109 protein-coding genes, 2 tRNA genes and 1 pseudogene (1 of these 112 cut by a window edge) are annotated in these 113,377 nt (G+C 66.4%); 56 read left to right on the plus strand and 56 right to left on the minus strand.

The window, feature by feature from the left end; genetic code table 11:
- The 4 genes and pseudogenes from OF829_RS00005 to OF829_RS00020 all read left to right on the plus strand — a co-directional run.
- Window positions 1-183, plus strand: a pseudogene (locus tag OF829_RS00005) (hypothetical protein); the annotation flags it as partial.
- Window positions 183-773: an acyltransferase gene (locus tag OF829_RS00010; RefSeq protein ID WP_319951526.1), complete on the plus strand. Its 591-nt coding sequence runs from the start codon at window positions 183-185 to the stop codon at window positions 771-773. The pseudogene OF829_RS00005 and the gene OF829_RS00010, both read left to right, overlap by 1 nt.
- The gene (locus tag OF829_RS00015) at window positions 748-1,914 is read left to right on the plus strand and encodes a DegT/DnrJ/EryC1/StrS family aminotransferase (RefSeq protein WP_264937898.1); all 1,167 of its coding nucleotides are present in this window, start codon (window positions 748-750) and stop codon (window positions 1,912-1,914) included. Before OF829_RS00010 ends, OF829_RS00015 begins: the two co-directional genes overlap by 26 nt.
- Window positions 1,911-2,888 carry a UDP-glucuronic acid decarboxylase family protein gene (locus OF829_RS00020; RefSeq protein ID WP_264937899.1) on the plus strand — a complete coding sequence of 326 codons (978 nt, stop codon included), beginning with the start codon at window positions 1,911-1,913 and terminating at the stop codon, window positions 2,886-2,888. The genes OF829_RS00015 and OF829_RS00020 overlap by 4 nt, the downstream gene beginning before the upstream one ends.
- On the opposite strand, the gene OF829_RS00025 is transcribed toward OF829_RS00020, so the two are convergent.
- The 4 genes from OF829_RS00025 to OF829_RS00040 are packed head-to-tail and all read right to left on the minus strand — an operon-like array spanning window position 2,889 to window position 8,565.
- Entirely contained in the window at window positions 2,889-4,166 is a 1,278-nt protein-coding gene (locus OF829_RS00025; protein ID WP_264937900.1) for a hypothetical protein, read from the minus strand.
- A complete protein-coding gene (locus OF829_RS00030; protein ID WP_264937901.1) occupies window positions 4,166-6,421 on the minus strand; it encodes a GumC family protein in 2,256 nt (751 codons plus the stop codon). The genes OF829_RS00025 and OF829_RS00030 overlap by 1 nt, the downstream gene beginning before the upstream one ends.
- A gap of 13 nt (window positions 6,422-6,434) precedes the next feature.
- Window positions 6,435-7,169 (minus strand): polysaccharide biosynthesis/export family protein, encoded by a 735-nt coding sequence (locus OF829_RS00035; protein ID WP_264937902.1) that lies wholly within the window; start codon window positions 7,167-7,169, stop codon window positions 6,435-6,437.
- Between the two features lie 34 nt (window positions 7,170-7,203).
- Complete coding sequence (locus OF829_RS00040) at window positions 7,204-8,565, minus strand: O-antigen ligase family protein (RefSeq protein WP_264937903.1); 1,362 nt, start codon at window positions 8,563-8,565, stop codon at window positions 7,204-7,206.
- Window positions 8,566-8,845: 280 nt separating this feature from the next.
- On the opposite strand from OF829_RS00040, the gene gmd reads away from it, so the two are divergent.
- Together gmd and OF829_RS00050 are read left to right on the plus strand one after the other, a co-directional pair.
- On the plus strand, window positions 8,846-9,919 hold the full coding sequence (gmd, locus tag OF829_RS00045; RefSeq protein WP_264937904.1) for a GDP-mannose 4,6-dehydratase: 1,074 nt from the start codon (window positions 8,846-8,848) through the stop codon (window positions 9,917-9,919).
- Window positions 9,916-10,851, plus strand: coding sequence for a GDP-L-fucose synthase family protein (locus OF829_RS00050; protein ID WP_264937905.1), 936 nt, complete (start codon window positions 9,916-9,918; stop codon window positions 10,849-10,851). Before gmd ends, OF829_RS00050 begins: the two co-directional genes overlap by 4 nt.
- Window positions 10,852-10,854: 3 nt before the next feature.
- Here OF829_RS00050 and OF829_RS00055 read toward each other — a convergent pair whose 3' ends face one another.
- The 3 genes from OF829_RS00055 to OF829_RS00065 form a co-directional block, all read right to left on the minus strand.
- Window positions 10,855-11,694 carry an ABC transporter permease gene (locus tag OF829_RS00055; RefSeq protein ID WP_264937906.1) on the minus strand — a complete coding sequence of 280 codons (840 nt, stop codon included), beginning with the start codon at window positions 11,692-11,694 and terminating at the stop codon, window positions 10,855-10,857.
- The gene (locus OF829_RS00060) at window positions 11,687-12,604 is read right to left on the minus strand and encodes an ABC transporter ATP-binding protein (protein WP_264937907.1); all 918 of its coding nucleotides are present in this window, start codon (window positions 12,602-12,604) and stop codon (window positions 11,687-11,689) included. Before OF829_RS00060 ends, OF829_RS00055 begins: the two co-directional genes overlap by 8 nt.
- 65 nt (window positions 12,605-12,669) lie before the next feature.
- Complete coding sequence (locus tag OF829_RS00065; RefSeq protein WP_264937908.1) at window positions 12,670-13,431, minus strand: glycosyltransferase family 2 protein; 762 nt, start codon at window positions 13,429-13,431, stop codon at window positions 12,670-12,672.
- A 72-nt stretch (window positions 13,432-13,503) separates the two neighbouring features.
- Here OF829_RS00065 and wecB point away from each other — a divergent pair, with 72 nt between their 5' ends.
- The 5 genes from wecB to OF829_RS00090 all read left to right on the plus strand — a co-directional run bounded on the left by wecB (window position 13,504) and on the right by OF829_RS00090 (window position 18,417).
- Entirely contained in the window at window positions 13,504-14,634 is a 1,131-nt protein-coding gene (wecB, locus tag OF829_RS00070; protein WP_264937909.1) for a non-hydrolyzing UDP-N-acetylglucosamine 2-epimerase, read from the plus strand.
- The gene (wecC, locus tag OF829_RS00075) at window positions 14,618-15,916 is read left to right on the plus strand and encodes a UDP-N-acetyl-D-mannosamine dehydrogenase (RefSeq protein ID WP_264937910.1); all 1,299 of its coding nucleotides are present in this window, start codon (window positions 14,618-14,620) and stop codon (window positions 15,914-15,916) included. Before wecB ends, wecC begins: the two co-directional genes overlap by 17 nt.
- Before the next feature lie 48 nt (window positions 15,917-15,964).
- The gene (locus OF829_RS00080; RefSeq protein ID WP_264937911.1) at window positions 15,965-16,750 is read left to right on the plus strand and encodes a metallophosphoesterase family protein; all 786 of its coding nucleotides are present in this window, start codon (window positions 15,965-15,967) and stop codon (window positions 16,748-16,750) included.
- Window positions 16,751-17,154: 404 nt separating this feature from the next.
- Window positions 17,155-17,379 carry a hypothetical protein gene (locus OF829_RS00085; protein ID WP_264937912.1) on the plus strand — a complete coding sequence of 75 codons (225 nt, stop codon included), beginning with the start codon at window positions 17,155-17,157 and terminating at the stop codon, window positions 17,377-17,379.
- 78 nt (window positions 17,380-17,457) lie between these two features.
- A complete protein-coding gene (locus tag OF829_RS00090) occupies window positions 17,458-18,417 on the plus strand; it encodes a M48 family metallopeptidase (RefSeq protein WP_264937913.1) in 960 nt (319 codons plus the stop codon).
- On the opposite strand, the gene OF829_RS00095 is transcribed toward OF829_RS00090, so the two are convergent.
- The 6 genes from OF829_RS00095 to rpsU form a co-directional block, all read right to left on the minus strand.
- Window positions 18,418-19,704, minus strand: coding sequence for a sugar transferase (locus OF829_RS00095; RefSeq protein WP_264937914.1), 1,287 nt, complete (start codon window positions 19,702-19,704; stop codon window positions 18,418-18,420). It abuts the gene before it with no gap.
- Between the two features lie 210 nt (window positions 19,705-19,914).
- A complete protein-coding gene (locus OF829_RS00100; RefSeq protein WP_264937915.1) occupies window positions 19,915-20,037 on the minus strand; it encodes a DUF2474 family protein in 123 nt (40 codons plus the stop codon).
- A complete protein-coding gene (gene cydB / locus OF829_RS00105) occupies window positions 20,034-21,044 on the minus strand; it encodes a cytochrome d ubiquinol oxidase subunit II (protein WP_264937916.1) in 1,011 nt (336 codons plus the stop codon). Before cydB ends, OF829_RS00100 begins: the two co-directional genes overlap by 4 nt.
- 148 nt (window positions 21,045-21,192) lie before the next feature.
- Window positions 21,193-22,671 carry a cytochrome ubiquinol oxidase subunit I gene (locus tag OF829_RS00110; RefSeq protein WP_264937917.1) on the minus strand — a complete coding sequence of 493 codons (1,479 nt, stop codon included), beginning with the start codon at window positions 22,669-22,671 and terminating at the stop codon, window positions 21,193-21,195.
- Window positions 22,672-22,908: 237 nt separating this feature from the next.
- Entirely contained in the window at window positions 22,909-23,541 is a 633-nt protein-coding gene (locus OF829_RS00115) for an FKBP-type peptidyl-prolyl cis-trans isomerase (RefSeq protein ID WP_264937918.1), read from the minus strand.
- A 98-nt stretch (window positions 23,542-23,639) separates the two neighbouring features.
- Complete coding sequence (rpsU, locus tag OF829_RS00120; RefSeq protein WP_010162663.1) at window positions 23,640-23,846, minus strand: 30S ribosomal protein S21; 207 nt, start codon at window positions 23,844-23,846, stop codon at window positions 23,640-23,642.
- Window positions 23,847-24,051: 205 nt separating this feature from the next.
- On the opposite strand from rpsU, the gene OF829_RS00125 reads away from it, so the two are divergent.
- From OF829_RS00125 to OF829_RS00140, 4 genes are all read left to right on the plus strand, one after another.
- Window positions 24,052-24,789: a response regulator gene (locus OF829_RS00125; RefSeq protein WP_264937919.1), complete on the plus strand. Its 738-nt coding sequence runs from the start codon at window positions 24,052-24,054 to the stop codon at window positions 24,787-24,789.
- Window positions 24,786-26,087, plus strand: a complete 1,302-nt coding sequence (locus tag OF829_RS00130) for a sensor histidine kinase (protein WP_264937920.1) — start codon at window positions 24,786-24,788, stop codon at window positions 26,085-26,087. The genes OF829_RS00125 and OF829_RS00130 overlap by 4 nt, the downstream gene beginning before the upstream one ends.
- A 288-nt stretch (window positions 26,088-26,375) precedes the next feature.
- A complete protein-coding gene (locus OF829_RS00135; RefSeq protein ID WP_264937921.1) occupies window positions 26,376-27,563 on the plus strand; it encodes a nucleotidyltransferase domain-containing protein in 1,188 nt (395 codons plus the stop codon).
- A gap of 16 nt (window positions 27,564-27,579) precedes the next feature.
- The gene (locus tag OF829_RS00140) at window positions 27,580-28,860 is read left to right on the plus strand and encodes an MFS transporter (RefSeq protein ID WP_264937922.1); all 1,281 of its coding nucleotides are present in this window, start codon (window positions 27,580-27,582) and stop codon (window positions 28,858-28,860) included.
- 238 nt (window positions 28,861-29,098) lie between these two features.
- Here the strand turns inward: OF829_RS00140 and OF829_RS00145 are convergent, their stop codons facing one another.
- The 3 genes from OF829_RS00145 to OF829_RS00155 form a co-directional block, all read right to left on the minus strand.
- A complete protein-coding gene (locus OF829_RS00145) occupies window positions 29,099-29,491 on the minus strand; it encodes a response regulator (RefSeq protein WP_264937923.1) in 393 nt (130 codons plus the stop codon).
- 66 nt (window positions 29,492-29,557) lie between these two features.
- Window positions 29,558-32,002, minus strand: coding sequence for an ATP-binding protein (locus OF829_RS00150; protein ID WP_264937924.1), 2,445 nt, complete (start codon window positions 32,000-32,002; stop codon window positions 29,558-29,560).
- Between the two features lie 11 nt (window positions 32,003-32,013).
- Complete coding sequence (locus OF829_RS00155) at window positions 32,014-33,474, minus strand: GGDEF domain-containing phosphodiesterase (RefSeq protein WP_264937925.1); 1,461 nt, start codon at window positions 33,472-33,474, stop codon at window positions 32,014-32,016.
- Window positions 33,475-33,956: 482 nt separating this feature from the next.
- On the opposite strand from OF829_RS00155, the gene OF829_RS00160 reads away from it, so the two are divergent.
- A complete protein-coding gene (locus tag OF829_RS00160; protein ID WP_264937926.1) occupies window positions 33,957-35,261 on the plus strand; it encodes a UDP-glucose dehydrogenase family protein in 1,305 nt (434 codons plus the stop codon).
- Between the two features lie 3 nt (window positions 35,262-35,264).
- Here OF829_RS00160 and rfbB read toward each other — a convergent pair whose 3' ends face one another.
- Entirely contained in the window at window positions 35,265-36,308 is a 1,044-nt protein-coding gene (gene rfbB, locus OF829_RS00165; protein WP_406701380.1) for a dTDP-glucose 4,6-dehydratase, read from the minus strand.
- A complete protein-coding gene (rfbA, locus tag OF829_RS00170) occupies window positions 36,305-37,183 on the minus strand; it encodes a glucose-1-phosphate thymidylyltransferase RfbA (RefSeq protein WP_264938776.1) in 879 nt (292 codons plus the stop codon). The genes rfbB and rfbA overlap by 4 nt, the downstream gene beginning before the upstream one ends.
- Window positions 37,184-37,405: 222 nt before the next feature.
- Between rfbA and OF829_RS00175 the strand changes: the two genes are divergently transcribed.
- On the plus strand, window positions 37,406-38,548 hold the full coding sequence (locus tag OF829_RS00175; RefSeq protein ID WP_264937927.1) for an SET domain-containing protein: 1,143 nt from the start codon (window positions 37,406-37,408) through the stop codon (window positions 38,546-38,548).
- 53 nt (window positions 38,549-38,601) lie between these two features.
- Complete coding sequence (locus tag OF829_RS00180) at window positions 38,602-39,546, plus strand: Gfo/Idh/MocA family protein (protein WP_264937928.1); 945 nt, start codon at window positions 38,602-38,604, stop codon at window positions 39,544-39,546.
- A gap of 250 nt (window positions 39,547-39,796) precedes the next feature.
- On the opposite strand, the gene OF829_RS00185 is transcribed toward OF829_RS00180, so the two are convergent.
- Window positions 39,797-41,659, minus strand: a complete 1,863-nt coding sequence (locus OF829_RS00185) for a sensor histidine kinase (protein ID WP_264937929.1) — start codon at window positions 41,657-41,659, stop codon at window positions 39,797-39,799.
- A complete protein-coding gene (locus OF829_RS00190) occupies window positions 41,659-43,551 on the minus strand; it encodes a putative bifunctional diguanylate cyclase/phosphodiesterase (protein WP_264938777.1) in 1,893 nt (630 codons plus the stop codon). The genes OF829_RS00185 and OF829_RS00190 overlap by 1 nt, the downstream gene beginning before the upstream one ends.
- A gap of 268 nt (window positions 43,552-43,819) precedes the next feature.
- On the opposite strand from OF829_RS00190, the gene OF829_RS00195 reads away from it, so the two are divergent.
- From OF829_RS00195 to OF829_RS00220, 6 genes are all read left to right on the plus strand, one after another.
- Complete coding sequence (locus tag OF829_RS00195; protein WP_264937930.1) at window positions 43,820-44,689, plus strand: HpcH/HpaI aldolase/citrate lyase family protein; 870 nt, start codon at window positions 43,820-43,822, stop codon at window positions 44,687-44,689.
- The gene (locus tag OF829_RS00200) at window positions 44,686-45,582 is read left to right on the plus strand and encodes an alpha/beta hydrolase family protein (protein ID WP_264937931.1); all 897 of its coding nucleotides are present in this window, start codon (window positions 44,686-44,688) and stop codon (window positions 45,580-45,582) included. Before OF829_RS00195 ends, OF829_RS00200 begins: the two co-directional genes overlap by 4 nt.
- On the plus strand, window positions 45,582-46,457 hold the full coding sequence (locus OF829_RS00205; RefSeq protein ID WP_264937932.1) for an alpha/beta hydrolase family protein: 876 nt from the start codon (window positions 45,582-45,584) through the stop codon (window positions 46,455-46,457). The genes OF829_RS00200 and OF829_RS00205 overlap by 1 nt, the downstream gene beginning before the upstream one ends.
- A 46-nt stretch (window positions 46,458-46,503) precedes the next feature.
- On the plus strand, window positions 46,504-48,660 hold the full coding sequence (locus tag OF829_RS00210; RefSeq protein ID WP_264937933.1) for a PAS domain-containing sensor histidine kinase: 2,157 nt from the start codon (window positions 46,504-46,506) through the stop codon (window positions 48,658-48,660).
- Entirely contained in the window at window positions 48,657-49,013 is a 357-nt protein-coding gene (locus OF829_RS00215; protein WP_264937934.1) for a response regulator, read from the plus strand. The genes OF829_RS00210 and OF829_RS00215 overlap by 4 nt, the downstream gene beginning before the upstream one ends.
- Before the next feature lie 91 nt (window positions 49,014-49,104).
- Window positions 49,105-51,006: a phospholipase D-like domain-containing protein gene (locus OF829_RS00220; protein ID WP_264937935.1), complete on the plus strand. Its 1,902-nt coding sequence runs from the start codon at window positions 49,105-49,107 to the stop codon at window positions 51,004-51,006.
- 9 nt (window positions 51,007-51,015) lie between these two features.
- On the opposite strand, the gene OF829_RS00225 is transcribed toward OF829_RS00220, so the two are convergent.
- From OF829_RS00225 to glmU, 5 genes are read right to left on the minus strand one after another with little or no spacing between them, the layout of a single operon-like run.
- Entirely contained in the window at window positions 51,016-52,344 is a 1,329-nt protein-coding gene (locus tag OF829_RS00225; RefSeq protein WP_264937936.1) for an NAD(P)/FAD-dependent oxidoreductase, read from the minus strand.
- 2 nt (window positions 52,345-52,346) lie between these two features.
- Window positions 52,347-54,170, minus strand: a complete 1,824-nt coding sequence (gene glmS / locus OF829_RS00230) for a glutamine--fructose-6-phosphate transaminase (isomerizing) (protein WP_264937937.1) — start codon at window positions 54,168-54,170, stop codon at window positions 52,347-52,349.
- 25 nt (window positions 54,171-54,195) lie between these two features.
- Window positions 54,196-54,627, minus strand: a complete 432-nt coding sequence (locus OF829_RS00235) for a hypothetical protein (protein WP_264937938.1) — start codon at window positions 54,625-54,627, stop codon at window positions 54,196-54,198.
- A gap of 22 nt (window positions 54,628-54,649) precedes the next feature.
- Window positions 54,650-54,967 carry a hypothetical protein gene (locus OF829_RS00240; protein ID WP_264937939.1) on the minus strand — a complete coding sequence of 106 codons (318 nt, stop codon included), beginning with the start codon at window positions 54,965-54,967 and terminating at the stop codon, window positions 54,650-54,652.
- On the minus strand, window positions 54,964-56,316 hold the full coding sequence (glmU, locus tag OF829_RS00245) for a bifunctional UDP-N-acetylglucosamine diphosphorylase/glucosamine-1-phosphate N-acetyltransferase GlmU (RefSeq protein ID WP_264937940.1): 1,353 nt from the start codon (window positions 56,314-56,316) through the stop codon (window positions 54,964-54,966). Before glmU ends, OF829_RS00240 begins: the two co-directional genes overlap by 4 nt.
- Before the next feature lie 61 nt (window positions 56,317-56,377).
- Here glmU and OF829_RS00250 point away from each other — a divergent pair, with 61 nt between their 5' ends.
- Complete coding sequence (locus OF829_RS00250; RefSeq protein ID WP_264937941.1) at window positions 56,378-57,067, plus strand: HAD family hydrolase; 690 nt, start codon at window positions 56,378-56,380, stop codon at window positions 57,065-57,067.
- Here OF829_RS00250 and OF829_RS00255 read toward each other — a convergent pair.
- The 6 genes from OF829_RS00255 to OF829_RS00280 form a co-directional block, all read right to left on the minus strand.
- On the minus strand, window positions 57,059-57,682 hold the full coding sequence (locus OF829_RS00255) for a hypothetical protein (RefSeq protein WP_264937942.1): 624 nt from the start codon (window positions 57,680-57,682) through the stop codon (window positions 57,059-57,061). The two genes, OF829_RS00250 and OF829_RS00255, sit on opposite strands and share 9 nt — an antisense overlap.
- A 209-nt stretch (window positions 57,683-57,891) precedes the next feature.
- Window positions 57,892-58,260 carry a VOC family protein gene (locus OF829_RS00260; protein WP_264937943.1) on the minus strand — a complete coding sequence of 123 codons (369 nt, stop codon included), beginning with the start codon at window positions 58,258-58,260 and terminating at the stop codon, window positions 57,892-57,894.
- 14 nt (window positions 58,261-58,274) lie between these two features.
- Window positions 58,275-59,291 carry a nucleotidyltransferase domain-containing protein gene (locus OF829_RS00265; RefSeq protein ID WP_264937944.1) on the minus strand — a complete coding sequence of 339 codons (1,017 nt, stop codon included), beginning with the start codon at window positions 59,289-59,291 and terminating at the stop codon, window positions 58,275-58,277.
- Window positions 59,276-60,136: an HprK-related kinase A gene (locus OF829_RS00270; RefSeq protein WP_264937945.1), complete on the minus strand. Its 861-nt coding sequence runs from the start codon at window positions 60,134-60,136 to the stop codon at window positions 59,276-59,278. Before OF829_RS00270 ends, OF829_RS00265 begins: the two co-directional genes overlap by 16 nt.
- A complete protein-coding gene (locus OF829_RS00275) occupies window positions 60,133-60,402 on the minus strand; it encodes an HPr-rel-A system PqqD family peptide chaperone (RefSeq protein WP_264937946.1) in 270 nt (89 codons plus the stop codon). Before OF829_RS00275 ends, OF829_RS00270 begins: the two co-directional genes overlap by 4 nt.
- A gap of 47 nt (window positions 60,403-60,449) precedes the next feature.
- Window positions 60,450-60,836, minus strand: a complete 387-nt coding sequence (locus OF829_RS00280) for a hypothetical protein (protein ID WP_264937947.1) — start codon at window positions 60,834-60,836, stop codon at window positions 60,450-60,452.
- 63 nt (window positions 60,837-60,899) lie between these two features.
- Between OF829_RS00280 and OF829_RS00285 the strand changes: the two genes are divergently transcribed.
- The 10 genes from OF829_RS00285 (at window position 60,900) to OF829_RS00330 (ending at window position 70,732) form a co-directional block, all read left to right on the plus strand.
- Window positions 60,900-62,093 carry an ATP-binding protein gene (locus OF829_RS00285; protein ID WP_264937948.1) on the plus strand — a complete coding sequence of 398 codons (1,194 nt, stop codon included), beginning with the start codon at window positions 60,900-60,902 and terminating at the stop codon, window positions 62,091-62,093.
- 121 nt (window positions 62,094-62,214) lie between these two features.
- Window positions 62,215-63,246 carry a substrate-binding domain-containing protein gene (locus tag OF829_RS00290; protein ID WP_264937949.1) on the plus strand — a complete coding sequence of 344 codons (1,032 nt, stop codon included), beginning with the start codon at window positions 62,215-62,217 and terminating at the stop codon, window positions 63,244-63,246.
- A 4-nt stretch (window positions 63,247-63,250) separates the two neighbouring features.
- Complete coding sequence (pstC, locus tag OF829_RS00295) at window positions 63,251-64,627, plus strand: phosphate ABC transporter permease subunit PstC (RefSeq protein ID WP_264937950.1); 1,377 nt, start codon at window positions 63,251-63,253, stop codon at window positions 64,625-64,627.
- Window positions 64,620-65,873 (plus strand): phosphate ABC transporter permease PstA, encoded by a 1,254-nt coding sequence (gene pstA, locus OF829_RS00300; RefSeq protein ID WP_264937951.1) that lies wholly within the window; start codon window positions 64,620-64,622, stop codon window positions 65,871-65,873. The genes pstC and pstA overlap by 8 nt, the downstream gene beginning before the upstream one ends.
- Entirely contained in the window at window positions 65,873-66,649 is a 777-nt protein-coding gene (pstB, locus tag OF829_RS00305) for a phosphate ABC transporter ATP-binding protein PstB (protein ID WP_264938778.1), read from the plus strand. The genes pstA and pstB overlap by 1 nt, the downstream gene beginning before the upstream one ends.
- Complete coding sequence (phoU, locus tag OF829_RS00310; protein ID WP_264938779.1) at window positions 66,649-67,350, plus strand: phosphate signaling complex protein PhoU; 702 nt, start codon at window positions 66,649-66,651, stop codon at window positions 67,348-67,350. The genes pstB and phoU overlap by 1 nt, the downstream gene beginning before the upstream one ends.
- Window positions 67,350-68,042 (plus strand): phosphate regulon transcriptional regulator PhoB, encoded by a 693-nt coding sequence (gene phoB / locus OF829_RS00315; RefSeq protein ID WP_264937952.1) that lies wholly within the window; start codon window positions 67,350-67,352, stop codon window positions 68,040-68,042. Before phoU ends, phoB begins: the two co-directional genes overlap by 1 nt.
- 62 nt (window positions 68,043-68,104) lie before the next feature.
- Complete coding sequence (locus OF829_RS00320) at window positions 68,105-68,398, plus strand: hypothetical protein (protein ID WP_264937953.1); 294 nt, start codon at window positions 68,105-68,107, stop codon at window positions 68,396-68,398.
- Between the two features lie 94 nt (window positions 68,399-68,492).
- A complete protein-coding gene (locus tag OF829_RS00325) occupies window positions 68,493-69,386 on the plus strand; it encodes an SDR family NAD(P)-dependent oxidoreductase (RefSeq protein ID WP_264937954.1) in 894 nt (297 codons plus the stop codon).
- Window positions 69,387-69,610: 224 nt separating this feature from the next.
- Window positions 69,611-70,732 carry a hypothetical protein gene (locus tag OF829_RS00330; protein ID WP_264937955.1) on the plus strand — a complete coding sequence of 374 codons (1,122 nt, stop codon included), beginning with the start codon at window positions 69,611-69,613 and terminating at the stop codon, window positions 70,730-70,732.
- 93 nt (window positions 70,733-70,825) lie between these two features.
- Here OF829_RS00330 and OF829_RS00335 read toward each other — a convergent pair whose 3' ends face one another.
- Together OF829_RS00335 and epsC are read right to left on the minus strand one after the other, a co-directional pair.
- Window positions 70,826-71,164, minus strand: coding sequence for a DUF2794 domain-containing protein (locus tag OF829_RS00335; RefSeq protein WP_264937956.1), 339 nt, complete (start codon window positions 71,162-71,164; stop codon window positions 70,826-70,828).
- 13 nt (window positions 71,165-71,177) lie between these two features.
- Window positions 71,178-71,885 carry a serine O-acetyltransferase EpsC gene (gene epsC / locus OF829_RS00340; protein ID WP_264937957.1) on the minus strand — a complete coding sequence of 236 codons (708 nt, stop codon included), beginning with the start codon at window positions 71,883-71,885 and terminating at the stop codon, window positions 71,178-71,180.
- Between the two features lie 156 nt (window positions 71,886-72,041).
- On the opposite strand from epsC, the gene OF829_RS00345 reads away from it, so the two are divergent.
- Window positions 72,042-72,803: a sulfite exporter TauE/SafE family protein gene (locus OF829_RS00345; protein ID WP_264937958.1), complete on the plus strand. Its 762-nt coding sequence runs from the start codon at window positions 72,042-72,044 to the stop codon at window positions 72,801-72,803.
- Window positions 72,804-72,945: 142 nt separating this feature from the next.
- Here the strand turns inward: OF829_RS00345 and OF829_RS00350 are convergent, their stop codons facing one another.
- Complete coding sequence (locus tag OF829_RS00350) at window positions 72,946-73,467, minus strand: carboxymuconolactone decarboxylase family protein (RefSeq protein ID WP_264937959.1); 522 nt, start codon at window positions 73,465-73,467, stop codon at window positions 72,946-72,948.
- A 119-nt stretch (window positions 73,468-73,586) separates the two neighbouring features.
- A complete protein-coding gene (locus OF829_RS00355; protein WP_264937960.1) occupies window positions 73,587-74,132 on the minus strand; it encodes a peroxiredoxin in 546 nt (181 codons plus the stop codon).
- Window positions 74,133-74,267: 135 nt separating this feature from the next.
- Here OF829_RS00355 and OF829_RS00360 point away from each other — a divergent pair, with 135 nt between their 5' ends.
- On the plus strand, window positions 74,268-75,167 hold the full coding sequence (locus tag OF829_RS00360; protein WP_264937961.1) for a hydrogen peroxide-inducible genes activator: 900 nt from the start codon (window positions 74,268-74,270) through the stop codon (window positions 75,165-75,167).
- Here the strand turns inward: OF829_RS00360 and OF829_RS00365 are convergent.
- From OF829_RS00365 to pgsA, 3 genes are read right to left on the minus strand one after another with little or no spacing between them, the layout of a single operon-like run.
- Complete coding sequence (locus OF829_RS00365) at window positions 75,164-75,601, minus strand: molybdenum cofactor biosynthesis protein MoaE (RefSeq protein ID WP_264937962.1); 438 nt, start codon at window positions 75,599-75,601, stop codon at window positions 75,164-75,166. The genes OF829_RS00360 and OF829_RS00365 overlap by 4 nt on opposite strands.
- On the minus strand, window positions 75,598-75,849 hold the full coding sequence (gene moaD, locus OF829_RS00370) for a molybdopterin converting factor subunit 1 (protein WP_264937963.1): 252 nt from the start codon (window positions 75,847-75,849) through the stop codon (window positions 75,598-75,600). Before moaD ends, OF829_RS00365 begins: the two co-directional genes overlap by 4 nt.
- Complete coding sequence (gene pgsA / locus OF829_RS00375; RefSeq protein WP_264937964.1) at window positions 75,849-76,403, minus strand: CDP-diacylglycerol--glycerol-3-phosphate 3-phosphatidyltransferase; 555 nt, start codon at window positions 76,401-76,403, stop codon at window positions 75,849-75,851. The genes moaD and pgsA overlap by 1 nt, the downstream gene beginning before the upstream one ends.
- 172 nt (window positions 76,404-76,575) lie before the next feature.
- Between pgsA and OF829_RS00380 the strand changes: the two genes are divergently transcribed.
- A complete protein-coding gene (locus tag OF829_RS00380) occupies window positions 76,576-77,874 on the plus strand; it encodes an MFS transporter (RefSeq protein WP_264937965.1) in 1,299 nt (432 codons plus the stop codon).
- 40 nt (window positions 77,875-77,914) lie between these two features.
- Here OF829_RS00380 and OF829_RS00385 read toward each other — a convergent pair whose 3' ends face one another.
- Together OF829_RS00385 and OF829_RS00390 are read right to left on the minus strand one after the other, a co-directional pair.
- Window positions 77,915-78,082 (minus strand): hypothetical protein, encoded by a 168-nt coding sequence (locus tag OF829_RS00385; RefSeq protein ID WP_264937966.1) that lies wholly within the window; start codon window positions 78,080-78,082, stop codon window positions 77,915-77,917.
- Window positions 78,083-78,191: 109 nt separating this feature from the next.
- Window positions 78,192-79,199, minus strand: a complete 1,008-nt coding sequence (locus OF829_RS00390; RefSeq protein ID WP_264937967.1) for a LacI family DNA-binding transcriptional regulator — start codon at window positions 79,197-79,199, stop codon at window positions 78,192-78,194.
- 116 nt (window positions 79,200-79,315) lie between these two features.
- Here OF829_RS00390 and OF829_RS00395 point away from each other — a divergent pair, with 116 nt between their 5' ends.
- Entirely contained in the window at window positions 79,316-80,083 is a 768-nt protein-coding gene (locus OF829_RS00395; RefSeq protein WP_264937968.1) for a kinase, read from the plus strand.
- A gap of 79 nt (window positions 80,084-80,162) precedes the next feature.
- Here OF829_RS00395 and OF829_RS00400 read toward each other — a convergent pair.
- A tRNA-Ala gene (locus OF829_RS00400) sits at window positions 80,163-80,238 on the minus strand.
- Window positions 80,239-80,323: 85 nt separating this feature from the next.
- Complete coding sequence (locus OF829_RS00405; protein WP_264937969.1) at window positions 80,324-80,647, minus strand: TIGR02300 family protein; 324 nt, start codon at window positions 80,645-80,647, stop codon at window positions 80,324-80,326.
- 102 nt (window positions 80,648-80,749) lie between these two features.
- Here OF829_RS00405 and aroA point away from each other — a divergent pair, with 102 nt between their 5' ends.
- From aroA to OF829_RS00420, 3 genes are all read left to right on the plus strand, one after another.
- Window positions 80,750-82,075 carry a 3-phosphoshikimate 1-carboxyvinyltransferase gene (gene aroA / locus OF829_RS00410; protein WP_406701381.1) on the plus strand — a complete coding sequence of 442 codons (1,326 nt, stop codon included), beginning with the start codon at window positions 80,750-80,752 and terminating at the stop codon, window positions 82,073-82,075.
- A gap of 15 nt (window positions 82,076-82,090) precedes the next feature.
- Complete coding sequence (gene cmk / locus OF829_RS00415) at window positions 82,091-82,732, plus strand: (d)CMP kinase (protein ID WP_264937971.1); 642 nt, start codon at window positions 82,091-82,093, stop codon at window positions 82,730-82,732.
- A gap of 95 nt (window positions 82,733-82,827) precedes the next feature.
- Window positions 82,828-85,200, plus strand: coding sequence for an HAD family hydrolase (locus OF829_RS00420; RefSeq protein ID WP_264937972.1), 2,373 nt, complete (start codon window positions 82,828-82,830; stop codon window positions 85,198-85,200).
- Here OF829_RS00420 and OF829_RS00425 read toward each other — a convergent pair.
- The 3 genes from OF829_RS00425 to OF829_RS00435 all read right to left on the minus strand — a co-directional run bounded on the left by OF829_RS00425 (window position 85,197) and on the right by OF829_RS00435 (window position 88,929).
- Complete coding sequence (locus OF829_RS00425; RefSeq protein ID WP_264937973.1) at window positions 85,197-85,796, minus strand: hypothetical protein; 600 nt, start codon at window positions 85,794-85,796, stop codon at window positions 85,197-85,199. The genes OF829_RS00420 and OF829_RS00425 overlap by 4 nt on opposite strands.
- A 148-nt stretch (window positions 85,797-85,944) precedes the next feature.
- Entirely contained in the window at window positions 85,945-87,972 is a 2,028-nt protein-coding gene (locus tag OF829_RS00430) for a LamG domain-containing protein (protein ID WP_264937974.1), read from the minus strand.
- 15 nt (window positions 87,973-87,987) lie between these two features.
- A complete protein-coding gene (locus OF829_RS00435) occupies window positions 87,988-88,929 on the minus strand; it encodes a hypothetical protein (protein WP_264937975.1) in 942 nt (313 codons plus the stop codon).
- Between the two features lie 489 nt (window positions 88,930-89,418).
- Here OF829_RS00435 and rpsA point away from each other — a divergent pair, with 489 nt between their 5' ends.
- From rpsA to OF829_RS00450, 3 genes are all read left to right on the plus strand, one after another.
- Entirely contained in the window at window positions 89,419-91,230 is a 1,812-nt protein-coding gene (gene rpsA, locus OF829_RS00440) for a 30S ribosomal protein S1 (RefSeq protein WP_264937976.1), read from the plus strand.
- A 182-nt stretch (window positions 91,231-91,412) separates the two neighbouring features.
- Window positions 91,413-91,691, plus strand: a complete 279-nt coding sequence (locus OF829_RS00445) for an integration host factor subunit beta (RefSeq protein ID WP_264937977.1) — start codon at window positions 91,413-91,415, stop codon at window positions 91,689-91,691.
- 44 nt (window positions 91,692-91,735) lie between these two features.
- Window positions 91,736-91,822: transfer RNA gene (locus OF829_RS00450), tRNA-Leu, on the plus strand.
- Between the two features lie 27 nt (window positions 91,823-91,849).
- On the opposite strand, the gene OF829_RS00455 is transcribed toward OF829_RS00450, so the two are convergent.
- The 4 genes from OF829_RS00455 to OF829_RS00470 all read right to left on the minus strand — a co-directional run bounded on the left by OF829_RS00455 (window position 91,850) and on the right by OF829_RS00470 (window position 96,067).
- Window positions 91,850-92,101, minus strand: coding sequence for a hypothetical protein (locus tag OF829_RS00455; RefSeq protein ID WP_264937978.1), 252 nt, complete (start codon window positions 92,099-92,101; stop codon window positions 91,850-91,852).
- Between the two features lie 8 nt (window positions 92,102-92,109).
- The gene (locus OF829_RS00460) at window positions 92,110-93,510 is read right to left on the minus strand and encodes a S8 family peptidase (protein ID WP_264937979.1); all 1,401 of its coding nucleotides are present in this window, start codon (window positions 93,508-93,510) and stop codon (window positions 92,110-92,112) included.
- Window positions 93,511-93,599: 89 nt separating this feature from the next.
- Window positions 93,600-94,199, minus strand: a complete 600-nt coding sequence (locus OF829_RS00465) for a hypothetical protein (RefSeq protein WP_264937980.1) — start codon at window positions 94,197-94,199, stop codon at window positions 93,600-93,602.
- 176 nt (window positions 94,200-94,375) lie between these two features.
- Window positions 94,376-96,067, minus strand: coding sequence for a toll/interleukin-1 receptor domain-containing protein (locus OF829_RS00470; protein ID WP_264937981.1), 1,692 nt, complete (start codon window positions 96,065-96,067; stop codon window positions 94,376-94,378).
- A 149-nt stretch (window positions 96,068-96,216) separates the two neighbouring features.
- Here OF829_RS00470 and OF829_RS00475 point away from each other — a divergent pair, with 149 nt between their 5' ends.
- Genes OF829_RS00475 through OF829_RS00485 form a run of 3 tightly spaced genes read left to right on the plus strand, consistent with a single transcriptional unit; the run spans window position 96,217 to window position 99,576 of the window.
- A complete protein-coding gene (locus OF829_RS00475; RefSeq protein ID WP_264937982.1) occupies window positions 96,217-97,692 on the plus strand; it encodes a peptide ABC transporter substrate-binding protein in 1,476 nt (491 codons plus the stop codon).
- A complete protein-coding gene (locus tag OF829_RS00480; protein WP_264937983.1) occupies window positions 97,689-99,143 on the plus strand; it encodes an ABC transporter substrate-binding protein in 1,455 nt (484 codons plus the stop codon). Before OF829_RS00475 ends, OF829_RS00480 begins: the two co-directional genes overlap by 4 nt.
- Before the next feature lie 10 nt (window positions 99,144-99,153).
- Complete coding sequence (locus tag OF829_RS00485; RefSeq protein WP_264937984.1) at window positions 99,154-99,576, plus strand: DUF4112 domain-containing protein; 423 nt, start codon at window positions 99,154-99,156, stop codon at window positions 99,574-99,576.
- A gap of 21 nt (window positions 99,577-99,597) precedes the next feature.
- On the opposite strand, the gene nadC is transcribed toward OF829_RS00485, so the two are convergent.
- Window positions 99,598-100,443 carry a carboxylating nicotinate-nucleotide diphosphorylase gene (gene nadC, locus OF829_RS00490; RefSeq protein WP_264937985.1) on the minus strand — a complete coding sequence of 282 codons (846 nt, stop codon included), beginning with the start codon at window positions 100,441-100,443 and terminating at the stop codon, window positions 99,598-99,600.
- 5 nt (window positions 100,444-100,448) lie between these two features.
- Window positions 100,449-101,390 carry a DMT family transporter gene (locus OF829_RS00495; RefSeq protein ID WP_264937986.1) on the minus strand — a complete coding sequence of 314 codons (942 nt, stop codon included), beginning with the start codon at window positions 101,388-101,390 and terminating at the stop codon, window positions 100,449-100,451.
- Between the two features lie 325 nt (window positions 101,391-101,715).
- Between OF829_RS00495 and OF829_RS00500 the strand changes: the two genes are divergently transcribed.
- The 8 genes from OF829_RS00500 to OF829_RS00535 all read left to right on the plus strand — a co-directional run bounded on the left by OF829_RS00500 (window position 101,716) and on the right by OF829_RS00535 (window position 108,123).
- Window positions 101,716-103,497: a DUF885 domain-containing protein gene (locus OF829_RS00500; protein WP_264937987.1), complete on the plus strand. Its 1,782-nt coding sequence runs from the start codon at window positions 101,716-101,718 to the stop codon at window positions 103,495-103,497.
- Window positions 103,494-104,468 (plus strand): phytanoyl-CoA dioxygenase family protein, encoded by a 975-nt coding sequence (locus tag OF829_RS00505; protein WP_264937988.1) that lies wholly within the window; start codon window positions 103,494-103,496, stop codon window positions 104,466-104,468. The genes OF829_RS00500 and OF829_RS00505 overlap by 4 nt, the downstream gene beginning before the upstream one ends.
- Before the next feature lie 87 nt (window positions 104,469-104,555).
- Complete coding sequence (locus OF829_RS00510; RefSeq protein WP_264937989.1) at window positions 104,556-105,116, plus strand: hypothetical protein; 561 nt, start codon at window positions 104,556-104,558, stop codon at window positions 105,114-105,116.
- 18 nt (window positions 105,117-105,134) lie between these two features.
- Window positions 105,135-105,647 carry a hypothetical protein gene (locus OF829_RS00515; RefSeq protein ID WP_264937990.1) on the plus strand — a complete coding sequence of 171 codons (513 nt, stop codon included), beginning with the start codon at window positions 105,135-105,137 and terminating at the stop codon, window positions 105,645-105,647.
- A gap of 100 nt (window positions 105,648-105,747) precedes the next feature.
- On the plus strand, window positions 105,748-105,951 hold the full coding sequence (locus tag OF829_RS00520) for a hypothetical protein (RefSeq protein WP_264937991.1): 204 nt from the start codon (window positions 105,748-105,750) through the stop codon (window positions 105,949-105,951).
- A gap of 116 nt (window positions 105,952-106,067) precedes the next feature.
- A complete protein-coding gene (locus OF829_RS00525; RefSeq protein ID WP_264937992.1) occupies window positions 106,068-106,445 on the plus strand; it encodes a PAAR domain-containing protein in 378 nt (125 codons plus the stop codon).
- Window positions 106,442-107,329: a DUF4123 domain-containing protein gene (locus OF829_RS00530; RefSeq protein ID WP_264937994.1), complete on the plus strand. Its 888-nt coding sequence runs from the start codon at window positions 106,442-106,444 to the stop codon at window positions 107,327-107,329. Before OF829_RS00525 ends, OF829_RS00530 begins: the two co-directional genes overlap by 4 nt.
- A gap of 527 nt (window positions 107,330-107,856) precedes the next feature.
- Window positions 107,857-108,123 (plus strand): lysozyme family protein, encoded by a 267-nt coding sequence (locus OF829_RS00535; RefSeq protein ID WP_264937995.1) that lies wholly within the window; start codon window positions 107,857-107,859, stop codon window positions 108,121-108,123.
- A gap of 26 nt (window positions 108,124-108,149) precedes the next feature.
- Here OF829_RS00535 and nadA read toward each other — a convergent pair whose 3' ends face one another.
- From nadA to OF829_RS00560, 5 genes are all read right to left on the minus strand, one after another.
- A complete protein-coding gene (gene nadA, locus OF829_RS00540; protein ID WP_264937996.1) occupies window positions 108,150-109,145 on the minus strand; it encodes a quinolinate synthase NadA in 996 nt (331 codons plus the stop codon).
- A 49-nt stretch (window positions 109,146-109,194) separates the two neighbouring features.
- Window positions 109,195-109,971 (minus strand): hypothetical protein, encoded by a 777-nt coding sequence (locus tag OF829_RS00545; protein WP_264937997.1) that lies wholly within the window; start codon window positions 109,969-109,971, stop codon window positions 109,195-109,197.
- Between the two features lie 72 nt (window positions 109,972-110,043).
- The gene (locus OF829_RS00550; RefSeq protein ID WP_264937998.1) at window positions 110,044-110,766 is read right to left on the minus strand and encodes a DUF4230 domain-containing protein; all 723 of its coding nucleotides are present in this window, start codon (window positions 110,764-110,766) and stop codon (window positions 110,044-110,046) included.
- Window positions 110,763-111,620, minus strand: a complete 858-nt coding sequence (locus OF829_RS00555; protein ID WP_264937999.1) for an MBL fold metallo-hydrolase — start codon at window positions 111,618-111,620, stop codon at window positions 110,763-110,765. Before OF829_RS00555 ends, OF829_RS00550 begins: the two co-directional genes overlap by 4 nt.
- A 68-nt stretch (window positions 111,621-111,688) precedes the next feature.
- Window positions 111,689-113,377, minus strand: the 3' portion of a protein-coding gene (locus OF829_RS00560) for a TonB-dependent receptor plug domain-containing protein (protein WP_264938000.1). 930 nt of this gene lie beyond the right edge of the window; 1,689 of the gene's 2,619 nt are visible here — the last part of the coding sequence; the start codon falls outside the window, past its right edge — the gene reads right to left on this strand; the stop codon is at window positions 111,689-111,691.

Consider the following 113,377-nt stretch of genomic DNA (forward strand, 5'->3'; position numbering starts at 1 on the left):
GAATTCGCGGGCCGCAAGTCGGTCGCGCTCACGCCCGAAAACCTCGCAACCTACGACGTCGTCCTCATCGCCACCGACCATGACGGGATCGATTGGGGCCACCTCGTCGCCCATGCGAAGCTCGTTGTCGACACCCGCAACGCCTGCGGCGCGATCGGCTCCCCCAAGGTGGTGCGCGCCTGATGAGCGAGATGAAGGAACACCCCGACCATCCCGGCGCGCTGATCCACGAGAGCAGCTATGTCGATAGCCCCGCCAAGATCGGCGAGGGCACGAAGATCTGGCATTTCTGCCACGTCCTCCCGGGGACCGAGATCGGCCGCAATTGCAGCCTCGGCCAGAATGTCATGGCCGGGCCCGACGTGATGATCGGCGACAATTGCAAGATCCAGAACAATGTCAGCATCTATGCCGGCGTCACGCTCGACGAGGGCGTGTTCTGCGGGCCGAGCTGCGTCTTCACCAACGTCAACAATCCGCGCGCCGAGGTGCGCCGGATGGACGAAGCGCGCCCCACGCTGGTCCAGCGCGGCGCCTCGATCGGAGCGAACGCCACCATCGTCTGCGGCAACACGCTCGGCGAATATTGCTTCATCGGCGCGGGCGCGGTGGTGACCGAGAACGTCCCCGCATATGCGGTGATGGCCGGCGTGCCCGCGCGGCGGATCGGCTGGATGAGCAAGGCCGGGGCAAGGCTGGGCGCGGACTTGGTCTGCCCCATCGACGGATCGAAATACAGGGAAGCGCATGGCGGACTCGAACGCATCGATTGAACGCCCGATCGAGTTTATCGATCTCGCCGCGCAACAGGCACGCCTGCGTCCCCAGATCGACGCCGCGATCGCGCGCGTGCTCGATCACGGCCAATATATCATGGGCCCGGAGATCGCGGCGTTCGAGACCGCGCTTGCCGACCTCACCGGCGCGAAGCACGTCATTAGCTGCGCAAGCGGCACCGATGCGCTGCTGATCGGGATGATGGCGCTGGACCTGGGACCCGGCGACGCGGTGCTCTGTCCCGGTTTCACCTATACTGCCACGCCCGAGGCGATCGCCCTGCTCGGCGCGACGCCGATCTTCATCGATGTTGATGCGAACGACTTCAACGTCGATCCCGCCAGGATCGCCGGCGGCATCGCGCTTGCGAAGGAAAAGGGCCTGAGGCCGGTCGGCATCATCGTCGTTGACCTGTTCGGCCTGCCTGCCGATTACGACGCGATCCGCGCCGCGGCGGGCGATCTCTGGATCATGGCCGACGCCGCCCAGTCGCTCGGCGCGCATTCGCCCCAGGGCAAGGTCGGCACCTTCGGCACGATCACCGCGACCAGCTTCTTCCCAGCCAAGCCGCTCGGCTGCTACGGCGACGGCGGCGCGATCCTGACCGACGAGGCGGGGCTCGCCGCGATCTGCCGGAGCATCCGCCTCCATGGCCGCTCGACGATCGACAAATATGATATCGAGCGGATCGGCGTGAATGGACGGCTCGACACGCTCCAGGCCGCGATCCTGCTCGAGAAGCTCAAGGTCTTCGAGGAGGAGGTCGAACTCCGCCAGACGGTCGCCGCGCGTTACAACACCGCCTTCGCCGATATCGCCGCAGTCCCGCCCATGCCCGAAGGCACCACCTCCGTCTGGGCCCAATACACGCTCAAGGTCCCCGCCGCCCGCCGTGATGCGATCCAGGCCGCCCTCAAGGCGGTTGGCGTCCCCACCGCGGTCTATTATCCGCGCCCGCTCCACCATCAGGGCGCGTACCGCCACTATCCCTTTGTCGGCAACGGCCTGCCCACGTCCGAAGCGCTGTCCGCGGAAGTGCTGAGTTTGCCGATGCACCCCTATCTTTCTGCCGAAGAGCAGGACTACATCATCGAGCGCGTCCGCGAGGCGCTTCAGAATGGAGACGAACCCGCGTGACGCTCGAAACCCTGCAGAAGAAGAAGATCCTCGTCACCGGCGGCGCCGGCTTCATCGGCAGCCATCTGTGCGAGCGCCTGCTCGCCGATGGCGCCGACGTGCTCTGCGTCGACAATTTCTTCACCGGCCAGAAGACCAATGTCGCGCACCTGCTGGGCAATCCGAATTTCGAGATCCAGCGGCACGACGTGACCTTCCCGCTCTATGTCGAGGTCGATGAGATCTACAATCTCGCCTGTCCCGCCTCGCCGGTCCATTACCAGCACGATCCGGTCCAGACGACCAAGACCAGCGTGCACGGCGCGATCAATATGCTCGGCCTCGCGAAGCGCGTCGGCGCCAAGATCTTCCAGGCTTCGACCAGCGAGGTCTATGGCGACCCCAACGTCCATCCCCAGCCCGAGGAATATTGGGGCAACGTCAACCCGATCGGCTTCCGCTCCTGCTATGACGAGGGCAAGCGCTGCGCCGAGACACTCTTCTTCGACTATCACCGGCAGCACGGCACGAAGATCAAGGTCGCGCGCATCTTCAACACCTATGGCCCGAACATGCATCCCAATGACGGGCGCGTGGTCTCGAACTTCATCGTCCAGGCGCTGATGGGGACCGACATCACCATCTATGGCGACGGCCAGCAGACGCGCAGCTTCTGCTTCGTCAGCGATCTGGTCGAAGGGTTCGTCCGGCTGATGGGCACCGGCGACGAGGTCACCGGCCCGATCAATCTCGGCAATCCCGGCGAGTTCACGATGATCGAGCTGGCCCAGGCGGTGATCCGCCTCACCGGCTCCAGGTCGCAGCTCGTCCACAAGCCCTTGCCCTCGGACGATCCCCGCCAGCGCAAGCCCGATATCGCCAAGGCCCAGTCGATTCTCGGCTGGGAACCCAGGGTGCAGCTCGAGCAAGGGCTGACCGCGACGATCGCCTATTTCGACAAGGTGCTGAGCAACAGCGGCATCGCGCGGCGGTAGTTACTCCGGCGGCTTCCCGTCGGTCTTCTCCGCCGGCGCCTCGGTTTCCTGCTGCTTGCGGGCGCGGATGATCCGCACTTCCGCGACGCTGGTCGATGCCGGCGTCGAGGAATCGAACGCCGAGAACATCAGGTCGATCCAGTAGAAGCTGCAGCGGCTGTCCTCGGCGACGACGAACGGCTTGTCGAGATCGGTGTCCACGCGTTCGCTGAACGCGGGGATATCCGGATCGTCCGATTCGGCGCAGTGCACGCGCACGGTCAGGTCGCTGCCGCGGGTGAACTCCGCACGGCCCAGCTTGACCAGCAGCTGATAGCTGCCCGGCGGCATCGCGATCAGCTGGCGCGCGACGGTGCCGCCCGATCCCGCGATCGCGTTGATGATCAGCGTGCCGCGGCCCTCATCGATCGCCGAGCCGATCCGGCCGTCGCTGATCAGCTCCCAGTCGAGCGGAGGCATCGAAGGCAGGTCTTCGAAGCTCGAATTGCGCAGCAGATTGTCGCGGTCGCCCGGCTTCGCGGGCAGGCCCTTGCCGAAACTGAGCGCCAGATCCATCCGCTTCACACGGATGAACGACGCCATCAGCATCGCATCGACGTCGCTCTGCTCGTCGCGCCCGGTCAGCATGCGCGAACGCAGCACCTCGGCATTGGGCAACGCGGCATCGTTGGCGGCGACCGCCCGCCAGAAATTCAGTTCCCAGCTCGGCTTGGCGCGCAACAGCCGCAGGAATACCGGAATGGTATCGGGATTGGCCAGCGCCTGCGCGAAGGCGGGCATATATTGCTGCCCCAGCTCCGGCTTGACCTTGAGCGCCTCGTCGAGCAGCCCCAGCACCTGTTCCGAATGATCGCCGGGCATCGTGCCGTAATGGTTGATCAGCCAGGCGTTGGCGACGAGCTCGCGCTTGTCGAGCGTATGCGTCGCGACCATCAGCGTCGCCGCCTCGTCATGCTTTCCCGCTGCGTCGCGCTCGATCCCGATCAGCATGAGCGCACCGCTGGCGAGCGGCTCGCGGCGCAGCGCCTCGCGCGCCTCGGCCAGCTGCTCGGGCCCGACACGCATGTCGCGGACCGCGGCGGTCTTGCCCATCGAACCTGCCGTGGCGTGGTTCTGATAGGCAAAGCCGTTCTTGGGGAAGAGCATCAGCGCGGCGCGCGGCGCAATCTCCTGCGTCACCGCGCCCGCCGCGGTCAGCGCGAGCCACAGCGCCGCGATCAGCGCGCCGCCCCAGATCACGAGCGCCGGGGGCGCGAAGCCTGTCGTCTCGTCCGGCATCAGGCGGCTTCGGCCGCCGCCGCCGCTTCCTTGGCGGCGCGGGCGCGGCCATAGCCATAGCCGCCATAGCCGTAGCCATAACCATAGCCGTAGCCATAGGTCATGTTACGCGCATCGAGCTTGGTGACGAGCGCGCCGAAGATCTTGGCGCCCGGCAGTTCGAGCCGCTTGAGCGCGCCGCGGACGAGGCGAAGCTTGCCGACATTCGACTCGATCACGAACAGCACGCCATCGACCGACCGGCTGAGCAGCGGGGCATCGGCGAGGCCGAGGACCGGGGGCGCATCGATGATCACATGATCGTGGCTTTCGCGCAGCTGGGCGAGCAGGTTGCGGAAGCGTTCGGAGGCGAGCAGCTCGGCGGCGTTGGGCGGGATCGGCCCGGCGGCGATCATCTCGAAATTCTGGCCTTCGGGACGCTGGAGGATCTCCGTCGCGTCGATCGCGCCCGACAGATAATTGCTGAGGCCCGGCCGCTCCGGATCGAGCACCATCAGGTCGTCGAGCCGCGTATTGCGCATATCCGCGTCGATCAGGACGATTTTCGCGCCCGTTTCGCCGAAAAGCCGCGCCAGCGCATAGGCCGAAAGGCTCTTGCCCTCGTTGGGCCGCGAGCTGGTGAGCATGAAGACCCCCGGCGCCCCGTGATCGGTGAGGAACGACAGGTTGGTACGCACCGCCAGATAGGATTCGTAGAGCTGCGTCTTCTTGTCGCGCAGCTCGCCACCGACTTCCTTGTCGTCGATGCGCGGGATGGTGCCGAGCAGCGGCAGCCCGAGCTCGCGCTGGACGTCCGCCGGATCGCGCAGGCTCTGATCGACCTCTTCGGCGATCACCACCAGCGCGGCCGCGAGCACGAGCCCGAGCAGCACCGAAATCGCCAAATTGGTCGCCAGATCGGGATCATAGGGGAGCCCCGGCACATCGGCCAGGTCCACGACCGAGACGTTGTTCGACCCCACGCCGACAACGCCGATCTCCTTGTAGCGCTGCAGCAGGCTGTCATAGAGCTGGCGGTTGGTATCGACCTCGCGATCGAGAATCTGATACTCGATCATGCTGTTGCGCTGGCCATTATAGCTGGTCTTCAACGTCTCGAACCGCGCCCGCAGCTCATTCTCCTTGGCGAGCGCGCCGCGATACGCAGCCTCGGCATCGCTGCGCGAACGGCCCTGCTCGGCGGCGATCGACTGGTCGATCGTCAGGATCTCGGTCCGCAGCGCCTCGGCCTCGGGATAGCCCGGCTGGAACTTGGTGAGCAACGCGGCATAGCGGCCCGCAAGCTCGGCGCGGCGCTGGCGCAGCGACGCGATCGTCGTTTGCGACGGGGCATTGGGATTGTTCACCGCGGCGCGCAGCGCGGCCTCGGCGCTGATCCGCTCGGAGGTCGCCTGGGCCAGCGCCGAATTGAGCGCCGCGAGATCGTCCATCACCAGCGTGCGCTCGCCGCCGCCGCCCTTGCCCTTCCCCGACGCGTCGCCGCCCGAGGAAAGCGTCACGATGCCCTTGCCCGTGGCATAGGCGACGAGTTCGCGCTCCGAGGCCTCGAGCCGCGTGCGGAGCTGGCTGAGCCGCTGCTCCAGAAAACCGCGCGCATCGGCGGTCGCGGTGAAACGGCGCTCGAGATTGGCCTGGATGAATTCCTGCGCCCAGGCATTGGCGACACGCGCGGACAGATCGGGACTGGGGCTGCTGAAACGAATATCGACCAGGTTCGAGTTGCCGACCGGCTGGATCTCGACATTGCGGAGCAGGATGCCCGCCGCGTCGTTCAGCCGCGCGGCCTGATCGGCGGCGCTCCGCGTCTTGCGCGAGGCGCCTTCCTCGACCTTCGGCCCGCCGAACTTCGCGAAGAAGCTGTCGTCATTCTGCAGGCTCAGCGCCCGCGCGACGCGCTCGGCGAGCGATTTGGCGCGCAGCAGCTGATACTGGGTTTCGTAGAATTGGATGTCGCGGCCGCGGTCCTCAACCTCGACGCCCTGCACCGAAAGCACCTTGGGCTGGTTGCGCGCGATCTCCAGCCGCGCGGTCGCACGATATTGCGGGGTCGCCATCAGGGTGACGATCACGCCCACGACCATCGCGACCAGCACGATCCCCAGGATCATCAGCCTGCGGTTGAGCACCGCCTGCCAATAGCGTTCGGCCAGCGACAGCGCGCGCTCGTCGAAGCGCCGGGCTCGCGCCATCGGCGTGTCGATGGCGGCCGCGGCGGCGGGATCGAACGGTGCCTCTTCGTAGGTGATGGTGTTCATACGGGTCGCGAACCTACTTGAAAGCCTGGGTGAGAAGGATGAGCGGCGCGGTCAGCACCGGCATCGCCTGCAGAATGTCCTGGAACCGGCGCCGTTCCGCCGAATCGCCGACGATGATGATGTCGTTGGCGAAGATCTCGGGATCGGGATAATTGCCGCGCCGGATCGCACCGAGATTGTAGAGCCCGACATAGCGCTGGCCCTGGACGGTGCGGAAGATCACGACATCGTCGAGCTTGGCATATTCGGTGGTGCCGCCCGCGATCGCGACCGCCCGCATCAGCGTCTGGCGCCCGACCACCGGATATTGGCCCGGCCGCGCGACCTGACCATCGACGGTGAGATTTTGGCTGACGCGCTCGAGCACGTTCACCGTGACCTGCGGATTCTTGATATAGGCGTTGAGCTTGCCTGCCAGCGCCAGCGAGATCTGGCTTGGAGTAAGCCCCGATGCCTGCACTTCGCCGACCAGCGGAAAGGCGAAGGTGCCATTGGCATCGACCGTCACGGTGCGCTTCAGGTCGGGCACGCCGTAGACCTCGACCTCGAGCTTATCGAGTGGGCCCAGCAGATAGGGTTCGTTTTCGGTCATGCGGTCCGAGGCGGAGGGCCGAGGCAGGTCGGAAAGCTGCGCGACCTGCATCCCCGGCGCCTGGCCGATCGGCCCCGGCGCGCGGTTGCCGCATGCCGACAGGGCGAGCGCCATCAGACAGCCCGCGGCCAGCGCGAGGCCCGATCTCAACGTCATGCGATTTTCCTTCACCTGTGCCGCATCCTTCCCGTCAGGCCCTGCCGCCGCCCGACCGCCGCTTGATCTTCACCGCCGGCTCGGGCGTGTCGGCAAGAAACGCCACCATCAAGACCGCGTACAACATCATCGACGGAACGCGGAGAGGATAATCGAGCGCGCTCGCCAAAAGAAGCAGGAGCAGTACGCCCAGCGCCATCGCCGCCATCTGGGTGCGCGGCAGGTTCGTCAGACGCGCACGCCAATGCCCCAGCACCACGCCGGCGAGCCAGCCCATGAAGCCCAGCGCGATCAGGATCGCCGGCAATCCGCCCTCGATGATCCATTGCAGCCAATCGTCATGCGCATTGTTGAGATATTCCTCGCGCAGGAACTGGCTGGTCTCATAGCTGCGATAGACATATTCGAACGATCCGAAGCCGGTGCCGAAGACCCAATGGTCCTTCGCCATCTGGATGATCTGCGGCAGCACCTGCGCGCGCAACTCCTCCGCGACGGACAGCGACACCAGCCGGTCGAACGACCCCGAATTGGCGAACAGCGCCGCCGCGCCCAGCGCGGACACGCCGATCACGCCCGCGATCGGCAGCCAGCGCAGCGGCGAGAGCTGCTGGGCATGCGCATCGCTCCCACGCCGGAGCCCGGTCAGATAGAGGGCCACGCCCAGACCGATCGCGAGCAGCCCGATCAGCAGGCCCGCGCGCGACCGGTTGATCAGCAGGATCGCGATCACCAGCAATGCAGCGGCGGCGTAGAGGATCGGCTTGGCCGAGTTCACGCCGGTGCGCAGCCGGTGGAGATCGGTCAGCAACCAGGCGGCGATCAGCAGCGTGGTGGCGAGGAACACCGCATTGTGGTTGCGGTTCGCGAACAGCCCGACCGCCTCGCCGATATTGGTCATCCGATAGAGATAGAGCGGCCCCGACCCCATCGCATACTGGCCGAGGCTGAACAGCGCGCTGACCGTCGCGACGATCAGGAAGACCGGCAGGAGCCGCCGCCGGTCGTCTTCGGCCTGGATCGCATAGAGCATCAGCGCGGTGATCGGCACGATCAGCGATCCCAGCGCATTCATCGTCTTGGATGGCGCCAGTGAGATCGGCCGCCAGATCTCGCCGAGTCCGGCGAGCTGATCGTTCGCGGCGATCGCCGCGCGCCCGGGGAGCGCGCTCCACAGCCCATGCGGCAGCGGGATCAGCTGAAGGATCATCCATCCGCCCAGCGCCACCAGCAGCAGGATCGGCACGCGCAGCCGCGCGAAATCGCCCGGTCTCGCGGCCGTGAGCGCATAGGCGGCGAAGAAAGCGCAGGCCGGCCGGAGGATCACCAGCGACGCGACATCGTCGCGCGATCCGCCCCCCGTCAGAAAAACGAGCGCAACAAAAGCGGCCAACACCCAGAAGCGCGCCGGGATGTCGCCCGGCAATCCCGAGAGGCGCAGTCGCGAACCACTCGAAGACCGGCGCTTCGCCGGCCCGAATATCGCAAATCTCCGCAAGCCAAACCCCTTGATATTTCTCCGCGAAATCCGTGGCATCGCGGCCCGGCCCCCTGCGGCTTCCGGGGCGGTATAGGTGGCCATGCGATGCTCCGCAACCGGGGTCGCAAACAGATAATCGCGCTTGGCCTCATCGTCATTATCGGGCAGTTGCGCCCCAAATGGAGGGCAATCGAGCATGACCAGCAAGCGCCCCGTCGCGCTGATCACCGGCATCACCGGGCAGGACGGCGCCTATCTGGCGCGGCTCCTACTGGCCAAGGGCTATGCAGTGCACGGTATCAAGCGCCGCTCCTCCTCGTTCAACACCGGCCGGATCGAGGATATCTATGAGGAGCCGCAGGTCGAGGACCCGCACCTCAAGCTCCATTATGGCGACCTGACCGACAGCACCAACCTGATCCGGATCATCCAGGAAACCCGGCCCGACGAGATCTACAATCTCGCCGCGCAGAGCCATGTCGCGGTCAGCTTCGAGACCCCGGAATATACCGCCAATGCCGACGCGGTCGGCACGCTCAGGCTGCTCGAGGCGATCCGTATCCTCGGCATGGAGAAGACCACTCGCTTCTACCAGGCCTCGACCTCGGAGCTGTACGGCAAGGTCCAGGAAATCCCCCAGACCGAGAAGACGCCCTTCTATCCGCGTTCGCCGTACGCGGTGGCGAAGCTCTACGCCTATTGGATCGTGGTGAATTACCGCGAGGCGTACGGCATGCACGCCTCGAACGGCATCCTGTTCAACCATGAAAGCCCGATGCGCGGCGAGACCTTCGTGACGCGCAAGATCACCCGCGCGGTGGCCGCCATCAAGCTGGGGCGGCAGGCGACGCTCTATCTCGGCAATCTCGACGCCAAGCGCGACTGGGGCCATGCGCGCGAATATGTCGAGGGCATGTGGCGGATGCTCCAGCAGGACGAACCCGACGACTATGTCCTCGCGACCGGCGAGACCGTGTCGGTGCGCCAGTTCGTCGAATGGGCGTTCGAGGAGGTCGGCGTGACGATCGCATGGAAAGGCGAAGGCGAGGCCGAGCAGGGCTTCGACGCCGCGACCGGCGAACTGCGCGTCGCGATCGATCCGCGCTATTTCCGCCCGACCGAAGTCGATCTCCTTATCGGCGATGCCAGCAAGGCACGTGAAAAGCTCGGTTGGGTCCACACCACGACCGCGCACGAACTCGCCATCGAGATGGTCCAGGCCGATCTCAAGGTGATGGCGGATGCGCCGGTGGGGCGCTCGAACGGATGAGCTATTCGCTCGAAGGCAAGCGCGTCTTCGTCGCCGGGCACCGCGGCATGGTCGGCGGCGCACTGGTACGGCGGCTGGCGAGCGAAGGCTGCGAGGTGCTCACCGCCGGCCGCGGCCAACTCGACCTGACCGACCAGCGCCAGACCTTCGACTGGGTCGCCGCCAACAAGCCCGACGCGATCTTCATGGCCGCGGCCAAGGTCGGCGGCATCCTCGCGAACAGCAGCTATCCCGGCCAGTTCCTCTACAAGAACTTGATCATGCAGGCGAACATCGCCGAGGCGGCGCGGCTCGCGGGCACCGAAAAGCTGATGCTGCTCGGCTCCTCGTGCATCTATCCCAAGATGGCGCCCCAGCCGATCGAGGAGGACGCGCTCCTCACCGGGCCGCTCGAGCCGACCAACCAATGGTATGCCATCGCCAAGATCGCGGGGATCATGCTCGGCGATTCGTACCGCGCCGAATATGGCTGCGACTTCATCTCGGCGATGCCGACCAACCTCTACGGAATCGGCGACAATTTCGATCTCGAGACCAGCCATGTTGTCCCCGCGCTGATGCGCAAGGCACATGAGGCCAAGCTGGCGGGCGCGAAGCAGCTGGTGATGTGGGGCACGGGCACCCCGCGCCGCGAATTCCTCTACGCCGACGATTGCGCCGACGCGCTCGTCTTCCTGATGAAGGCCTATTCGGCGCCCGGCCATGTCAATGTCGGCAGCGGCGAGGACCTCGAGATCCGCGAGCTCACAAGGCTGATCTGCGAGGTCGTCGGCTTCGAAGGCGAGATCGTCGCCGACCCCACCAAGCCCGACGGCACCCCGCGCAAGCTGATGGCCGCCGACAAGCTTCGTGCGATGGGGTGGTCGCCGAAGACCTCGCTGAGGGACGGGCTGGCGAAGACCTATGAATGGTTCCTCGCCAACCGCGCCTGAGCCTCAGTTGATGTCCTGGCGCCGGAAGACCCACAGGACCAGTCCCGCGAGCCCCACGACCCACCCCGCGATCGCCAACAGCGACACCGTCTCCGAATAGGCGATCACCGTGCCGGTCGCGAGCTTGGCCTGGAAGCCCGCGCCCTCGGCCATCCAGCTCGCCAGGTTCTGGAGGTGATAGCCCGGCAGGATGCGGTAGGGGATGGCGGGCCATTCCATGCCATAGCTGCTGAGCCATTGGACGATCTTGCCCAGCAATTCGTCGAGCGTGACCAGCACGATCGAGATGATGACCGTGGCCAGGGTCGATCGGGTCGATATCGCCGCCGTGGTGGCATAGCCCGCGGTGATCAGCAGCGGCGCGATGCCCAGCAGCAGCAGCTTGCCATGCTCGTACAGGATCGTGCCGAGGGTCAGGCCTTGCGGCAGCGCCTCGCCCGACACCGCCGACCCCAGATAGCGCATCAGCACCGAGATCAGCGCGGTCGCGATCCAGGCGATGTAGAGCAGCCCCAGGGTCACGAGATATTTGGAGCCGAGCAGCTTCCACCGCGAGGCGTGCGGCACCACCAGCTTCCAGGTGTTCCAGCCATATTCGCCGGCGAACACCACCGCGAAATAACCCGCGATCAGATACCGCCCCAGGCTGATCGAGGCGATGTGCCACACCACCGACGTGTCCTCGATCCACCCCGCCACCGTTTCCGGCTTGGTGCCCTTGGACGCGACCATGATCGTGATTGCGAAGATCACGAAGAACAGGACCGGATAGAGCCAGACGAGGAACCAGGTGCCCTTGTGCGGCAGCATCTTGGTCCATTCGGCCGAGATCAGGTTACGCATCGGCCGTCTCCGTTCCGGTGATGGCGAGGAATGCCTCCTCCAGGGTGCGCTGGTGCGGGGCCATGCTGAACACATCCACCTTCGCCGCGACCAGCCGCCGCAAGATCTCCGGCGCATCGGCCCTTCCGGCGCGGACCTGCAGCCCGTCGCCCTCGATCTCGCACGGCCAGCTCTCCACCAGTGCCGCCCGCGCTGCGTCCAGCGGCGTCGCAACGATGTGGAAGCTCTCCTCGGTCTTGAGGATGCCTTCCACCGTATCCTCGCGGATCAGCACGCCGCGGTCGATGATCGCCACCCGGTCGCACACCTGCTGCACCTCGTTGAGCAGGTGGCTAGAGAGGAACACGGTCTTGCCATGCTCCTCGGCCAGCGAGCGGATCAGCCGCCGCATCTCCTGGATGCCCGCCGCGTCGAGCCCGTTGGCGGGTTCGTCGAGGATCACCAGGTCGGGGTCGTTGAGCAACGCCGCCGCCACGCCCAGCCGCTGGCGCATGCCGGTCGAATAGCCCTTCACCTTGCGTTTGCCGTCCTTCTCGAGCCCAACCTGCGCGAGCAGCGGATCGATCCGCTCGGTCCCCAGCCCCTGGGTCCGCGCAAGCACATCGAGATTCTTGCGGCCCGACAGGAACGGATAAAAGGCCCCGCCATCGACCAGCGATCCCAGCCGCCGCGACGGCTCGCCATGGCGCAGATCCTTGCCGAACAGTCGGACGCTGCCCGATGTGGGCGTGATCAGCCCGAGCAGCATCCGGATCGTGGTGCTCTTGCCCGCACCATTGGCGCCGAGAAAGCCATAGACCTCCCCCGCCCGCACGGTGAGCGACACATCCTGCACCGCCCGCACGCCCCCGGCCTTTCGGCCATAGGTCTTGCTGAGCTCCGTTATCTCCAGAACCGGGTCTTCATGCATCCGACGGGCTCACCTTTCACAACTGTTTTATCCGACTAATACACTGACAAGGGGCACGTCAAGGATCAGCTGCGCCGCACCAGCTCCAGCACCTTGAGCAGATAGCGGGACTGCATCATCGCCCGGTTGGTCCGGATGCCATGCTCGCGGCAGGCGCGCAGCATCTCGGCATCGATGATCCCGCGCGACGCCCCGCCAGCGGTGCTCACGCCCCCCACCTGCATCTTCACGAACACGTCGCGCAGATAGGTGTAGCTCAGCCCGTGCTTGGCAAAGGCTCGGACGATGAAGTCGAAATCCGCGGCGATCTTGAAGTCGGTGCGGTAATTCCCGACGCGTTCATAGGCCGCCTTGGTCAGCACCATCGCCGGATGCGCCGGCATCCACCCCCAGCCGATCCGCTTGGGGTGAAACATCCCGCTATTGTAGCGCCGGATCGATCTGTCCGGCGTGCCCGGCCTGAAGAAGGTCACGTCGCCGAGCACCGCATCGGTCCCACCCGAATCGAACGCCGCCGCGACCCGGCTCAGAACGCCGGCATCGGCATAGTGATCATCGGCGTTGAGCAGCGCGATCACGCCGCCGCTGGCCCGCGCGATCCCCTTGTTCATGGCATCGTAAATGCCCTTGTCGGGCTCCGAGACGAACACATCGCCCGGCCGCAGCACCGCCGCGACCCGATCCGGCGTCCCGTCCTTCGATCCGCCATCGATAATGACATGCTCGACATCGGCGAAATCCTGCGCCTGAACCGACTTGATCGCCTCGAGGAGGATCTCGCCCGGATTGTAACAGACGGTGACGACGGAGATTTTGCGGACAGGCATCGTCGCGCCGCTTAGCAAAGCAAACGCGATTGGGTTAGCCCGGTTTTAAGGGAGGAAGGCTAGAGCGAGAGCATGAGCGGACCCCGTATCCTCACCATCTTCGGCACCAGGCCGGAGGCGATCAAGCTGTTCCCCGTCATCGCGGCGCTGCGCGATCATGGCGGGATGACGGTACGCACCTGCGTCACCGCCCAGCATCGCGGGCTGCTCGATCAGGTGCTGGCGATCGCCGGTCTCACCCCCGACGTCGATCTCGACCTGATGGAGCCCGGCCAGACGCTCGACCGGCTGACCGCGCGCCTGCTCACCGGACTCGGCGACGTGATGGACGCCGAAAAGCCCGATCGCGTCATTGTCCAGGGCGATACCGCCACCGCGATGGTCGGCGCGCTCGCCGCCTATTACCGCAAGGTGCCGGTCAGCCATGTCGAGGCGGGGCTGCGCTCGGGCAATATCTACCAGCCCTGGCCCGAGGAGATTAACCGCCGGATCGTCGCGCCGATCGCCGACCAGCATTTCGCGCCCACCCAGACCGCGGCCGATGCGCTCCTCAGGGAGAATATCGACCCCGCGGGCATCCATGTCACCGGCAACACCGTGATCGACGCGCTCCACTGGACCCGCGCGAAGATCGCCGCCAATCCCAGCCTCGCGTCAGGCCTCGACGAGATCGCCGCGCGCTTCGCCGGCAAGCGCCTGATCCTCGTGACTACCCATCGCCGCGAGAATTTCGGCGGCGGCATGGAAGGTATCGCCCGCGCCCTCGCCCGCATCGCCGACCGCAGCGACACCGCGATCCTCTTCCCGATGCATCCCAACCCCAATGTCGCGGTCGCGATGGATGCGATCCTGGGCGAACGCGACAATGTCGCCCGCATCGAACCGCTCGATTACCCCCATTTCATCCGCGCGCTGGAGATGTGCGAAATCGCTCTCAGCGATTCGGGCGGCGTCCAGGAAGAAGCGCCCGCGCTCGGCAAACCCGTGCTCGTCATGCGCGAGACCACCGAGCGCCCCGAAGGAGTCGAAGCCGGCACCGCGAAGCTGGTCGGCACCGACGCCGACCGTATCGTTTCCGAAATCTCAACCCTCCTCGACGTACCCAGTGCCTATTCGGCCATGGCGCGCGCCCACAATCCGTTCGGCGACGGCCATGCGTCCGAGAGGATCGCGGGGATTGTCGCCAATGGCGCCGGAGTCTGAGCTCAAGGTTGCAGTTATCGGTCTGGGCTATATCGGCCTGCCCACCGCCGCGGTGATCGCGCGTACCGGCGCGATGGTGCTCGGCGTCGATGTCCGGCAGGACGTCGTCGATACGGTGAACTCCGGCAAGGTCCATATCGAGGAGATCGACCTCGACGGCCTCGTTTCGGGCGTGGTCGCGCGCGGCACGCTGCGCGCCTCCACCCGGGTCGAGCCGAGCGACGTCTTCCTGATCGCGGTCCCCACCCCCTTCAACGCGGATCACTCGCCCGATATCGGCTATGTGCTCAAGGCCACCACCACCGTCGCCACCGTGCTCAAGGCCGGCGACACGGTGATCCTCGAATCGACCTCGCCCGTCGGCACCACCGAGAAGCTCGCCGAATTCCTCGCCCAGCTCCGCCCCGACCTCAAGGTCCCCGGCCACTGCGCGGGCACACCCGACATCGCCATCGCCTATTGCCCCGAGCGCGTGCTGCCCGGCCGGATCGTCGTCGAGCTGATCGACAACGACCGCTGCATCGGCGGCATCACCGCGCGCTGCAGCCGCAAGGCGCTCCAATTCTACCGCCGCTTCGTCCGCGGCGCCTGTGTCACCACCACCGCGCGCGCGGCCGAGATGACCAAGCTGGTCGAAAACGCCTTCCGCGATGTCAACATCGCCTTCGCCAACGAACTGTCGGTGATCGCCGAGGGGATGGGGATCGATGTGTGGGAGGTGATCCGCCTCGCCAACCGCCATCCGCGCGTCAACATCCTCTCGCCCGGCCCCGGCGTCGGCGGCCACTGCATCGCGGTCGACCCCTGGTTCATCGTCCATGGCGATCCCGAGAATGCCCGGCTGATCCGCACCGCGCGCGAGGTCAATGACGGCAAGACCGACTACACCATCGCCCGCGCCGAGGCGCTGATCGACCGCGCCGGTGGCGCCCCGGTCGCGTGCCTGGGCCTCGCCTTCAAGGCCAATATCGACGATTTCCGCGAGAGCCCCGCGCTCAAGGTCGCCGAGCATCTGGCGGCGCGCTACGGCAAGCAGATCCGGATCGTCGAACCCTATGCCGCGCAGCTTCCGCCGTCGCTGGCCGAAACCGGGGCGCAGCTGATCGACATCGACACCGCGATCGACACCTGCCCGGTGTTCGTCGTGCTGGTCGATCACGAGGTGTTCAAGTCGATCCCGCTCTCCGAACGCGGCGCCAAGCTGGTCTATGACACGCGCGGCATCTGGCCCGATCAGCCCTCGGGCGACGACGAAGCCCCCTCGCTCCGTCTCGCCGGCTAAGCCCGGTTCCCCTATCGGACGTCAGCCGTTATAGGGTCGGGCGATCCCATGTTCGGCAAGTTGTTCAAAACCAGTCGCCCCAGCCCTGCTCCGGTGGCGCTCCAGGCATCGGTGCCGCCCGGCGAACGCATCTATGCGATCGGCGATATCCATGGGCGTGCCGATCTGCTCGATCAGCTGCTGGCGATGATCGACGAAGACAATATCGCCCGCGGTCCGGCGAAAATCCGCCTGATCTTCCTCGGCGACCTGATCGATCGCGGCCCCGATTCGAAGGGCGTGGTCGAACGGCTGATGGACGTGAAGGCACGTCATCCCGAAACGCACATCCTGCTCGGCAATCACGAGGAGGTGTTCCTCCAGGCGATGCGCACCGGCAGCATCGGCGCGCTCCGCTATGCGCTGCGGATCGGGGCAGACACCACGATCCAGAGCTATGGCGTCACCGGCGAGGAATATACGCGCACCAGCATCGAGCAGTTGCTCGAGATCAGCAGGCAGCGCGTGCCCGAGGCGCATCTCGATTTCATGGCCGATTTCGAGGACATGGTGTTCGCGGGCGACTATGTCTTCGTCCATGCCGGCGTCCGCCCGGACAAGCCGCTCGACCGCCAGAAGATCAACGACCTGCGCTGGATCCGTGACGATTTCCTCGATTATCGCGGCACGCTCGAGAAGATCGTTGTCCATGGCCATAGCATCGCCGATGCGGTCGAGACGCTGCCCCACCGAATCGGCCTCGATACCGGCGCCTATGCCTCGGGCGTGCTCACCGCGATGGGGTTCGAGGGCGGCGAACGCTGGCTGCTTCAAACTGGGACAGGGCCCGGCTGAGCGGCGAAGGGCCTGCTCGCGGCGATTCTTCCCCGTCCGGCCCCCGATCCCCGAAAAGGCCCCGGAACGGCAGTTTTCCCCGTTAACCATAGCCTTGCGGCGCGCCCGCGCTCACGGTTCGATGACGCGGCTGCGAAACGATTGTTGCCTTGCTGCAACAGAGCCCCCCGCAGACGCGCAAACACCCCGCTTCAGCTTGCCACTTCTGGGGAAATCGCGTAGGCAAGCCGGGCAAAGGAACAGTTCCGGCTTTGCGGAGTTAGGGTTTTGTCCATCAACGCGAGCTATCGCAGCGGGGACGTTGAAACCCGGGTTTGCAGAGTAAGTAGCTGGACAGTAGGCTTGGGATACGATATTCCGCGCCCGGTAAAGCAGGGCAGCAGGCTTAAGAGGGAGAATTAAAGGTGAAATTCAAGGGCCTAGTATCGATCGCTGCGGCGCTCTCGCTGGTGACTATTTCGTCGGCGGCTGTCGCGCAGCAGGCTGCTCCCCAGCCCGCCACCGAGCAGGTTCGTGGTGAGAGCGAAATCAAGGGTTCGACTGCCATCGTGTCGCTGCTCGCGCTGACTGCCGTCATCGCCGGTGCGGTGATCGCGCTGCAGAAGAAGGGTCATCCGACCTCGCCGTGATCTCGGCGATCTGCTGAAAAAGATTCGAGCCGGGCGATTCGTTTCGCCCGGCTTTTTATTTGCGTGCATCATCGGCCCATGATTCGAATAGTCGCGCCGATCCTGGTTTCGGCCAGCCTGACGGGCCTTCCGGCCACCCCGCCTTCGGCAATCGCGGCTTCCGCTGCGCAACAGAGCGACGGCAGCAGCATGCGCGCCGAGGATCTGCGCGTCCTCACGATCGGCTATCGGCTCGCGCTGGCAGGCAAGCCGCTCTGCCCGATCCAGGGTCCGGTCACCGGCCTGTTGCTCCACCATCTTGCCGAATATCGCGCCGCGGACCGGCCCGCGATGATCGCCGCCGGGCTCGGCCGCGGTCCGGGCGTGCTCGCGATCGTCGCGGGCAGCCCCGCCGAAGCCGCGGGACTACGCCCCGGCGATGTGCTGCTCGCGGCCGACGGCACGCCCTTCGCCTCCCCCGCGACGATCGCCGTCAGCACCGATCCCGAGATCTGGCGCCCGCTGGCCGAGGCGAGCGAGGCGATGCTGCTCGATCGGCTCGCCCATGGGCCCGTCACGCTCAACATACTGCGCGGCGGCGAGACGCTCACCCTCACCCTCGCCTCCACCCCGGGCTGCGCGCTCCGCATCCGTCTCGCGCGCTCGGGTCAGAAGGATGCCTTCACCGTGCGCGGCCATGTCGTCGTCACCACCGCGACGCTCGCCCTTGCCGCCAATGACGACGAACTCGCCTTCGTCATCGCGCACGAGCTGGCGCATATCGTCCTTGGCCATACGCGCCGCCTGCAGGCGGCGAACGTCCCCCGCACAGGAGTGATGCGCGGCGTGGGGCGCAAGGGCCGGATCGTCCGCGAGACCGAGGAAGAAGCCGATCAGCTCGGCGGCCGCATCATGCTGGCGGCGGGCTATGATCCCGGGCGTGGCGCGCTGATCCTGCGGCGGCTGGGCTCGGGCCCGCGGCTCGGCCTGTTCGAAACCCACGCCTCCGACGGCGACCGAATCAAGGCGATGCAGGCGCTTGGCGCCCCCGCGCGCTGACTATTTCGAGCCGAAGCCGGTCAGCATCGTCCCGACGGTCCTCAGCATGATGAGGATGTCGATCCAGGCCGAGAAATGCTTGATGTAGTAGAAGTCGTAATGGAGCTTGATGTGCACGTCGCCCAGCGCGGCGACATGGCCCTGGTTGACCTGCGCCCAGCCCGTGATCCCCGGCCGCACGATATGGCGATAGGAATAGAAGGGCAGCTCGGTCTCATACCATTGCGACAGCGGCAGCGCCTCGGGCCGGGGGCCGATCAGGCTCATCTCGCCGATCAGCACGTTCCACAGCTGGGGCAGCTCGTCGATGCGGGTGCGGCGCAGGAAGCGGCCGACGCGGGTGATCCGCGTATCGTCATGCATGGTGATCGCATCGTCGCGCTCGCCGCCATCGGCGCAGGGCGGGCGATGCTCCATCGTGCGGAACTTGATCACCTTGAACGGTCTTGCGCGGAAGCCCATCCGCTCCTGCCGGAACAGTGCGGGGCCGGGTGAATCGAGCCGGATCCAGACCGCCAGCAGGATGAACGGCACCAGCAGCACCGGCAGCGCGACCATCGAAACCGCGATATCCATCGCGCGCTTGATCTTGCGATAGGCAAGGTTGGGCAGCAGCGATCCGAAGCTGTTCTCGGAAAGATGCTCGATCTCCACCTTGCCGGTCAGCGATTCGTGAAGCTGCTTGGTGTGATAGACCACCCGTCCCGAAATCGCGGCGGCGGCGAGCATGCGCTCCCACTCCGGATCCATGTCGTAGCGCAGGTCCGCGACGATCGCGCCATGGCGGTCGTCCGCGGGCACCTGCGGCTGGTGGAGGACGATCCATTCGACATTCGCGGTCGAATCGCGCGCGATATCGGTGTTGCCGAACGGCACGAGGTAGAATTGCCGCCGCGCATAGCGCTGGGTCAGCTGCTGCGCATAGAAGCCGAACGCCATCGACGCGGCATAGCCCGCGGTCAGCATCGATCCCGAATAGGCAAGGCGCCCGCCCAGCATCACCGCGATCGCGAAGCCGAAGGTCACCGAATAGGTCGGGATGATGAAGGCGAAGCCGCTCGTCCCCGGAAAGCTCGTCACCCGGCGATAGAGGAACAGCGCCGTCACCGCCGCGCTCACGCACGCGATCGCGCTGTTGATGACCGTCGCCTCGCCCACATGGTCGAGCGGCTGAAGTGCGACATAGAGGAAGGGGGCGCCGAGCGATGCGGCGAGAATGCCCAATAGCTGAAATGACAACGATTCCAGGAACCGGCGGGTCACCGGCGCGGGGCGTTCGCGTGTCATGAGCATGGAAAAGGCCCCCTTTTGAGCGCGAACGCAATAGCGACCCTCAGGTTCCCCCTGGGCCGAATCTTGTTGCACTTGCGAAGAGGATATACCGTCGGGCGGCGCGGCGCAATGCAGATACTATTTCATTTACCATGATCAATTCATTGAATTTCAAATAGAAGTTTTAAGAAATCGACTTTCGTCGGCTGGTTTTCGTGGGCGGCCTCATGCCTTCAGCCAGAAGCGGATCGCCATCGCGACCACAGCCAGCGCCGCAACGCTCATCGCCCAGATCCCCGCCATCCAGGCCAGCCGCTGCCAGAGCTGCGTGGGGCGAGTCGCGTTCAATGGTACCCCTCGGCGCCCACCTTGCCGCGGAACACCCAATAGGCCCAGCCGGTGTAGGCGAGGATAACCGGAATCAGCATCCCGGCCCCGATCAGCATGAACCCCTGGCTCCGCGCCGGCGCCGCCGCCTCGACGATGGTGACCGCGGTGGGGACGATGTACGGGTACATGCTGATCCCCAGCCCCATGAAGCTCAGCAGGAACAGTCCGAGCGCGAGCAGGAAGGGCATCAGCTCTTTGCGCTTCGCCAGCGCCCACCAGAAGGCGGCCGCGAAGATCGTCACCAGCAGCGGCACCTGCGCGGTGAACAGCACATTGGGCATGTCGAGCCAGCGGTCGCGATAGGCGCCGCCACGGAGCATCAGCGAGGCGAGGCTCACCGCGACGATCGCTGCGACGGTCAGCATGCCCGCGCGCCCCGCGAGCCGATAGGCGTGGAGCTGCCCCATTCCCCCGGTCTTCCAGATCAGCCAGCACGCCCCCAGCATCGCATAGCCCGCGACCAGGCTGGCACCGGTCAGCAGGCTGAACGGAGTCAGCCAGTCGAGCCAGCCCCCGGCATAGGCGCGCCCGCTCACGCTCACCCCCTGCAGGATCGCCCCCAGCGCCACACCCTGCGCGAAGGCAGCGACGGTGGATCCGCCGGTGAAGGCCAGATCCCAATATTTGCGGTGTCCGGGATCGCGCCAGCGAAACTCGAACGCGACGCCGCGGAAGATCAGCCCGAGCAGCATCGCGACGATCAGCGGATAGAGCGCCGGCATCAGGATCGCATAGGCCAGCGGAAAGGCCGCGAAGAGCCCGCCGCCGCCCAGCACCAGCCAGGTCTCGTTGCCGTCCCACACCGGCGCGATCGAGTTCATCGCGCTGTCGCGCTCCTCGCCCACGCCGAAGGCCGGGAAGAGGATGCCGATGCCGAGATCGAACCCGTCCATCACTACATAGGCGAACACCGCAAAGGCGATCAGGAACGCCCAGATGGTGGCGAGAGTGGGATCGGCGGTCATTGTATAAATCCTCCCCCGGGGGGGGAGGTGGCAGCCGAAGTCTGACGGAGGGGTAGTCTCCCCAAGCGGCGGCGCCCGTGGAGATTACCCCTCCACCACTTCGTGGTCCCCCTCCCCCTCCGGGGGAGGATTTGCGAAAGCCCGATCATCATGCCCGCTCCCCTTGCTGCGCGGGGCCCGGGACGATCCCCGCGGCGCGCACCGGTACGGTTTCGCTCAGCGGGGGCTCGTGCGGCTCGACACCCTTGGCCATCAGCCGGAGGATGTACCAGGTGCCGAAGCCGAACACCGCGAAATAGACGAGCACGAACGCTACCAGCGATGCTCCAACCGCGGGCGCGGCGAGCGGCGAGGCGCTGTCGCGGGTGAGGAGCTGGCCATAGACGGTATAGGGCTGCCGCCCGACCTCGGTGGTGATCCACCCAGCGATCACCGCGACGAAGCCCGAGGGGCCCATCGCCAGCGCGAACCGGTGGAGCAGCTTCCAGTCATGGAGTTTCCCGCGCGCCCGCGCGAACAGGCTGAACAGCCCCAGCGCGAGCATCAGCACCCCCAGACCCACCATCACCCGGAACGACCAGAAGACGATCGCCACCGGCGGCTGTTTGTCGCGGGGGAAAGCGTCGAGCCCGGTCACCGGCGCGTTCAGGTCGTGCTTGAGGATCAGCGAGCCGAGCTTGGGCACCTCGACCGCATAGTCGACCCGCTGCTCCTTCTGGTTGGGTAGCCCGAACAGGATCAGCGGGGCGCCGTCGGGATGGCTCTGGAAATGCCCTTCCATCGCCATCACCTTGGCGGGCTGATGCTCGAGCGTGTTGAGCCCGTGCGCGTCGCCGGCGAAGATCTGGACCGGCGCGACGATCGCGGCCATCCACATCGCCATGCTGAACATGGTGCGGGCGGCCTCGACCGACGAAGTCGGATGAGGACTCGCCACGGCGGCCGGCGGGGCTCCGGCCCCGTCCGACGGCATGGCTTTGCCATGCCGCGCCTTGAGCAAATGCCACGCCCCGACCGCGCCCACCGCGAGGCTGGTCGTCAGATAGGCCGCGATCACGGTGTGGACGAGCCGATAGGGGAAGCTGGGGTTGAAGATGATCGCCGCCCAGCTCTCGCCGGGCAGGAACTGGCCGTTAGCGCCGATCACGAAGCCGGCGGGGGTCTGCATCCAGCTGTTCGCCGACAGGATCCAGAAGGCCGAGATGAAGGTGCCGAGCGCCACCAAGCAGGTCGCGGCGAAATGGAGCCCGCGCCCCACCTTCTCCATCCCGAACAGCATCACGCCCAGGAAGCCCGCTTCGAGGAAGAAGGCGGTCAGCACCTCATAGGCCATCAGCGGCCCCAGCACCGGCCCGGTCCTGTCCGAGAAGACCGACCAGTTGGTGCCGAACTGATAGGACATGACGATGCCCGAGACGACGCCCATCGCGAAGGCGATAGCGAAGATCTTCAGCCAGAAACGGAACAGGTCGAGAAAGACCTGGCGCCCGGTGCGGAGCCACAGCCCCTCGAGCACCATCAGATAGCTGGCCAGCCCGATTGAAAAGGCCGGGAAGATAAAATGGAAACTGACCGTGAACGCGAACTGGATGCGCGCCAGCACGATCGGATCGAATGCAGAGAACATGCCCGACTCCCGCGCGGGCTAGTGCGCCCGGGGCGATCGATTGGCAAGTGCGCGTGCGGTATCTGGGGTGAGCGCGGGGCGCATCCAGCCCCCAACGCATCATCCCGGCGAAAGCCGGGACCTAGAGTCACGGGCGACGCCCTGCGCTGCGCTGGGTCCCGGCTTTCGCCGGGATGACGGTGGCTGTTTGCCGTGAAGTCACCCCCCTCCCCGATCGCGGGAAGGGGAGCGAAGACCTTACTTCTTGGGCTCGCCTTCCGGCGCGGCTTCGTTGCCCTGGGTGGCGTTCTGCGCCTCGAGCTGCTGCTGCATCATCTGCTGCTGCTGCATCTGGCGCATCTGCACCTCGGCGGCGGTCATCACTTCCTTGACCTCGATATCGAAGATCAGGACCTGGCCCTTGAGCGGATTGTCCATGCCCGGCTGCGACGGAACGCTGTCATAGGCGAGCTTCGGGGGAAGCCAGACGCGATACTTGGCGCCCTTGCGCATCAGGCGAAGCGCCTCGAGGAAGCCCGGGATGAACGCCCCGTCCTTCACCTCGAACGGACCGCCGGTCTTTTCCTGGAAGACGCTGCCGTCGCGCTTGAAGCCTTCGATCTGCACATTGGCGACGTCGCCATCGGCGATGTTCGGGCCTTCGCCGGGCGCGATGACCTGGTACTGCAGGCCCGAAGCGGTCGTCTTCACGCCCGACTGGCCCTTGTTCCAGGCGAGGAACTGGTCGTTGGTGCCCTTGGCCGCAACCGCGGCGCGGGTGCCCATCCAGGCCAGGCCGAAAGCGAGCGCAAGGGCCAGGATCACGCCCAGCCACAGCCACAGGCGCGTGCTGGAATTGACGGGTTTCACGGGAACGGCGGTCACGGACATGGGCTTGTTATTCCTCTTACGGGCGGGACCGCCTTGGCTTCGCGCTATCCCCGCCGATTCGGCATTGAAATCGCGCCTTAGCGCAACTTCGCAACTACTCAACGGGCGCCGTCACGTTCCATGCGCTTGCGCTCGAGCTTGCGCGCGCGGCGGACCGCGGCGGCGCGCTCGCGCGCACGCTTCTCGCTCGGCTTCTCATAATGCCGGCGAAGCTTCATCTCGCGGTACACGCCCTCGCGCTGAAGCTTCTTCTTGAGCGCCCGCAGCGCCTGATCGACATTATTGTCCCGAACGATAATTTGCATGTTGTGTAAGACCTCGCGGATTGAACCAATAGAAAAGGGATCGCCGGAGGCAGAGCCCGCGGCGTTGCGGCGCCCCTAACAGGGGGAAACCGCAAATTCAAGCGCTTCCGGGACGAACTGTGACCCATCCGCCACAGGCCGCGCGCATTACACCAGATTGCAGCGGTGCAACGCGGGCGATAGGTTCGCCGGGCACTTCGGCCGGATGACGCAGCTCGCCTACACCTTGGACTATGAAACCCGCCTGCTGATCGTCGACGACGATCCCGGAATCCGCGAGCTGACCGCGGATTTCCTCTCGGGCCACGGTTATGCCGTCGATACCGCCGCCAACGCCGCCGAAATGCGCGCGGCGATCGCCCGCCAGGATTACGCGCTCGTCGTGCTCGATGTGATGATGCCGGGCGAGGACGGGCTCACCATCCTGCGCGGCATGGACCGCGAGCGCGGCCCCGCGGTAATCATCCTCTCGGTGATCGGCGAGGAAGTCGACCGGATCGTGGGCCTCGAAATGGGCGCCGACGATTATATCGCCAAGCCCGCGAACCCTCGTGAACTGCTCGCCCGCATCCGCTCGGTCCTGCGCCGCGCGCGCAGCGACGCGCATGTGCCGCCCGCGCCCGAGCGCAGCTTCCTGCGCTTTGCCGGCTGGCGGCTCGATCCGGTCGGGCGACAGCTGTTCGACCCCGACAATGTCGTCATCAACCTCTCGGACGGCGAGTTCCGCCTGCTGCTCGCGCTCGTCGAGCATCCCCGGCGCGTGCTGACCCGCGACATGCTGCTCGATCTCTCTCGCGGGCTGAACGCCGAGCATTTCGACCGCGCGATCGACGTCCAGATGAGCCGCCTGAGGAAGAAGCTCGCCCGCCCGGGCAGCGAAGACCTGATCCGCACCGTGCGCAACGAAGGCTATATGTTCGTCGCGGACGTCAGCCAGCGATGAGCCGCTCGATCGTCTGGCCGATCGTGCTGCTGGTGCTGGCGGCGGTGACGATCGCCTCGCTGGTCCAGTTCGCGATTACCTTCAACGGCCCCCCGCCCTTCACGCCGCCCACAAGGATCGACCAGATCGTCGAGGCGCTGAAGACCGGAAAGGCGCGGCACAGCCGCTGGAGCCAGCTCAGGGTGGAGGAAGGCGCGCATCCCGCCACGACCGGCGAGCCCAGCCCCGAACGCGACGCGCTGATCGCCCGCGCGATGGGGGTGCCCGCCGATCAGATCCGCGGCCATTATGATCGCCCGGTCATCCGATCGGGCAGCCAGGCCCGGCCGCGTTTCGATCGCGCGAGCCTGCCGCCGGCCTTCATCTTCGGCGAGTTCACGGTGATCTGGACCGGCCCGCAGGGCGCCCGCACCGTCCATTCGCCGCCGCGCCCCTGGCTGACCGACTGGCATAAGGTCACCCTCGCCGCGACGCTCGCGGTGCTGATCGTGCTGGGGCTCGGTGCGTGGCTGATCGCGCGCGCCATCTCGCACCCGATCCGCAACCTCGCGCGCATCGCCCGCGAGACCCGCCTCGGCACCCGCACCCCGATCCCGCAACAGGGCCCGCGCGAGGTGCGCGAGCTCGCCGCCGCGCTCGACGCGATGCAGGCGCGCATCCTCGAACAGGCCGAGGGGCGCACGACGATGCTCGCCGCGATCGCACACGACATGGGCACCCCGATCACCCGCCTCGCCTTCTGGATCGAGCAATTGCCCGAGGCCGCGCGCGACCGCGCCAATGCCGATATCGACGAGATCCGCGCGATGCTGGCGAGCGTGCTCCGCTTCGCCCGCGACGAGCGCGCCGATGCGCGCGACCGGATCGAGCTGGGCAGCCTGATCGAGAGCCTGGTCGAGGATATGAAGGCGGCGGGCACGCCCGTGGACGCCGAAGCCGGGCCGCGCGTGGTGATCCGCGGCGATTCGCCCTCGCTGCGCCGCCTGTTCGCCAATCTGATCGAGAATGCCGTGCGCTACGGCAAGGTCGCAGATATCGCCTGGCGCGCCGAGCCGGGCTGGGCCGAGGTGATCGTCGACGATCGCGGCCCCGGCTTTCCCGACAATGCCGACAGCCTCTTCACCCCGTTCGTGCGCGGCGAGGCCTCGCGCAACCGCGCGACCGGCGGCACCGGGCTCGGCCTCGCCATCGTCCGTTCGATCGCCGAGGCGCATGGCGGCGCGGTGACGCTCGAGACACGCGAAGGCGGCGGCGGGCGCGTCAGGGTGCGGCTGCCGGCCGAGACTGCAATCAACTGAAATTTCCCGGATACCGCGCGAAATCCCGGCGAGCGGTTCCGCCCAGACTCAGCCCGGCATGCCGCTTCCCGCCATTGCGGGGAGCGGGGCGCGGCGCCGGGCACCCTCCCCGTCCCTCGGGAGCCCGGTACCCGCGCCGGCGGGGGCCTTTTTCGTCCGGACATGCCCCCTGGATCGAGAAAGGCCCCCGCCCGATCCGTCAAAGACGGAGTGATGATATCGAATCGTCATGATGAACTCGCCTTTCGCTGGCTATCCCCCGCCAACTGCCCCGCTATAGAAAGCGCGATGGCCCCAGCTTCACCCGAATTCCGCCTCGTCTGCGCCGCGTGCCGCTGGCCGCGCGAGATCCGCGACGCGGCGGTGCGCGACGCCGTGGTGCCGGGGCTCGACTGGGAACTGGTAGCCCGGATCGTCCGGCGCCAGCGCGTCGCCGGGCTGGTCGCGGACGCGCTGCGATCAGCGAAGATCGAGCCGCCCGAGGGCGTCGCCCAATGGCTCGACGAACAGGCGTCACGCATCGCGCGGCAGAATCTCGCCGCGGTGGCCGAGACCAAGAGGCTCGGCGCGATCCTTGACGCCGCCGGGATCGACTGGATCACCTTCAAGGGGCTGCCGCTCGCGATCCAGGCATACGGCACGCTCACGATCAAGATGGCGAACGACATCGACATCCTCGTCGCCGCCGCCGATTGCGGCCGCGCCTGCGGCTTGCTGCGCGAGGCCGGCTATGCCCGCTTCAGCCCGGGCGCCGAAGTCTCGGACGATCAGGTCGCGGCCTGGATGCGGGTCTCGAAGGAGAGCGGCTGGCGCCACCCGGTCACCGGACTGATCGTCGAACTCCATGGCCGGCTGATGGCCAATCCGGCGCTGCTCCCCCAGGCCGTGCTCTCCGCGCCGCGCAGGCGTGTCGAGATCGTCAAGGGGATGGCGGTTCCCACCATGGGCGACGCCCTCCTCTATCCCTATCTGTTCGCGCACGGTGCGCATCACGGCTGGTTCCGCGTGAAATGGCTGGCCGACGTCGCGGCGTTGCTGGTCCATGAGGGGCCCGAAGGCGCCGAGGCGCGCTATCGCGAAGCCAGGGCTGCAGGCGTGGGCCGATGCGCGGCGCAGGCCCTGCTGCTCGCGCACAGGCTGCTCGGCCTTCCGCTCGCCCCCCGTTTCGTCGCCGAACTCGAGCGCGATCCCGTCCATCGCCGCCTCCTCACGGTCGCGCTCGGCTGCATGGGCGGAGACTTCGAGGCGCGCGAGCATGAGAGCCCCTATGCCCGCACGATGCTGCCGGTGCTGCTCGCGGGGCTGCTGCTCCGGCGCGGGATCGGCTACAAATGGAGCGAGTTGAGCGCGCTCGCCGCCAACCCGGTCGATCGCGCCAACAATCGGCTGCCGCGCGGGCTCGGATTCCTCTATCCCGTGCTCGGCGGAATGCGCTGGAGCCGGCGGATGCTCGGGCTGGCGGGACGGACGCGTTAGGATCGAAAGGGCGGGGATGGAAGCGGGAAAGCGGATCAGATCGATCATCGGCGGATCGGCGGGCAACCTCGTCGAATGGTATGACTGGTACGCCTATGCCGCCTTCACCCTCTATTTCGCCCCGCAATTCTTTCCCAAGAACGACGATCCCACGGTCGCGCTGCTGAGCGCCGCCGGGGTATTCGCGGGCGGCTTCCTGATGCGGCCGCTCGGCGCCTGGCTGATGGGCATCTATTCGGACCGCCACGGGCGCAAGGCCGGGCTCGCTTTGTCGGTCGCGATGATGTGCGGCGGCTCGCTGCTGATCGCGGTCACGCCCACCTATGCCAGCATCGGCTGGCTCGCGCCGCTGATGCTCACCGTCGCGCGTCTGCTCCAGGGCCTCTCGGTCGGCGGCGAATATGGCGCGAGCGCGACCTATCTCTCCGAAGTCTCGACCCGCAAGCATCGCGGCTTCTGGGCGAGCTTCCAATATGTCACCCTCATCTCGGGCCAGTTGGTCGCGCAGGGCGTGCTGCTGGTCCTCCAGGGGTTCATGAGCGAGGAGGCGCTCGAAGGCTGGGGCTGGCGCGTCCCCTTCCTGATCGGCGGGGTGCTCGCGGTCAGCGTCTTCTATCTGCGCCGCGGGATCGTCGAGACCGAGAGCTTCGAGAAGATCGAGCATGCCAATCAGGGCCCGCGCTCGGGCTTTTGGCGGCTGCTGACCGAGCATCCGCGCGAGACGGTGACGGTGTTCTTCCTCACCGCGGGGGGCACGCTCGCCTTCTACGCCTACGCGATCTACATGCAGAAATTCCTGGTCAACACCGCCCAGTTCGACCGCGAGACCGCCAACTGGATCGCGTCGGGATCGCTGCTGGTGTTCGTCTGCCTCCAGCCGATCGTAGGCGCGCTGTCGGACCGGATCGGGCGCAAGCCGCTGATGGTCGGCTTCGGCATCCTCGGCACTTTGCTCACCTATCCGATCCTCTCGACCTTGGCGGGCACGCGCGATCCGATGATCGCCTTCCTGCTCGTCACCGTCGCGCTGGCGATCACCAGCGGCTACAGCGCGATCAGCGGGGTGGTGAAGGCCGAGATGTTCCCCGCGCATATCCGGACGCTCGGCGTCGCTCTTCCCTATGCCGTCGCCAACGCGATCTTCGGCGGCACCGCCGAACTGGTCGCGCTGGGGCTCAAAAAGGCGAACTGGGAGGCGGGGTTCTACTGGTACGTAACCGCGATGATCGCGATCTCGCTGGTGACCTATCTGAGGATGCGCGACACGCGGACGCATAGCCTGATCCTCGAAGATTAGCTAACCGCTTGAAATGTAGGATTTCGTCTGCTTGGCTCGACGCGTCCGGCGTCCGGGCCGCTCTTTGACATCGCGAATTCAGGACCAGGGCCGAAAGCGCGAAAACCCGCGCATTCGCCTAACCTTTGCCTAACCTTCCACATGCTGGGACGGCCCGGGTGGCGCGCCATTGGATACCCACCGCTCGTGAAAACCGCGCCTTGGTGTGACCTTCGTGTGACCTTCCACGGCTGGCGGCCTAAAGGATCATCCCGCCGCCGCCACCACGGATCGCGAGCACGCGGCCGATCGAATCGAACAGCGCGTCCATTGCGACGGGCTTGAACAACACATCGTCCGCCCCGGCCTCGAGGCATTGCTCGCGCAGGTCGACGCCGGTGTCGGCGGTGATGACGATCACGGGCAGATTCGCCTTGGCGTCGCCGCGCGCGCGGATGCGGCGGATCGCCTCCATCCCGTCCATGCCGGGCATGCGCAGATCGACCAGGATGACGTCGAAATCCTCATATTCGATCCGCGCCAGTCCCTCCTCGGCGAGACCGGCCTCGGCCATGGTCGCCCCGGCCACGTCGAGCATGTCCTTCACGACCCGGCGGTTCATCGGGTCGTCCTCGATGAAGAGGATGTTCATGCGGGGAATTCCGCACAGTGCTTGGGCAATTTGGCGACCTTTATCATTGTGATGCCTGCTATCGCCTCATGCCGCCTGCGATACAAGCGGGCCCGGGCCCGGCTTGTCGGAATTTTCTTCCGCATCCGAAATGATTGCGTCGATCAGTGCGGCGCCTGAAACTGGTTTTTCAATGACTTGATCCACGCCGCTCGCCTGCAGCGCGCCGCGGACCGCCTCATCGGGCTTGAGCCACAAAATTGCGCTCGCGGCGCCCGCCTCCCTGGCGGCGGCCACCAGGCCGGCGAGAACGGCATAGGGGTCGTCGCCCGCGGCCTTCAGCGTGCCCTCATCGATGACGAGATGGGTGACGCCGGGCTCGGCCAGCGCGTCGAGCGCCTCCTGCGGCGCGGCGAGGAACCGCAGCGCCCCGACGCGCGGTTCGAGCAGCGTCTTGAGCATCGAGCGGGCGATCGGATTGCGGTCGAGCACCAGCATCGTGCCCTGGGCGGTGGGGCCCGCCTCCGCCTCGGGCGCTTCGGCCAGGACGAGCGGCAGATCGACGGTGAAGGTCGAGCCCTCGCCATCGGCACTCTCGACCGAAATATCGCCGCCCAGCGCCTGCGAGAGGTTGCGGCAGATCGTCAGGCCGAGCCCCGTGCCGCCGAACTGGCGCGTGGTGCCCGAATCGGCCTGTTTGAACGATTCGAAGATCTCCTCGCGCTTCTCCGCGGGGATGCCGATGCCGGTATCGGTGACGGCCAGCCGGAGCCGCGCTCCCTCGCCCTCACCCTCTGCCACGACGCGCAGGCTGACGCCGCCCTTTTCGGTGAACTTGATCGCGTTCGAGAGAAGGTTGAACACGATCTGCCGCAGCCGCCCGGCATCGCTGACGATCCAGTGCGGCGCGTGGCTGAGGTGGAGGTTGAAGCTGAGCCCCTTGGTCCGCGCCTGCTCCTCCCAGATGCGCGTCACTTCCTTGAGCATCGCGCACAAATCCATCGGCGCCGCATCGACGGTCAGGTTGCCCGTCTCCATCTTGGCGACATCGAGGATATCATCGACCAGGCTGCGCATCGTCACCCCGGCGCCATGGACGATCCCGATCCGGTCGCGCACCTCGGGCCCCAGCCGCGGATCGGCGAGCATCACCTGCGTCATGCCAAGGATGCCGTTGAGCGGGGTGCGGATCTCGTGACTGGTGGTCGCGAGGAACTCGGTCTTGGCCTTGAGCGCCTTCTCGAGCGCGACATTGGTCTCGCCGAGCACGACATTGGCGGCGGCGACCTTGTTGCGGCTGCGGCGGATGCTGATCAGGCCCCAGGCGAGCGCGGCGATCACGATCAGCGTCGCCGCGCCGAGGCTGAGGAACAAGGTCCGCTGGAAGGCCGCGCTGCGCGCCGCCTGCTCGGCCTTCATGTTGGCGATCTGGACTTCCTTGTTCTTGAAGTCGAAATTCGCCGCAGCCAGCGCCGCGCTGGTGGTGGTTGCAACCTCGGTTGCCTGGTCCTTGAGCCGCCGCACCGCCTCGAGATGCTTGAGTGCGAGCCCGGCGTCGCCGGTCTTCGAGAAGATCATGTAGGCGAACAGATGCGCCTCGCGGAACGCCGAGGAGGTGGCGGTCAGATCGACGCCCTCGAACGCCTGGGTGACCAGCCGCCGTGCCTTGGGCAGGTCGCCGCGCTCCATCGCCACGCGCGCCGCGGTCGCGAGCAATTGCTGGCGGAAGCCCAGCGCGTCGGCGCCGCGAGTCAGCGCGAAGCCGCGCGCGAGCGTCGCCTCGGCATCGTCGTAATTGCGCGCCTCGACCTGGCTGCGTGCCAGATTGCCGAGCACGCGCGCCTCGAGCAACGGCTTGCCGAGCTGGCGCGCGATCTCGATCGCCTTGCCATATTCGGCCGCAGCCTCGACGTAACGCTCAAGCACGAGCAGCACATTGCCGCGGTTGTTGTGCAAGGTCAGCGACAGCATCGGGTCGCCGTCATAGACCTCCGCCGCCGCAGCATAATATTGCTCGGCCTTGGCATTGTCGTTCGCCGCCGAATAGAGCCCGCCTAGGTAATAGTTGGCGAGGCTCATGCTGCGCTTGTCGCCGAGCTGCTGGAAGATGCGGAAGGCGCGCTGGTACGAGGCGAGCGCCTTGGCAGCCTCGCCATCGTCCATCTGGAGCGAGCCGAGCGAGAGGAGCAGGTCGCCGCGCAGCTTGATCGGCTCGCGGATCGGGTCGATGTCGGCGAGCGCCTGCGCGATCAGCGGGCGCGCCTTCGCGGCGTCGTTGAGCCGGAGATAGCCTTCACTGCGCAGCCATTTGGCGGTGGCGAGCGCGATGGTGCGGTCGCGGCCCGCGGGCATGGCGAGCGCCAGCGTTTCAGCGGCGCCGACCAGCTTGAGCCCCTCGTCGGGATCGGAGACCATCACCGTGCGCGCGCGGTCCATCGCCTTGTCCACGGGCGTCTGGGCCAAGGCCGGCGCCGCCGCGAACAGCGCGAGCACGGCAATCAGCAGGGAGAGGACGCGAGGACGCGCGCGCATCGGGGCGGGCGTCACGCGCGTTTCCAGAAGCTCTCGGGCCGGATGAACGAGGATTGGATGCTGCCGCCGGTCACGCTGGCGGCTTCATCGGTCAGGAAGTTGCGGAAGGCTTCGAAGCCGAGCGGGCGCGAGATCAGGAAGCCCTGCACCATGTCGCAGCCCATCACGCTGAGCAGCGCCAGCGCCGACGGGGTCTCGACGCCCTCGGCGGTGACTTCCATCTCCAGCGCATGGGCGAGGTCGATCGTCGAGCGGACGATCAGCGGATCGCGGTTGCTGCTGGTCAGCTGCATCACGAACATCTTGTCGATCTTGAGCTCGCTCGCGGGCAGCTGCTTGAGATAGGCGAGCGACGAAAGCCCCGCGCCATAATCGTCGATCGCCAGCGTCACGCCGATATCCGCGAACACATTCAGGTGGCGGATCGCGCTTTCGGGATCGCGGATCACCGCGGTCTCGGTGATCTCGAACCCGATCTTGGCGTCCGGATTGGCGCGGATGATGGTGCAGGCCTCGGCGACGAAGGCCGCGTCGGCAAGCAGCAAGCCCGAAATGTTGATGAACAGCGCGAGGTCATGCCCGTCGCCGGCAAGGGTCTTCTGGTCGGCGATAACCTGCTTGAGCGTCCACAGCGTCAGCGCGCCGATCTCGCCCGCCTGTTCGGCAACCGAGATGAAGTCGCTCGGCAGGATCAGCCCGCGCACCGGATGCTGCCAGCGAATCAGCGCCTCGGCCGATGCGATCTCCTGACGCCGGACATGGACCTTGGGCTGGTATTGGAGGAACATCTCGCCCTCGGCCATCGCCCGGGGCAGTTCGCGCATCAAGGTCAGCTTGTCGAAGGCCAGATCGGCGCGCGACAGATCGAGCATCACCACGCGGCCATCGGCGCGCGCCTGATCGAGCGCCGATTCGGCAGCCTCGGCGAGGCGGACCTCGTCCGATTCGCTCGAGGGCGCGGCGGCGACGCCGAAGATCATCTGAAGCTGGTAACGCTCCCCGTCCAGATCGACGGGGCGCAGAAAGGCCTTGCGCAGCCGGTCGATATCGGCGGCGGCGTGCTCCGGAGTATCGCGCTCGAACGCGATCTCGACCACCGAACGCGCGGCGGCGGAAATGCGGACATCGGAGCAGAGATCGGTGATGCGGGCAGCCACGTCGAGCACCAGCTTGTCGGCGCGCGGGCGGCCCAAGTGCCTGCGAAGCGTAGCGAAATTTCCGATCTCGCACAGGCAGAGGATGCGCCAGTAGCGGCCTTCGGGGCGGCGGTTGCCGCGCGCGCCGCGGCCGAGCGCGGGGCGTTTGGGCAGCCGGATCGCGACCGGCGCGTCGGCGTCGCGCTTGGCCTGGGGGTGCGTTTTGGCGGCAGGTGCGCGAAGGGGTTTCCCGGGCGCTCCCGCGGCATGGCCCGGGGTCGCAGTGGGAGAGACGGGTGCGCCTGCGCGCGCCGGGGGCTCGATCCGTGCCGACATTGACCCCTGAGCTACGCTAGACCCTTGAAAGAAGGGTTAAACCGCTGTCCGGCAACGGGACCGGTAACGTTAACATCCGCAGAAATCCGTATTGAACTTCTGTTAATTTCCCATTAACCAACGAATCGCGCAGGTACTGCGCACGATGGGAGACTGACATGTTTGCGTTCACTCTTTTCTTCCGCGACGGCGTTGGCGGCGACGACATTCGTCCGCTCTAAAACACCGATCGTTTCATCCGGGCCGGCGGTGGAGTGCCCTTGGCATTAGGGGCATGCTGACCGGCCCGGACGACTTTCAAGGCCGCGGGCTAACCCCCGCGGCTTTTTGATTCGAGGCGGATCGATTCGAAGGCGCAGGCTGACGGAAAGCGCCCCGCGCTCCGCCTTTGGGACTGCCACGCGAACGCCATGAACTTGCTCTAGGCGCCCACTTCGCTATTCGGCGCATCACACAACAGATCGAACACAGAGGAATTCGCGTTGCGCATTGCAATGATCGGTACCGGCTATGTGGGCCTCGTTTCGGGCGCCTGCTTCTCGGATTTCGGCCATGACGTGGTCTGCGTCGACAAGGATGCGCGCAAGATCGAGCTGCTGCATCAGAATGTCATGCCGATCTACGAGCCAGGCCTCGCCGAGCTGGTCGCGACCAACGTCAAGGCGGGCCGTCTCTCCTTCACCACCGACCTGGCCGAGGGCGTCAAGGATGCCGACGCGATCTTCATCGCAGTGGGCACCCCCAGCCGCCGCGGCGACGGCCATGCGGACCTGAGCTACGTCTTCGCCGCGGCGCAGGAAGTCGCCGAGAATCTGACCAAGGCCAGCGTGATCGTCACCAAATCGACCGTGCCCGTCGGCACCGGCGACGAGGTCGAGCGGATCATGGCCGAGTTCGCGGCGGACAAGGGCGCGATGGTCGTCTCCAACCCCGAATTCCTGCGTGAGGGCGCGGCGATCGAGGACTTCAAGCGCCCCGACCGCGTCGTGATCGGCACCGACAACGAGGCCGCGATCCAGGTGATGCGCGACATTTACCGTCCGCTGTCGCTCAATTCGGCGCCCCTGCTGTTCACCGGCCGCCGCACCGCCGAGCTGATCAAATACGCCGCGAACGCCTTCCTGGCGGTCAAGATCACCTTCATCAACGAGATCGCCGATCTGTGCGAACAGGTGGGTGCGGACGTGCAGGAAGTGTCGCGCGGGATCGGGATGGACAACCGGATCGGCTCGAAGTTCCTCAATGCGGGCCCCGGCTATGGCGGATCGTGCTTCCCCAAGGACACGCTGGCGCTGCTCAAGACCGCCGACGATGCCGAGACGCCGCTGCGGATCGTCGAAGCCACCGTCCAGGTCAACGATGCCCGCAAGCGCGCGATGGGCCGCAAGGTCATCAAGGCGATGGGCGGCGACGCGCGCGGCAAGACCGTCGCGCTGCTCGGCCTCACCTTCAAGCCCAACACTGACGACATGCGCGACGCGCCGAGCCTCGCGGTGATCCAGGCGCTGCAGGACGCCGGCGCAACCGTCCGCGCCTACGATCCCGAGGGGGTCGAGCAGGCGAGCAAGATGGTGAAGGACGTGACCTTCTCCGACAGCCCCTATGCGGCCGCGGACGGCGCCGATGCGCTGGTGATCGTGACCGAATGGGACGCCTTCCGCGCGCTCGACCTGAGCCGGATGGCGCAGGTCCTGAAGGAGCCGTTGCTGGTCGACCTGCGCAACATCTATCGCCCCGCCGAGGCCGCCAAGGCCGGGCTGACGCTGGTGAGCGTGGGCAAGGGCTGACGCTCAGGCGAGCCCCAGCCGCTCGCCCTTGTACGAGATGGGTGCCCAGGTCGCGCGGTTGGCGAGATACCAGTCGACCGTCGCGGCGAGGCCGGTCTCGAAGGTTTCCGCGGGCGACCAGCCCAGCTCGCGCTCGGTTTTCGAAGGATCGATCGCGTAGCGGCGGTCATGCCCGGGTCGGTCCTTCACGAAGCTGATCAGCCTGCGCCGATTGGCGTTGCCCAGCCGGATGTCGATCAGGTCGCAGATCGCCTCGACCACCTGCAAATTGGTCCGCTCGGCCTTGCCGCCGATCAGATAGGTCTCGCCGGTCTTTCCTGCGCTCAACACCCGCTCGAGCGCACGCGCATGATCCTCGACATGGAGCCAGTCGCGGACATTCGCGCCCTTGCCATAAACGGGCAGCGGCTTGCCCTCGATCGCATTGAGGATCGTGAGGGGGATCAGCTTTTCCGGGAATTGCCAAGGGCCGTAATTGTTCGAGCAGTTCGAAAGCACCACCGGCAGCCCATAGGTTTCGTGCCAGGCGCGGACAAAATGGTCGCTCGCCGCCTTCGACGCCGAATAGGGTGAGGAGGGCGCATAGGCCGTGTCCTCGGTGAAGACGCCGCTGTCGAAGGGCAGGTCACCGAACACTTCGTCGGTCGAGACATGGTGGAAGCGGAACGCCCCGCCTTTCTCGCGCCAGTAATCGAGCGCGGCGTCGAGCAGGCGGACGGTACCGACGACGTTGGTTTCGACGAACGCCGCAGGGCTGTCGATCGAGCGGTCGACATGCGTCTCGGCGGCGAGATGCATGATCGCGCTCACCCGCTCCGCGCGCAGCAACGCGCCGACCAGCGCCGTGTCGCCGATATCGGCCTGGACGAAGCGGTAGTGGGGCGATCCCTCGAGCGCAGCGAGCGAGGCGAGGTTGCCGGCATAGGTCAGCCTGTCGAGATTGACGACGCGGGTGCCCTGCCCCGCGAGCAGCCGGCACACCGCCGAGCCGATAAAGCCCGCCCCGCCGGTGACGAGCACCGTACGCATCGCCGCGACCTCACTCATGCGGCGGCTTCGACGCAGCGGCGCAGGTAACGCGCATAATCGGTCTTCCCCATCATCGCCGCGCGCCGCAGCAGCGCATCGGCGTCGAGATAGCCCAGATCATAGGCGATTTCCTCGGGGCAGGCGATCTTGATCCCCTGGCGATGCTCGATGGTGCGGACGAAGCTGCCCGCGTCGTGCAGGCTGTCGTGCGTGCCGGTATCGAGCCAGGCATAGCCGCGGCCGAGCCGCGTGACGTCGAGCGTGCCCTCGCGGAGATAGGCCCCGATCACATCGGTGATTTCGAGCTCGCCGCGCTTGGAGGGTTTGAGCGCGCGGGCAATCTCCACCACCTGCTTGTCGAAGAAATAGAGGCCGGTGACCGCCCAGTTCGATTTGGGGTTTTCCGGCTTCTCGACGATGCTGGTCGCGTGGCCTTCGGCATCGAAGGTGGCGACGCCGTAGCGCTCCGGATCCTCGACCTGATAGGCGAAGACGGTGGCGCCCCCGGCCTCGGCGGCGACCGCGGCCGCCCTGCCCTTCGCGCCGATGCCGTCGCCGTGGAAGATATTGTCGCCGAGGATCAGCGTGGCGGGGCCGCCCTGGAGGAACTCCTCTCCGATCAGGAAGGCCTGGGCGAGCCCCTCGGGCTTGGGCTGCTCGGCATAGCGGATCGCGATGCCGAATTCGGACCCATCGCCGAGCAGCGCCTCGAAGGCCGGCAAGTCGCGGGGGGACGAGATGATGAGGATGTCGCGGATGCCCGACATCATCAGCACCGAGAGCGGATAATAGATCATCGGCTTGTCGAACACCGGCAGCAGCTGCTTCGAGATCGACAGAGTCGCCGGATAGAGGCGCGTGCCCGATCCGCCGGCGAGGATGATACCCTTCACGCCATGCTGGATACGCTTGTCGGTCGCTCGCCGGTCGAACAAATCGCTGACTCCTGTGTTGCAGCCCTTCTGCCCGACAAAGGTTCAAAAAGCCTTTTGACTCCGGAAGCGAATCGAGTCCGTCGAAAAGGGCGATTCACCGCGACTCGTGGTGACTCCGCGAGTCGTGGTGGACGGAGTCATTGCGATATGGTAAACATCCCTGTTCGGGAGGGGTGTATTTTGACCTTCGATCTGCTGTTCCTGGCCGCGGTCGGGCTGAGTTTCTCGGCCTATGCGGTCTATCTGGTCGGGCTGCGCCGCCAGCAGGTGCGCCCGAACCGCGCCTCATGGCTGATCTGGAGCGCGGCGACGGGGCTCGAGGCGCTGACCTATGCCGCGGTCAATCCCGGCGCGCCGCAAGGCTGGGTGTTCGCGGTGGGCGCGGTGGCGTGCGCGGTGGTGGCGATCGGCATCTGGCACAAGTCGAGCTGGGCGCCGCCGAGCAATACCGAGACCCTTTGCATCGCGACCTGCCTGACCGCGCTGGTGATCTGGCTGGTGTTCCGCGAGACCTTCTGGGCGCACATGCTCGTCGTGGCGGCGGTGCCGGTGAGCTTCTGGCCGACCTGGGCGAGCGTGTGGCGCGACCGCGCGAACGAGCGTTCGCCGGCCTGGGGCCTATGGACCTTCGGCGATCTCGCCACCCTCCTCCTCGCGGTCCGCGCGAGCGAGCCGGGCGTGGCCGAGATGGCCTATGTCGTGGTCGAGTTCCTCTGCCACGCCTCGGTCTGGTTCATGATCGGGCTTGCGACGATCAACCCGATGCGCGCGCTGGGCGTGCGGCGCGGGCGGCTGTTCCTGCTCGACCGGCTCCGCCCGACGACCAATTTGTTCCGCGTCGAGGAGAACCATCTCGGCAAGGCCGTGTTCGCCGCGGTTCCCTTTGCCGAGGGCGATACGCTGCTCGAATTCACCGGGCGCCGCTTCCGGGTCGATCAGATTCCCAGCCTGATGCGCGGCAGCGAGGACCGCTTCGTCCAGGTGACGCCCGATCACTATATGGGGCCCAGCGGCCGGCTCGACGATCTGGTCAACCATAGCTGCATGCCCAATGCCGGCCTGCGCTTCACCGAGGAGGGCGTGTTCCTCGTCGCGGTCCGCGCGATCGTGCCGGGCGAGGAAGTGACCTGGGACTATTCGACCACGCTCAAGGAATCGAACTGGCACATGATCTGCCAGTGCCGGACCCCGGAATGCCGCCGCGTCATCGGCAATTTCGATTCGCTCGATCCCGACCGGCAGGAGTTCTTCCGTGCGCGCAACCTCGTCGCGCCCTATCTGCGCCGCGCCGATCTGGTCACGCGGAAACGCCGCGCGAGCTAGTTGCGCCCTCCCCGCGCCCGGCCTAGAGCCGCCACGCAAGCGCAGGGGAAGTCATGAAGAATTTCGCGTTGATCGGGGCCGCAGGCTATATCGCGCCGCGCCACATGGCCGCGGTCAAGGAAACGGGCAACCGGATCAGCGTCGCCTATGATCCCAATGATAGCGTCGGGATCATCGACAGCTATTTCCCCGAGGCGGACTTCTTCACCGAGTTCGAGCGGTTCGACCGGCATATCTACAATCATGTCCGTGGGGGCGAAGGGATCGATTACATGTCGATCTGCTCGCCCAATTACCTCCACGACGCGCATTGCCGCTTCGCGATGCGCAGCGGTTCGGATGCGATCTGCGAGAAGCCGATCGTGCTCAACCCGTGGAACCTCGACGGGCTGCTCGAGATGGAGCAATCGACCGGCAAGCGCGTCCAGACGATCCTCCAGCTGCGGCTCCACCCGGCGATCATCGCGCTGAGGGAGAAAGTGCAGGGCGAGGCGCGCAACACCAAGCATGAGGTGGACCTGAGCTACATCACCTCGCGCGGCCATTGGTACATGCAGTCGTGGAAGGCCGATGTGTCGAAGTCGGGCGGGATCGCGACCAATATCGGCGTCCATTTCTTCGACATGCTCCACTATATGTTCGGCGCGCTCCAGGCGAACGATGTGCATTGGCACGACGACCGCCATGCCGCCGGCTATCTCGAATATGAGCACGCCCGGGTGCGCTGGTTCATGTCGATCGACGTGGACGACGTGCCCGAGGAAGCCCGCGCGCGCGGCCAGCGGACTTGGCGCTCGATCACCGTGGATGGCGAGGAGATCGAATTCTCGGGCGGCTTCACCGATCTCCACACGCGCTCGTACCAGGAGATCCTCGCAGGCAACGGCTTCGGGCTGGAGACCAACCGGACCGCGGTGGAAGCGGTGGCGCATATCCGGACCGCGGCGGTGACGACGGGCTCGTCGGTGGAGCATCCGTTCGTGGCGCGGCTGCGATAAGGTCCCGCACAACGCGTTCATTGGTGACCTTTTCCCGAGGGGAAAAGCGCAGATTGTTGGGTTGGTGGGGCGCCAGGGTGCAGACGGTTCAAGGAGCGGCCGGATGCCCGGACGCGGTGAACCAAGCAGGCGAAATCCTACATTTCAAGTGCTTATATCCGTCATCCCGGCGAAAGCCGGGACCCGGAGCCAAGCAGGGCATCGCTTCGTAACTCCGGGCCCCGGCTTTCGCCGGGATGACGGATAGGGACTAGGCCGCCAGTTCCTTTTCGGCCGCGAGCATGGGCGCGGCCTTGAGCGTGATCACCGCCCGCGCGCCATGGCCCTTGCCTTCGCTGCGCAGTTCGAGCGTGCCCTCCATCGCGAGGATCGAGTTGGCGCACCAGTGGAGGCCCAGGCCGCCCGATTTGTGCGCGCGGGTGGAGAAGCCGCGCTGGAACAAGGTCGGCGCGGTGGCGGGGTCGAAGCCCTCGCCATCGTCGCGGATCACGAGTTCCAGCCGCTCGTCGCGGTCGTGGATCGCGACCGAGATGCTGCCGCCCGAGCGCCCGGTGGCGGCGATCGCCTCCGCCGCGTTCGAGAAGAGATTGCCGATCACCTGGCTGAGGATCACGCGGTTCGCGAGCACCCAATGGCGCTTCGACGGGAAGCTGAACGCGATCGACCCCTGCCCCGAATAGCGCGCGATCGTGGCGTTCTGGGCGACGATATCGGTCAGGTCGCAGGCCTCGAGCTGGGGCCGCTCATGCGCGACCTCCTGCTGCTTGCCGATGATTTCGAGGACATTGTGGAGCGCCTCGCGGCCGATCTCGATCTGGCGTCGGCGCTCCTCGCGCTCCTCCTCGACCGCCTGCGCGGCCGCCGCGAGGAAGGCGACGAGCTTCTGGCGCCGCACCTCGGGAATGTCGCCGCGCGCGAGCTCGGCAAAGGCCTTGTCCACCACGGTGCGGTCGAGCTCGACGCTGCGGCCAAGGCCGGCGCTCATCACCGTGCTGATCGGGTTCAAGGCGTTGCGGACATTGTGCATCACCGCCACCGCGCTCTCGCTGCGGCCCAGCGTGAAGCTCTGCACCTCGAGCTGCTCGCGCAGATCCTTGAGCTGACGGAGCATCGAGTTGAAGCTGGTGACGAGGCTGCCGATCTCGTCGCGGCGCGGCTTTTCGGTGAGCAGGCCGAGCGTGCCCGAGGCGCGGACCACGCCCATATGGCGCTCGACGCGGTTGAGCGGATTGATGACGAGGGTGGTGATCATCCGGCGCAGCGCGACGAGCACCAAGGTCAGCAGCAGCACCGAGGCGATCACCGCGAGCATCAGCATCCGCTGGCCGAGCGAGGAGAGATCGCGCGGCAATTGATAGGCGGCGGTCGCGACCGGTCCCTTGTCGCCGAGGATGGGGACCGCGATGTCGATGGTCTTGTCGTGGGGCACGACGCTGACCTCGCTTGCGGGTTTGGCGAGCGTGAGCTTGGCGAAGCCGAGCAGATTGCCGAGCTGTTCGGCGCCGAGCACGCGCGCCATCACGACGAAGCCCCGCGGATCGCCGCCACCGTCGGTGCGGCGGATGCGCGACACGCCGATCGCGGCGAGCGTGTCGCCCAGGCGCAGATAGAAATCGGCCGACTCTTTGCCCTTCAATGCGGTGGCGAAGTCGATGCGGGCAATCGCGCGAAGCAGGTCGGCGCGCTTGGCGGGGACGTCGTTCTGGTCCTTGTCGATCCAGCGGCTGATGACGATGCTCCTGTCCTCGCGGACATAGGCCATGCCGTCGACGCCGAGATTGACCATTGCGGAAGGCGCGAAACTATCCTCCTCGAACGCCTTGTTGGGCGACGCCATGTAATCATAGCTGTCGTTCCAATGGCCGTAGTCGAGCGCGGTGTTCTTCACCTTCGACGCGAATTCGCCGAGCGCGGCATGGGTGCGCTCGACATGGCCGTTCACCGCATCACGCTCGAGCTTGTTGAAGCTGGGGCTGATGACGAAAGCGAGGACGAGCGTCATCGCCGCCGCGCCGAGCAGGCCGACGCCGGTCAGGATCAATACCAGTTTCGCACCCAGCGACGCAGGCGACATGAGGCGCCTGCGGCGGAGCGCGGCGAAACTCTCACCCATCAGCCGTGCGTCCCGTTCCCTGCCTGAATCTCGATTTCCTCGACCTCGTCGATCTCCTCCACGGGGCGGAGGAAGCGCCTGTTCGCGAGTTCGAGCGCGGCTTCCTCGGGCATCGGCCGGGCGAGATGATAGCCCTGGAGATGGCTGCACCCCGCGACGCGCAGCGCCTGGAGCTGGACCTCGGTCTCGACGCCTTCCGCGACCACTTCCATCCCCAGCGCGCGGCCGAGATGGATGATCGAATGGACGATCGCGGCACTTTCGCGCTCCTTGCCCATGCCGTCGACGAAGCTGCGGTCGATCTTGAGGCAGTCGAGCGCGAAGCGGCGGATGTTCCACAGCGACGAATAGCCGGTGCCGAAATCGTCGAGCGCGATGCGGAAGCCCATCTGGCGCAGGCGGAACAGGGTCTCGGCGGCGCGCTCGACATCGTCGAAGATCGCGGTCTCGGTGATCTCGATCTGGAAGCGCATCGGCGAGATGCCGGCATGCTGGACGCGTTCGATGACATGGCCGACGAAATTGGGGCGGCGGAACTGGCGCGGAGAGAAATTCACCGACACATACTGTCCCGGCCATTCCTTGAGCGTCCGCATCGCCTCGTCGATCACCCAGTCGCCAAGCTCGTGGATCAGGTTCGATTCCTCGGCGATCGGGATGAACATGCCCGGCGAGATATGGCCATATTCGGGGCTATTCCAGCGCAGCAGCGCCTCGAAGCCGACGACCTCGAGGGTGGAGCCCCCGACGATCGGCTGGAACACCAGCTGAAGCTCGCCATTGGCGATCGCGCCCGAAAGCCCGCTCTCGATCTGGCGGCGGAAGCGGATCGATTCGTCCATCGTCTCGTCGAACACGCGCACGCAGCCGCGCCCGGCCCGCTTGGCTTCGTTGAGCGCGAGGTCGGCGCGGCGCATCACGTCGATCGGATCGGTCTCGGTACCCGCGGGGACCGAGACCACGCCCACCGAGGCGCTGCCCTGAACCGAATGGCCGAACACCTTGAAGCTGGTCGAGCAGGCCTTGATCAGCCGCTCGCAGGTCATCACCGCTTCGTCCTCGCCGGTGCATTTGACGAGGATCGCGAATTCGTCGCCGCCCAGGCGGGCGACAAAGCCGTCGTCGCCGACATTTTCCTGCAGGATCGCGCAGACCATGCGGATCAGCTCGTCGCCGGCGAGATGGCCGAACGTGTCGTTGACGATCTTGAACCGGTCGAGGTCCATCATCGCCATCGCGAAGCAATCGCGGTCGCGGACATGCTCGGCGAGGGTGCGCAGGAAAGCGAGGCGGTTGGGCGCGTCGGTGAGCGAATCATGGTTGGCCATGTGGGTGGCCTTGGATTCGTTCGCGGCGAGCTCGAGCTTCTGCTCCTCCAGCTCGTCGATCTTGCCCGCCAGCGCCTGGCGCGCGGCCTTGAGCTCGAGATCGATCCGCCAGCGCTCGCCGAGCGCCGAGGCGGTCTGGATCACCTCCTCGGCCTGGAAGGGCTTGGCGATGTAGAAGATCTTGTCGGCGGGGCCCGCGGCGCGGCTGATGTCGAGCGGCGAAAAATCCGAATAGCCGGTGACGATCACCAGGTTGATATCGGGATCGAGCGCGCGGATACGCTTGGCGGTCTCCTTGCCGTCGATGCCCGGGGGCATGCGGACGTCGATGAAGGCGACGGCGAAGCGGTTGCCGCTCTCGATCGATTCCTCGACCGCCGCGACCGCGTCGAGGCCTTGCATGAAATGCGCACAGTCGAATTCGGGGCGGCCGCCGTCGTTCGCGGCGCCAGACGCGATGGGAGCTTCGTCATCGCCGAACAGTTCGGCTGCCATCGCCGAGAGCGCGGCCCCTTCGGCGCCGCTGCCACGGGCTGCAAAACACTCGCGATACGAGTTGTGCATCCCCTGCTCATCGTCAACGATCAGTATGCGCACGGTGCGGTCACCCCCTTAGAGTATTTCATCGGAGTAACCGGGCAGGGTTAAACGCCGGTAAAGACCTCGCGCGAATCCATGCACTCCCGGTGGCATTCGTGTGTTCGCGTACCTGCCCCGAACTCCGCCAGACGAAGGGCGGGATGGGAGCGGGCCGAAGCTGCAACCGATCCCAGCGGCTTCGGCCCTTCGCTCCCCGGTTTACGCCGCCCGCACCAGCGGATATCCCGGCGCCATGGCCAATCCCTTCGTCGCGCGCTCCCTGTTGTTCGCTCCGGGCGATTCCGAGCGGAAGATCGTGAAGGCCGGCGCGAGCGGCGCGGATCTGGTGCTGCTCGACCTCGAGGATTCGGTGGCGGCGGCGAACAAGTCCGAGGCGCGGCGGATCGTCAGCGCGCACCTCAAGACCGCCACACGCGCGCAGCCGCAATGGGTGCGGATCAATCCGCTCGACGGCGAGCATGCGCTGACCGACTTGGCCGCCGTGGTGCATGCGCGGCCGGACGGCATCCTGCTCCCCAAGGGATCGCGCGCCGAGGCCGAGCGGCTGCACCATTATCTGACCGCGCTGGAAGCGGCGGCGGGGCTGGAGATCGGCGGGATCGCCACCGCGGTGATCGCGACCGAGACCGCGCAGGCAATGTTCGGGCTGGGCGACTATGCCGGCTGTCCGCGTCTGGCCGCGCTGACCTGGGGGGCCGAGGACAGCGCGACTGCGCTGGGGGCGACGGGGAACCGCAATGCCGAGGGCCGCTATGACGCGCCGTACCAGCTGCTCCGCTCGCTGTGCCTGATGGGGTCGGTCGCGGCCGGGGTGGCGCCGATCGAGACGATCCATGGCGATTTCCGCGATCTCGACGGGCTCGCCAGCGTCGCCGCGGAAGCGCGGCGCGCGGGGTTCCGGGGGATGCTGGCGATCCATCCCGATCAGGTGCCGGTGATCAACGCGGCGTTCAGTCCGTCCGATCGCGAGATCGAAGCGGCCGAGGCGGTGGTCGCCGCCTTTGCCGCCCATCCCGGCGCGGGGGTGGTGGGGCTGAACGGCGCGATGCTCGACCTGCCCCATCTGCGCCGCGCCGAGGCGGTGCTGGCGATGCGGCGGTGATCTTCGCAGCGCTCCTGCTGGTCGCAGTGCCGCAGGAGCGGGCCGGGCCGGTCTGCGATGCGGTCTGGCGCGACGAGGGGCGCGGCCGCGAGGTGCCCGTCCGCATCAGGATGCCCGCGGGGACGGCCAAGGCGCCGGTGATCCTGTTCAGCCATGGGCTAGGCGGCTCGACCGATGCCGGGACGATCTGGGCCAAGGCCTGGGCCGAGGCCGGGTTCATCGTCATCCATATCCAGCATCCCGGGAGCGACACGCCCGCGGTGCGCGCCAACGGTTTCCGCGCATCGATGGGGGCGGAGCAGCTGGTGGCGCGCGTCGGCGATGTCCGCTTCGTCATCGATCGCGTGGCGGCGCATCAGCGGCAGGATGCGTGCGATCTCGGGCGCGCCGATGCCGATCATATCGGCATGTCGGGCCACAGCTTCGGCGCGCACACGACCCAGGCGGTCGCGGGGCAGCGCTATGGCAGCTATGGCGCGGCGTTCGCCGATCCCCGGATCAAGGCCGCGATCGCCTTCAGCCCCTCGCCGGGGCAGAATAGCGACAGCGACGCGTTCGGCGCGATCCGCATCCCCTTCTTCTCGCTGACCGGCAGCCTCGACGCAGTGCCGCAGCTCACCGCCACCACACCCGAGGATCGCCAGCGCCCCTTCCGGGCGATGCCGGCGGGGGGCAAATATCTGCTGGTGTTCGATGGCGCGAACCATGCCGCGTTCGGCGGGCAGCATTATGCGCCGCGCGGGCCCGCGCCCGACGACCATGTCGAGCCGATCGTCATCCGGCTGACGACGCTGTTCTGGCGCTGGACGCTGATGGGCGATGCCTCCGCCAAGGTGGCGCTCGACAAGGGCGATCCCGATCTGGGGCCGCAGGACAGGTTCGAGAAGAAATAGTGCTGGCGGCGCTCCTCCTCGCGATCGCGCCGCCCCAGCCAGCGCCGATCATCTGCAACGAGACCTTCCGCGACTTGCCCCGCCACCGCGACGTGAAAGTGCGCATCCGCGTGCCTCCGGGGTCCGGCACCGCGCCGGTGATCCTCTACAGCCATGGTCTGGGCGGGACGCTCGACACGGGGACGCACTGGGTGGAGGCCTGGGCGGCGGCGGGTTTTTTCGTCGTCAATATCGACCATCCGGGCAGCGATGCGCGCGCGGTGGAAAAGGATGGACCCGCCGCCGCCTCAACGCCCGCCGAACTGCTCCAGCGCGCTTATGACGTGTCGTTCGTGCTCGATGCGCTGGCGGAACGGGCGAAGGCGAAAGGCTGCCAGCTCGACCGCGCCGACCTGAATCATGTCGGTATGGCCGGGCACAGCTTCGGCGCCGAACTGACCTTCGCGGTCGCCGGCCAAAGCTTCGGCGGCAAGCGCGCCGAACTCCGTGAGCCGCGGATCGACGCCGCGATCGGCCTCAGCGCCGCCCCACCGCTCGCGCATGTGATCAGCGACAAGGCATCGTATCGGTTCGTCACCATCCCCGTCATGACCGTCGCCGGATCCCGCGACTTCGTACCGCTTACCGTCACCCGTCCCCGCGACCGCATCCGCCCCTTCCACGCGATGCCGCCGGGCGGCAAATATCTGCTCTGGTTGGACGGCGCGAGCCACTCGAACACCGATGGCTGGGGGATGCCGCGCATCCATCCCATCGTGATCCGCGCGACGACCCTTTTCTGGCGCTGGACACTGATGGGCGACACCGGCGCCAAGGCCGAGCTCGACGCCGGTGACCCGGCGCTCGGCCCCAAGGATCGCTTCGAGGTGCGGTGACATTCCCCGTTGCTTCCCCGTGCTTTACGGCTAGGGTCCTGCGCCAATGCGGCCGCCGAACGATCAGGAGAGCGTCGAAGCGCCGCTGCCGGCGGGCGAGGACGAGTTCCGCCTGATCGCCGACAGCGCACCCGTTGCCGTGTGGGTGACCCGGCTCGACCGCCATCGCAGCTTCGTCAACCGCGCCTATGTCGCGTTTCTCGGCGTCTCCTATCAGGAGGCGCTCGATTTCGACTGGCGCCAGATCATCCACCCCGACGATGCCGCCCGCGTGATGCAGGAATCGATCGCGGGCGAGGCGCGCCTCGAGACCTTCGAATTGCAGGGCCGCTATCGCCGCCATGACGGCGTGTGGCGCTGGCTCCATTCGACCTCGCAGCCGCGCTGGGATGCCGAGGGGCGGCATATCGGTTTCATCGGCGTCGCGCACGACATTACCGAGGCCAAGGAAGCCGAACTCGCCCTTCGCGAACGCGAGGCGCAGCTCTCGGCTTTCATCAACCAGGCGACCGCGGGGTTCGGCCAAGTCGATCTCGACGCGAAGTTCACCCTCGTCAACGACCGCTTCTGCGAGATCGCGGGATGGAGCCGCGAGGAGCTGCTCGGCAAGACGATGCTCGACATCACCCATCCTGAGGACGTCGGCCGCAATCTCGGCATGTTCGAGCGCGCGGTGCGCGAGGGCACGCCCTACACCCACGAGAAGCGCTATGTCCGCAAGGATGGCGGGATCGTGTGGGTCAATAATTCGGTCTCGGTGATCCGCCGCCCCGATGGCGAGCCGTTCGGGGTGCTCGCGGTGACCCTCGACGTCACCGAGCGCAAGCGCGACGAGGAATCGCTGCGCAAGGGCGAGGAGACGTTGCGCCTCGCGATCGAGGGCGCGGGCATGGCGACCTGGGAACTCGATCTCACGACGATGGAAGGCGCCTGGTCCCCCAACCGCTTCGACCTGCTCGGCCTCAGGCGCACGCAAGACCTGCGCGGCACCGTCGACGACTGGCTCGACCGGGTCGTGCTCGACGATCGCGAGCGGCTGCGCGATGCCGCCTATCGCTGCTTCCGCCACGGCATCCCCTATACGATCGAGTACCGCATCCGCCGCGCCGACAATGGCGAGGAGCGCTGGCTCCAGAGCCATGGCAGCCGCGTGTCGGACAGCATGGGCGGGCCGCGGCGCTTCGTCGGCGTCTCGTTCGATATTACCGAGCGCAAGCGCGCCGAGGAGGATCTGCGCGAGAGCGAGAGCCGCTTCCGCACCATCTTCGAACAGGCCAACGACTTCCTGATCACCACCACGCTCGACCAGCGCATCACCCAGGTGAATCCCGCGGTCCTGACCGCGCTGGGCTATGCGGAAGATGAGGTGGTCGGCCGGCCCGTCAGCGATTTCATGGACCCGGACCAGTTCGAGATCAGCCGCGCCGCGGTCGCGCAGAAGCTGGCCGAAGGCGGCACGACCCGCCTCACGCTGCAGGTCCGCGCCAAGGACGGGCGCGAGCTGATCTGGGAAACCAATTCGAGGCTGACCACCGACGAGGCGGGCAACCCGACCGGGCTCCACGCGATCGGCCGCGACATGACCCAGGCCAAGCGCGACGAGGCGCATCTCCGCCTGCTGATCGACGAGCTCAACCACCGCGTGAAGAATACGCTGGCGATCGTCCAGGGCATCGCCCAGCAGACCTTCAAGGCAGGGGTCGAACCGGTCGCGGCGCGGCACGCGTTCGAGGGGCGGCTGACCGCGCTTTCGGAAGCGCACAATCTGCTGACTCGCGAGCATTGGTCGGCGGTCTCGATGGCGCAGATTATCGGCGACGCGGTGCGGCCGCATGGCGGGGATGCCGGGCGCTTCGAACTCGACGGCCCCGATCTGCCGATCGCGCCCAAGACCGCGATCAGCCTGGCGCTGGCGATCCACGAGCTGGCGACCAACGCGGTCAAGCACGGCGCGCTGTCCCTTCCCGAGGGCAATGTCGCGATCCGCTGGTCGAAGGCGGGGACGCGCGACGCGCCGCGGCTGTCGCTGATCTGGACCGAGCGCGGCGGGCCGCCGGTGGTGGTGCCGGGCAAGCGCGGGTTCGGCACGCGGATGATCGAGCGCGGGCTCGCCGCCGAACTGGGCGGGAGCGTGAAGATCGAATTCGCCCCTGGCGGGCTGGTGTGCGTGGTCGATGCGCCGTTGCCGGAGGCAGGCGGATGATCGAGTTCGAGGGCGTGCGCGTGCTGGTGGTCGAGGACGAGCCGGTGGTGGCGATGTGCCTCGAGGATATCCTCGAAGGGCTGGGCTGCGTGACGATCGGCCCTGCGAGCCGGCTCGCCGAGGGGCTGGCGCTGGCCGAGAACGAGCCGATCGACGTCGCCATCCTCGATATCAATCTGGGCGGCGAATGGAGCACGCGCATCGCCGAGGCGCTACGCGCCCGCGGCGTGCCCTTCGCCTTTGCGAGCGGTTATGGCACCTGCCCCGAGGGGTTCGACGGCCCGCCGATGATCGAGAAGCCCTATCGCGAGGCCGAGGTGATCGGGACGCTCAGGGAGCTGCTGCCGCCCTGAAGGCAAAATAGCGCCGGACCTGCCTCAATTTTTCGCGATCATTGTCCCTATCCGTGGTAGTATCTCCAAATTGCCCGGGGGAGAGCGACACATGCCTGCAGTCAGCGCACGCAACGGCAGCCTAACCGTCAAAGCCTATTCGGGCGATGCCAAGACCCTGCTTGCGTTCAACCTCGAAACATCTGCCTCGCGGCGGCGGCTGGCCGGCTTTACCGTGCTGATCGCGCCGCCCGGTGTTCCTGCTTACTATATGCAGAACGATCTCAAATTCGAGCATCCCGAAAAGCACGCTCAGGATAGTTTCGAATCGCCGTTCGCGACGATCAACGCCCCGATCCACAAATTCCGCTGGCTGCACGTGCCGGGTGCGATCCACCAGGGCGGCGCGCCGGTGTTCGGGACCTATCGCTACTCGGTGACGCCACGCTATTTCGATGCGAACCAGGCGCTGCTGCCGATCGATCCGGCCCTGACCGCGGCGGTCGATGTCGAGGTCGGCCCGTTCGTGCGCGGCCGGCTCAAGCTGGGCTTCACCCGCGGCTTCGTCCAGTCGCAGGCATTCGTCCGGCATTTCGGCGACAAGATGGTGATCCAGAAGCGCGGCGCCGAGCTGCTGTTCGACACCGGCGAGATCGCGGGCAGCAACGCCAAGGGCGAATCCTATAGCTTCGCGCAGGAATATGCATGGCTGGGCTTCACCGCGCGCGAACGCATCTTCGAGCTGGTCCAGCAAGTGCTCGACGATCCCGCGCTGACGCTCGACCTCTTCGCCTACGACCTGCGGGAGCCCGATTTCATGAAAGCGCTGATCGCGCTGGGCAAGCAGGGCCGCGCACGGATCATCCTCGACGATGCCGCGCTGCATCACAACAAGACCGAGCCGGAGGCCGAGGACGAATTCGAGGCGCTGTTTGCCAAGGCGGCGACCGGCGCTGCGGCGATCAAGCGCGGGCATTTCGGCCGCTATTCGCACGACAAGATCATCATCATCCGCGACAAGGCGGCACCCCATACCGCACACCGCGTGCTGACGGGCTCGACCAATTTCGCGATCACCGGGTTCTACGTGAATTCGAACCATGTCCTCGTCTTCGAGGATCCCGGCGTCGCCGCGCTCTACGCGCGCCTGTTCGACGAAAGCTGGGGAAGCGATTGCGATCCGGGGCGATTCATTGCCTCGGCGCTCGGCACCGGGCGGTTCGAATTCTCGGGCCAGGGCCTGCCCGACTTTTCGGTCACCTTCTCGCCGCACAGCCCGAAATTCGCGGGCGAGGTGCTCCAGGCCGTCATCGATCGCATCGCCGCCGAGGAAAATGCCGAGGCCGGGCGCGGCAGCGTGTTGTTCGCGGTGATGGAGCTGGGAGGGCCGATCAAGCCCGGGTCGACACCGGCCGTCATCGCCAAAAAGAAGAAGGACAATCCGGTCTACGCCGCGATCAACGCGCTGCATGGCCGGCAGAAAGTGTTCAGCTATGGCATCTCCGACAATCCCGAGGGCATCTCGCTCTATCCGGTGGGATCGACCGAGGGGGTGATCGTAACGGGCAAGCCCGGCAAGACGCGGCTGCCCCCGCCCTTCTCGCAAGTACCGGGCATCGGCATGGGGCACCAGGTCCATCACAAGTTCGTCGTCTGCGGCTTCAACGGGCCGGACCCGGTGACGGTTTGCGGCTCCTCGAACCTCGCGCTGGGCGGCGAAGGCGCGAACGGCGACAATCTGCTGGTCATTCGCGACGAGGATGTCGCCACTGCCTTCGCGATCGAGGCGCTGGCGCTGGTCGATCACTTCAACTTCCTCAACAATCTCGCCGAGAAGAAAGCGGCGGCAGGCGAGCCGCAGGCACCTGGCGCACCTTCGGCAGCGCTTGCCGAACCGCGGCGCGACGCGGCGACGGCGGCCGGCTGGTTTCTGGGGACAACCGATGCCTGGTCGAAGAAATTCTTCGATCCCAAGGACCTGCATTGCATGGATCGGGTGCTCTTCGCGGTCTGACCGGCAGCGTCAGTGAAGTTTCAGCCGCGGGCGGATCACCGAATTCACCTGCCCGATCACGATCAGCACGAGCGCGCGCGGCCAGCCATGCACCGCGAACAAATGCATCCGGTAGAGCGAGGTATAGACGAAGCGCGCGAGGCGACCCTCGATCGCCATCTTGCCGCCGATCAGATTGCCCATCAGGCTGCCGACGGTCGAGAAGCGGCTGAGCGACACGAGCGAGCCGTGATCGTGATAGACGAAGGGCCGGAGCGGCCTGCCCGTCATCAGCGCATTGAGGTTCACGAAGACGGTGGCCGCCATCTGGTGGGCGGCCTGGGCGCGGGGCGGGATCGGGCGCTCGGCGCCTTCGGGCAGGTAGAAGCTGCAATCGCCCATCGCGAAGATGCGGTCGTCGCGGCTGGTCTGGAGCGTGGGGCGGACCACGAGCTGGTTGTTGCGGGTGGTTTCGAGCCCGCCGATGTTCGCGAGCAGATCGGCGCCCTTCACCCCCGCCGCCCAGATCTGGAGGTCGCCCTCGATACGCTCGCCTTCCGACGTGACCAGCGCGCCCCCCACCGCCTCGGTGACTTTCACGCCGGTGTGCACGCGGACGCCAAGGGCCTCGAGCTCGTCGTGCGCGGCCTGGGCGAGCCGTTCGGGGAGCGCGGGGAGGATGCGCGGGCCGGCCTCGACCAAACTCACTTCGAGGCGGCTCTCGTCGAACACTTCGAGGCCGTAGTGGCGCAGCGCCGCGGCCGCGTTGAACAGTTCGGCGGCGAGTTCGACGCCGGTAGCGCCGCCGCCGACGATGGTGATGCGGACATGCGCGTCCGAGACGGGATCGGTGCTCATCCTGCGCGAGACGCGCAGGCAGTGGTTGAGCAGCCGCTGGCGGAAGCGGTCGGCCTGGGCGCGGCTGTCGAGGAACAGGCAGTGCTCGCGCACGCCCGGCGTGCCGAAATCGTTGGTGACCGATCCGATCGCGAGGACGAGATAATCGTAGCGGATCGCGTGCGCCCCCATCAGCTCGGTGCCATCCTCGTCGAGCAACGGCGCGACGATCACTTCGCGCTTGTCGCGGTCGATGCTGGCGAGCGAGCCGAAGAAATAGCGATAGCGCCAGCGGTGGCAGTGGTTGCGGTAGCCGACCTCGTCGAGATTGGCGTCGAGCGATCCCGCCGCGACTTCGTGGAGCAGGGGCTTCCAGATATGGGTGCGGTTGCGCTCGATCAGGATGATGTCGTGATGCTTGCGGCCGTAACGCGCGCCGAGCTTGCGGACGAGTTCGAGCCCCGCGGCGCCGCCGCCCACCACGACGATCTGGGTCTTCCGCTCCGCCCCCGCGCCCTGCACCGCTATTCGACCGTCACGGACTTGGCGAGGTTGCGCGGCTGATCGACATCGGTGCCCTTGGCGACCGCGACATGATAGGCGAGCAGCTGGACCGGCACCGCATAGACGAGCGGGGCGATCAGCGGGTGGACGCTGGGCATCTCGATCACCGCCTCGGCATCGTCGCCCGCGAGCGCGAGGCCTTCCTTGTCGGAGATCAGCACGACGCGCGCGCCGCGGGCCTTCGCTTCCTGCATGTTGCTCACGGTCTTGTCGAACAGCGGGCCCGAGGGGGCGATGACGATCAGCGGCACGCTATCGTCGATCAGCGCGATCGGCCCATGCTTCATCTCGCCCGAGGCATAGCCTTCGGCGTGGATGTACGAGATTTCCTTGAGCTTGAGCGCACCTTCGAGCGCGAGCGGATAGTCGGGGCCGCGGCCGAGATAGAGCACGTCGCGCGCCTCGGCGATCCTGGGGGCGAGCGCCTGGATCTCCTCGTCGTGCGCGAGCGCGGCGTTGATGCAGGCTGGGGCCTCGATCAGATGGCGGACGATCTCGCGTTCCTCGCTGGGGGGCAGCAGCCCCTTGGCGCGGGCGAGGTTGACCGAGAGCGCGGCCATCACCGCGAGCTGGCAGGTGAAGGCCTTGGTGGATGCGACGCCGATCTCGGGGCCGGCATGCGTCGAGAGGAGCAGATCGACCTCGCGCGCCATCGAGCTGGTGGGGACGTTGATGATGCCAGCGGTGGTGACGCCCGAGGCCTTCATGTGGCGGAGCGCCGCGAGCGTGTCGGCGGTCTCGCCCGACTGGCTGACGACGACACCGAGCGTGTGCGGGAGGAGGATCGGGTCGCGGTAGCGGAACTCCGACGCGACATCGACTTCGACGGGCAGGCGGGCGAAGCGCTCGATCCAGTATTTGCCGATCATGCCCACATACGACGCGGTGCCGCAGGCGACGATCACGACGCGCTCGATCTTCGACAGGTCGAAATCCATGTCGGGAAGCGCGACCATCTGCTCGACCGGACGGATATACGAGCGCAGCGTCTGGGCGACGACGACCGGCTGCTCGTAAATCTCCTTGAGCATGAAATGCGGGTAATTGCCCTTCTCGATCACCTCGACGGTGGCGCCCGAATCCACCACGGGCCGCGTGACCGGATTATTCTCGCGGTCGAAGATCTCGATCTTCTCACGGGTCACGGTGGCCCAGTCGCCCTCTTCGAGATAGGCGATGCGGCGGGTGAGCGGGGCGAGCGCATGGGCGTCGGAGCCCAGATAATTCTCGCCCTCGCCATAGCCGACCGTGAGCGGCGCGCCGAGGCGGGCACCGATCAGCAGGTCAGGCTCGTTGCGGAACAGGAAGGCGATCGCGAAGGCGCCGTGGAGCCGCGGGAGGATGTTCGCCACCGCATCCTTGGGGGCGAAACCGCGCTTGAGCTCGCGGTCGACGAGGTGCGCGACGACTTCGGTATCGGTCTGGCTCTTGAACTCGCGGCCATCGGCGATGAGTTCGTCGCGCAGCGGCTTAAAATTCTCGATGATGCCGTTGTGGACGATCGTCACGTCGCCGACGATATGCGGATGTGCATTGTCCTCGGTCGGCGCGCCGTGCGTCGCCCAGCGGGTGTGGGCGATGCCGATCCTGCCCGGCAGCGGGTGCTCGGCGAGGCGCGCGCCAAGATTGGCGAGCTTGCCCTCGGCGCGGCGGCGGTCGATCTCGCCGTCATGGAGCGTCGCGATGCCGGCGCTGTCATAGCCGCGATATTCGAGCCGCTTGAGCCCGTCGAACAGCCGCTGCGCGACGTCGCTGGTGCCAAGGATTCCGACAATTCCGCACATGCTGTGTAATCCTTGCGTTCGGCGATCAGCCGAGAATTTCGATCTGGGAGGGAAGGTCGATATCCATCCGGGTCTGGTAGTAATTGCCGCCGTCACGCTTCGGGATGGCAACGCGGCGGACGACGCCGGTCACGCGGATCCGCTTGCCCTTCATCGTATCGACCGGGTGCCCGCCAAACTTGGCCTTCATCGCATTGATCGCCTCCGAATGCAGCTCGGCGCTGAAATTGGCGGGATTGCGATAATCGGCTTCCGAATTGAGATAGACGTTGAACCCGCCTTCGCCGGTCGAGGCGACGACGAATTCGATGGTTCCCTTGACTTCGCCGCTCGGCGACGCGGCCGCCGCAGCGATCGCTTGCGCCGGCGTCATCGCCACCGCCTGAGCGATCACCGGCGAGGCCAATGCCAGCGCCGCGACCGAAATTGCGATCCGCATCAGATTGACCTTTCCCATCCGAATGAAGCTCCCCTCCGCCTCAGTGCGGAAATTTGGTGTCGATGAACTGGATGGTGAAATCCCACGGATTGGGCTCGAAGCCGTTCGCGGCGATGAACTTCGGGCGCCCCTTCTCCCACAGCTCGCGCAGCGCGCCCTGCATCCCCGCCGGGAAGTTCATCCGCGCCACCACCATCTCGCGCCAGCTGCCGGTAAGGCCGAACGCGGCGCGGAGCTTGGGCTCGGCGTTGCGCAACTGCTCGTCATCCTCGGGATCGAGGAAGCCGATCGCGTCCATCACGTAGCAGTCGAGCAGCCGGAGAAAGGGCTTGCCGTCATAGCGGCTGGGCGTGGTCATTTGGCGGCCTTCTTCGCTTGCATCGCCTCGCGGAAGCGGCGCGCCCAGCCGGGCTTCACCTCCTGCCGGGCGCGGGTGATGCCGAGCGCATTGGCCTCGACATCGGCGGTCACCACCGAGCCGGCGCCGATGATCGCACCGTCGCCGACCTTGACCGGCGCGACCAGCGCACTGTTCGACCCGACAAAGGCGCCATGGCCGATCTCGGTGCCATATTTGAAGAAGCCGTCATAATTGCAGGTGATCGTGCCCGCGCCGATATTCGCGCCCGATCCGACCTTCACATCGCCCAGATAGGTGAGGTGGTTAGCCTTGGCGCCGGGGCCGAGCACGGCCTTCTTGGTCTCGACGAAATTGCCGATCTTGCTGCCCTGCTCCAGCACCGTGCCGGGGCGCAGGCGCGCATAGGGGCCGACCTGCGCGCCGCTGAGGATCGTCGCCCCCTCGATATGGCAGAAGGCATGGATCACGACCTTGTCGGCGATGGTGACGCCGGGACCGAAAAAGACATTGGGCTCGATCGTCACGTCGCGGCCGACCTTTGTGTCGTGCGCGAACCACACCGTCTCGGGCGCGATCAACGAGGCGCCGTCGGCCATCGCCTCGGCCCGGCGGCGGCGTTGCCAGACCAGCTCGGCATGCGCGAGCTCGGCGCGGCTGTTGATGCCGAGCACCTCGGCCTCGGGTGCTTCGACCACCACCGAACGGTCGCCGTCGCGCGTGGCGAGCGTGACGATATCGGGGAGATAATATTCGCCCGCCGCATTCTTGTTCTCGACGCGCTCGAGCAGCGGCCAGAGATCCTTCGCGCGCACCGCCATCACGCCCGAATTGCAGAGCGTCTCCGCGCGCTGGGTGGCGCTCGCATCCTTCCACTCGACCATGACGAGGATGCGCCGGTCGCTGTCGGCGACGATGCGGCCATATTGGGCGGGGTCGGCGGGGCGGAAGCCGAGCACGGCGATCTTGGGGTGATCGTCGCCGCCGAGGCGCTTGACCAGCCCCGCGATCGTCTCGGTGCGCAGGAAAGGCACGTCGCCGAAGCAGACCACCGCGACGCCGTCGAAATCGGCGAGCGCGGACTTGGCCTGGAGCGCGGCGTGCGCGGTGCCGTGCTGATCCTCCTGCACCACCGTCTTGACCCCGAGCGGCGCGACCGCGACCTCGACCTGCTCGCGCAACGACCCGACCACCACCACGCGCTCGCTCGCGCCCGCGGCGTCGAAGCTGTCGATCAGATGGAGCAGCATCGCCCGCCCGGCGATCGGGTGGAGCACCTTGTGCAGATCGGACTGCATCCGCGTGCCCTTGCCCGCGGCAAGGATGATCGCGGCGATTGGTGCGGTCATTGGCCCTCCATTCCCCGATGCCCCTGCCACGAAGAACTTGCCATTTCCATAGCGTGGCGGGATGGCGGGCGCCGCGATGCACAATTTCTTCGATATCGTGGGGTTCGACCTCGACGGGACGCTGTTCGATACCGCCGCGGATATCGCCGCGGCGGCCAATCATGTGCTGGCGCTCGAGGGACGTACGCCGCTGCCGGCCGCGGCGCTCAAGCCGATGATCGGGCTGGGCGGACCGCACCTGCTCGAACAGGCGCTGAAGGCCACCGGTGGATGCGATGAGGGCGCGGTAGCGCGGCTCTTTCCCGAATGGCTACGCTACTATGGCGGCAATCTGGTGCACGAGACACGGCCCTTTCCGGGGCTGATCGCGGCGATGGACGCGCTCGATGCTCGTGGGGTCAAGATCGCCATCGTCACCAACAAGCGCGAGGCGTTCGCGGTGAGCCTGGTCGAGCAATTGCGGCTGACGCACCGCTTCGCCACCATCATCGGCGGCGACACGATGGGACCGGGAAACGCCAAGCCCTCGCCGTTGCCGATCGAGGAGATGATCCGGCGATGCGGCGGCGGGCGCGCGGCGTTCGTGGGGGACTCGATCTTTGACACGCTCGCGGCGAAGCGCGCGGGCATTCCGAGCATCGCGGTGAGCTTCGGCTTCCTGCAGGGGCCGGTCGAGGAACTGGAGGCCGACGCGGTGATCGACCATTATGACGCGCTGATCCCCGCGCTGGAGCGGCTGGGGTCAGCCTGATTCCTTTTGCTGGGCCACATGATTGGCAAGCGTGCGGCTGGTCATCCAGATGTCGCCGCTGTCGGAAGCGAGTTGGACAACATAGGTCACTGCCCAGACCTCCTTCGCGATAAGGCGCGTCGCGAAGAATGTCGTGGTCTCTCCGGCATCGATCACGGCGACACGGTCCGTATCGTCGGCGACCGACTCCTCCACCCAATCCGAGACACGCGTTGTCGTGACGCGATCGCCACTCCTGCTTTCGAGGGTCAATGTCGCCCGGGGATTCCAGATGGGATTCGACCCGATATTCTTCACGATCACGGAAATCGCGTGGAGCAGGTCACCGTTTGGCGAGGCGATGATATCCACGCTGATGCTCATTTCGGCGCGCACCGAAAACGTGCGGCCGCGAAAAAAGCGATAATAGGAAAAGACCCCGCCAAGCAGCAGGAAAATCATGGTCGCGACGCTGCCGATCGCTGCGATCGCATCCTTGTTCGCGCGGAATAGCTCCAACGTCAAATAGCCGCGCCGTACCGAACCGCCGATCAGCAAGGTTGCGGCAAGCAGCAGAAATATCGTCGCGAAGAACGAATAATGCCGCCCCCGCAAATTCCTCAGCCAAATGCCCACAGCAATAGCCCTATGATCAAAACCATTGCAGCGATCATGAGTGCAAGAGGCGGGACCGGAGCCCGATGGCGGCGCATCATGTCGAATCCTCCACGGCTTTGTACCGTACGCCTTTTCTTGCATATCCGAGCGCGCTTTCCTTACAAAAAACACGCTCGATCATGACGTGGCCCGAGGCCATGTCCGCATTTTGGAGGTATCTGGGTTCGCTATTCCCGCTTGTTCTTCAGCTCGTGCAGCAAGATCGAATTGCCGTCCGTGTCGGCGATCACCCGCATCCGGCAGACGGGCGAGTGGATCAGGTCGCTCTTGAAGGTCACTCCCTTGGTCTCGAGATCGGCGCAGAGCGCGTCGAGATCGTCGACCTCGAACGCGATCGTCCCGCCCGCGCTCGACGAGGGCGTCTCGCCGGTGACGGTGGTGATCGCGAAGCAGCCGCCGCCGGGCATGTCATATTCGACCCAGGGCACGCTTTCGGGCGCGCTGCTCCTGGTGAAGCCGAGCGTCCCTTCATAAAAGGCGCGGGCAAGCCCCATGTCGGTGACGGGGTACATGGTGAAGGCGACCTTGCGAAACATGCGGGTTCTCCCCCTCAGCCGGGGACATGCCCCTTGCGCCATTTGGTATAGAGGTGCCGCGCGAGCATCAACGGCGGCATGCGCAGCTGGTGTGAGCGGAGATAGAAGGCGAAACGGGTGAGCTTGCGGGTCTGCCGGCCCCAGCCGTCACGGGCGAGCAGGCGGCGCGCGAAGAGCGGGTCCATGCTGTCCCACACGCGCCAGCTTTCGGGGATCGGCGTGCCGTAATGGTGGTTCGCCTGGCGCGCGGCGCGGGCGACGGCACTGGAGAGGCCGTGATGCGCGGCGCGGGCTTCGAGGCCGGCGGTTCCGAATTCCGCGATCAGGCAATGGATGTCCCAGAGGTTCCTCAGGCCCCCCGCGAGGTCGCCATCGGCGAAAAGATGTGCGGCGGCGTGGCAGAGCATGTCGTTGGGATTCAGGATGCGAAGGTTGTTTTCGAGCGGGAGGCTGTCGGCGATCAGGCCCTCGGCATCGGGGCGGATGCGCGCCGTCAGCGGCAGGATCGTGTGGTGGACATCGATCATCCGGTCGCGCTCGCGATGGATCAGCGGGGGGAGTTCGTGCATCCAGCGGCGATAATAAGCGTCATCATAAGGATCGGGCTTGACCCATTCCCAGCCCGCCACGAGCAACGCCGCCTCGGCCTCGCCGATCCGTTCGCGGGGGACGAGGATGTCGAGATCGCCGATATGGCGGCCCATGCCCGCCGAAAGCCCGGCGGCGACGAAGGCGGTGCCCTTGAGGAGCACCAACGGCATCCCGAGCGGCGCAAGCGCGCGGCGTGCCATCTCGGCTTCCCAGAGCGCGGCCACCCTGCCCTGTTCGGCCGAGGCCCGCGCGTCGGCGAGGATGCGCGCGGCGGCTTGCGGCATGGGCAGGCCGTCGAGCCGGTGGGCGAGCGTACCGATCAGCTGTTCGGCGCGGGCGATGGCGAGGAGCGTGGTCCAGCCGTTCGCGTCGAGGCCGGCGGTGGAAGCCGGGTCGCGGAGCGCGCGGGTGAGGATCGCGGCGCTCACCGCGTTCCCCATAGCCGCTCGACCTGCGCGATCGCGGTGTCTGTGTCGGGATAGTCGATCGCGTGCGCGGGCACGGCTTTCACCAGCCCGGTCAGCGCATCGAAGCCGCGTTCGCCGAGCGACATGTAGTTGGTAGAAGCCTGGGTCAGCCGGACGAATGCCTCGCTCGGCAGCACCTCGCGCTCCTCGGCCGCGAAGCCGAAGCTGGGGAAGAGGATCAGCTCGGGGCTGGCGGGTTCGGCCATGGCCGCGATGGCGCGGGCGTCGGGGACGAGGTGGCGGAGGGTGCCCTTGGGGGTGCCTTCCATGATCTCGCCGAAGCGGGCACCCGGAAGCGCGGCCTGCACCACCGGCAGCGCCTCGTTCTTGAGGCTGATCAGCCGCGGGAAGCCGTGGATCAACCCGGTCGCGGGATCGACCAGCGCGAACTCGTCGCCCATCAGCCGCCAGCCGCGCGCCATCAGCAGCGCCGCGAGCGTCGATTTGCCCGCGCCCGAAATGCCGGTCATCAGCAGCGCCTTGCCGTCGCGTTCGACGGCCGAGGCGTGGAGCAGCAGGTAACGGCGCTGGCCGAGCGCCATCTGGAGGTTCATCCCCATTTCGGCGGCGAGCAGGCCCATCTCCAGCGGGAGCGGCGCGGCATCGGGGATGACGAAGTCGCCCGCGATATGGACCGAGGGGCGGATGAAACGGCGCCAGGGGCGGGCGGCGAAGAGGTGGACGTTGAAGTCCGGAATGCCCCCGTCGGGCTTGGGGTAATCGCGGTAGAGGTCATCCAGCGCGGCGATGGGCGCGCGCCAGTCGCTGCCGATGCGGAAGCCCATGGGCCCGATGCGGAGGCTGGTGACGTGCCTCATCTCCGCTCGACCAGCCCCGCGGTGACGAGTTCGTCGAGGCGCACCGCGAGCGCCATGGGGTCGGCGTCGGCGAGGTCGAAGCGTTCGGCGAGGCGGGCGAGCAGGCCATCGACGGTGAGCGCCTCCTCGCCCAACGCCTCGAGGATCTCGGGTACGGGCGCATCGACGATATGGGTGATGCCCGAGGCGCGGTGGTAGATCAGGGTGAGGGCATCGAGGGGCACGATGCGGAGGGTTGCGGGCGGCGCGGCGCGGTAGGCGGTCACGGCGTAACCTTACGATGGGGGATCAACGGCGCGCCCCAACCACGGCCTCAGCCGCGCGGCATCTGCAGCGAGGCGAAGCAGGTGAAGCCGCTGGTGCCCGATTGCAAACGGCGGATGTAGTTGGTGTAGGCGCGGCTCTGCTCGTAGCTGGCGCCGGGCAGCGTGCCGCCATTCAGCGCATTCTTGACGTCCTGCGCCTTGAACGGCGTGCCGGGGCCCGGAAAGGCGCCCTGCGTCCCCGCGGGCACCACGCTGCCGTCGGGCGCGATATAGCTGCCCGCGCGGCCGCCGTCGGGCACCGGGATCTCGCAATGCAACACCGACGCGCTGGTCTGCGCCAGCGCGGGGCGGATCGAGACGATCGCCGATGCGCTCGCGGCGCCCAGCATCAGCGCGCGGCGGCTGGCCTTCGGTGTCTTGTTTTCATCGCCCATGATCGCACCTTCCTGCGCCCCGCGCTCTTTCGCAATCGTAAATCGGCGCTAGAGCTACACGGGATGCCCCCGCTGCTTGGAAAACGCGCGCTGTTGGCGCTGGCGATCATCGCGGCTGCCGCGGTGGCGGGATTCCTGCTCAACGGCGATCTGCAGGAGGCACTGATCGTGCTGGTCGCGGGCGTCGCGGCAGTACTGCTCGCGAGCAGCGTGGGCGACCCCGCCCCTGCTCCCGCCGCGCCGGTGCCAGGCCCCAGCGAGCCGCCAGTCGGCGAGATGATCGAGGTGATCGCCGAGCCGGTGCTGGTGATCGCCGGGAATCGCGTCGTCTCCGCCAACCGCGCCGCGCGCGCGCTGCTCGGCCAGCATATCCTGGGCGAGGATGTCCGCATCGCGATCCGCCACCCCGCCGCGGCCGAGCGGCTGCTCAACCCCGCCGAGGCGACGCCAGGCGCGCCGATCCATCTCGTCGGGCTGGGCACGCGGGACCAGCGCTGGGAAATGCGGGTGCGCGACATGGGCAATCTGCGCGTCGTGCATCTGACAGACCGTACCGGCAGCTATGCGACCGAGCGGATGCGGGTCGATTTCGTCGCCAATGCCAGCCATGAGCTGCGCACCCCGCTCGCCTCGCTGCTCGGCTATGTCGAGACGCTGCAGGACGAGGCGGGCGAGGACGCGCAGGTCCGCGGCCGTTTCCTCAAGATCATGCATGTCGAGGCGCAGCGGATGCAGCGGCTGATCGACGATCTGATCTCGCTCAGCCGGATCGAGGCCGACAAATACCGCAAGCCCGGCGACACGATCGACCTCGCCGAGCTGATCGACGAGGTGCGCTCCGAACTGTCGGCGGGCGTCGACACCCGCGCCGACGACATCGTCCTCGACCTGACCGACGTTCCCCCGGTGCGCGGCGACCGCTCGCAGATGAGCCAGCTGCTCCACAATATCGTCGGCAACGCGATGAAATATGGCCGCGAGGGCACGCCGATCACCCTGGCGCTCGGCACCGGCAATGACGGGATGGTGCGCCTCAGCGTCTCGGACGAGGGCGAGGGCATCGCGCCCGAGCATCTCCCGCGCCTCACCGAGCGCTTCTACCGCGTCGATTCGGGGCGTAGCCGGGCGATGGGCGGCACCGGCCTGGGCCTCGCGATCGTCAAGCATATCGTCGAGCGCCACCGCGGCCGGCTCGACATCGTCAGCAGCGTCGGCAAGGGCACCAGCGTGGTCATCCTGCTCCCGGCGCAGCGCTGAGGCCCGGCCCCTGAAACCTGGGCTGTCATGAACCTGTCACGCAGGTGACCCAAGGCGTCCATGGGGCGCGCAGCATCACCCGAAGCCCCTAAACCGGAAACCCCCGAGACAGGAGGCGGCGATGCGTAACCGGCTGACTCTTCTCGCTTTTGTGGCGTGCGCGCTCGGCGCTTGCAGCGGCAGCGCGACTCGGGAGATCCGAGTCGTCGGATCGTCGACGGTGTTCCCCTTCACCACCGCGGTCGCCGAAGCCTTTGTCAACGCCGACAAGAGCCGCAAGACGCCCGTCATCGAATCGACCGGCACCGGCGCCGGGTTCAAGGAATTCTGCAAGGGCGTCGGCGCGCAATTCCCCGACATCGCCGATGCCTCGCGCCGAATGAAGCGCTCCGAATATGACGGGTGCCAGAAGAACGGCGTCGGCGACATCATGGAGATCCAGATCGGCGTCGACGGCATCGTCATGGCCGAATCGAACAACGGCCCCAAGATGGCGCTGACCCGAAAGGACATCTATTTGGCGCTCGTCGCCAATCCGATGGGCAAGCCCAACACCGCCAGGACGTGGCGCGACGTCAATCCGGCACTGCCGGCGATCCCGATCCAGGTGTTCGGCCCACCCTCGACCAGCGGCACGCGCGATGCCTTTGCCGAGCTGATCATCGAGCCCGGCTGCCTTGCGGTCTGGCCCGAGGCGGCGGCGCTCAAGAAGGACAGCGACCCCTCCAAGTTCGAAATGGCCTGCCGCCGCATCCGCGACGACGGGCCCTATGTCGACAAGGGCGAAAACGACAATCTGATCGTCCAGGGCCTGAACCAGAACCCCAATGCGCTCGGCATCTTCGGCTATTCCTACATGGAGGAGAACAAGGGTACGCTCCACGGCGTCACCATCGACGGCACGCAGCCCAGCTATGAGACGATCGCCAGCACCCAATATCCCGGCGCGCGGCCGCTCTACCTCTATGTGAAGAAGCGCCACCTCAATGCGGTTCCGGGCCTCCCGGCCTTTCTCCAGCTCTATGCGGCCTTGTGGGACCCGGCCGGCCCGCTCGCGAAGCACGGGCTGATCGCCGCATCGCGGACGGTGCGCAACACTTCGCTCGACATCATCAACAACGGGATCGCGCTCGATCCCGAGAAGCTGCCCTGACGCTTTGAACGCCTTCGCGCTTCTGTTCCTGATCGCCGGACTAGGCCTGATCGGCTGGCTGACCGGCCGCGCGCGCGCGGTGCGGTTCGATCGCGGCGCGCGCGGGCGGGTGAATTCGCTGCCGTCGCAGCATGGCTGGTATGTGGCGCTGTGGACGTTGCTGCCGGCCTTGCTGTTCGTCGCGGTGTGGAGCGCGGTGAGCCCGGGGCTAATCCGCCAGGCGGTGCTCGAGCATCCCGCCGCCGCCAAGCTTTCCGACTTCGCGTTCGAGCGCGACGCGGTGATCGACGAGGCCGGGCGGGTCGCCGCCGACCCCCGGGCGAGCGCGTTCAACCCGATCGCCGCGGAGCTTGCCCCCGCGGTACGCGAGGCGCGGTCGCGCTATGGCTGGATGGGCGGCGGGACGGCGATGCTGCTCGCCTTTGCGGGCGGCGCCTTCGCCTTTTCGCGGCTGAGCGTGGATTTCCGCGCGCGCACAAGGGTCGAGCGATGGGTGATGCTGATCCTGCTGCTCGCCTCGCTGATCGCGATCCTGACGACGATCGGCATCTTCCTGTCTTTGCTGTGGGAATCGCTGCGCTTCTTTTCGGCGGTGTCTCCGGTCGAGTTACTGTTCGGCACCCATTGGAGCCCGCAGGTGATCGACCCCAAACATCCGGGCGCGTCGCTGGGCGCGGTGCCGCTCTTCTGGGGGACCTTCTTCATCGGCGCGGTGATCGCGATGATCGTCGCGATCCCGTTCGGGCTGATGAGCGCGATCTATCTGACCCAATATGCGCCGGCACGTGTACGCGCCTGGATGAAGCCGATGCTCGAGATTCTCGCGGGCGTGCCGACCGTGGTCTATGGCTATTTCGCGGCGCTCACCGTCGCGCCGGCGGTGCGCAACCTCGCGGTGGCGCTGGGCGACACCTATGCGAGTTCCGAAAGCGCGCTGGCGGCGGGGCTGGTGATGGGGGTGATGATCATCCCCTTCGTCTCCTCGATGGCTGACGATGCGATCGCGGCGGTGCCGACCGCGATGCGCGACGGGTCGCTCGCGATGGGCGCGACCACCAGCGAGACGATCGGCCGGGTGCTGATCCCCGCTGCGCTGCCCGGCGTGGTCGCGGGCGTGCTGCTCGCGGTCAGCCGCGCGATCGGCGAGACGATGATCGTGGTGATGGCCGCGAGCGGCGCGGCGAACGTCACGCTCAACCCGTTCGAAAGCGCCACCACCGTCACCAAGCAGATCGTCGACCTGCTGACCGGCGAGGCCGAATTCGACAGCCCCAAGACACTCGCCGCCTTCGCGCTGGGGCTGACGCTCTTCGTCATCACGCTGCTGCTCAACATCTTCGCGCTACGCGTCGTGAAGAAATACCGGGAGGCGTATGAATAGCGCCCGCACCCCCACCGACTGGAAGGGCACGGCGATGCAGGCGCGCATCCGCCGGCGCTACCGCTCCGAGCGCGCGTTCAAGCTGGCCGGGCTGGCGGCGGTGATCCTGTCCGCGGCGTTCCTCGCCTTCCTGCTCGTCACGATGGCGTGGAACGGCGCGGGCGGCTTCACGCGCACCGAGGTGGCGCTGAAGCTCGATTTCCCGGCCATGGCGCTGCCGGTCACGCCGACCCAGCTGCGCTCCCCCGCCGCCGATCTGGCGCTGAGCGGCGCCGGCCTGAAGAATGCGGTCGAGACGGCCGGCGAGGGCTGGGTCTCGGACAGCGCATGGATGAAGGTGCGCGACGCGATCAAGGCCGATCCGTCGATGCTTGGGCGGAGCCAGGTCATCTGGTTGCCCGCATCGCCCGCCGTGGAAGCCGAAATGCGCGGCGGCCCCGATGCCGGGCTGGAAGTACATGTGCTCCAGAGCCGGGGCCTGGTGCGCACCGGCTTCAACTTGGATTTCCTGACCGCCAGCAATTCGACCGACCCGACCGCGGCGGGCATCTGGGGCGCGCTCAAGGGGTCGCTGCTGACGATGCTGGTCACCTTCCTGATCGCCTTCCCGGTCGGGGTGCTCTCGGCCATCTATCTCGAGGAGTATGCGGCGCGGAACCGCTGGACCGACCTGATCGAGGTCTCGATCAACAATCTCGCGGCGGTGCCCTCGATCATCTTCGGGCTGCTCGGGCTCGCGGTGTTCCTCGGCACCTTCAGCCTGTTCGGCCACACTATCGGCCCGCTCTTCCCGCGATCGGCGGCGGTGGTGGGCGGGCTCACGCTCGCGCTGATGATCATGCCCGTGATCGTCATCGCCAGCCGTAACGCGATCAAGGCCGTCCCGCCCTCGATCCGCGACGCCGCCTATGCGGTAGGCGCGAGCCGGGTGCAGGTGGTGTTCCACCACGTCCTGCCGCTCGCGCTGCCGGGCATCCTCACGGGCACGATCATCGGCATGGCGCGGGCGCTGGGCGAGACCGCGCCCCTGCTGCTGATCGGGATGCGCGCCTTCATCGTCACCCCGCCCGAAGGCTTCACCGATCCCTCGACCGTATTGCCGGTGCAGATCTTCCTCTGGTCCGACGAGGTCAGCCGCGGCTTCATCGAGAAGACCAGCGCCGCGATCATCGTGCTGCTCGTCTTCCTGCTCGCCATGAACGGGCTCGCCATCTACCTTCGCAACAAATTCGAGACCCGCTGGTGATGACCGATCGCGTCCCCTCCTCCCCCAAGATGTCGGCGCGGGGCGTCAATGTGAGCTATGGCGGCACGCCCGCGATCCAGGACGTGTCGATCGATATCGACATGGAGAATGTGACGGCGTTCATAGGCCCGTCGGGCTGCGGCAAATCGACCTTCCTGCGCACGCTCAACCGGATGAACGACACCATCCCGAGCGCGAAGGTGACCGGCGACATCACCCTCGACGGCGAGGATATCTATTCCGCGGCGATGGACGTGGTGCAGCTGCGCGCGCGGGTCGGCATGGTGTTCCAGAAGCCCAATCCCTTCCCCAAGTCGATCTTCGAGAATGTCGCATACGGCCCGCGCATCCACGGCCTTGCCGCGTCGCGGCCCGACATGGAGGCGATCGTCGAGCGCTCGCTCAAGCGGGCGGGCCTGTGGGATGAGGTCAAGGACCGTCTCAGCGACAGCGGCACCGCGCTTTCGGGCGGGCAGCAGCAGCGGCTGTGCATCGCGCGTGCGATCGCGGTCGATCCCGAAGTCATTCTGATGGACGAGCCCTGCTCGGCGCTCGATCCGATCGCCACCGCCAAGATCGAGGAGCTGATCCACGAGCTGCGCGGCCGCTATGCGATCGTGGTCGTGACGCATAACATGCAGCAGGCGGCGCGTGTTTCGCAGCGCACGGCCTTTTTCCATCTCGGCCAGCTGGTCGAATATGGCGCGACCGACGACATCTTCACCAATCCGCGCCAGGAGCGCACCAAGGATTACATCACCGGAAGGTACGGATGATGGCCAGCAGCCACGAACATACCGTCAAGGCTTTCGACCAGGATATCGGCCAGCTGCGCGCGCTGATCAGCCAGATGGGCGGGCTGGCCGAAGAGGCGATCCACGACGCGATGAAGGCGCTCCAGCGGGGCGACATCAGGCTCGCCGAAACGGTCCGCGGCAAGGACAAGGCGATCGACGCGATCGAGCTCGAGGTCGAGCGGCTCGCGGTCAGGGTGATCGCGCTGCGCGCGCCGATGGCGGACGACCTGCGCGAGGTGGTGGCGGCGCTCAAGATCGCCGCGGTGGTCGAGCGGATCGGCGACTATGCCAAGAACATCGCCAAGCGCGTGCCGATGATCCATGCCGAGGGCGAGGAGCGGATCGAGGCGGTCTCGCTGCTCCCGGCCATGGCGCAGCTCGCCAGCGACATGGTCCATGACGTGCTCGACGCCTTTTCGGCGCGCGATTACGAGGCCGCGGCCGCGGTCTGCCAGCGCGACAGCGCGCTCGACGATTTCTACGACTCGATCTTCCGTACCTTGGTCACCTTCATGATCGAGAATCCCCAGACGATCAGCCAGGTCGCGCACCTGCTGTTCGTCGCCAAGAATATCGAACGCATCGGCGATCATGCGACCAACGTCGCCGAGATGGTCTATTTTGCAGCGACCGGCCGCTACCTGACCGATCGCGAAGCCAACGAACAGGGCGACAGCTAATGGCACGGGCAAGAATGTTACTCGTCGAGGACGATGCGGCGCTGGCCGAACTCGTCACCTGGCACTTCAAGCGCGAGGATTTCGACGTCAAGCACACTCCTGACGGCGAGGAGGCATTGCTGCTCGCCAAGGAAGCGACGCCGGACATCGTCCTGCTCGACTGGATGGTCGAGGGGATTTCGGGGATCGAGGTCTGCCGGCGCCTGCGCCGCATGCCCGAGACCGCCAACATTCCGATCATCATGCTCACCGCGCGCGGCGAGGAAGAGGACCGCGTCCGCGGACTCGAAACCGGGGCGGACGATTATGTCACCAAGCCCTTCAGCCCGCGCGAGCTGGTCGCGCGCGTCGGCGCGGTGCTGCGCCGCGTGCGCCCGGCGCTCGCCGGCGAGGCGCTGACCTATGCCGACATCGAGATGGACACGGTGGGCCACAAGGTCCGCCGCGGCGGCGAGGTCGTGCCGCTGGGCCCCACCGAATTCCGCCTGCTCAAGCATTTCCTCGAACATCCCGGCTGGGTGTTCTCGCGCGAGCGGCTGCTCGACGCGGTCTGGGGGCATGACAGCGATATCGAGAGCCGCACGGTGGACGTCCATATCCGGCGGCTGCGCAAGGCGATCAATCGCGGCGACAAGCCGGATATCATCCGGACGGTGCGTTCAGCGGGCTATGCGCTGGATTCGGGAGCCTAACGCCCCCTCCTGCGTTAGCCGCGCGAGCATCCCCCTCGCTCGAGTAATGCCAGGAGAGTAAAATGAAGCTGATTGCCATCGCAGCAGCCTCGTTCGTCGCCTTCGCCGCCACCCCGGCGATGGCGCAAACCGTCGCGCCGACCCCGCCCGACGAGGTCCAGACCGTGGATGACCCCAAGGGCGGCTATCAGCCCACCCAGCCGCTGTTCAGCGCCCCGCCGCAGCCGGGCCAGACGGTGATCTTCGTGCCCAGCACCCGGACCCCGACCGAGGCCTATCCCCCGCCTCCGCCGCAGCGCTCCTACCCCATCTGCAAGCGCAACCAGTTCGACAATTGCCGCCAGCGCGGCGGCTGATCCGCTTGCAACGCCGGGAACCGGGGTGGCCATGATGCACCCGGTTCCCCTTTGCCCGATCCGGGCCTAGGAAGCGCTCCAAAGGAGAGCTTCCATGACCATTTCGTTCAAGGACCGCGTCGCGATCGTCACCGGCGCCGGCGGCGGGCTCGGCCGCGCCTATGCGCTCGAACTGGCGCGGCGCGGGGCGAAGCTGGTCGTCAACGATCTGGGCGCGAGCCGCGACGGCACCGGCCATTCGGATGCAGCCCTGGCGGTGGTCAGGGAGATCGAGGCGCTCGGCGGCGAGGCGATGTCGAACGGCGGCAGCGTCACCGAATATGACCAGATGGTCGCGATGGTCGCCGCGGCGAAGGAGCGCTGGGGCCGGATCGACATCCTGATCAACAATGCGGGCGTCTTGCGCGACAAGAGTTTCGCCAAGATGGAGCCCGCCGACTTCGATTTCGTGGTCAAGGTCCATCTGATCGGCTCGGCGAATTGCACCAAGGCGGTTTGGGACACGATGCGCGAGGCCAATTACGGCCGCATCCTGATGACCGCCTCCTCAACCGGGCTCTACGGGAATTTCGGCCAGGCCAATTACGGCGCGGCGAAGCTGGGTCTGGCGGGGCTGACCAAGACGCTCCACCTCGAGGGTGCGAAGTTCAACATCAAGGTCAACACGCTCGCGCCGGTCGCGGGGACGCGGATGACCGAGGACATTTTCCCCGAAGCCGCTTTCAAGATGTTCGCGCCCGAAAATGTCGCGCCCGCGGCATTGTTCCTGGTGTCAGAGGACGCGCCGACCAACGCGATCGTCGGCGCGGGCGCGGGGGTTTTCCAGTCGGCGTTCGTGACGCTGACGCCGGGGGTGCGGCTGCAGGGCGAGGAGCTATCGCCCGAAGGCGTGGCGGCGCACTGGGCGCAGATCACCGACCGGACCGGCGAGATCGTGCCGAATTCGGGTGCGGAGCAGAGCATGCTGATCCTGGGAAAGCTGCAATAGCTCCATTCCTCCCCGGAACGGGGAGGGGGACCATCCGAAGGATGGTGGAGGGGCCGCGCCGCAGGCGCGGTTGTCGCTCGCCGCACGGGATACCGCCGTCTGCGCGGCGGCCCCTCCACCACCGCTTCGCGGCGGTCCCCCTCCCCGTTCCGGGGAGGAATAGTACCGTATTGCTACACTAATACACCTATGCTATACGCCTCCCAACGAAGGAGGAGGATTCCATGTATAGCGAGAGCGATCTTGCGAACGCGGTGGAGGCAGGGGTGATGACCCAGGCCCAGGCCGATGCGTTTCGCAACCATATCGCCGAGGGCCGCTCGGCGCCCGCGGTCGATGAAGAGCATTTCAAGCTGCTGACCGGCTTCAACGACATCTTCGTCGCGATCGCGACGCTGCTGATCCTCGTCGCGGTGGGCTGGATCGGCGCCTATATCGGCGGCCACACCTTCAACATCCAGCGCGGCGGACCGGTCGAGATCGGCGCGACCGTTTCCACCGGCGCGTTTGTCGTCGCGATCACCAGCTGGCTGCTCGCCGAATATTTCACCCGCCAGCGCCGCATGGCGCTCCCCTCGATCCTGCTGTTGCTGGGCTTTGCCTGGGGTGTCTTCGCCGGCGTCGGCGCGCTCTTCGCCGCCAACACGCCCTGGCTCGCCGAGCAGCTCCATATCGACCTCAACGACGAGATCCGGATGAAGCAGCTGGTGGGCGGCATCGCGATCGTCGTCGGGGTGATCACCGCGGCCGCGACCTGGATCCACTGGCGCCGCTTCATGGTGCCGATCACCGCCGCGGTGGGCGCGGCAGCGCTCGTAACCGTCGCGATCGGATCGATCATGGCCTTCGTCCCCGGTTCGGAGGACTGGCTGAACTATATCGTCCTCGCCGCCGGCCTGATCGTGTTCACCTTCGCGATGCGCTGGGACATGTCGGACCTCGAGCGCCGGACGCGCCGCAGCGATGTCGCCTTCTGGCTCCATCTGCTCGCCGCGCCGCTGATCGCGCATCCGATCTTCCACATGCTCGGCGTGTTCGACGGCAATATCAGCATCGCGATCGCGGTGGTGGTGCTCGGCCTCTATGTCGCCTTCGCGTTCGTGGCGCTGGCGATCGACCGCCGCGCGCTGCTCGTCTCGAGCCTCGTCTATGTCCTGTACGCCATGTACTCGCTGTTCGAATCGACCGGCGCGGTCGAGCTCAGCGCGGCGCTGACGGGGCTGGTGATCGGATCGGCGCTGCTGCTGCTCTCGGCCTTCTGGCAGCCGGTGCGCCGCGGCGTGGTGAGCCTGCTCGGCGGGCTGGGCGGCAGCTTGCCCCCGACGCAGCAAGTCGTGACGGCCTGACGTCCACAGGCCGGACAAGCGAAGGGCTCGGGAGGCGACTCCCGGGCCCTTTTTCTTTGTCCGTCATCCCGGCGAAAGCCGGGATGACGGCAATTAGTCGGAGACAAGCTTCATCAGCCGCCGTTCGATCGGCGCCAGCACCGGGCCCAGCTCGTGCCCGCGCTTGAGCACGGTGCCGCCCTCCCCCACCAGCGCCCACATGCCCTGGCGGTTGCGCAGCGCCGGGCGCTTCTCGATCCGGTATTCGGGGCGTTCGGCGGCGCGGCGGAAGCAGGCGAAGACCGCGGCATCGGCGTCGAGCTGGATCGCATAGTCGCGCCAATGCCCCGCCGCGACCATCCGGCCATAGAGATCGAGGATGCGGGTAAGCTCGATACGCTCATAGCCGACCTGGGTCGGCTTGCTCAACGGCAGCGGGGTCACCGTCCCCATTCAGGTGGTCCGCTCAGGCCGAATCGCGCTGCTCCTCGCGGCGCCCTTGATCTTCCTTGGCGTCACGCTCGGCGATCATCGTGTCGAGCCGCTTGCGCAGCGTCTCCAGCTCGCAACGCATGATCTCAAACTTCTGCGTCGCGGGATCGAACATCTGGCTGCACGGCGTGCCATAGGGGACGAAGCCGTGCTGGACATCGGCCGCGTCCATCAGCACCGGCCGCGCCGGAATGCCGACCATCACCGCACCCGGTGCCACATCCTTGGTGACGACCGCATTGGCGCCGATCCGGGCGCCTTCGCCCACGGTGACCGGCCCCAGCACCTGCGCGCCCGATCCGATGATCGCGCCGTCGAGGACGGTCGGATGGCGCTTGCCCGCAACGCCGTTGTCGGGGCTGGTCCCGCCCAGCGTCACGCACTGGTAGATCGTCACATCGTCGCCGATCTCGGCGGTCTCGCCGATCACGGTGAAGCCATGGTCGATGAAGAAGTTGCGGCCGATCTTCGCGCCCGGATGGATGTCGATCGCGGTCATCCAGCGCGACCAGTGATTGACGGCGCGCGCGAGGAAGAACCAGTTGCGGCGATACAGCGCGTGCGCGAGCCGGTGATAGCCGAGCGCCCATACCCCCGGATAAAGGAGAATTTCCATGCGCGACCGCGGCGCGGGATCGCGCGCCTTGATCGAATCGAGATAAGCGACGAGTCGCTGGAACATGGCCGGTCCCCTTTATCGGGCTCCCACATAATGCCTATCCTGGCCGATTTCCAGAACACCCCATCACCATCTTGTCCCGTCTAAACACTATGTATCTTGTAGGATATCGAACCAAAGGCCAGTTCTGGCGTTCTGACAGCGCAACAAAGGGGCGGCATGTTCTACGGACTCGATCTCACCGCGATGCTGCCCTTCATCCTGGTGGGCTTCGCGGCGCAGGCGGTGGACGGCGCGCTGGGCATGGCGTTCGGCGTGATCAACTCGACCCTGCTGGTGAGCTTCCTGGGGGTACCCCCGGCGCACGCCTCGGCGATGGTCCATGCGGTCGAGACCTTCACCACTGCCGCCTCGGGCGCGAGCCATGCGCTCCATCGCAACGTCAACTGGAAGCTGTTCGCGCGCCTGGTGATCCCCGGAATGATCGGCGGATTCCTCGGCGCCTATGTGCTCAGCAGCATCGACGCCTCGGTCGCCAAGCCCTTCGTGATGGCCTATCTCGCCGCGATCGGCGTCTATCTTCTCTATCGCGCGTGGCGCGGGCGGGTGGAGCCGCGCGAGCCCAGGATCATCGAGCCGCTGGGCCTCGCCGGCGGGTTCCTCGACGCGGCGGGCGGCGGCGGCTGGGGGCCGGTGGTGACCAGCAACCTGCTCGTCCAGGGCGCTTCGCCGCGCGAGACGATCGGCACGGTCAACACCGCCGAATTCTTCCTGACCGCCACCATTTCGGCGACCTTCATCGCGACGCTCGGCTGGGCGGCGTTCACGCTCCAGACGCTCGGGATCCTGGTCGGCGGGCTGATCGCGGCGCCGATGGGCGGCTGGCTCGCCAAGCATGTCCCCGCCCGTCCGCTGATGGCGATGGTCGGCGTGCTGCTGACGATCACCAGCGCCTATACGATCTGGAAGGCGCTTTCCTGAGTCCTTGTTGGTTTCAGCTTCGCTGAAACGTGCGGCACCAGCCCGCTCCCCCACCCGGCCTCCCTTACTTTAGTGGCCTAGGGGAGGCCGGGTGGGGGAGCGGGCTGGTGCCGCTCATCGCCGTGAGGCGATCAAACCAAACTCAGTTCACCGCCGCATGCACCGTCGCGACGGCCTTGAGAACCGCGCCGTAGCGCACCGCATCCTGGACCACCTGCGCGGGCACGCCGTGCTGCTTCAGCACCTTTTCATGCGCGTCGATGCACATGCCACAGCCGTTCATCGCGCTCACCGCGAGGCTGAACAGCTCGAAATCGGCCTTGTCGATCCCCGGCGCGCCGATGACGTTCATCCGCAGACGCGCGGGCATGCGCGAATATTCGTCGTTCGAGGCGAGATGGGTGAAGCGGTAATAGACATTGTTCATCGCCATCACCGCCGCCGCCGAACGCGCGGCATTGGCGGCCTCGGGGCTCAGCTTGCCCTCGGCTTCGGCCTCGACGGCTTCAACCAGCGGCCGATAGCCGGTGCCGTGCGCACAGGCGAGCAGCAGGCCGTACTTTCGCTGGTCGCCCAGCGTCTGATCATTGGCGAGCGAACCGGCGTTGAGCCGGATATCCTTGGCGAAATCGGGGAGCGCTTCGGCGAAGGCCTTGAGCGACATGGGGCATACTCCAAGCCTCCCCTCCCGTGAGCCGGGAGGCGGATCACAAGAAGGGAGGGGGTGGCGCGGGGCGAAAGGGGGGAGGATGCCCCGCGCCGGGGGTTCGATAGGGAGATCTGTCAGGCAGCCGGACGGAGGACCTCGTCGCCCTTGTTCCAGTTGCACGGGCAGAGCTCATCGCTCTGAAGGGCGTCCAACACCCGCAATGTTTCCTGCGGATTTCTGCCGACGTTGAGCCCGTTGACCTGGACCGCCTGGATGACGTTATCGGGATCAACCGTGAAGGTGGCGCGGTAGGCGACATGCGCGTCCTTGTCGATGATGCCCAGCGCCCCGGCGAGCTTGGCGCCATTGTCGGCGAGCCAGGGGAAGTCCGCCGCGGCCAGATCCGGGTCCGACTTGCGCCAGGCGAAATGGACGTGCGCGGTATCGGTCGAGGCGCCGATCAGCACCGCGTCGCGATCCTCGAAATCGCCCTTCAGGCCGGCATAGCCGACAATCTCGGTCGGGCAGACGAAGGTGAAGTCCTTGGGCCAGTAGAAGACGATCTTCCACTTGCCGGGAAAGGCGGTGGTGACGTCGAGCGTCTCGCCCGCGGGCAGCGCATTCGTCCCCTGCTGGACGGGAACGGTGATGGACGGGAAGGTGTCGCCGACGGTCAGCATTGAGCCTGATCTCCTGGTTGGATTTTGCGGTGCAGCACGGTGTCTGCTGCGGTGCGATATAGCCATGCGGGTTGAGTGTGCCAATCGCTTATTCTCTGGTCATTGATCGATTTTACCGATAAATGACTGCCCGGGATGACGACCTATCTTCCGACGCTGAAACAGCTCCAATATCTGCTCGCGCTCCACGATTCCGGGCATTTCGGACGTGCCGCGGACGCATGCTTCGTGACCCAATCGACGCTTTCGGCGGGAATCCGCGAGCTGGAAACGCTGATCGGGGTGGTGCTGGTCGAGCGGACGCGGCGTGTGGTGCGCTTCACGCCGCTGGGGGAGCGCATCGTCGAGAAGGCCCGGCGCGTGCTGCGCGAGGCCGACGAGCTGGGCGATCTCGCCCGCGCCGCCGGGCGGCCACTGTCGGGCGAGATGCGGATGAGCGTGATCCCGACGATCGCGCCCTTCATGCTCCCGCGCATCCTGCCGCGGCTGCGAAAGGAATATCCCGACCTCCAGCTCTATCTTCGCGAGGAGACCAGCGGCCAGGCGTGCGAGGCGCTGGCGCATGGCCGTGCGGATTGCGTGCTGCTCGCCCTCCCCTTCGCCTGCGGCGATGTCGAGGCGGCGCCCTTGTTCGACGATGCGCTCCATGTCGCGTTCCGCGAAGGCGAGATCGAGCCCGCCCCGCCCGCGATCAGCCCGGCCGATATCGACGCGACCCGGCTGCTGATGCTCGAGGACGGACATTGCCTGAAGGACCATGCGCTGGCCGCCTGCAACCGCCCCGAACTGCGCGCCGAGGCGACGATGCTGGGAACGTCGCTGCACACCATGGTGCAGATGGTCGATAACGGCCTGGGCGTGACGATGCTGCCGCAAATGGCGATCGACGCGGGGATATTGGAGCACACGCATGTGACCTCCCGCCCGCTCGATGCCGAGAATGCGGCGCGCAAGATCGCGCTGGTGTGGCGGCGGGCGAGTCCGAGGGAGCGGGACTTCCGGTTGCTGGCGGGGGTGCTCGCGGCGGCGCGTTAGGTCCACCGCTCCGCCGCCGCCCCATCCGAGGCCTTGGCTTCCACCCACGCCGCCTCCCCGCCGCGCTTCTCCTGCTTCCAGAAGGGCGCGTCGGTCTTCAGCCGGTCGATCAGATAGGCGCAGCTTTCGAGCGCCTCCTTTCGGTGCGGCGCGGCGGTGGCGATGAAGACGATATGGTCCCCCGGAACCATCGCGCCGACGCGGTGGACGATCGTCACGCCGAGCAGCCCCCAGCGCGCGAACGCTTCCTCGGCCAGCCCGATCAGCGCGCCTTCGGTCATGCCCGGATAATGTTCGAGCGTGAGTTCGGTGACCCCGCCATCGCCGCGCACCGTGCCGATGAAGCTGGCGATCCCCCCCGCCCCCTTGATCTCGACCGCGGCGAGCTCGGCGGGCAAGTCGATCGGCGCGGGCTGGACCGAGACGTTGATCATCCGCCGGTCACCGGGGGGAAGAGCGCGACTTCCTTCGCATGGCCGAGTTCGGCATCGAGCGGCACAAAGGCCTGGTCGATCGCGGCGCGCAACTTCGCCGGCTCGCGCATCGCTTCGGCATGGCCGGGGCTCAGCCCGCCGAGCCAATCGATCAGGTCCGCCACGGTACGCACCGCCTGCGGGGGATCGAGCGTCTCCGCCCCCGTCCCGATGCGTTCGCGCACCCAGGCGAAATAAAGCAACTGCATCAGCTATCCATGTGCTTGAGGCCGACGCGCAGATAATCCCAGCCGGTGATCGCGGTCAGCGCCGCCGCGCCCCATAGCGCGACCAGCCCGACATCGTGCGTCCAGCCCCAGGCCGGCACCGCGTGGCTGAAGATCAGGAAGCCGAGCGCGCCGAGCTGGAGCGTCGTCTTCCACTTGGCGAGCGCCGAGACGGGGACCGACACCTGGATCCCGCCCAGGAACTCGCGCAGGCCCGAGACCGCGATCTCGCGCACCAGGATTACCAGCGCGGGGATGATGTGAAGGTCCGCCACCACATTCTTCGCCACCAGCATCAGGATCACCGCGGCGATCATGATCTTGTCGGCGATCGGATCGAGGAACTGGCCGAGCTTCGAGACGGTGCCCTGCGCGCGGGCGAGATAGCCGTCGAAATAATCGGTCACGCCCATCAGCGCGTAGATCGCGAAGGCAATCGCATAGCCCAGGTCCCAATCGGGCCACCAGAGAAAGGCTGCGAGCAGCGGCACGGTGACGATCCGGGAAAGCGTGAGGATATTGGGCAGGGTCAGCATGGCGGGGATGTAGCACCGTGGCTTCCAACCTTCCACCGTCACCCCGGCCGCGTTGCAGGGGTGACGGTGGAAGGTTGGGGACAACCGCCCCACCCGAATCCGCATTGCCGCCGCGGCCGCGGCTCGGCTATGCCCGCGCATCGTTTCGCAATACCGAGGGTACGAACACCGCATGATCACCGTCGGCTTGCTCACGAAGCGCCGCTTCCTGCCCCTGTTCGTCACCCAGTTCCTGGGCGCGTTCAACGACAACCTCTTCAAGAACGCGATGATCTTCTTCGCGACCTATCAGGTCTTCAACAGCGAAGCGGCGGAGACCCAGTTCAGCGCGATCGCGCAGGGGCTGTTCATCCTGCCCTTCTTCCTCTTCTCCGCGCTCGCCGGCCAGATCGCCGACAGCTACGACAAGGCGAAGATCATGCGGATCATCAAGGTGGCCGAGATCATCATCATGCTGATCGGCGGCACCGGCATCCTGATCGGCAATATCCCGCTGATGCTCACCGCCTTGGTCGGCATGGGAATCCATTCGACCTTTTTCGGCCCGATCAAATACGCGATCATCCCCCAGCACATGGCCGAGGATGAGGTGCTGGGCGGCACCGGCCTGGTCGAGGCGGGCACCTATATCGCGATCCTGGGCGGCACGATCGCGGGCGGCACGATCCCGGATTACCGCATTTCCGCCGCCGCGGTGGTCGCGGTGGCGGTGATCGGCTGGCTCGCCTCGCGCCAGATCCCGCCCGCCCCGCCCGTCGCCAAGCTCAAGCTCGACTGGAACATCATCCGCTCGTCCTACCGCCTCGTCGCGGCGACGCTCCACATCCGCCGCCTTTATCTGGCGATCGTCGCGATCAGCGTGTTCTGGACGATCGCGGCGGTGCTGGGCGTACTCTTCCCGCCGCTCGTCAAGAATGTGTTCCACGCGCAAAAGGACGTCGCGAGCGTCTTCCTCGGCGTGTTCGCGAGCGGGATCGCGATCGGATCGGTAATCATCAACCGGATGCTCAAGGGCCGCGTCTCGGCGCGCTACTCGCCCGTGTCGGTGCTGGTGATGGCGCTGTTCGTCGGCGATTTCTATTTCGCCGCCTCGACCTGGGGCGCCGACAGCGGGCCGCTGCTCAAGACACTCGAGTTCATCGCCTATCCGGGCGCGTGGCGTGTGCTGCTCGACCTGGCGATGATCGCGATCACCGGCGGCATGTTCGTCGTGCCGCTCTACGCCTTCCTGACGACCACGGTCGACAAGTCGCAGACCTCGCGCACGGTGGCGGCGAACAACATCGTCAACTCGGCCTTCATGGTCGGCGGCTCGCTGGGGATATTGGGGGTGACCAAGCTGGGCGTCGGCGTGGCCGAGGCGATCCTGGTGGTGCTGCTGCTCTGCGTGGCCTCGGCCTGGTGCGGCTGGCGGCTCTATCAGGCCGAGAAGGCCCACGAACTCGACAGCCGGGTGCATGTCGACGAGTAACCCTGTGTCCCTCTCCCCTTGATAGGGGAGAGGGAAGGAATCAGAGCAAGAACGTCGTGAAGCAGATGAAGAAGGCGCCGAAGCTGAGCAGGAACAGCTTCAGGTCGCCATCGTCGCGCCGCTTGCGCTCGACGGCGCGGGCCACGCGGACGGTTTCGCGGATCGGGTGGCGGCGCGCGTGTTGCGCGAGGAGGAGCTGGTGTTGCATGGCATGAGTTAACGCCGTGTTTACTTTTCACGCCAGCCAAGAGCTTGGTTAAGGATGCCCCGCACGGGGACAGAAATTTACCAAGGAAAATCGTTGATTACGCGGGAACTCAGCGCGCCGCTGGACCCGTGGAATCGCGCTTCTCGAGCCGATGGTCGAGCGTGCGGTGGCGCCCGCCGCCGTCGCCGCCCACCAGCAGGTCCGCCGCCGCCTCGGCGAGCTCGCGCACCGGCTGGTGCACCGTGGTCAGCATCGGCCATACCGCGCGCGCCAGATCGGTATCGTCGAACCCCGCGATCGAGAGCACGCCGGGGACATCGACCCCGCGCTCATGCGCCGCGGCGAGCGCGCCCGCCGCCATCTCGTCATTGCCCGCGAAGATCGCAGTCGGCGGGATTTTGAGTCCGAGCAATTTGTCGGTCTGCTCGAGCCCCGAGGCGAAAGTGTAATTGCCCTGCACCACCAGGGTCGGATCATGCTGCACGCCGGCGGCCTCCAGCGCGGCGCGATAGCCGGCATAGCGGTCGCTCGACGAAGCGTGGTTCTCGGGGCCACGGACGAACGCGATGCGCTTGTGCCCCTTGGCGAGCAGATGCTCGGTCAGCTCGCGCGCGGCGCCGACATCGTCCATCCCCACCGACCGGCCCTCCTCGCGGCGCACGCCGGGCGCGATGCGGACATAGGGGATGTTGCGGTCGTCGAGCACCTCGAGCAGCTCGATACTGTCCGCGACCGGCGGCGAGATGATCAGCCCGTCGAGATGCGCCTCATCGACCAGCGCCATCACGCTCGCAACGAAATCCTTGGCCTGCATATCGACCGGCTGGTGGAGCAACCGGTAGCCGTGGCGGGCGCAGGCCTCCTGCGCGCCGGCCTGGATGTGATAGACATAATAGGGGCTGGGATTGTCGTAGATCAGCGCAACCTGGAACGAGCGCCGCCCGGCAAGGGTACGCGCGGCGTGGCTCGGGCGGAAGTTGAGCTGGGCAACCGCCTCCTCGACGCGCTTCTTGGTCGCCTCGCTGACATGTTTTTCATTGTTGAGGACGCGCGAGACGGTCTTGAACGAGACCCCTGCAATCTTCGACACTTCCTTGATCGTCGGACGGCTGGACATCGTCTCTCCAAAGGACCGGACGTCGCTACGCTTACTCCGTCTCCGGCATATGACCGCCTGTTGGGGCCCGTGCAAGCAGATGTTGCACCGGGTGCAGCCGCCGATAGTCTGCCGCAATGACCTACCCGACGGCCGCAGACCTGATCGCGGCGGCGCTCCCGGATCGCATGGACGGGCGAAAGCCGTTCATCCTGGGCATTTGCGGGGCGCAGGGGAGCGGGAAATCGACCGTCGCGATGGTGCTGGCGGAGCGGATGCACGCGCGGGGATTGCGCTGCGCGGTCCTGTCGCTCGACGATTTCTATCTCGATGGCGCGCGGCGGCAGCGGCTGGCGGAGACGGTTCATCCGCTGCTGCGTACCCGCGGCGTGCCGGGGACGCATGATGTCGCATTGTGGGCGCGCACGATCGAGGCGCTGGGGCGCGAGGACACGGTGATGCTCCCGCGATTCGACAAGAAGCGCGACGAGCCCGGTGATCCCGAAGGCTTTGCAGGCCCGGCGGACATCGTGATCTTCGAAGGCTGGTGCGTCGGCGCGCGGCCCGAGCCGGAATCGGCACTGGCCGAGCCGGTCAACGCGCTCGAACACGAGCGCGACGCGGACGGAACATGGCGGCGCTACGTCAACGATCAGCTCGGCGGCCCCTATGCCTCACTCTTCCGCTGGATCGATTTCCTGGTGACGCTCAAGGCACCGGGGTTCGACGTGGTCACCGGCTGGCGGATCGAGCAGGAACGCAAAGCCGGCGGCCCGATGGCTGACGCCGAGGTCCGCGGTTTCGTGGAGCATTATCGCCGCCTGACCGAGCATCTGCTCCGCCATGGCGACACTTGGGCCGACCTGACGATTCGGCTCGATTCGAAGCGGCGGGCGATTGGCTGATTTTGCTGGAAAATCAGGGGAATGGTGGCGCCCCGAGGGACAACCAAGAACCGAGGCGAAATCAAATCCCGATGGGATTTGGTGGAGCCGAGGGGGATCGAACCCCTGACCTTCGCAATGCCATTGCGACGCTCTCCCAGCTGAGCTACGGCCCCACACCCTGAGAAGGCGACGGCCATTAGAAGGCCATCGCGCCTTTGGCAAGGACGCTTGTGGCGTCCTCGCGCAAATCAATTCAAATCAGACGTCGTCGTCGTTTCCGCCGGTCTCGACACCCAGATCGTCGTCGCCGCCCAGATCGACATCGTCATCGGCCGAGGGTTCCTCGTCATCGGCACCGATGTCCAGATCCTCGTCGCCCAGATCGGCATCCTCCACCGCGGCGGCGGGAACGGCAGCCTTGGCGGCCTCGAAGGGCAGCGGCTGCTTCGACTTGAGAATCGGCTCGGGCTCCCACGCATAGCCGCAGTTGATGCAGGTGACGGGCTCGTCCTTGGTCAGGTCGTAGAATCGCGTTCCGCACTTCGGGCATCCGCGCTTCGTGCCCCATTCGGCCTTCACCATAGAGTTGCCTCTTGCCTTTCAAATTTCGTGATTTCGGATCCAGTGACCCGCAAAGTGGGGCGCGCCTTGCCATGGTGCAAGCCCGGTGTCAAAGCCCGCGCGATGCACGGTTCCCTCCCCCGCCCCATGAGCTTTTCCGCGCGCGGCCCGCTGCGCGGCACCGTTGTCGTGCCCGGAGACAAGTCGATCAGCCACCGGTCCCTCATGTTCTCGGCGCTGGCGGTGGGCGAAAGCCGGATCGAGGGGCTGCTGGAGGGCGAGGATGTGCTCGCCACGGCGGCGGCGATGCGGGCAATGGGCGCCGACGTCCAGCGCGGCGAGGACGGGACGTGGCGCGTGCACGGCGTGGGCGTAGGCGGGCTGCTCCAGCCCCAGGCGGCGCTCGACATGGGCAATTCGGGGACCTCGACGCGACTGCTGATGGGTCTCGTCTCCAGCCATCCGATCACTTGCACCTTTACCGGCGACGCCTCGCTCTCGGGCCGCCCCATGGGCCGCGTGATCGAGCCGCTCTCCCGGATGGGCGCGGAGATCACCGCCAGCCCCGGCGGCCGCCTGCCGCTGATGCTGCGCGGCATTTGCCCGGCGGTGCCGATCGAATACACGCTTCCGGTCGCCTCGGCGCAGGTAAAGTCGGCGGTGCTGCTCGCCGGGCTCAACACGCCGGGCATCACCCGGGTAATCGAGCCGGTGCCGACGCGCGACCATAGCGAGCGGATGCTCACCGGCTTCGGCGCCGAGCTGAGCGTCGAGGACTCCCCCCGGGGCAAGATCATCTCGATCCGCGGCGAAGCCGAGCTCAAGCCGCAGCATATCGTCGTGCCGGGCGATCCCTCTTCCGCGGGTTTCTGGATGGTCGCGGCGTCGATCGTTCCAGGGTCCGAAATCACCATCGCCAATGTCTGCATGAACCCGACCCGCACCGGGTTGATTGCGGCGCTCCGGCTGATGGGCGCGGACATTTCCGAGGCAAGCCCGCGAATCGTCGGCGGCGAGCCGGTCGCCGACCTGATCGTGAAGCACGCCCCGCTCAAGGCGATCCAAGTGCCCCCCGAGCTCGCCCCGAGCATGATCGACGAATATCCGATCCTGTTCGTCGCGGCGGCGATGGCCGAGGGCTGCACGATCGCGCGCGGCGCGCACGAACTGCGCGTCAAGGAATCGGACCGGATCGCGGTGATGGCCGAGGCGCTGGCCGCGGTGGGCGTGAGCGTCGAGGAATATGAGGACGGCCTCGCGATTCAGGGCTCGGGCGGGGCGTCCATCGCGGGCGGCGCACGGGTCGCCTCGAAACTGGACCATCGTATCGCGATGAGCATGGCGGTGGCTGGACTTGTCGCGAAAGCCCCGGTGGAAATCGACGACGTAGCGCCGATCGCCACCAGCTATCCGAATTTCCTGCCCACCCTTGACGCGCTCACCCAGTAGGCCAACTTGACCGCCATGATTATCGCCGTCGACGGACCCGCAGCATCAGGCAAAGGCACCATCGCCCGGGCGCTGGCCAGGCATTACAAGCTGCCGCACCTCGATACCGGCCTGCTCTATCGCGCCGTCGCCGCGGCGGTGCTCAAGGACGAGTTCGATCCGGCGAACGAAGCCGACGCGGTCTCGGCGTGCAGCTTCGACGATTACACGCTCGACGATCCCTGGCTGAAGAGCGAGGAGGTCGGCAAGGCCGCCTCGATCGTCTCGGCGCACCCGCTGGTGCGCGCCGCACTGCTGCTGCGCCAAAAGAAATTCGCGCACCAGAGCGGCGGCGCGGTGCTCGACGGGCGCGACATCGGCACAGTGATCGCCCCCGACGCGGACGTGAAGCTGTTCATCAAGGCCACCCCGATGATCCGCGCCCAGCGCCGCCACATGGAGCTGCGCAAGCGCGGCATCGTCACCAGCCTCGACAAGGTGCTGGCCGATATCCGCGCCCGCGACGAGCGCGACGCCAAGCGCCCCAGCGCGCCGATGGTCCCCGCCCCCGACGCCGTGATGCTCGATACCAGCTTCCTCTCGATCGACGCCGCGCTCCAGCGCGCGATCGCGATCGTCGAGGCGCAAAAGGCGCGCCAAGGGGCAGCGGCGGAGTAGGCTAACGCCCTGCGGTTACTACCTATCCCCCAATTTTAACCCCTTCCTAACCATGCATGGTCACAGATGCTTCTGAATTTCGTCAGGGGAAGATCATGCAGTTCATCGTTCGGGCCCATGAGCTCGAGACCTTGCTCGACCGCGCGCCCGAGGGCGTCGAGGTCCTCTCGCTCGACTGTTTCGACACGCTGATCTGGCGCAACACCCATGCCCCCACCGATGTCTTCGCCGATCTGACGCTTGCGGGCGGCGGGATCGAGCCGCGCTGCTGGGCCGAATCGCAGGCGCGCAAATCGGCCTGGACCAAGCGCGGGGCCAAGGAGATCGGCATCGAGGACGTCTATCGCCGGATGCTTGCCAGCCCCAGCGAGGACGAGGTCAACGCCGCGGTCGCGCGCGAGCTGGCGATCGAGGCGAAGCACGCCTTCGCCTTCAGGCCCACCGTCGCGCTGATCCACGAAGCCAAACGCCGCGGGCTCAAGGTCGTGATGGTTTCCGACATGTATCTCTCGGAGAGCCAGCTGCGCGCGCACATCGCCGCCGCCGCGGGGCCGGAACTGCTCGACAGCATCGACCATGTCTTCGTCTCGGCAGCCTATGGCGTGGGCAAGCGCGACGGACTGTTCGACCATGTCCTCGAGACGCTGGGCGTCAGCGGAGACAAGATTCTGCACGTCGGCGACAATCGCGGCGCGGACTATGAAGCGGCGGACGAATATGGCCTGCACGCGGTCCATCTCGCCCAGTTCGACGAGGAAAGCGCCGCGCGGCTTCGCATGGAGGCGGCCACCGCGATCATGCTCGATCCGCTTGCCGGAATCTCCCGCGCCGTGTGCCAGCCGCACCGCGCCCAGGTCTCGCTGCGCCAGTCGAGCGACCCCGCTTATATCCTCGGCCATGACGTGATGGGCCCAGCGCTCCACACCTTCTCGCTATGGCTCAAGCAGGAGATCGACACGGCCTCGGCCGCCGCGGGCCGCCCGGTCCGCCCGCTCTTCGTGATGCGCGACGGCTATCTTCCCTGGCGCGTCTTCGACACGCTCTTCCCCGAAGCGGGCGCGCAGACGATCGAGATCAGCCGCTTCGTCGCGCTGCGGGCCAGCATCGCCGACATGGAGAGCCTCGATCACTATCTCGACGAATGGTACAACAAGCTGCCGATCCGCTCGCTCGCCAGGCAGCTCATGCTGTTCGAGCAGGAATATTCCAAATTCCTGAAGGGCGATCCCAAGGTCCAGCGCCCTGCCTTCGTCAAATGGGTCCGCTCGCCCGAGATGAGCCGCAAGATCTTCATTCGCCGCGGCGCCTTCCTCAAGAAGCTGGTGGCGCATCTGGCAAGCGCCGGCGTTGCCGAGGGCGATGCGGTGATGCTGGTCGATATCGGCTATAACGGCACCGTCCAGAATTTCCTGACCCCGGTGCTCAAGGAGGCGATGAAGCTCGACGTGTCGGGCCGCTACATCTTCCTGCGCGAGAAGAACGCCTCGGGCCTCGACAAGAAGGGTATGATCGACGTCCGCAACTTCGATTACCGCACGCTCCACGCGCTTTCGCGATCGATCGTGGTGGTCGAACAGCTCTGCAATATCGAACAGGGCTCGACGATCGATTTCGAGGCAAACGGCGCCCCCATCCGCGAGGCGGTCGACGCCAAGGCCGCGCACAACGCGTCGCGCGCCGTGGTCCAGGAGGCCGCGCTGACCTTTGCGCGCGAGGCCGGCAGCGGCGTGGTCCGCGCGCCCGGCTCGGACGATCTCGACAGCCGCACCCGCGCCGCGGCCGCGACGCTCGCGCGGCTCTTCTTCCTGCCCAACGCCAGCGAAGTCGCGGTGTTCGAAAGCTTCGTCTACGATCTCAACATGGGCACCTCCGCCAGCGAGATGCTGATGGATTCGGAACGCGGGACCAAGGGCCTACGCCGCCGCGGGCTGACCTTCTACAATGATCATGTGCCGCAGTTCATGTCGGCCGAGCTTCAATCGCAGGGTCTGCCGGTCAGCCTCGCCAACTTCACCGCCTCGCGCTTCAAGCTCGACCTGCGCAACACCGATTTCGAGGTGGGCGGCATCGCCGTCCCCGCGATCTTCGCGACCGCGACCGACCAGGCGACCGCCGATCTGACCGCCTATCCCACAGCCGAGGGCTATTACCGCATCCGCGTGCCCGTGGGGCGCCAGCGCCCCACGGTCGCGATCCAGCTCGGCCGGATCGCCGAATGGGTGCAGATCGAGGAGGTCAGCTTCACGCCCGTCGCCGATATGAAGCCCGGCATGGAGCAGGCGCGGACCTTCACCGCCAAGGGCGTGACCGACGCCATGGAGCAGGGCGCGCCTGGCCTCTACCGCGCCCAGCCCAACGGCCTGCTGATGGTCCCTCCGCCGGACGTGAACGAGCCGGTCCTGCTCTCCGTCGTGTTCCGCCCGGTAGTACCGCGGCAGCTGACCGCGGAGCTGAAGGCGGTCGCCTAACCGCCCTTCGGCTTCTTCAGCTTCTTGAGCTTCGCGACGCAGGGGGTCGTCAGCACCGGCGCAGGCGCGGTGCTGTCGCCCGCGATCAGCATCTGTGGCACCTGCGAGAAGGTCCAGGCGCCATCGATCAGATCGAGCACCCATACCAGGTCGAACCGGTCGCCCGGCCATTCCGGGGCAAGCGGGGTGCCCGCGACGTTGGAGATCAGGCAAGGAATCTGCTGGTGCTGCCATGCGACCAGCACCGGTCCGTTGGCCGATGCCGCGACCGCCGCGGCGGCCAGCGCAGCCTCGTCGCCGTCGCCATAGTTGATGTCGATCGCGATGCCGGTCAGCTGTGAAAGCGGGGTGATCGTATGCTGCGGCCGGATGCTCTTGCTGGCAGCGTTGACCGCCGCCGCGAACAGGGTCGTCGGCACCTCCAGCCCCGCCGCGATCGTGTTGGGCGCGAGCGGTGCAAAGAACCGCGCCAATGCCCCGGCCCGTTGCCAGCCCTGAACGATCAGATCTTCCTTGTCTTTCTTCCCCGCCGGCGTGACACCATCAATGCCGGTCTCCGGTTTTTCGCCGTGCCGGATGAACATGATCTTCTGCATGCGTCGAATCCCCCCAATCGATCGGACGGCAATTGCTGCCAGCAAAGTCGAATTCCGGCAACATCGTCTCGCTATTCTTCGCGATCGGCCGGCGCATCGTTCCCGCGGGGGAGTGGGGGGCAGGGCCCCGCGGGAACGGCGCGGAACCTCAGTTGAGACAGCCCGGCGGGCGCTGCTGGAGGAGCTGCACGATCGAGTAGATCGAATAGGCGAGCTGCGCGACCAGCCACAATATCTCGAGCACCGCGGTGGGCGACATCAGCAGCACGATTCGCATGGCGAGCGACAGGATCGTCCACCAGCTGAGCGACGAGAAGATCAGCTGGTACGAAAGCTTGGCGATCGAGGTCAGCAGCGAATATTCGTAGAGCAGCTTGAGGCAGGTATAGATGCCCTGGCCGGTGACGCCGTTGCGGAAGGTCGCGATCAGCTGGGGCATGATCCCGATCGAGTTGATCCGCGTTCCGAAGAAGTTGGTCATCCCCTGCAGGAACCTGGAGTAGTTGAACGCAAGGCCCAGTGCGAGCCACAGTGCGCCGACGATCGCGACGAGCAGCTGGATGCACCAGAGCGTGCACGCGTCGAACAGCCCGTCGGAAATCACCTCTTCGGTGCCGTCGGCATGGACAAAGGTCATTCGCGCGCCGCCGGCATCGAGCACGTCGATCCGCACCCGGTTGAAGTCGGCCATGACGCCGTTCAGGAAATCCTCGCGCCCCTGGCGCAACCGCTCCGAATGGAGGTTGCGGAAGAAGTTGCGCTGCTCCTCGCTGATCCTGAAGCCCCCCATGAAACGCTCATACTCGGCCTCCGCCGCAGCAAAGAAGGCTTCGTCGTCGATATCCGGCATCGGCTCGAGCGGCGGTTCGGCGGCCAGCGCCGCGGGATTGGGCGCGATTGCCCGGGCTTCTGCCCGCGCGCCCATGCTCCCGCCGGTATAGACCGGTGCGGGCGCCAGCGCCGCGCCCGAGACCAGCCCGACCGGGTTGAACGACACCTGGTTCTGTGCGGGCGCCTGCGAGAAGTCGTAATAGGCGATGCAGGTGGGATCGGTCTGCGGCGTCGCGGTCTGGTAGCCCGCGATCTGGGCGGCGGTGAGCGCGACGTTCCACACGCAGACATTCTGGAGCTGCCCGTCGAACGAGTTGATCGGCAGCTGGGTGCCGACGCTCGCGATCGCGCCGATCAGCGGCTCGCCGTTGGCGAGCGTGCCCGCCAGCTGCATGGCCGCGGAGCTGCTGTCGAGCGCGCCGTTGATGTAGAGCGCGCCGGCGGCGGGCGGGGTCCAGGTCACCGCGACGAACACCCACACCCCGTCGGTCAGCGTCGCGCTCGAGGTCAGGACGGTGCCGTCGCCCACCTGGAAGAACAACTTGCCGTCGGTGCCGATCCCCAGCGTCATGCCGCTGTTCGATTCGGCGACGCCGTTGGTGAAGATGTACATCAGGCCGCCGTTGATGTCGGGGCAGATCCACGCCGACACCGAGAAGGGCGATTGGCCGCCCCCCGGGTTCACCGCGCCGTCATTATAGGGGTCGCAGAACGAACTGGTGACGAGCACGCCCGCGGGCACGAACGGCAGATAGCGGGCATATTGGTTGAGCGTCGGGACGATGTTGTTGCCCGAGGTATCGACCGGCGGGGTGACGGTGAAATCGTCCTGCACCGCGAGGCTCGGCGTTCCCGCGGCAAAGCTGTTGAACTGGTTCTGGCCCAGGATGTTGGCGTTCATCGCCTGGGTCCACAGCCGCAGCCCCTGGATCTCGCCGTAGAAGCCGTTGCCGATGGTCAGCTGCGCGCTCGAGGCCGGCGGATTGGCGCTGGTCGTCGCCTGAGCGGCGAGCGCGCCGTTCAGGTACATCGACATGGTGAGGCCGTCGTAGATGACGCAGATATAATAGGGGATGCTGGTGTCGAGCAGCGCTTGTGAGACCAAAGGTACCGTCTGCCCGCCGAGCGCGGCGTAGAGCGTCTGGCCCCTGCTCGCGAGCATGAACTCGGTGCCCTTGGTCACCATCGGCATCTGATCGACCAGCGCGTCGAGCGAGCACCAGAATTCGATCGTCCAGGCCGCATTGTTCTGGAAGCTGATCGGGCAGGTCGCGTAGGTCGCGGCGCCCTGCCCCGTGGTGAAGCGGGTGACGCCGGTATGGTTGGGGGGAAGCAATGTGGGCATGATATCCTCCCTTGATCAGCTATGGGGGTTGGTGGCGAAGACGAGCACCGATCCGAGCAGGATCAGCGTCGCCGCCTCGACGCCGTTGACGGCTTCCGGATCGCGCGAGGCGATCTTGTATTCGGCGCTGGCCTGGGCCTCGAGCGCGAAGAACGCGTCGTCGAGCCCCTCGACGGCGCCGGGCGATGTCGGGACCTGGTAATAGCTGATCGCGAAGCTGGTGTTGGTCGGGAAAGGCTGGCCGTTCGGGGTGGCGAAGGTCCATGCCATCGACATCAGCGGGTTGCCCCCGGCGATATTGGCCGGCACCGTCAGCTGGGTGCTCGCTGTCCCCGAGGACGAGAAGGTGCCACTCGCGTTGAACGGCTGCGGCAGGCGCGCGTCGCTGCACTGGGCGGACCACGTCGAGTTGGCCGGCACATTGGTGCCGACGACCGAGAAGATCATCTGGCTCGCGAACGAATTGGCGTTGCCGAAGGTGGTGTAGTTCACCACGCGGCCCGGCGATCCGGCGTTGAGCACGATGTTGCGATAGGCGACGTTCGGGGAACTGCTGACCCAAAGCGCGAAGGCCGCGTTGCTCGCGAAGCTGGGTGGAATGGTGGTCGGCACGCCGTTGTTGTTGACCACCGCGATGAAGCAGTAATGCGCGTTGTTGGGGATCCCGCCCAGCGTGAAGGGCGACTGGACCAGCCCGATCATGGCGTTCGGCAGCGAGGTCGATACCGTCCCAGAGGTCGTCACGAAATTATTGTTGGTCACCGGCAGATTCACCGGAATCCACGAAGTCGGATAGAGGAACAGCGACGAGTTGGCATAATAGAGATTGGCGTTGCCCGTCATCGTTGCGCCAGAGATGTTCTTGCAGCGGATGTAGATGTTGTTGTTGGCGTTGTTGACCACCGGCTGACCGATATCGGGGCCGTTATAGGTCTGGACCGCGGTCGCTGAGGTCAAGACCCCGGTACCATAGGGAATGATGTCGGGAGATACCCACAGATCTCCAGTACTCGGAATGATTCCAACGTCTTGGAAATTGTCACGAATCAGCAAGCCTTGATAGGTTGGCATGACACACCCCCGATTTAATGTTTCTAAAAACACGCATGTTTACTGACAGCGAATCATCTAATGACTCGCTACGACTCGGAGTATTTTTATATGGCGACGATGAATGATGCGGGGTCTTTTTGATTACCGCAAGGCATTATCGGAATAGATTTGGATCAACTTGCAACAACGCTCACGCGACTGTCACGCAACTGACGTCATCCAGGCGGCATCCTGCCCTCCCCGCCCGGCGCTTGCGCTGGCCGGGCTTCGCGCGTATAGGCGCGCCCGTCCGGCGAGCGGTTGCCTCGCGGAGGAAGGCGCAGGGGTATGTCCTCTCGCGCCCTTTTCGCTTTCCAGCGTCTTGGATTTCCTCCGCCTGTTTCCGCGCGACGGATGCCGCGGCCGGCATCCGGCCACCGCGGCAAAATCGGCCTCAAAGACCGCCGGATTCAACCGGCCGGCCGGAAAAACGTGAATAGGACTACAGACCACATGGCCACCACGGCAAACCCCACCCGCGACGATTTCGCGGCAATGCTCGAAGCCACACTTGGCAGCGCGGACGGCTTCGAAGGCCGCGTCGTCATCGGCACCGTCACCGCGATCGAGAATGACCTCGCCGTCATCGACGTCGGCCTCAAGAGCGAAGGCCGCGTTCCGCTGCGCGAGTTCGCCATGCCTGGCCAGAAGGCCGATCTGAAGGTTGGCGACGAAGTCGAAGTGTTCGTCGACCGCGTCGAGAACGCCAATGGCGAAGCGATGCTCAGCCGCGACCGTGCCCGCCGCGAAGCCGCCTGGGACAAGCTCGAAACCGAATTCGCCAAGACCGCGCGCGTCGAGGGCGTGATCTTCGGCCGTGTGAAGGGCGGCTTCACCGTCGACCTCAACGGCGCCGTGGCCTTCCTGCCCGGCAGCCAGGTCGACATCCGCCCGGTGCGCGACGTCACCCCGCTGATGGACATCCCCCAGCCCTTCCAGATCCTCAAGATGGACCGCAAGCGCGGCAACATCGTCGTCAGCCGCCGCGCCGTTCTCGAAGAGACCCGCGCCGAGCAGCGCTCGGGCCTGATCCAGAGCCTCGCCGAGGGCCAGGTGATCGACGGCGTCGTCAAGAACATCACCGATTATGGTGCGTTCGTCGATCTGGGCGGCATCGACGGCCTGCTCCACGTCACCGACCTCAGCTACAAGCGCGTCCAGCACCCGAGCGAAATGCTCAACATCGGTGACACGGTGAAGGTGCAGATCATCCGCATCAACCGCGACACGCAGCGCATCAGCCTCGGCATGAAGCAGCTCGAGAGCGATCCGTGGGAAGGCGCGACCACCAAATACGCCGTCGGCACCCGTCTGTCGGGCCGCGTGACCAACATCACCGAGTATGGCGCGTTCGTCGAGCTCGAGCCGGGCATCGAAGGCCTGGTCCATGTCTCGGAGATGAGCTGGACCAAGAAGAACGTCCATCCGGGCAAGATCGTCTCGACCTCGCAGGAGGTCGAAGTCGTGGTGCTCGAGGTCGACGAAGAGAAGCGCCGCATCTCGCTGGGTCTCAAGCAGGCGCAGAACAACCCGTGGGAGGCCTTCGAGGCCGCGCATCCGGTGGGTTCGACCGTCGAGGGCGAAGTCAAGAACGCGACCGAGTTCGGCCTGTTCATCGGCCTCGACGGCGACGTCGACGGCATGGTGCACATGAGCGACATCGCCTGGGGCATCTCGGGCGAAGACGCGCTCAACCTGCACCGCAAGGGCGAGACCGTGAAGGCGGTCGTGCTCGCGGTCGAGGCCGACAAGGAGCGCATCTCGCTCGGCATGAAGCAGCTCGAGCGCGGCGGCCCCTCGGCGGCCGCGGTGGCTTCGGGCGGCGACAAGCTCAACAAGAACGCGATCATCACCGTCACCGTGCTCGAAGTCCGCGATGCGGGCCTCGAGGTCCAGGCGGGCGATGATGGCGCGACCGGCTTCATCAAGCGCACCGATCTGGGCCGCGACCGCGACGAGCAGCGTCCGGAGCGTTTCCAGGTCGGCCAGAAGTTCGATGCGATGGTGACCGGCTTCGATCGCTCCAAGAAGCCGACCTTCTCGGTCAAGGCGATGCAGATCGCCGAGGAGAAGCAGGCGGTCCAGCAATATGGTTCGTCCGATTCGGGCGCGTCGCTGGGCGACATTCTCGGCGAGGCGCTGAAGGCGCGCAGCGAGAAGAATTGATCCGTTCTGGGGGACGGTATGACCCAGGCTTAGTGCCGTCCCCCAAAAATTCGTGCAATTTTGCACAATTCCGCGAATCTTCGGGTTGATGCAGGTTGTAATTCGGCGCTACGGTCCGTTTCGGGGTCTAAGCGCCGTGGGGAGACCGCACTCCCAACTGGCGTCAACGGGAGGATGCGGGAATGATCCGTTCGGAACTTGTGCAGCTCCTGGCCGAGGAGAATCCCGGCCTCTCGGTCCGCGAGGTCGAGAAGATCGTGTCGGTTTTTTTCGATGAGATCGTGAACCGGCTCAGCGAGGATGGCCGCGTCGAGTTGCGCGGCTTCGGCGCCTTCTCCACCCGTGCCCGCGACGCCCGCACCGGCCGCAACCCGCGCACCGGCGAAACCGTCGATGTCGACGCCAAGCGCGTCCCCTATTTCAAGCCCGGCAAGGAAATGCGCGCGCGCTTAAACGTGTGATGCGCGGTTGACCTCCACGCCGCCCTGCGCTTCGTGGAGCGCATGCGGACGTGGCGGAACCGGTAGACGCCGGAGACTTAAAATCTTCTGCCCCTCGGGGCGTGCGGGTTCGAGTCCCGCCGTCCGCACCAGATTTTCCTCGGACGCGCCATTTTGGATTATACGAGATAGCGCCGCGCGGGTGGCTCGACGGTTTCGATCATGCGATGCGCCCGAAGCTGCGAAACCAAGGTCGCCATGGCATCGTCGCGTACTTCCGCCAACGCCGTTCGGGCAAGTTCGGGATCGGCCGCATCCTCCATCAGCCACGATACATCCAGCACGCCGGCGCGCCCGCGCACCTCTTCAAGGAGCTTGGCGCGCTCGGTCTTGGTGGAACGCTGGCTAAAGATGAAAGATATCGTCGCCATCCCGTACGCTATTTGAGCAGCCTCTCGAGATTGAGCCGCCCGTAACCATGGCGTTTGGTGAATTTTTCGTCGCCCATCTCGTCCACCCGGTCGACGGAGTCGATCAGCGCCTGCCGGACCGTCGCCGGAGACTGTTTCCCGTTCTTGGCCAGGTAAAGCGCCGCCGCGCCACTGACATGCGCGGTGGCCATCGATGTCCCATTCCAATAATAATAATATTTTTTCCGCTCGACGGGCGGCCCCATTTCGGGTTCTTCATCGTTGCCAGGCTCGGCTTCGAAACAATATTGCCCCTGATAGGTGGGAAGCGTGGACCAGACGTCCTTGCCCGGCGCGCAGAGCGCGATGTGCGCGCCACTACTGGAATCTTTTACTGCGCTATCTTGCTCATCGGTGCCGCCGACAGCGATGACCCGCCTGAACGCCGCTGGGTAGGCCGTCCGGTTGCGGTCGGGGCCGTCATTGCCCATACCCGCCACGACTACGGTGCCGCGCGCGATCAATTCCCGGATCAGGCGCGCCTCGGTTCGACAGTATTTGAAACCGGCGATGCTGAGATTGACGACATCAACTCCATATCTCAGGCACTTTGCAAGTGCGCACATGTAAAGCCCCGGATCGACGATGTAGATGAACCTGTTCTGTTCCTCGTCATAGGCCGGCTCGTCACAGACGATCTTGAACGGCACCAGCCTGGCGTTGCACATTCCGTTGACGCCCTGGCCGTTTTCACTCGTGGCGCCGATGATGCCCGCCACATGGGTGCCGTGCCCGCAAAAGTCGAGCTTGGAAAATCGCCGATGCTTCCTGTGGAAGTACCACACATAATAGTCGTTCTTATCCTTCAGGTCGGGATGGCGAGGATCGAAGCCGGTGTCGAGCACCGCCACCGACACGCCCGAGGCGTTGGGCATGTTCTTGGCATTCTTTACTTCAAACCAGCGAATATTTTTGAGGCTCTTGAGTATGTGGGGATTCGGTGGGTCCAAATAGTCGTGTTCAGGCGCCTTGTCGGCAATGTAGCGCATCGGTACCGGGGACACCCACCGGATCGAAGGATCTGCCGCCAGCGCTTCCAGGACCGGTCGGAGCGGCAGTGCCGGATCGAATTGGACGAGGCTGGTGCGCGCCAGCGGATCTTCCGGGACGGAATCGGGTGCAAAGACCTTCATTGCCATCGGACCCGGGCCGAATGGATCCAACCCCTCCTCGTCGGCCAGCGAAACATCCATCCGCACGACCGATCGTAGCGACTTCTCGCGCTCGAGTGAGCCGAGCGCCTCGCCGCCGCGCCCCGACGCCCGTTTGCGCAGGTCGAAACCCGCTCTTTCGGAAGGAGGTGCCGCACGAATCTCGACAAGGCCGGGGTGATAGCCCGACGATTCGCCGTCCCAGATTATCTTGCCCATGACACCATTCATCCTCCGCCGGCCCGACGGCTTCACCGCCGGGCGTTGCTACAGGCCAAGGGAAATCTCAGCCTAGGGGAGCTGTCCCTCTAGGGCTCGTAGCCCATGCCGTTGCCGGTATCGGGATCGACAACCACCATCATTGGCCCAAGACCGCTTGGAATGGTGAAGCCAATGTTCAACGAGTATTTTTCCGGTGGAGTCTTGATCTTCGAACCATTCGCCTTTGCGACATAGTTCTCCAGGCGCATCATTTTTCCTTTGCCCAGCAAACCTTTCAGTTCGGCATCGGTGACGTGCTCCGCACCGAAGAAGCTCTCGTTCGAGTCCGTCTTTGTCGTGCCATCGGACGCGAACGTGGTCGGGACCAGCATCTTCTCTTTCGGGAAGAGCACGACCTGCGGGTGTTCGATGAAGATGAAGATCTCGGTTCGGTTCGCGAAAAGCAGGTCATCGAAGGTGGTGCTGTCAACGTTGCGGTGCGGCTGGTGATAGGTCTTCTGCCACGGATAGGGCCCATAGCCCCCCATCGTTGGATCCTGGAACTCATAAGAACCGCCGCCGGGCTTGCTGAACTTGGTCTCAAAGATTTCGACGGCCCTGGCAACCCGAGCCGGCTTATCCAGCTTCCCCGGGAAGCTCGCATGGTTGACCGTTAGCGTCCAATTCGGTCCGAACCCGATATGCACGAGGCAGATATATTCGGGCTCGAATTTCCCGTACCCGCTCGGCGCCGTTTCCCAGGTTTCGTGTCCATTGGGAGGACCCGAACCGATAGGCCCTATCGAGCCTCTGGTCGTCCTGAGGGCCCGGCCGGGTCTGGGTGTGGGTGTGGGTGTGGGCCTGCGCGCCATATTTCTTCTCCCTAGTTCAGAGTTTTCAGCCACTTTGCGTATCGCTCGAGGCTCGCCGGCATCTGCCCCGCCCGATAGGAACTCAGCAGCGCCGCCGCACGGTCGCGATAGGGTTGCCAGCCGGGCCTCCCCGCCTCCCGCATCGCCTTGACGATCGTGTAGATCGCCTGAAGGCGCTGCTCGCGAATGAGCAGGTTGGTAGGGAATTCGTTGCCCAGCGCATCCAATTGGCGCAGGCCCGCATCGATCAGCGCCAGCCCGGGTTCAAGCCGGCCTTGCGCGATCTCGATCTTGCCCAACCCGATCTGCGGCCAGATCGCCCGGGTGCGCAATTCGACATTCTCCGGGTCCTTTGAGAGCAGCTCGCCGATCAGCTCAGCCTCCGCATGACACAGCGTGCGGGCTTCATCGAGAGCGGCCGGGGTTTTCTTGGTCGTCAGCGCTTCCGCGAGCCAGCCTTGGCGATTTGCGAGCGCCAGCTTGACGATTTCATCATTCGGCGCGCGTTCGAGCGCGAGTTTCATGAACGTGATCGCCCGACGGCAATGCGCCAGCGCGGTCGGCACGTCAGTCTGCTGGCGCATCTGCACTTCGCACAGATTGCCGTGCGAATAGCCCAGTTCCATCAACGACCGCTTCGTATTCGGCTCGACGCGGGCGAGCGTTTCGGCCAGCGTCAAATAGCGTTGCCAATAGTCGTGCGTCCGCGGCAGTTCGCGGTTCCGATAGGCGGCATAGCCCAGCCAATACTCGCTCTGGGCGTGCACGAAGACGGCTTCGGGGTCGTGCGGGCGCCTGGCGAGGATCTCCGCCGACACATGATAGGCTTCGGTGAAGCGCCCCAACGCGGTCTCATACTCGCCGCGCTTCTCCTCATCCTCGCCCAATGCATGGAGGATCTGGGCTCGGAGAAGGCGGCTCCCATCGGTGAGGATTCCGGGGTCCCCTTGCGCGTCGAAATATTGGAGCGCGCGCGCGTTGACGGCCCGCATGACCTCGACGCTTCCCACGCCTTTCAATCTCTCGCGCAACGTCGTCCGCATGAAATCCACGAGCCCCTCTGCATCTGCACGCCGCCGCTCCGCTTCCGCCTGCGCGCGCATCGCCACCACCAGCAACACAGCCATGATTACCACCAGGGTAACCGCCCCCAGCGTGACGCCCGTCACGCGGCGGATCTGGCGTTGGGCATCGCGCTGGACGAGGGCGTCGAGGGGCAACGCGGCCAGTCCCGCGACGACCTTCAAAAACGCCAGGCGCTTGCCGTCGCCCTCGCCGCGGAAGTCCGCCGCCAGGGGCTCGGTGCCCTCCATGCGCAGCGCCGGCGGCAGTGCCTCGCCCGGTTCGCCGCGGGCGAGCGCGACGAGGATCGGCGCCTCGGGATGCAACTCCCGGAACAGCGCGATCTCGCGCTCGACCCACAAGGAGCGCGCCGCGTCGGGGGAGGCGACCACCACCAGCGCCGAGGACAGCGCGATCGCCTCGCGCACTGCCTCCGACAAATCGGCTGCGGCGGAAAGGTCCTCGCGATCGCGGAAGATCGGGCCGATCCGGCCGGCCGCCTGCCCGGGCAAGGGCGCGACCCGGTCGGCGAGGCGGCGCGGCAGGCGATAGGATTCGAGCTTGCGCTGCAGCCGTGCCGCGAACGCGGCGTCCGCGTGGCAATAGCTGACAAATGCTCGAAACGGTCTGGTCGAGATCATCGCAGCCCCCCGCTGGTACCCCGAAAGACAAGCAAGCGCATATTAACCAAATAACCAAGTAGAAAATCGCGGGCGACCGCGCGGAATTTGGCCGCGGCGGAGGGAGAGCCGCGCTTGTCGGGCCGCCTGGGGGGTGGCACATCGTCGGCGTGCGCGCATTCCTCCTGCTCTTGCTCCTCGCCGCATGCTCGGCGCAGCCCGTCGCGCAGCGTCCGCCCGGCACGATCGTGCGGCTTTCCGACGATGAGGTGAAGGGCCTCGATCCGCAGAAGATTTCGGACCTCACCTCGCTGCGCGTCGCCTCGGATCAGTTCGAGGGGCTGATGCGCTATCGTGGCGATGGCGGGGCGGAGCCGGGGCTGGCCGAGGCGCCGGCATGCGCGGCGCTGGTTTGCCGGTTCGCGCTGAAGCCCGATCTCCATTTTTCGGACGGGACGGCGATCACCGCGGAAACCTTCGCGCGAGGGTTCGCCCGCCTGCGCGACCCCGCCACCGCCTCGCCGACGTCGAAACTGTTCGACGCGATCGCCTCGGTCGAGGCGCCCGATGCGGGCACCGTGGTGGTCACGCTCAAGCGCCCCTTGCCCTATCTCCCCTATCTGCTCGCGCACCCGGCGATGGCGGCGCTGCCGCTCCACCGGGGCGACAGCTGGACCGCCGAGCGGCCGTTGGTCACCTCGGGCGCGTACCGGCTGACGGCGTGGCGGCTCGGCGACCGGCTGACGCTCGAGGCTAATCCGGTATGGCATGACGGCAAGCCCGCCACGCCCATCATCCGCTGGCAGCCCGCCGAGGACAAGCTCGCCGCGCTCCGCCGCTTTCGCGCGGGAGAGGTGGATACGGTGAGCGACATCCCGCCCTCGCGGCTCGACTGGGCACGGCGGCATCTGCCCGGCGCGGTGCGGATCGCGCCCTATGCGGGCACCTATTATTTCGCCTTCAACACGCGCCGTGCGCCCTTCAGCGACGCCCGCGTCCGGCGCGCATTGTCGATGGCGGTCGACCGGAAGTGGATCGCAGAGAAATTGCTCGGCGCGGGCGAGATCCCGGCGACAGGGCTGGTCCCCAGCGCGATCGGCGGGGCGAACCCGGACCGGCTCGGCCACGATCCCGCGGCGATCCGGCGGCTGCTCGCCGAGGCCGGATACGGCCCCGGCCATCCGCTCCGCTTCACGATCCGCTTCAATTCGGGCGGCGACCATCGCCGCGTCGCGGTCGCGATGGCCGCGATGTGGGCGCCCTATGGCGTCGAGGCGCAATTGCTCAACAGCGAGTCGCAGCTCCATTTCGCAGCGCTGCGCGCCCATGATTTCGATCTCGCCCGCTCGGGCTGGATCGCCGACCTGCCCGCCGCCGAGAATTTCCTGGCGGTCCACGCCAGCGATGCCGGCGCGATCAACTATTCGGGTTTCGCCGATCCCGACTATGACAAGGCGTTCGCCGCGGGCCTTGCGGGCGATCCGGCGGAGCTTGCCGCCGCCGAGGCGCGGCTGATCGATCAGGCGCCGATCCTGCTGATCGACTTCTATGTCAGCCGCAGCCTGGTCGGCACCGATATCGGGGGTTGGCAGGACAATGCCATGAACATACACCCCAGCCGTCTCCTCTACCGGAAGCCCAGATGACTCGCCCCTTCCTTGCCGTTGCGCTCGCTCTGGCTTTGGGCGGGTGCGGTGGCGATCAGGCCAAGGACGCGCCGATCCGGGTTAGCGTGATCGGCGACAGCCTCGCCATTGCCGACACCGATACCGGCCCGCTCAAGACCAGCGACCGGGTGATGATGGGCGCGGTCGCGCAGGGGCTGGTCCGCTTCGACGCCTCGGGGCAGATCGAGCCTGGGCTCGCCGAGCGCTGGACGGTGACCAAGGACGGCCGCAGCTACATCTTCCGCCTGCGCGATGCCGAATGGCCGGGCGGCCAGCCCGTCACCGCCGCCGAGGTCGTCCGCGTGCTGCGCCGGGCGATCGCGCCGGGCAGCAGGAACCCGCTCGCGCCCTTCCTCGTCGTGATCGACGAGATCGTCGAGATGACCCCGCAGGTGATCGAGGTCCGCCTCAGCCGCCCGCGCCCCGATCTGCTCAAGCTGTTCGCCCAGCCCGAACTCGCCATCTATCGCGCCAAGCAGGGCACCGGCCCGTTCACGCCGAAGAACGAGCCGCGCGGCGGCGTGCTGCTCAGCCCCGCCGACGGGCCGGTGCTGATCGACGACGACGAGGACAAGCCGCCGCGGCCCGGCAGCCAGGTGCGGCTGCGCGGCGAGCGTGCGGCGCTGGCGATCTCGCGCTTCAAGGATGGCGGGGCCGAGGCGGTGATCGGCGGCAGTTTCGCCGACTGGCCGGTGCTGCGCGCGGCGCAGGTGCCCGACGAACTGGTCAGGATCGATCCCGCGCTCGGGCTGTTCGGGCTGGCGGTGGTGTCGCGTCAGGGCTTCCTCGCCGATGCCGGCAACCGCGCCGCGCTCGCGATGGCGATCGATCGCGCCGCGGTGACGCAGGCGATCCGCCCCGATTGGCAGCCGGTCGAGACCCTCTTGCCCGCGCAGCTCGATTCGGCGTCGATCCCCACCCAGCCCGCCTGGGGTCCGCTCCCGCTCGACGCGCGGCGCGAGAATGCGCGGGCTCAGGTGCGGACATGGCAGCGCGCGCATCCGGGCATGGTCGTGGTGCGGATCGCGCTGCCCCGGAACCCGGGCGGCACGCTCGTCTGGAGCGCGGTCGCGCGGTCGCTGCTGTCGGTCGGGATCAGCGTCCGCCGCGTCGGGCTGGAGGACGATGCCGACCTCCGCCTGATCGACGCGGTCGCGCCCTATGACAGCGGCCGCTGGTTCCTCGTCACCGCCTGCCAGCTCTGTTCGGAGGATAGCGCCACGCTGATCGCCACCGCACGCGATGCGCCCGATCTCTACAACCGCGCCCACCGCATCGCCGAAGCCGATGCGATGCTCACCGCCGACTCCGCATACATACCTATCGCGCAGCCCTTTCGTTGGGCTATCGTAACGGCGAGACTCAATGGATGGCAGGGGAACAGCCGCGCATGGCACCCGTTGAACCATCTGATGAGCGAGACCGAGTGAGAGGCAGCTGATGGCGAAGCCCACCCGAATGACGTCCGACGCGATGCGGAATCTCCCGCTCACCAGCGACGCCGCGCATGTCCGCCAGCGCATCGAGGCGATGGAGAAGCTGCTCGAACGCACCTTTGTCATCCCGGGCACGCGCCAGACGATCGGGCTCGACGTGATCCTCGATCTGATCCCGGTGGGCGGCGACGTGATCGGCGCGCTGCTCGGGCTCTACATGGTCTGGGAGGCGCAGAACCTGAAGATGCCCTTCAGCGCGACGCTGCGGATGCTCGGCAATGTCGGGTTCGATTTCCTGCTCGGGCTGATCCCCTGGGTGGGCGCGATCCCCGACTTCTTCTTCCGCTCGAACTCGCGCAACCTGCGCATCATCAAGCGGCACCTCGACAAGCATCATCCGGGCACGGCGACGATCAACCCGCAGTGAGCCGGTGTTCCGGCGAAGGAATCAACCGGAAGTGAAATCGAGCCCAACGTCCGCCGCGGGCGCGGACTGGGTGAGACGGCCGACGCTGATATAGGTCACGCCCGTCTCGGCAATCGCGCGGATCGTGTCGAGGCGCACGCCGCCCGAGGCTTCGGTGGGCACGCGGCCCGCCACCAGCGCCACCGCCTCGCGCAGAACGGCCACGCCCATATTGTCGAGCAGCAGATGCGTCGCCCCCGCCGCGAGCGCGGGTTCGATCTGGTCGATCCGGTCGACCTCGACGATGATCCGCTCGATCCCCGCGGCGACCGCACGGCGCACCGCCTCGCCCACCGATCCGGCGACCGCTACATGATTATCCTTGATCATCGCCGCATCCCACAGGCCCATGCGGTAGTTGGTCGCGCCGCCCATCCGTGTGGCATATTTCTCAAGGATGCGGAGCCCGGGGAGAGTCTTGCGCGTATCGAGCAGGATGGCGCCGGTTCCTGCGATCGCGTCGACATAGGCCCGCGTAAGCATCGCGATTCCCGAGAGATGCTGGACGGTGTTGAGCGCCGACCGCTCGGCGGTGAGCAGCGCGCGGGCCTTGCCGCGCAAGCGCATCAGATCGGCACCGGCCGCGACCCGCTGCCCCTCTTCCGCAAGCATCTCGACCTCCGCCTCGGGATCGAGCGCGCGAAAAAAGGCCTTGGCGATCGGCAGCCCCGCCACGACGATCGCATCGCGGCTGTCCATCACCCCGGCGAACACCGCATCGGCGGGGACCACCGCTTCGGAGGTGATGTCCCCCACCCCGCCCAGATCCTCGGCGAGGGTAGCGGCGACGAAGACGTCGAGATCGAAGCGGTCGAGCGAAAAGGCCATGCCCTTTAGGGCGCCGGTATGGGTCTGCGCAACACTTCCCAGGCAAACCGCGGCAGCCGCCCGTCGACCGCGACCAGACCCAGCGCGATCACCGCGAGCCCCAGGAAATGCTGGGGCGCGAGATGCTCGCCCAGCACCAGCCAGCCGAGCAGGATCGGCGTGATCGGGATCAGGAAGGTGACGAGCATCACATTGGTCGGCCCGGCATTGGCGAGCAGCCGATAATAGAGGAGGAAGCCGAGCGCGCTCGACAGCACGCCGAGCGCCGCGACCGCGCCCCAGGCGGTCAGCGGCGGAGCCGGCAGCCCCCAGGGCCGATCGATGAACAGCATCGCGGGAAGCGTCACCAGCGCCGCCATCGCCAGCGATCCCGCCGCGGTGACGATCGGATCGACGCCACGCTCGGAGAAATTGCGCCCGAGCACGCTCGCGAAGGAATAGCAGGCCGCGCCGATCAGGCAGGCGAGCTGGGGCAGCACATTCGCGCCCAGACCGCGCACCGCATCCCCGCCGATGGTGATCGCGACCCCCGTAAAGCCCAGAAGAAGCGCCGCGACCCGCGCGACCGTCAGCCGCTCGCCCGCGATCACGACATGCGCGATCAGCACGCCCCATACCGGGGTGGTCGCATTGAGGATCGCCGCGAGCCCGCCCGAAATCTGCGTCTGTCCCCAGCTGAACAATGTCAGCGGCACGACATTGTTGAGCAGCGCCTGCACGAGCAGCGAGCGCCACGTCGCAAGGTCGCGCGGCATCGCCTTGCCCAGCGCCGCGGCCACGCCCCACAACAGCACCGCCCCGATCGCGGTTCGCGCGAACACCAGGGTTAAGGGCGAGAAACCGCGCAGGGCGATCGCGATGAAGAAGAAGGAGCCGCCCCAAAGCGTCGCCAGCGCGACCAGGGTCGCCCAGTCCGCGAGGTTCATCGTCCGGCCGTCCTTGCTCATGCGGGCCATATGGCGGTCGCGGCGCACAATGGCGACCCGCGGATTGCGATCAAATCTAGGCGGTGGCGAAGTCGGGCTTCCATCCCCACCCCGTTCGTCCTGAGTAGCGATTGAGTAGCCCCATAGGGGCGTATCGAAAGCGCGTATCGAAGGACATGGCCAGGCGAGACATGTGCTTCGATACGAGCCCTCGATACGGCGCTTTGCGCCTACTCGGTCTCTACTCAGCACGAACGGTCAGAGGGAAGGCGGGATTGTCCAATCCGGCTTGCCGTCGCCGCCGACACGATTACACCCACGCAATATCCTTTCGCGGAGTTCTCCGATGCGCATCCTCTTCGCCGCCCTTGCCGCCACCACCGCGCTCGTCAGTGCCAGCGCGCCCGTCGCCCCGGCCGTCTCGGCCCCGGCGCCGCTCAATCCCGCCGCCCGCGCCTTCGCCGCGCTCAGCCAGCGCTATATCGACGGCCTGACGAAGCTGAACCCCACCTATGCGACCACGCTCGGCGCGCATGGCTATGACGACGAGCTGCCCGACATCTCGGCCAAGGGGCGCGCCGACTCGGCCGCGTTCGACCGCGCGATCCTCGCCGATCTGGCCAAGATCGACCGCACCAAATTGACTCCTGACGACCAGGTCGATGCGGCCCTGCTCGAAAACGCGCTGCGCTTCGACCTGTGGCAGATCGAGGAACTGCAGAATTGGACGTGGGACGCGCAGATCTACAACGATATCGCCGGGGGCAGCCTCTACGGCCTCGCAGCGCGCGACTTCGCGCCGTGGCGGGTGCGGCTGCTCGGCGCGATCGCGCGGATGGAGAAGCTCCCCGCGCTGCTCGCCGAGACGCGCAGGCAGCTCGTCCCCTCACGCGTGCCCGAGGTCTTCGCCAAGACCGTCTCGCGCCAGAATTCGGGCATCGTCGATATCGCCGAATCGATGCTGGCGCCGCACAAAAGCGAGCTCGCCCCCGCCGACCAGGCGCGCTTCGACAAGGCGCTCGCCGGGCTCAAGACCGCGGTCGCCGAGCATCAGAAATGGCTCGACGAGGTGCTCGTCCCCCAGGCGCATGGCGAATTCCGCCTCGGCGCGAAACGCTATGACGAGAAGATGCGCTTCGCCCTGCTCTCGGACATCACCCGTCCGCAGCTCAAGGCCAAGGCCGAAGCCGCGGCAGCCGAGACGCGGATGCAGATGTACCGCCTCGCGGTGCAGGTGCTGGGCGCCTCGGCGGACCGGCCCGAACATCCGAGCCCCGAGCAGCTGCAAAAGGCGGTCGAGGCCGCGCTCGAGCTGAGCTACGCCAAGCGTCCCGCGCGCGGCGAGCTGTTCCAGACCGCGACCGCGACGCTCAAGCAGGCGACCGATTTCGCCCGCGCCAGGCAGCTCGTCACCGTGCCCGACACGCCGGTGAAGATCATCACCATGCCCAAGTTCCAACAGGGCTTCGCGGTCGCCTATTGCGACAGTCCCGGCGCGCTCGAGAAGCAGCTCGACACTTTCTACGCCATCTCGCCGATCCCCGACGACTGGAGCGACGAGCAGGCGACCTCGTTCCTGCGCGAATACAACAATTATATGATCCACGAGCTCAGCATCCATGAGGCGATGCCGGGCCATTATCTCCAGATCGCGCATTCGAATGCGAGCCCGTCGGTGCTGCGCGCGGTGCTCTCGTCGGGATCGTTCGTCGAGGGCTGGGCGGTCTATGCCGAGGGGATGATGATGGACGCCGACTATCTGGACGGCGATCCCCTGTTCAAGCTGACCGTCCTCAAGATGCGGCTCCGCTCGATCACCAATACCCTGCTCGACATCGGCATCCAGACCGAAGGCATGACCCGCGACCAGGCGATGGAATTGATGACCAAGGGCGCCTTCCAGCAGGAGCGCGAGGCCGCGGGCAAATGGAACCGCGCCAATCTCAGCTCGACCCAGCTGCTCAGCTATTTCGTCGGCTATTCCGAGCATATGGACCTGCGCGCCGAGGCGATGCGGCGCGAGGGCGCGGCGTTCAACCTCAAGCGCTACAACGACGCGGTGCTCAGCCACGGCTCGCCGCCCGCACGCTATGTGCGCGCGCTGATGTTCGGCCTGCCGGTGAAGTGAGCGCGGATCTGGCGGAGGTCCGCGGCCTCCATGATTTCTGGGCGGGGATGACGGGTCATGCCCCGCCCCAGCCCCTCGATATGCCGCAGCGGGTGATGCTCGACGCCCTCGGACTGGGCATCGGGCAGGCGATGGCGCAGTTCGGGACGCGGCCTGATTGGGAGAGCTTCGCCGCGTGGATCACCCAAATGCTGGGCGAGCCGGACCGGCAAGCGATCGCGCGCTATCACGCCTGGCTCGACGGCGCGCCGCCGCCCGCCGAGACGGCCGAACGCCTCGCCGCGATCAATGCCGCCCCGCCCGTGCTCGACGCGGCCGACCTCGCGCATTGGGACGAGCATGGCTATGTCGTGCTCCGCGGCGCCGCCACGCCCGAGCAGGCCTCGGAGGCGGCGGCATTGCTCCACGGTCTGGTCGGCGCCACCCCGGACGATCCCGAAAGCTGGTACGGCCGCGACGTCAATTCGATCATGGTCGAGCATTTCCAGGCGCCCGTGCTCACTGCGATCCACGCCCGCGAGCGCATCCACAAGGCCTATGCCCAGCTCTACGGCACCGCCGATCTGTGGCTCCAGATCGACCGGATGAGCTTCAACCCGCCGGTCCGCGCGCGCGCACCCGGGCTCGGCCAACGCCTCCATTGGGATGCCAGTCTCGTCACGCCGATCCCGCTCTTCATCCAGGGCATTCTCTATCTGACCGACACAAGCCCCGATCAGGGCGCGCTCGAGCTGGTGCCGGGCTTCCATCGCCGCATGGAAAGCTGGCTCGCGGACCTTGGCGATATCGATCCGCGCAGCGTCGATCTCGGCGCCGAAGCCATCACCGTCGGCGCGAACGCGGGCGACATGATCCTGTGGCACCAGGCCCTGCCCCACGGCGCCAGCCCCAATCGCGCCGCACGTCCCCGCCTCGCCCATTATCTGACGATGTACTCGCCCGAGATCCTGCCCCAGGCCGATTGGCGCTAGGAGAACGCCCGCTTACCCTGACACCGCTGGACAGGCGGGCGATTCACCTTCATAATCGCGAAGTCTTTGCACTGATGGAGACACTCCATGATCGCGTTGACGATGATCGCCCTGCTGGCCGCCCCCGCGCCGCGCGCGCCCGAGGTCAGCTGGGGCAAGGCCGGCATCAGCTTCGAACAATATCGCAGGGATGCCGTCGAATGCGGGCGCATGGGCGCCAATCGCGACGTTTCGGGCACCAATGCCGCGCGCATCTTCCGCAACGCGACGCAGCAGCTCGACACGGTCAGTGACGGCGGATCGGGGGTGGTGGTCAATATGTGGGAGACCGACCATCTCGACGCCAGCGGCGGCGCGACGGGGAATACGCGGTACGAGGAGGCGCCGACCCAGGCCGTCGAAACGGGCCAGCGGCAGAGTCGAATCGTCGAAAGCACGCGCCCGCAAAAGCGCATCGGCGAGGTCCGCGTCTTCATGGAGGATGCGGTAAACCAATGCCTCGCCGAACGCGGCTATACGCGGTTCCGTCTGACCCGCGAGCAGCGCAGCCGGCTCGGCCATCTGCGCTACGGCACGCCCGAGCGCCACGCCTATCTATTCAGCCTTGCCAGCGATCCTCATGTGTTGGAGACTCAAGCGGTCGCCTGAACCCCTTCGGAGTCGGCCATGCGTGTTGCCATCCTCGCCGCCGCCACCGCCCTCCTCTTCGCCCCCGCGGCGCTCGCGGGAGAGCGCGTGCCCGAATATAGCTGGGGCAAGCTGGGCATCAGCTTCGATCAATATCGCCGCGACGCGGTCGAATGCGGACGCAGGGGCGCGTATCGCGACGTCTCGAACACCGATGCCGCACGCGTCTTCAAACGCGCGACCAGCCAGCTCCAGAGCAACGAGTCCATCATCGGCGCCGATACCAGCCCCGACGTCATGCTCTCGACCCACATCATCTCGGCGCGGATCGTCGAGGGCACCCGGCCCGAGAAAAGGATCGGCGAAGTGCGGGTCTATATGGAGGAGGCGATGAACGCCTGCCTCGCCGAGCGCGGCTATACGCGTTTCCGCCTGACCCGGGAGCAGCGCAGGCGGCTCGGCCATCTCCGCTACGGCACGCCCGCGCGGCATCAATATCTGTTCAGCCTCGCTACCGACCCGGAGATTTTGTCGAAACAGGCGGTCGTCTGAGCGCGCGCCGCGCTTTACCCGTGTCCGATATGTTGCTAATCGCAATACCCAGACAAGAGCCGGAAATCGGTCGGCAATCTTTGGCTGGTGAAGGCGGAGCATGCAGCATCAACGCGGCGCGGCCGCCGATTCCGATGTCGAAGCCTGGCACTGGCTGATCGATGCGATCGCCGCCGAGATCGCGGACGGCGCGCCGCATGATCCGAAGACGCTGGTCGCCCGTGTTGCGGCAAGGATCGCGACGGAGACGGGCGGCTATGGTCCCTATCTGCCGATGATGTTCGCCGATCCGCGCGAGGACTGACCCGGAATAGTTCGGGCAACACGCGTTGCTCTTGCCTTCGACTGCGATTACCTTCGCCCGACTTCAACTGGCGGGCGGGTCATTACTTGGGCAAACCGGCGGCACGGATCGGCGACATGCATAAATGCCCCGCGGTCAATCCGGGGCCGTCGCCGCATGTCGGCGGGCCGGTGGCGAAGGGATCGTCCAACGTCATTACCGGCGGTGCGCAGCAGGCGCGGGTGACCGACAAATGCGTGTGCAAGGGTCCGCCCGACGTGATCGTCAAGGGATCCGCGACCGTCCTCGTCAACGGCCTCCCCGCCGCCCGCCAGAGCGATTCGACCGCGCATGGCGGGAAGATCGTGGCGGGGTGCGCGACGGTGCTGATCGGGGATGCGGGGGGTGGCGGCGTGGCGGACATGGGCGCCGCGGACGGCTTCGCCCCGCCCGCGGACCCGCCCTGCCTGAAGGCGGGCTCGGCCTCGGGCTCACCCTTCATGCGGACCTCATGAGCCAGCCGACGCTTCTGGAGGCGGTCACCGCCTTGCCGGGAGCCTGGTACGCAGTCGCCGACGGCGGCCATTTCGACGACCTGCCGGCGATGCTGACCGCGCGCGAGCTGGTCAACGTGCCCCTCTATCTCGAGGCGGCCAATCACGAGGGCGTACGCGCTGGCCCGCACCTCGTCGCCCTCTATTCGCGCGCGCAGGTCGCGGCGCTGATCGCCCTGACCGAGGGCAAGCCGGCGCTAGCCTTCTGGTCCTGGCCCGGCCCCCTCGACGCAATCCGCCGCCACCTGCGCGGTCTCAACCTCGCCGAAATCCCGAACGAACGCCGCGCGGCGCCGGACGACGCGGCGTACGAGACGGTACTGTTCCGCCACTGGGACCCGAATGTGCTAGCGGTGACGCTGCCGGTGTTGACGGTGGAACAGCGCAGCCGGTTCCTGGGCGATGCGGCGGGGCTGGCGTTCGACGCGAACGAATATGCCGGCGTAACGGTGGCGATGCGGCCGGAGGGGCTGCCGGGGAAGCCGCGGGGGATGCTGCGGTTTGAGGTGGGGCAGATCGAGGGGATCACGGCGCGGCGGTTGGAGGCTTCGTATGGGCGGATTGCGAGCTATTTGCGCGAAGTCGCCCCGGAACAGACAGCAAAACTTACGGCCATTTCACTTACCAATTTCGTGCACCGTTATGGTGACGATGCCGGTTCCCTTGGCCTTACATGGGAAAAAGACAGAGCTCGATGGTGCTACCTACAATTAGTTTCTGGTGAAATGCTCGGAGAAGATGCCCGCGTCCGATCGGCGCTATCTGACACAACTCCTCACAAGGCCTCGGTGAAGCTCCAGGCATTATTTAACGCCCTTGAACAACTTTTGCAGGAAGCAGCATGATGCCAATGCGGCTAGGTCCAGCGGAGGGTCCAAATCCATTCGCCGAACTTTTGGGGCGGCTTCTCGGACCGTTCATCCACCCAAGCGGGCAGGCAGGCCCCACCCCACAAGTGCCAATATCCCCCCTCCCCGTGGCTCCGGCTAATCAAATCTCAAAGGCAAACAGCAAAGCGGATACACCGACGGGATCCGTGAATCCAAATGCACCGTGTGCTAAATGTGAGAGCGCCATTGCGGACCCCTCCAAGATACTAGCGACCTACTTGCCATCCGGGCGAGCGGATGGTGGTCTACTCGCTTCTCAGCAGCGAGCGGGATCCCAACTCGAACTTCTCAAAAAATACTCCGCAACATTTGAGAGTATTGGAAAAAAGTATCAAATCCCCCCCGCGCTGTTGGCTGGCATTGCCAGTCGAGAGAGCGATTTAGGGTCCGGGTCAGGGCTAAAGGGTTGGAAGAGTGCAGCCAAGGGTAACGCAGGCTATGGCTTAATGCAAATTGACTTAGGAAAGCACCCGAACGCCTCATTGTCTGAACCCGACGGACCAACGAATGTTCGAGCTGCCGCCGAAATATTGAGCGGCAACATAAAAATTGTTGCCAAGCATCATCCTGACTGGACAGAACAACAAAAAATCCAGCGTGCGGTAGCGCTTTATAATGGCGACAAAACGGGGCCGGATTTTGTTAGAACGCCCCAAAATATAGACGCAGGCACTACAGGAGGCGATTACTCCAATGATGTTTGGGGACGATCTCAGTATTTTGCCGAACACTGGCCAGAACCGCAATAATTTTGACGTCCCAATCTCTCTCCTCCCTAAATCGCCCCCAAATCCCCCCACCCCACCGTCCCGCCAGCCATCGCCAGCATCCGGTCCAAACTCCGCTTCGCCTTGAGCCGCAGCCCCTCCTCGATCTCGATCCGCGGCTCCAGATCCCGCAGCGCCACGTAGAGCTTCTCCATCGTATTCAGCGCCATGTACGGGCAGATATTGCAGTTGCAGTTCCCGTCCGCGCCGGGCGCGCCGATGAAGGTCTTTTCCGGCACCGCCTTTTCCATCTGGTGGATGATGTGCGGCTCGGTCGCGACGATCAGCGTGTCGCCCGGGAAACTCTTCGCGAACTCCAGGATGCCGCTGGTCGATCCGACATAATCGGCATGGTCGATCACATGCGGCGGGCACTCCGGATGCGCCGCGACGGGAGCTTCCGGATGCTGCGCCTTGAGCTTGAGCAGTTCGGTCTCGCTGAAGGCCTCATGGACGATGCACACGCCCGGCCAGAGCAGCATGTCGCGCCCCATCTTGCGGTTGATGTATCCGCCCAGATGCTTGTCGGGCCCGAAGATGATCTTCTGATCCATCGGGATCTGGCTGAGTATCTTCTCCGCCGACGAGCTGGTGACGATGACGTCGCTCAGCGCCTTCACCTCCACCGAGCAGTTGATATAGGTCAGCGCGATATGATCGGGATGCTGCGCGCGGAACGCCGCGAACTGATCGGGCGGGCAGCTGTCTTCCAGCGAGCAGCCGGCATTCATGTCGGGCAGCACGACGATCTTCTCCGGCGACAGCACCTTCGCCGTCTCGGCCATGAAGCGCACCCCGCAAAAGGCGATCACATCGGCATCGGTATCCGCGGCCTTGCGGCTGAGGTCGAGGCTGTCGCCGACAAAGTCCGCCAGGTCCTGGATCTCGGGCTTCTGGTAATAATGCGCGAGGATGACGGCGTTGCGCTCCTTGCGCAGCCGGTCGATCTCGGCGCGGAGATCGAGCCCCGCCAGGCTTCCGCCGATACCCTTGCGCGCGTCCATAGCTACCCTCCTTGCCGGGCCCCGCACATGGCCCCGCGCGGGCGCGGGATCAAGGCATAGCTGGTGGCGGCGGATAATCGAGCGGGGCGATCGCCGCGCCCGGCGTGCCCGCCGCCACCGCGCGATAGATGGCGTCGCCGACCGGGCTATAGGTAATCGCTTCGGTCAGCAGCACCGATGCGATCATCACGGCGAGGCCCCAGAACCAGGCCGGATGGACCGCGCCGGTGCGCCGCCGGTCGGCGATCATCCCGATCACCGGGAAGATCAGCGTCGGCAGGATTGCCGCCTCATAGGCCCAGGGCATCAGGAGCGGCAACGGCAGCAGCCGCCCGAACGCGGGGCCCATCAGCACCGCCATGCCGCAATAGTGCAGCCGCCGGTGCCAGTCGGTCCGCCGCCGCAGCGCGATCGCCGCCCAGGTCAGCCCGGCAAAGGTGAGCAGCATCACCGAATCGAAGACCAGGAAGCCGAGCGGGGTGAAGAAGAAGGGCACCCCACCCTGCTGGATCGACGCCACCGCCACCATCGTGCCGAGCACGATCATCAGCGCGATCCACCCCGCCCCTATCCAGCCGAGCGCACGGTGCAGCGCCATCGATCCGCGCGAGACCAGCAGGTTCTGGAGCACATAGATCACGATCCAGCCCATGAAGACCACCGCATGGGCATGGACCAGCAGCGGCCGGGCGAAGGTCGAGCGGCCCATGGCGAGGTTGACGCTGAAGGCGGTGAACACCAGCGCCATCATCGTCAGCGCCATGATCAGGAAGAAGCGTTCGTCGCTGCGCGCCGTCTGCGGCGCGGTTTCAGCAAGCGTGGCCATCGGTCGTCCCCCAAAGAGAGCCCCGAAGCCCCATGCCCCGGCGGCGCCGTCACCCGGCGCCGGCCGGGTGCCTCACCAGCGATTGGACAGCACGTCCTCCGGACGCCGGGATTCGTCCCAGCGCTCGGTCGGCTTGCCCACCTCGTCGAGGAACTTGACCTCGACCGTGGCCTGAACGCCGACTGCGCGCAGCGGCATCAGGAAGCTGTTCTCCACCGCGCGCCGTGTCGCCTGCCGTGCCAGCCGCATATACATCGGCGAGCGCGCCTGGCGCAGCAACTCCTCCTGCCCAGCCTTGCGGTTGGCATCGTCGAGCAATTGCTCGGCGTCAGTGAATGTCATCAATATACCGCCGTTACCGTAGGATCGGATGCCGTCGATGTTCACTTCGGGCCCGATCACCTCGATCGGGGGCAGCACCAGGGTGAGCTTGCGCGTCGCGGGGTCCCATGTGAGGTCGCGATCGCTCAGCTTCGACAGGTCGACCTCGTAGCGCACCGTCCCGGGCATGATCATCGTCTTCTGTGCGGTCAGCCCGAGCCGCGTCTGTTTCGAGGTGACCACCGCGACATAGCTTCCCGAAAAGGTCGTCAGCCGGTTCTGCTCGCGCAGCCCCTGCAGGCTCGATTGCGCGACCGTCACCGGATCGGGACCGCCCATGAAGCTGCCGCGGATGCGGTCGCCCAGATACCAGAAGCCCGCGCCGATCGCCGCGAGGATCAGGATCAGCGCGAGCGCCGCCTTGAGGCAGCCCCAGCCGCCGCCGCGCCGCCGATCGATGTCGCGCTCGCTCACGCCGCCATCCTCCATTGCTCGCCCTCCCCCTCAACGATCCCGCGCGCCTTGAGATCAATCAAGTGCGCGAGCACCGAGCGTCCGGCGGCGCCGGTCAGCCGCGGATCGAGCCCAGCATACATGCGCGCAACCATCTCCGGAATGGCGCCCGTGCCGGCCCGGAGCAGGCGGAGGATCTGCCCCTCGCGCTGCCTGCGGTGGCCGATCAGCCCGCGCACGAAGCGCTGGGGCCGGCCGATCTGCTCGCCATGCGCGGGGTAATAGACGGTGTCGGCGCGGCCCATGAGCTTGTCGAGGCTCGCCATATAGTCGGCCATGTCGCCATCGGGCGGCGCGACCACCGTGGTCGACCAGCCCATCACATGATCCCCGGTGAACAGCGCGCCATTCTCGCGCAGCGCGTAGCAGAGATGGTTCGAGGTATGCCCGGGCGTCGCCACCGCCTCGATCGTCCAGCCGGTGCCGGTGACGGTCTCGCCGTCGGTCAGCACCCGGTCCGGCGCGTAATCCTTGTCGAACGCCGCGTCGGCGCGCGGCCCCGCATCGGCGAGCGTGAGCGGCGCGCATCCGATAATCGGCGCACCGGTAAGCGCCTTGAGCGGCGCCGCCGCCGGACTATGATCGCGGTGCGTGTGCGTGCACATGATCGCGACGACGGGCCGCCCCGCGATCGCCTTCACCAGGGCATCGAGATGCGCGGGCTCATCCGGCCCGGGATCGATCACCGCGACGTCGCCGGCCCCCACCACATAGGTCTGGGTGCCCGTATAGGTATAAGGCGAGGGATTGGGCGCCAGTACGCGCGCCACCAGCGGATCGAGCGCTTGCGCCACGCCGGTCGGTGCATCGATCATGAAGGGGATGTGGCGGGTTACGTGCGGAGGCGCAAGGGCTTGAGGGAAGGGCGCGCCCGGGCAAGCTCCTAGAATCGATAGCCGAGGCGGAACTGCACGCGCCGCGGCTGCGTGATCATATTGGCCCCGATCCGCGCCGGGTCGAGCGGATCGGTGCTGCTGTAGAAATTGTCGAAATCGCTGAAATTCTTGTTGTTGAACGCGTTGAGGACATCGAGTGCGATCTCCACCTGATGCCGGCCGAACAGGTTCTGCCGGTTCGACACCGTCAGATTGACCTCGCAAAAGGCGAACAGCCCCCCGATGCAGTTCTTCTCCGGATAGGCCGAGGTGAGCCGGAGCTGGTCGACCCCGAAGCCCCGCGTTGCATCGATCACCTGATAGGCCTGGCCGCTGCCGAGCTGGGTGAAGGTCGCGAGCTGGAAGCCGTACGGCAGATCGACCATGCCGGCGATGACGATCCGGTGGCGCTCGTCGCCGGCGCGCGGGCGCCAGCCATAAGTGTCGGGGGTCAGCCCATCGAGGCTGAACAGGTCGCCGCCATTCTGCTCGCCCTTCGACAGCGTGTAGACCAGGTTCAGCCCCCAGCCCGAGGCCGGGGTGTAGCGTTTGTCGAGCGTGACATAGAGCGCCTTGTAGCGGGTATCGAGCCCGTCATAGCCGATGATCGCGTTGGAATAGCCGAACGCCGCGATCGGCGCATTGTCGCAGCAATCGCCAAGGCCGTTGCTCCGCCGCGTTCCCCACAAATGGGTATAGCCGTTGCGCCCGCGGATATAGGCCCCCGTCACCGATGCCTGCCACGCGCCGAACCGGTGGCGGATGCCCAGGCTGAACTGGTCGTCGACCGGGGGGCGCGCATCGTTCTTGACCGCGAACAGCTCGCGCTGGCCGGTCTGTGCGCTGGCGCTCAGCGTCAGCAGGCCCGCGCGGGTGAGGTAGCTCGGATTCCACATCACCGTCGGCTGGCCGTTTCGCGGCGCGCCATTGGCCGAGAAGCGGAAGGTGCCGATCGAGGTCAGCGCGCGCAATCGCTCGTCGACGGTGTTGGTGAAGGCATTGCGGTCATAATAGCGCCCGGCCGCGCCGAAGATCACCGTCGCGCCATCGCCCGACAGATCATAGGAAAAGCCGATCCGCGGCGCGAAGGCGCCCGTGAAGGGCGGGCGCTGATGGCCGTCGGTGATGTAGTTTTCGGGATCGAAATAATAGGGCCTGGGCAGTGCCCGCAGCGCCGCCGCGGCGGACGCGGGCGTCACATAGTCGTTGTCGAAAGCGTTGGTCTCATAATCCCAGCGCAGGCCGAGATTGAACTGCAGCCGGCCGGTCACGTCCCAATCGTCCTGAACGTAGACGCCCAATTGGGTGTTGCTGCTGTCGATCCGCGACGGGGCGAGCGCGAGCTGCGCTTCCGCCGGAAAGGCGAAGCTCAGATTGTTGCCCGCATCCTGGAAAAAGGAATAGCGCGGCTGGTCGAACGTCCGGTTGTCGAAGGCGATATCGGTCACCTCGACGCGCGCGCCGAGCTTGATGACATGGCCCGCGAGGCCGGTGAAGCTCAGGTCGTCGCGGACCGTGTAGCTTTGCTGCCGTTCGTCGCGGTACGAATCGCGCCCGCCAAAGGTGATGACGCCCAGATAGGAGAATTGCGGCTGATCGGGATGGAGCGAGCGGGGGTTGAACCGATAATCGAGAAAGGACGCGCCGAATTCGTTGGCGAACGCCCCGCCGCGATAACGCCAGTTGAGCAGGAGCGT

Origin of the sequence: Sphingomonas caeni, assembly GCF_026013415.1 — a bacterium.
GTDB classification, from domain to species: Bacteria; Pseudomonadota; Alphaproteobacteria; order Sphingomonadales; family Sphingomonadaceae; genus Sphingomonas; species Sphingomonas caeni.

Bases quoted from the DNA above. Each gene is read 5' to 3' on its own strand.
- OF829_RS00010 (WP_319951526.1), top strand. From the start codon at position 183: ATGAGCGAGATGAAGGAACACCCCGACCATCCCGGCGCGCTGATCCAC.
- OF829_RS00015 (WP_264937898.1), top strand. From the start codon at position 748: ATGGCGGACTCGAACGCATCGATTGAACGCCCGATCGAGTTTATCGAT.
- OF829_RS00025 (WP_264937900.1), bottom strand. From the start codon at position 4,166: ATGCCGGACGAGACGACAGGCTTCGCGCCCCCGGCGCTCGTGATCTGG.
- OF829_RS00030 (WP_264937901.1), bottom strand. From the start codon at position 6,421: ATGAACACCATCACCTACGAAGAGGCACCGTTCGATCCCGCCGCCGCG.
- OF829_RS00035 (WP_264937902.1), bottom strand. From the start codon at position 7,169: ATGACGTTGAGATCGGGCCTCGCGCTGGCCGCGGGCTGTCTGATGGCG.
- gmd (WP_264937904.1), top strand. From the start codon at position 8,846: ATGACCAGCAAGCGCCCCGTCGCGCTGATCACCGGCATCACCGGGCAG.
- OF829_RS00050 (WP_264937905.1), top strand. From the start codon at position 9,916: ATGAGCTATTCGCTCGAAGGCAAGCGCGTCTTCGTCGCCGGGCACCGC.
- OF829_RS00055 (WP_264937906.1), bottom strand. From the start codon at position 11,694: ATGCGTAACCTGATCTCGGCCGAATGGACCAAGATGCTGCCGCACAAG.
- OF829_RS00060 (WP_264937907.1), bottom strand. From the start codon at position 12,604: ATGCATGAAGACCCGGTTCTGGAGATAACGGAGCTCAGCAAGACCTAT.
- OF829_RS00065 (WP_264937908.1), bottom strand. From the start codon at position 13,431: ATGCCTGTCCGCAAAATCTCCGTCGTCACCGTCTGTTACAATCCGGGC.
- wecB (WP_264937909.1), top strand. From the start codon at position 13,504: ATGAGCGGACCCCGTATCCTCACCATCTTCGGCACCAGGCCGGAGGCG.
- wecC (WP_264937910.1), top strand. From the start codon at position 14,618: ATGGCGCCGGAGTCTGAGCTCAAGGTTGCAGTTATCGGTCTGGGCTAT.
- OF829_RS00080 (WP_264937911.1), top strand. From the start codon at position 15,965: ATGTTCGGCAAGTTGTTCAAAACCAGTCGCCCCAGCCCTGCTCCGGTG.
- OF829_RS00090 (WP_264937913.1), top strand. From the start codon at position 17,458: ATGATTCGAATAGTCGCGCCGATCCTGGTTTCGGCCAGCCTGACGGGC.
- OF829_RS00095 (WP_264937914.1), bottom strand. From the start codon at position 19,704: ATGACACGCGAACGCCCCGCGCCGGTGACCCGCCGGTTCCTGGAATCG.
- cydB (WP_264937916.1), bottom strand. From the start codon at position 21,044: ATGACCGCCGATCCCACTCTCGCCACCATCTGGGCGTTCCTGATCGCC.
- OF829_RS00110 (WP_264937917.1), bottom strand. From the start codon at position 22,671: ATGTTCTCTGCATTCGATCCGATCGTGCTGGCGCGCATCCAGTTCGCG.
- OF829_RS00115 (WP_264937918.1), bottom strand. From the start codon at position 23,541: ATGTCCGTGACCGCCGTTCCCGTGAAACCCGTCAATTCCAGCACGCGC.
- rpsU (WP_010162663.1), bottom strand. From the start codon at position 23,846: ATGCAAATTATCGTTCGGGACAATAATGTCGATCAGGCGCTGCGGGCG.
- OF829_RS00125 (WP_264937919.1), top strand. From the start codon at position 24,052: ATGACGCAGCTCGCCTACACCTTGGACTATGAAACCCGCCTGCTGATC.
- OF829_RS00130 (WP_264937920.1), top strand. From the start codon at position 24,786: ATGAGCCGCTCGATCGTCTGGCCGATCGTGCTGCTGGTGCTGGCGGCG.
- OF829_RS00135 (WP_264937921.1), top strand. From the start codon at position 26,376: ATGGCCCCAGCTTCACCCGAATTCCGCCTCGTCTGCGCCGCGTGCCGC.
- OF829_RS00140 (WP_264937922.1), top strand. From the start codon at position 27,580: ATGGAAGCGGGAAAGCGGATCAGATCGATCATCGGCGGATCGGCGGGC.
- OF829_RS00145 (WP_264937923.1), bottom strand. From the start codon at position 29,491: ATGAACATCCTCTTCATCGAGGACGACCCGATGAACCGCCGGGTCGTG.
- OF829_RS00150 (WP_264937924.1), bottom strand. From the start codon at position 32,002: ATGCGCGCGCGTCCTCGCGTCCTCTCCCTGCTGATTGCCGTGCTCGCG.
- OF829_RS00155 (WP_264937925.1), bottom strand. From the start codon at position 33,474: ATGTCGGCACGGATCGAGCCCCCGGCGCGCGCAGGCGCACCCGTCTCT.
- rfbB (WP_406701380.1), bottom strand. From the start codon at position 36,308: ATGAGTGAGGTCGCGGCGATGCGTACGGTGCTCGTCACCGGCGGGGCG.
- OF829_RS00180 (WP_264937928.1), top strand. From the start codon at position 38,602: ATGAAGAATTTCGCGTTGATCGGGGCCGCAGGCTATATCGCGCCGCGC.
- OF829_RS00185 (WP_264937929.1), bottom strand. From the start codon at position 41,659: ATGGGTGAGAGTTTCGCCGCGCTCCGCCGCAGGCGCCTCATGTCGCCT.
- OF829_RS00190 (WP_264938777.1), bottom strand. From the start codon at position 43,551: ATGCACAACTCGTATCGCGAGTGTTTTGCAGCCCGTGGCAGCGGCGCC.
- OF829_RS00195 (WP_264937930.1), top strand. From the start codon at position 43,820: ATGGCCAATCCCTTCGTCGCGCGCTCCCTGTTGTTCGCTCCGGGCGAT.
- OF829_RS00210 (WP_264937933.1), top strand. From the start codon at position 46,504: ATGCGGCCGCCGAACGATCAGGAGAGCGTCGAAGCGCCGCTGCCGGCG.
- OF829_RS00215 (WP_264937934.1), top strand. From the start codon at position 48,657: ATGATCGAGTTCGAGGGCGTGCGCGTGCTGGTGGTCGAGGACGAGCCG.
- OF829_RS00220 (WP_264937935.1), top strand. From the start codon at position 49,105: ATGCCTGCAGTCAGCGCACGCAACGGCAGCCTAACCGTCAAAGCCTAT.
- glmS (WP_264937937.1), bottom strand. From the start codon at position 54,170: ATGTGCGGAATTGTCGGAATCCTTGGCACCAGCGACGTCGCGCAGCGG.
- OF829_RS00235 (WP_264937938.1), bottom strand. From the start codon at position 54,627: ATGGGAAAGGTCAATCTGATGCGGATCGCAATTTCGGTCGCGGCGCTG.
- OF829_RS00240 (WP_264937939.1), bottom strand. From the start codon at position 54,967: ATGACCACGCCCAGCCGCTATGACGGCAAGCCCTTTCTCCGGCTGCTC.
- glmU (WP_264937940.1), bottom strand. From the start codon at position 56,316: ATGACCGCACCAATCGCCGCGATCATCCTTGCCGCGGGCAAGGGCACG.
- OF829_RS00250 (WP_264937941.1), top strand. From the start codon at position 56,378: ATGGCGGGCGCCGCGATGCACAATTTCTTCGATATCGTGGGGTTCGAC.
- OF829_RS00260 (WP_264937943.1), bottom strand. From the start codon at position 58,260: ATGTTTCGCAAGGTCGCCTTCACCATGTACCCCGTCACCGACATGGGG.
- OF829_RS00265 (WP_264937944.1), bottom strand. From the start codon at position 59,291: ATGGGGAACGCGGTGAGCGCCGCGATCCTCACCCGCGCGCTCCGCGAC.
- OF829_RS00270 (WP_264937945.1), bottom strand. From the start codon at position 60,136: ATGAGGCACGTCACCAGCCTCCGCATCGGGCCCATGGGCTTCCGCATC.
- OF829_RS00280 (WP_264937947.1), bottom strand. From the start codon at position 60,836: ATGGGCGATGAAAACAAGACACCGAAGGCCAGCCGCCGCGCGCTGATG.
- OF829_RS00285 (WP_264937948.1), top strand. From the start codon at position 60,900: ATGCCCCCGCTGCTTGGAAAACGCGCGCTGTTGGCGCTGGCGATCATC.
- OF829_RS00290 (WP_264937949.1), top strand. From the start codon at position 62,215: ATGCGTAACCGGCTGACTCTTCTCGCTTTTGTGGCGTGCGCGCTCGGC.
- pstA (WP_264937951.1), top strand. From the start codon at position 64,620: ATGAATAGCGCCCGCACCCCCACCGACTGGAAGGGCACGGCGATGCAG.
- pstB (WP_264938778.1), top strand. From the start codon at position 65,873: ATGACCGATCGCGTCCCCTCCTCCCCCAAGATGTCGGCGCGGGGCGTC.
- phoU (WP_264938779.1), top strand. From the start codon at position 66,649: ATGGCCAGCAGCCACGAACATACCGTCAAGGCTTTCGACCAGGATATC.
- phoB (WP_264937952.1), top strand. From the start codon at position 67,350: ATGGCACGGGCAAGAATGTTACTCGTCGAGGACGATGCGGCGCTGGCC.
- OF829_RS00320 (WP_264937953.1), top strand. From the start codon at position 68,105: ATGAAGCTGATTGCCATCGCAGCAGCCTCGTTCGTCGCCTTCGCCGCC.
- OF829_RS00325 (WP_264937954.1), top strand. From the start codon at position 68,493: ATGACCATTTCGTTCAAGGACCGCGTCGCGATCGTCACCGGCGCCGGC.
- OF829_RS00330 (WP_264937955.1), top strand. From the start codon at position 69,611: ATGTATAGCGAGAGCGATCTTGCGAACGCGGTGGAGGCAGGGGTGATG.
- OF829_RS00335 (WP_264937956.1), bottom strand. From the start codon at position 71,164: ATGGGGACGGTGACCCCGCTGCCGTTGAGCAAGCCGACCCAGGTCGGC.
- epsC (WP_264937957.1), bottom strand. From the start codon at position 71,885: ATGTTCCAGCGACTCGTCGCTTATCTCGATTCGATCAAGGCGCGCGAT.
- OF829_RS00345 (WP_264937958.1), top strand. From the start codon at position 72,042: ATGTTCTACGGACTCGATCTCACCGCGATGCTGCCCTTCATCCTGGTG.
- OF829_RS00350 (WP_264937959.1), bottom strand. From the start codon at position 73,467: ATGTCGCTCAAGGCCTTCGCCGAAGCGCTCCCCGATTTCGCCAAGGAT.
- OF829_RS00355 (WP_264937960.1), bottom strand. From the start codon at position 74,132: ATGCTGACCGTCGGCGACACCTTCCCGTCCATCACCGTTCCCGTCCAG.
- OF829_RS00360 (WP_264937961.1), top strand. From the start codon at position 74,268: ATGACGACCTATCTTCCGACGCTGAAACAGCTCCAATATCTGCTCGCG.
- OF829_RS00365 (WP_264937962.1), bottom strand. From the start codon at position 75,601: ATGATCAACGTCTCGGTCCAGCCCGCGCCGATCGACTTGCCCGCCGAG.
- moaD (WP_264937963.1), bottom strand. From the start codon at position 75,849: ATGCAGTTGCTTTATTTCGCCTGGGTGCGCGAACGCATCGGGACGGGG.
- pgsA (WP_264937964.1), bottom strand. From the start codon at position 76,403: ATGCTGACCCTGCCCAATATCCTCACGCTTTCCCGGATCGTCACCGTG.
- OF829_RS00380 (WP_264937965.1), top strand. From the start codon at position 76,576: ATGATCACCGTCGGCTTGCTCACGAAGCGCCGCTTCCTGCCCCTGTTC.
- OF829_RS00385 (WP_264937966.1), bottom strand. From the start codon at position 78,082: ATGCAACACCAGCTCCTCCTCGCGCAACACGCGCGCCGCCACCCGATC.
- OF829_RS00390 (WP_264937967.1), bottom strand. From the start codon at position 79,199: ATGTCCAGCCGTCCGACGATCAAGGAAGTGTCGAAGATTGCAGGGGTC.
- OF829_RS00395 (WP_264937968.1), top strand. From the start codon at position 79,316: ATGACCTACCCGACGGCCGCAGACCTGATCGCGGCGGCGCTCCCGGAT.
- OF829_RS00405 (WP_264937969.1), bottom strand. From the start codon at position 80,647: ATGGTGAAGGCCGAATGGGGCACGAAGCGCGGATGCCCGAAGTGCGGA.
- aroA (WP_406701381.1), top strand. From the start codon at position 80,750: ATGCACGGTTCCCTCCCCCGCCCCATGAGCTTTTCCGCGCGCGGCCCG.
- cmk (WP_264937971.1), top strand. From the start codon at position 82,091: ATGATTATCGCCGTCGACGGACCCGCAGCATCAGGCAAAGGCACCATC.
- OF829_RS00420 (WP_264937972.1), top strand. From the start codon at position 82,828: ATGCAGTTCATCGTTCGGGCCCATGAGCTCGAGACCTTGCTCGACCGC.
- OF829_RS00425 (WP_264937973.1), bottom strand. From the start codon at position 85,796: ATGCAGAAGATCATGTTCATCCGGCACGGCGAAAAACCGGAGACCGGC.
- OF829_RS00430 (WP_264937974.1), bottom strand. From the start codon at position 87,972: ATGCCCACATTGCTTCCCCCCAACCATACCGGCGTCACCCGCTTCACC.
- rpsA (WP_264937976.1), top strand. From the start codon at position 89,419: ATGCCGCGGCCGGCATCCGGCCACCGCGGCAAAATCGGCCTCAAAGAC.
- OF829_RS00445 (WP_264937977.1), top strand. From the start codon at position 91,413: ATGATCCGTTCGGAACTTGTGCAGCTCCTGGCCGAGGAGAATCCCGGC.
- OF829_RS00455 (WP_264937978.1), bottom strand. From the start codon at position 92,101: ATGGCGACGATATCTTTCATCTTTAGCCAGCGTTCCACCAAGACCGAG.
- OF829_RS00460 (WP_264937979.1), bottom strand. From the start codon at position 93,510: ATGGGCAAGATAATCTGGGACGGCGAATCGTCGGGCTATCACCCCGGC.
- OF829_RS00470 (WP_264937981.1), bottom strand. From the start codon at position 96,067: ATGATCTCGACCAGACCGTTTCGAGCATTTGTCAGCTATTGCCACGCG.
- OF829_RS00480 (WP_264937983.1), top strand. From the start codon at position 97,689: ATGACTCGCCCCTTCCTTGCCGTTGCGCTCGCTCTGGCTTTGGGCGGG.
- OF829_RS00485 (WP_264937984.1), top strand. From the start codon at position 99,154: ATGGCGAAGCCCACCCGAATGACGTCCGACGCGATGCGGAATCTCCCG.
- nadC (WP_264937985.1), bottom strand. From the start codon at position 100,443: ATGGCCTTTTCGCTCGACCGCTTCGATCTCGACGTCTTCGTCGCCGCT.
- OF829_RS00495 (WP_264937986.1), bottom strand. From the start codon at position 101,390: ATGAGCAAGGACGGCCGGACGATGAACCTCGCGGACTGGGCGACCCTG.
- OF829_RS00500 (WP_264937987.1), top strand. From the start codon at position 101,716: ATGCGCATCCTCTTCGCCGCCCTTGCCGCCACCACCGCGCTCGTCAGT.
- OF829_RS00510 (WP_264937989.1), top strand. From the start codon at position 104,556: ATGATCGCGTTGACGATGATCGCCCTGCTGGCCGCCCCCGCGCCGCGC.
- OF829_RS00515 (WP_264937990.1), top strand. From the start codon at position 105,135: ATGCGTGTTGCCATCCTCGCCGCCGCCACCGCCCTCCTCTTCGCCCCC.
- OF829_RS00520 (WP_264937991.1), top strand. From the start codon at position 105,748: ATGCAGCATCAACGCGGCGCGGCCGCCGATTCCGATGTCGAAGCCTGG.
- OF829_RS00525 (WP_264937992.1), top strand. From the start codon at position 106,068: ATGCATAAATGCCCCGCGGTCAATCCGGGGCCGTCGCCGCATGTCGGC.
- OF829_RS00530 (WP_264937994.1), top strand. From the start codon at position 106,442: ATGAGCCAGCCGACGCTTCTGGAGGCGGTCACCGCCTTGCCGGGAGCC.
- nadA (WP_264937996.1), bottom strand. From the start codon at position 109,145: ATGGACGCGCGCAAGGGTATCGGCGGAAGCCTGGCGGGGCTCGATCTC.
- OF829_RS00545 (WP_264937997.1), bottom strand. From the start codon at position 109,971: ATGGCCACGCTTGCTGAAACCGCGCCGCAGACGGCGCGCAGCGACGAA.
- OF829_RS00555 (WP_264937999.1), bottom strand. From the start codon at position 111,620: ATGATCGATGCACCGACCGGCGTGGCGCAAGCGCTCGATCCGCTGGTG.